General features: G+C 61.7%; 105 protein-coding genes and 1 tRNA gene. 47 read left to right on the top strand and 59 right to left on the bottom strand.

Features of this window, described 5'->3' with window-relative positions; translation table 11 throughout:
• Positions 1-444 precede the first annotated feature (444 nt).
• Positions 445-975 carry a single-stranded DNA-binding protein gene (ssb, locus tag I5R65_RS22750; RefSeq protein ID WP_180671006.1) on the bottom strand — a complete coding sequence of 177 codons (531 nt, stop codon included), beginning with the start codon at positions 973-975 and terminating at the stop codon, positions 445-447.
• 18 nt (positions 976-993) lie between these two features.
• Positions 994-2,190 (bottom strand): MFS transporter, encoded by a 1,197-nt coding sequence (locus I5R65_RS22745; RefSeq protein ID WP_180671007.1) that lies wholly within the window; start codon positions 2,188-2,190, stop codon positions 994-996.
• Between the two features lie 566 nt (positions 2,191-2,756).
• Here I5R65_RS22745 and I5R65_RS22740 point away from each other — a divergent pair.
• The 3 genes from I5R65_RS22740 to I5R65_RS22730 all read left to right on the top strand — a co-directional run bounded on the left by I5R65_RS22740 (position 2,757) and on the right by I5R65_RS22730 (position 8,605).
• On the top strand, positions 2,757-4,511 hold the full coding sequence (locus tag I5R65_RS22740) for a glycosyltransferase family 39 protein (protein ID WP_180671008.1): 1,755 nt from the start codon (positions 2,757-2,759) through the stop codon (positions 4,509-4,511).
• 301 nt (positions 4,512-4,812) lie between these two features.
• Positions 4,813-7,671: an excinuclease ABC subunit UvrA gene (gene uvrA, locus I5R65_RS22735; protein WP_180671009.1), complete on the top strand. Its 2,859-nt coding sequence runs from the start codon at positions 4,813-4,815 to the stop codon at positions 7,669-7,671.
• 166 nt (positions 7,672-7,837) lie between these two features.
• The gene (locus I5R65_RS22730) at positions 7,838-8,605 is read left to right on the top strand and encodes a phytanoyl-CoA dioxygenase family protein (protein ID WP_180671010.1); all 768 of its coding nucleotides are present in this window, start codon (positions 7,838-7,840) and stop codon (positions 8,603-8,605) included.
• Here the strand turns inward: I5R65_RS22730 and I5R65_RS22725 are convergent.
• Entirely contained in the window at positions 8,533-10,164 is a 1,632-nt protein-coding gene (locus I5R65_RS22725; RefSeq protein WP_180671011.1) for a methyl-accepting chemotaxis protein, read from the bottom strand. The genes I5R65_RS22730 and I5R65_RS22725 overlap by 73 nt on opposite strands.
• A gap of 162 nt (positions 10,165-10,326) precedes the next feature.
• Positions 10,327-12,318 (bottom strand): cation:proton antiporter, encoded by a 1,992-nt coding sequence (locus I5R65_RS22720; RefSeq protein WP_180671012.1) that lies wholly within the window; start codon positions 12,316-12,318, stop codon positions 10,327-10,329.
• 375 nt (positions 12,319-12,693) lie between these two features.
• On the opposite strand from I5R65_RS22720, the gene I5R65_RS22715 reads away from it, so the two are divergent.
• The 11 genes from I5R65_RS22715 (at position 12,694) to I5R65_RS22665 (ending at position 20,467) form a co-directional block, all read left to right on the top strand.
• A complete protein-coding gene (locus tag I5R65_RS22715) occupies positions 12,694-13,722 on the top strand; it encodes an SIS domain-containing protein (RefSeq protein WP_180671013.1) in 1,029 nt (342 codons plus the stop codon).
• Complete coding sequence (locus I5R65_RS22710) at positions 13,722-14,276, top strand: HAD family hydrolase (protein WP_180671014.1); 555 nt, start codon at positions 13,722-13,724, stop codon at positions 14,274-14,276. Before I5R65_RS22715 ends, I5R65_RS22710 begins: the two co-directional genes overlap by 1 nt.
• Positions 14,273-14,881 carry an LPS export ABC transporter periplasmic protein LptC gene (gene lptC, locus I5R65_RS22705; protein ID WP_180671015.1) on the top strand — a complete coding sequence of 203 codons (609 nt, stop codon included), beginning with the start codon at positions 14,273-14,275 and terminating at the stop codon, positions 14,879-14,881. The genes I5R65_RS22710 and lptC overlap by 4 nt, the downstream gene beginning before the upstream one ends.
• Positions 14,882-14,932: 51 nt before the next feature.
• Complete coding sequence (lptA, locus tag I5R65_RS22700) at positions 14,933-15,556, top strand: lipopolysaccharide transport periplasmic protein LptA (protein WP_180671016.1); 624 nt, start codon at positions 14,933-14,935, stop codon at positions 15,554-15,556.
• Positions 15,557-15,558: 2 nt separating this feature from the next.
• Positions 15,559-16,299 (top strand): LPS export ABC transporter ATP-binding protein, encoded by a 741-nt coding sequence (lptB, locus tag I5R65_RS22695; RefSeq protein WP_180671017.1) that lies wholly within the window; start codon positions 15,559-15,561, stop codon positions 16,297-16,299.
• A gap of 72 nt (positions 16,300-16,371) precedes the next feature.
• Entirely contained in the window at positions 16,372-17,862 is a 1,491-nt protein-coding gene (locus I5R65_RS22690) for an RNA polymerase factor sigma-54 (RefSeq protein WP_180671018.1), read from the top strand.
• A 158-nt stretch (positions 17,863-18,020) separates the two neighbouring features.
• Entirely contained in the window at positions 18,021-18,383 is a 363-nt protein-coding gene (gene hpf, locus I5R65_RS22685; protein ID WP_180671019.1) for a ribosome hibernation-promoting factor, HPF/YfiA family, read from the top strand.
• A 364-nt stretch (positions 18,384-18,747) separates the two neighbouring features.
• Positions 18,748-19,059: a Grx4 family monothiol glutaredoxin gene (gene grxD, locus I5R65_RS22680; protein ID WP_006461683.1), complete on the top strand. Its 312-nt coding sequence runs from the start codon at positions 18,748-18,750 to the stop codon at positions 19,057-19,059.
• A gap of 35 nt (positions 19,060-19,094) precedes the next feature.
• A complete protein-coding gene (locus tag I5R65_RS22675) occupies positions 19,095-19,697 on the top strand; it encodes a UbiX family flavin prenyltransferase (protein ID WP_180671020.1) in 603 nt (200 codons plus the stop codon).
• A 75-nt stretch (positions 19,698-19,772) separates the two neighbouring features.
• Positions 19,773-20,054, top strand: coding sequence for a type II toxin-antitoxin system HigB family toxin (locus tag I5R65_RS22670; protein ID WP_180671021.1), 282 nt, complete (start codon positions 19,773-19,775; stop codon positions 20,052-20,054).
• Complete coding sequence (locus tag I5R65_RS22665; protein ID WP_180671022.1) at positions 20,042-20,467, top strand: type II toxin-antitoxin system HigA family antitoxin; 426 nt, start codon at positions 20,042-20,044, stop codon at positions 20,465-20,467. The genes I5R65_RS22670 and I5R65_RS22665 overlap by 13 nt, the downstream gene beginning before the upstream one ends.
• An 86-nt stretch (positions 20,468-20,553) precedes the next feature.
• Here the strand turns inward: I5R65_RS22665 and I5R65_RS22660 are convergent, their stop codons facing one another.
• Together I5R65_RS22660 and mdeB are read right to left on the bottom strand one after the other, a co-directional pair.
• Complete coding sequence (locus I5R65_RS22660) at positions 20,554-21,312, bottom strand: SDR family oxidoreductase (protein ID WP_180671023.1); 759 nt, start codon at positions 21,310-21,312, stop codon at positions 20,554-20,556.
• 166 nt (positions 21,313-21,478) lie between these two features.
• On the bottom strand, positions 21,479-24,160 hold the full coding sequence (gene mdeB, locus I5R65_RS22655; protein ID WP_180671024.1) for an alpha-ketoglutarate dehydrogenase: 2,682 nt from the start codon (positions 24,158-24,160) through the stop codon (positions 21,479-21,481).
• 314 nt (positions 24,161-24,474) lie between these two features.
• Here mdeB and I5R65_RS22650 point away from each other — a divergent pair, with 314 nt between their 5' ends.
• A complete protein-coding gene (locus I5R65_RS22650; RefSeq protein ID WP_006461679.1) occupies positions 24,475-24,954 on the top strand; it encodes an Lrp/AsnC family transcriptional regulator in 480 nt (159 codons plus the stop codon).
• An 83-nt stretch (positions 24,955-25,037) separates the two neighbouring features.
• On the opposite strand, the gene I5R65_RS22645 is transcribed toward I5R65_RS22650, so the two are convergent.
• On the bottom strand, positions 25,038-25,562 hold the full coding sequence (locus I5R65_RS22645; RefSeq protein WP_180671025.1) for a response regulator: 525 nt from the start codon (positions 25,560-25,562) through the stop codon (positions 25,038-25,040).
• Between the two features lie 206 nt (positions 25,563-25,768).
• Between I5R65_RS22645 and I5R65_RS22640 the strand changes: the two genes are divergently transcribed.
• Positions 25,769-26,200, top strand: coding sequence for a hypothetical protein (locus I5R65_RS22640; RefSeq protein WP_180671026.1), 432 nt, complete (start codon positions 25,769-25,771; stop codon positions 26,198-26,200).
• Between the two features lie 67 nt (positions 26,201-26,267).
• Here the strand turns inward: I5R65_RS22640 and I5R65_RS22635 are convergent, their stop codons facing one another.
• Positions 26,268-27,134 (bottom strand): GyrI-like domain-containing protein, encoded by an 867-nt coding sequence (locus I5R65_RS22635; RefSeq protein WP_180671027.1) that lies wholly within the window; start codon positions 27,132-27,134, stop codon positions 26,268-26,270.
• A gap of 161 nt (positions 27,135-27,295) precedes the next feature.
• Between I5R65_RS22635 and I5R65_RS22630 the strand changes: the two genes are divergently transcribed.
• Positions 27,296-28,198: a CPBP family intramembrane glutamic endopeptidase gene (locus I5R65_RS22630; RefSeq protein WP_180671028.1), complete on the top strand. Its 903-nt coding sequence runs from the start codon at positions 27,296-27,298 to the stop codon at positions 28,196-28,198.
• A 15-nt stretch (positions 28,199-28,213) separates the two neighbouring features.
• Here I5R65_RS22630 and I5R65_RS22625 read toward each other — a convergent pair whose 3' ends face one another.
• Complete coding sequence (locus tag I5R65_RS22625) at positions 28,214-28,780, bottom strand: pyridoxamine 5'-phosphate oxidase family protein (RefSeq protein ID WP_180671029.1); 567 nt, start codon at positions 28,778-28,780, stop codon at positions 28,214-28,216.
• Between the two features lie 212 nt (positions 28,781-28,992).
• On the opposite strand from I5R65_RS22625, the gene I5R65_RS22620 reads away from it, so the two are divergent.
• Entirely contained in the window at positions 28,993-29,316 is a 324-nt protein-coding gene (locus I5R65_RS22620; protein WP_180671030.1) for a hypothetical protein, read from the top strand.
• A 49-nt stretch (positions 29,317-29,365) separates the two neighbouring features.
• On the opposite strand, the gene I5R65_RS22615 is transcribed toward I5R65_RS22620, so the two are convergent.
• A complete protein-coding gene (locus I5R65_RS22615; RefSeq protein ID WP_180671031.1) occupies positions 29,366-30,532 on the bottom strand; it encodes a 4-hydroxybenzoate 3-monooxygenase in 1,167 nt (388 codons plus the stop codon).
• Between the two features lie 158 nt (positions 30,533-30,690).
• Here I5R65_RS22615 and I5R65_RS22610 point away from each other — a divergent pair, with 158 nt between their 5' ends.
• The gene (locus I5R65_RS22610) at positions 30,691-31,602 is read left to right on the top strand and encodes a helix-turn-helix domain-containing protein (protein ID WP_180671032.1); all 912 of its coding nucleotides are present in this window, start codon (positions 30,691-30,693) and stop codon (positions 31,600-31,602) included.
• Between the two features lie 15 nt (positions 31,603-31,617).
• Here the strand turns inward: I5R65_RS22610 and I5R65_RS22605 are convergent, their stop codons facing one another.
• On the bottom strand, positions 31,618-32,418 hold the full coding sequence (locus I5R65_RS22605) for an IclR family transcriptional regulator C-terminal domain-containing protein (protein ID WP_180671033.1): 801 nt from the start codon (positions 32,416-32,418) through the stop codon (positions 31,618-31,620).
• 247 nt (positions 32,419-32,665) lie between these two features.
• On the opposite strand from I5R65_RS22605, the gene pcaH reads away from it, so the two are divergent.
• The 4 genes from pcaH to I5R65_RS22585 all read left to right on the top strand — a co-directional run bounded on the left by pcaH (position 32,666) and on the right by I5R65_RS22585 (position 36,691).
• A complete protein-coding gene (pcaH, locus tag I5R65_RS22600) occupies positions 32,666-33,358 on the top strand; it encodes a protocatechuate 3,4-dioxygenase subunit beta (protein WP_180671034.1) in 693 nt (230 codons plus the stop codon).
• 24 nt (positions 33,359-33,382) lie between these two features.
• Positions 33,383-33,895, top strand: a complete 513-nt coding sequence (locus I5R65_RS22595) for a protocatechuate 3,4-dioxygenase (protein WP_180671035.1) — start codon at positions 33,383-33,385, stop codon at positions 33,893-33,895.
• A 110-nt stretch (positions 33,896-34,005) separates the two neighbouring features.
• Positions 34,006-35,382 (top strand): 3-carboxy-cis,cis-muconate cycloisomerase, encoded by a 1,377-nt coding sequence (gene pcaB, locus I5R65_RS22590; RefSeq protein WP_180671036.1) that lies wholly within the window; start codon positions 34,006-34,008, stop codon positions 35,380-35,382.
• 46 nt (positions 35,383-35,428) lie between these two features.
• Positions 35,429-36,691, top strand: a complete 1,263-nt coding sequence (locus I5R65_RS22585; protein ID WP_180671037.1) for an alpha/beta fold hydrolase — start codon at positions 35,429-35,431, stop codon at positions 36,689-36,691.
• Between the two features lie 827 nt (positions 36,692-37,518).
• On the opposite strand, the gene I5R65_RS22580 is transcribed toward I5R65_RS22585, so the two are convergent.
• From I5R65_RS22580 to I5R65_RS22570, 3 genes are read right to left on the bottom strand one after another with little or no spacing between them, the layout of a single operon-like run.
• Positions 37,519-38,703, bottom strand: coding sequence for an ABC transporter substrate-binding protein (locus tag I5R65_RS22580; protein WP_180671178.1), 1,185 nt, complete (start codon positions 38,701-38,703; stop codon positions 37,519-37,521).
• Positions 38,704-38,731: 28 nt separating this feature from the next.
• Positions 38,732-39,688 carry a PDR/VanB family oxidoreductase gene (locus I5R65_RS22575; RefSeq protein WP_180671179.1) on the bottom strand — a complete coding sequence of 319 codons (957 nt, stop codon included), beginning with the start codon at positions 39,686-39,688 and terminating at the stop codon, positions 38,732-38,734.
• 9 nt (positions 39,689-39,697) lie between these two features.
• Positions 39,698-40,747 (bottom strand): aromatic ring-hydroxylating dioxygenase subunit alpha, encoded by a 1,050-nt coding sequence (locus I5R65_RS22570; protein WP_180671180.1) that lies wholly within the window; start codon positions 40,745-40,747, stop codon positions 39,698-39,700.
• A gap of 352 nt (positions 40,748-41,099) precedes the next feature.
• Between I5R65_RS22570 and I5R65_RS22565 the strand changes: the two genes are divergently transcribed.
• Complete coding sequence (locus I5R65_RS22565; protein WP_180671181.1) at positions 41,100-41,609, top strand: MarR family winged helix-turn-helix transcriptional regulator; 510 nt, start codon at positions 41,100-41,102, stop codon at positions 41,607-41,609.
• Between the two features lie 16 nt (positions 41,610-41,625).
• Here I5R65_RS22565 and I5R65_RS22560 read toward each other — a convergent pair whose 3' ends face one another.
• Positions 41,626-42,531, bottom strand: a complete 906-nt coding sequence (locus I5R65_RS22560) for a LysR family transcriptional regulator (RefSeq protein WP_180671182.1) — start codon at positions 42,529-42,531, stop codon at positions 41,626-41,628.
• A 169-nt stretch (positions 42,532-42,700) separates the two neighbouring features.
• Here I5R65_RS22560 and I5R65_RS22555 point away from each other — a divergent pair, with 169 nt between their 5' ends.
• Positions 42,701-43,897: an HD-GYP domain-containing protein gene (locus I5R65_RS22555; protein WP_180671183.1), complete on the top strand. Its 1,197-nt coding sequence runs from the start codon at positions 42,701-42,703 to the stop codon at positions 43,895-43,897.
• 16 nt (positions 43,898-43,913) lie between these two features.
• Here I5R65_RS22555 and I5R65_RS22550 read toward each other — a convergent pair whose 3' ends face one another.
• The 7 genes from I5R65_RS22550 to I5R65_RS22520 form a co-directional block, all read right to left on the bottom strand.
• Positions 43,914-44,615, bottom strand: a complete 702-nt coding sequence (locus I5R65_RS22550; protein WP_180671184.1) for an ABC transporter ATP-binding protein — start codon at positions 44,613-44,615, stop codon at positions 43,914-43,916.
• The gene (locus tag I5R65_RS22545; RefSeq protein WP_180671185.1) at positions 44,608-45,381 is read right to left on the bottom strand and encodes an ABC transporter ATP-binding protein; all 774 of its coding nucleotides are present in this window, start codon (positions 45,379-45,381) and stop codon (positions 44,608-44,610) included. Before I5R65_RS22545 ends, I5R65_RS22550 begins: the two co-directional genes overlap by 8 nt.
• On the bottom strand, positions 45,378-46,415 hold the full coding sequence (locus I5R65_RS22540) for a branched-chain amino acid ABC transporter permease (protein ID WP_180671186.1): 1,038 nt from the start codon (positions 46,413-46,415) through the stop codon (positions 45,378-45,380). Before I5R65_RS22540 ends, I5R65_RS22545 begins: the two co-directional genes overlap by 4 nt.
• Entirely contained in the window at positions 46,412-47,278 is an 867-nt protein-coding gene (locus tag I5R65_RS22535; RefSeq protein ID WP_180671187.1) for a branched-chain amino acid ABC transporter permease, read from the bottom strand. Before I5R65_RS22535 ends, I5R65_RS22540 begins: the two co-directional genes overlap by 4 nt.
• A 265-nt stretch (positions 47,279-47,543) precedes the next feature.
• On the bottom strand, positions 47,544-48,746 hold the full coding sequence (pcaF, locus tag I5R65_RS22530; RefSeq protein ID WP_180671188.1) for a 3-oxoadipyl-CoA thiolase: 1,203 nt from the start codon (positions 48,744-48,746) through the stop codon (positions 47,544-47,546).
• A gap of 39 nt (positions 48,747-48,785) precedes the next feature.
• Positions 48,786-49,427 carry a CoA transferase subunit B gene (locus I5R65_RS22525; protein ID WP_006461652.1) on the bottom strand — a complete coding sequence of 214 codons (642 nt, stop codon included), beginning with the start codon at positions 49,425-49,427 and terminating at the stop codon, positions 48,786-48,788.
• Positions 49,424-50,098 carry a 3-oxoacid CoA-transferase subunit A gene (locus tag I5R65_RS22520; RefSeq protein WP_006461651.1) on the bottom strand — a complete coding sequence of 225 codons (675 nt, stop codon included), beginning with the start codon at positions 50,096-50,098 and terminating at the stop codon, positions 49,424-49,426. The genes I5R65_RS22525 and I5R65_RS22520 overlap by 4 nt, the downstream gene beginning before the upstream one ends.
• 362 nt (positions 50,099-50,460) lie before the next feature.
• Between I5R65_RS22520 and I5R65_RS22515 the strand changes: the two genes are divergently transcribed.
• Complete coding sequence (locus tag I5R65_RS22515) at positions 50,461-51,399, top strand: IclR family transcriptional regulator C-terminal domain-containing protein (RefSeq protein ID WP_180671189.1); 939 nt, start codon at positions 50,461-50,463, stop codon at positions 51,397-51,399.
• Between the two features lie 140 nt (positions 51,400-51,539).
• On the opposite strand, the gene I5R65_RS22510 is transcribed toward I5R65_RS22515, so the two are convergent.
• Complete coding sequence (locus tag I5R65_RS22510; RefSeq protein ID WP_180671190.1) at positions 51,540-52,652, bottom strand: porin; 1,113 nt, start codon at positions 52,650-52,652, stop codon at positions 51,540-51,542.
• 564 nt (positions 52,653-53,216) lie between these two features.
• On the opposite strand from I5R65_RS22510, the gene I5R65_RS22505 reads away from it, so the two are divergent.
• The 13 genes from I5R65_RS22505 to I5R65_RS22445 all read left to right on the top strand — a co-directional run bounded on the left by I5R65_RS22505 (position 53,217) and on the right by I5R65_RS22445 (position 67,699).
• The gene (locus I5R65_RS22505; protein WP_180671191.1) at positions 53,217-54,392 is read left to right on the top strand and encodes an ABC transporter substrate-binding protein; all 1,176 of its coding nucleotides are present in this window, start codon (positions 53,217-53,219) and stop codon (positions 54,390-54,392) included.
• A gap of 303 nt (positions 54,393-54,695) precedes the next feature.
• Positions 54,696-55,475, top strand: coding sequence for a crotonase/enoyl-CoA hydratase family protein (locus I5R65_RS22500; protein ID WP_180671192.1), 780 nt, complete (start codon positions 54,696-54,698; stop codon positions 55,473-55,475).
• Positions 55,476-55,583: 108 nt separating this feature from the next.
• A complete protein-coding gene (locus I5R65_RS22495; RefSeq protein WP_180671193.1) occupies positions 55,584-57,446 on the top strand; it encodes a feruloyl-CoA synthase in 1,863 nt (620 codons plus the stop codon).
• A gap of 13 nt (positions 57,447-57,459) precedes the next feature.
• A complete protein-coding gene (locus I5R65_RS22490; RefSeq protein ID WP_180671194.1) occupies positions 57,460-58,713 on the top strand; it encodes a thiolase family protein in 1,254 nt (417 codons plus the stop codon).
• A 19-nt stretch (positions 58,714-58,732) separates the two neighbouring features.
• The gene (locus tag I5R65_RS22485) at positions 58,733-59,497 is read left to right on the top strand and encodes an SDR family NAD(P)-dependent oxidoreductase (protein ID WP_180671195.1); all 765 of its coding nucleotides are present in this window, start codon (positions 58,733-58,735) and stop codon (positions 59,495-59,497) included.
• 10 nt (positions 59,498-59,507) lie between these two features.
• Complete coding sequence (locus I5R65_RS22480) at positions 59,508-59,927, top strand: thioesterase family protein (protein WP_180671196.1); 420 nt, start codon at positions 59,508-59,510, stop codon at positions 59,925-59,927.
• 94 nt (positions 59,928-60,021) lie between these two features.
• Positions 60,022-61,167, top strand: coding sequence for an ABC transporter substrate-binding protein (locus tag I5R65_RS22475; protein ID WP_180671197.1), 1,146 nt, complete (start codon positions 60,022-60,024; stop codon positions 61,165-61,167).
• A gap of 87 nt (positions 61,168-61,254) precedes the next feature.
• Entirely contained in the window at positions 61,255-62,295 is a 1,041-nt protein-coding gene (locus I5R65_RS22470) for a branched-chain amino acid ABC transporter permease (RefSeq protein WP_180671198.1), read from the top strand.
• The gene (locus tag I5R65_RS22465) at positions 62,292-64,088 is read left to right on the top strand and encodes an ATP-binding cassette domain-containing protein (RefSeq protein ID WP_180671199.1); all 1,797 of its coding nucleotides are present in this window, start codon (positions 62,292-62,294) and stop codon (positions 64,086-64,088) included. The genes I5R65_RS22470 and I5R65_RS22465 overlap by 4 nt, the downstream gene beginning before the upstream one ends.
• Positions 64,085-64,840, top strand: coding sequence for an ABC transporter ATP-binding protein (locus I5R65_RS22460; RefSeq protein ID WP_180671200.1), 756 nt, complete (start codon positions 64,085-64,087; stop codon positions 64,838-64,840). Before I5R65_RS22465 ends, I5R65_RS22460 begins: the two co-directional genes overlap by 4 nt.
• A gap of 57 nt (positions 64,841-64,897) precedes the next feature.
• The gene (locus I5R65_RS22455) at positions 64,898-65,449 is read left to right on the top strand and encodes a DUF3237 domain-containing protein (protein ID WP_102663484.1); all 552 of its coding nucleotides are present in this window, start codon (positions 64,898-64,900) and stop codon (positions 65,447-65,449) included.
• A gap of 14 nt (positions 65,450-65,463) precedes the next feature.
• Entirely contained in the window at positions 65,464-67,239 is a 1,776-nt protein-coding gene (locus I5R65_RS22450) for an acyl-CoA dehydrogenase (RefSeq protein WP_180671201.1), read from the top strand.
• Positions 67,217-67,699: a MarR family winged helix-turn-helix transcriptional regulator gene (locus I5R65_RS22445; protein ID WP_180671202.1), complete on the top strand. Its 483-nt coding sequence runs from the start codon at positions 67,217-67,219 to the stop codon at positions 67,697-67,699. Before I5R65_RS22450 ends, I5R65_RS22445 begins: the two co-directional genes overlap by 23 nt.
• 33 nt (positions 67,700-67,732) lie before the next feature.
• Here the strand turns inward: I5R65_RS22445 and I5R65_RS22440 are convergent, their stop codons facing one another.
• Positions 67,733-67,999: a hypothetical protein gene (locus tag I5R65_RS22440; RefSeq protein WP_180671203.1), complete on the bottom strand. Its 267-nt coding sequence runs from the start codon at positions 67,997-67,999 to the stop codon at positions 67,733-67,735.
• 289 nt (positions 68,000-68,288) lie between these two features.
• Here I5R65_RS22440 and I5R65_RS22435 point away from each other — a divergent pair, with 289 nt between their 5' ends.
• Together I5R65_RS22435 and I5R65_RS22430 are read left to right on the top strand one after the other, a co-directional pair.
• Positions 68,289-69,812: a methyl-accepting chemotaxis protein gene (locus tag I5R65_RS22435; RefSeq protein WP_180671236.1), complete on the top strand. Its 1,524-nt coding sequence runs from the start codon at positions 68,289-68,291 to the stop codon at positions 69,810-69,812.
• Between the two features lie 106 nt (positions 69,813-69,918).
• A complete protein-coding gene (locus tag I5R65_RS22430) occupies positions 69,919-70,638 on the top strand; it encodes a hypothetical protein (protein WP_180671204.1) in 720 nt (239 codons plus the stop codon).
• Between the two features lie 99 nt (positions 70,639-70,737).
• On the opposite strand, the gene I5R65_RS22425 is transcribed toward I5R65_RS22430, so the two are convergent.
• The 6 genes from I5R65_RS22425 to petA all read right to left on the bottom strand — a co-directional run bounded on the left by I5R65_RS22425 (position 70,738) and on the right by petA (position 74,977).
• Positions 70,738-70,813 (bottom strand) — tRNA-Thr (locus I5R65_RS22425).
• Between the two features lie 25 nt (positions 70,814-70,838).
• Positions 70,839-71,327, bottom strand: a complete 489-nt coding sequence (locus I5R65_RS22420) for a ClpXP protease specificity-enhancing factor (protein WP_180671205.1) — start codon at positions 71,325-71,327, stop codon at positions 70,839-70,841.
• 135 nt (positions 71,328-71,462) lie between these two features.
• Positions 71,463-72,074 carry a glutathione S-transferase N-terminal domain-containing protein gene (locus tag I5R65_RS22415; RefSeq protein ID WP_008115639.1) on the bottom strand — a complete coding sequence of 204 codons (612 nt, stop codon included), beginning with the start codon at positions 72,072-72,074 and terminating at the stop codon, positions 71,463-71,465.
• A 97-nt stretch (positions 72,075-72,171) separates the two neighbouring features.
• The gene (locus I5R65_RS22410; protein ID WP_180671206.1) at positions 72,172-72,936 is read right to left on the bottom strand and encodes a cytochrome c1; all 765 of its coding nucleotides are present in this window, start codon (positions 72,934-72,936) and stop codon (positions 72,172-72,174) included.
• A 23-nt stretch (positions 72,937-72,959) separates the two neighbouring features.
• Positions 72,960-74,366 carry a cytochrome bc complex cytochrome b subunit gene (locus tag I5R65_RS22405; protein WP_180671207.1) on the bottom strand — a complete coding sequence of 469 codons (1,407 nt, stop codon included), beginning with the start codon at positions 74,364-74,366 and terminating at the stop codon, positions 72,960-72,962.
• 2 nt (positions 74,367-74,368) lie between these two features.
• Complete coding sequence (petA, locus tag I5R65_RS22400) at positions 74,369-74,977, bottom strand: ubiquinol-cytochrome c reductase iron-sulfur subunit (RefSeq protein WP_180671208.1); 609 nt, start codon at positions 74,975-74,977, stop codon at positions 74,369-74,371.
• Positions 74,978-75,269: 292 nt separating this feature from the next.
• On the opposite strand from petA, the gene mscL reads away from it, so the two are divergent.
• Positions 75,270-75,707, top strand: a complete 438-nt coding sequence (gene mscL, locus I5R65_RS22395) for a large conductance mechanosensitive channel protein MscL (protein ID WP_180671209.1) — start codon at positions 75,270-75,272, stop codon at positions 75,705-75,707.
• A 24-nt stretch (positions 75,708-75,731) separates the two neighbouring features.
• Here mscL and I5R65_RS22390 read toward each other — a convergent pair whose 3' ends face one another.
• Complete coding sequence (locus I5R65_RS22390; RefSeq protein ID WP_370461036.1) at positions 75,732-76,484, bottom strand: Nif3-like dinuclear metal center hexameric protein; 753 nt, start codon at positions 76,482-76,484, stop codon at positions 75,732-75,734.
• Positions 76,485-76,537: 53 nt separating this feature from the next.
• Between I5R65_RS22390 and I5R65_RS22385 the strand changes: the two genes are divergently transcribed.
• On the top strand, positions 76,538-77,719 hold the full coding sequence (locus I5R65_RS22385; RefSeq protein WP_180671211.1) for a Do family serine endopeptidase: 1,182 nt from the start codon (positions 76,538-76,540) through the stop codon (positions 77,717-77,719).
• 17 nt (positions 77,720-77,736) lie between these two features.
• Entirely contained in the window at positions 77,737-78,426 is a 690-nt protein-coding gene (locus I5R65_RS22380; RefSeq protein ID WP_180671212.1) for a DUF2461 domain-containing protein, read from the top strand.
• An 82-nt stretch (positions 78,427-78,508) separates the two neighbouring features.
• Here I5R65_RS22380 and tatC read toward each other — a convergent pair whose 3' ends face one another.
• From tatC to I5R65_RS22260, 24 genes are all read right to left on the bottom strand, one after another.
• Positions 78,509-79,282 carry a twin-arginine translocase subunit TatC gene (tatC, locus tag I5R65_RS22375; protein WP_180671213.1) on the bottom strand — a complete coding sequence of 258 codons (774 nt, stop codon included), beginning with the start codon at positions 79,280-79,282 and terminating at the stop codon, positions 78,509-78,511.
• Between the two features lie 42 nt (positions 79,283-79,324).
• Positions 79,325-79,852 carry a Sec-independent protein translocase protein TatB gene (tatB, locus tag I5R65_RS22370; RefSeq protein ID WP_180671214.1) on the bottom strand — a complete coding sequence of 176 codons (528 nt, stop codon included), beginning with the start codon at positions 79,850-79,852 and terminating at the stop codon, positions 79,325-79,327.
• A 125-nt stretch (positions 79,853-79,977) separates the two neighbouring features.
• Positions 79,978-80,190: a Sec-independent protein translocase subunit TatA gene (tatA, locus tag I5R65_RS22365; protein ID WP_006461581.1), complete on the bottom strand. Its 213-nt coding sequence runs from the start codon at positions 80,188-80,190 to the stop codon at positions 79,978-79,980.
• 70 nt (positions 80,191-80,260) lie between these two features.
• Positions 80,261-80,641, bottom strand: a complete 381-nt coding sequence (locus I5R65_RS22360) for a histidine triad nucleotide-binding protein (RefSeq protein WP_006461580.1) — start codon at positions 80,639-80,641, stop codon at positions 80,261-80,263.
• Positions 80,642-80,676: 35 nt separating this feature from the next.
• Positions 80,677-81,015, bottom strand: a complete 339-nt coding sequence (locus tag I5R65_RS22355; protein ID WP_180671215.1) for a phosphoribosyl-ATP diphosphatase — start codon at positions 81,013-81,015, stop codon at positions 80,677-80,679.
• A complete protein-coding gene (hisI, locus tag I5R65_RS22350) occupies positions 81,012-81,509 on the bottom strand; it encodes a phosphoribosyl-AMP cyclohydrolase (protein WP_180671216.1) in 498 nt (165 codons plus the stop codon). Before hisI ends, I5R65_RS22355 begins: the two co-directional genes overlap by 4 nt.
• Positions 81,506-82,270, bottom strand: a complete 765-nt coding sequence (gene hisF, locus I5R65_RS22345) for an imidazole glycerol phosphate synthase subunit HisF (protein WP_180671217.1) — start codon at positions 82,268-82,270, stop codon at positions 81,506-81,508. The genes hisI and hisF overlap by 4 nt, the downstream gene beginning before the upstream one ends.
• A 1-nt stretch (position 82,271) precedes the next feature.
• On the bottom strand, positions 82,272-83,069 hold the full coding sequence (gene hisA, locus I5R65_RS22340; protein ID WP_180671218.1) for a 1-(5-phosphoribosyl)-5-[(5-phosphoribosylamino)methylideneamino]imidazole-4-carboxamide isomerase: 798 nt from the start codon (positions 83,067-83,069) through the stop codon (positions 82,272-82,274).
• A 78-nt stretch (positions 83,070-83,147) separates the two neighbouring features.
• Positions 83,148-83,786 (bottom strand): imidazole glycerol phosphate synthase subunit HisH, encoded by a 639-nt coding sequence (gene hisH, locus I5R65_RS22335; RefSeq protein WP_180671219.1) that lies wholly within the window; start codon positions 83,784-83,786, stop codon positions 83,148-83,150.
• Positions 83,787-83,854: 68 nt separating this feature from the next.
• Positions 83,855-84,451: an imidazoleglycerol-phosphate dehydratase HisB gene (gene hisB, locus I5R65_RS22330; RefSeq protein ID WP_006461574.1), complete on the bottom strand. Its 597-nt coding sequence runs from the start codon at positions 84,449-84,451 to the stop codon at positions 83,855-83,857.
• A 66-nt stretch (positions 84,452-84,517) separates the two neighbouring features.
• Positions 84,518-85,624, bottom strand: a complete 1,107-nt coding sequence (gene hisC, locus I5R65_RS22325) for a histidinol-phosphate transaminase (protein ID WP_180671237.1) — start codon at positions 85,622-85,624, stop codon at positions 84,518-84,520.
• The gene (locus I5R65_RS22320) at positions 85,605-86,429 is read right to left on the bottom strand and encodes a site-specific DNA-methyltransferase (RefSeq protein WP_180671220.1); all 825 of its coding nucleotides are present in this window, start codon (positions 86,427-86,429) and stop codon (positions 85,605-85,607) included. The genes hisC and I5R65_RS22320 overlap by 20 nt, the downstream gene beginning before the upstream one ends.
• A gap of 4 nt (positions 86,430-86,433) precedes the next feature.
• Positions 86,434-87,750 carry a histidinol dehydrogenase gene (hisD, locus tag I5R65_RS22315; protein WP_180671221.1) on the bottom strand — a complete coding sequence of 439 codons (1,317 nt, stop codon included), beginning with the start codon at positions 87,748-87,750 and terminating at the stop codon, positions 86,434-86,436.
• Positions 87,751-87,797: 47 nt separating this feature from the next.
• A complete protein-coding gene (gene hisG, locus I5R65_RS22310; protein WP_006461570.1) occupies positions 87,798-88,448 on the bottom strand; it encodes an ATP phosphoribosyltransferase in 651 nt (216 codons plus the stop codon).
• Positions 88,449-88,474: 26 nt separating this feature from the next.
• Positions 88,475-89,725 (bottom strand): UDP-N-acetylglucosamine 1-carboxyvinyltransferase, encoded by a 1,251-nt coding sequence (murA, locus tag I5R65_RS22305; RefSeq protein ID WP_006461569.1) that lies wholly within the window; start codon positions 89,723-89,725, stop codon positions 88,475-88,477.
• 9 nt (positions 89,726-89,734) lie between these two features.
• Entirely contained in the window at positions 89,735-89,971 is a 237-nt protein-coding gene (locus I5R65_RS22300) for a BolA family protein (protein WP_006461568.1), read from the bottom strand.
• Positions 89,972-90,009: 38 nt separating this feature from the next.
• Positions 90,010-90,774, bottom strand: a complete 765-nt coding sequence (locus I5R65_RS22295) for an ABC transporter permease (RefSeq protein ID WP_006461567.1) — start codon at positions 90,772-90,774, stop codon at positions 90,010-90,012.
• On the bottom strand, positions 90,771-91,691 hold the full coding sequence (locus I5R65_RS22290; RefSeq protein WP_180671222.1) for an ABC transporter ATP-binding protein: 921 nt from the start codon (positions 91,689-91,691) through the stop codon (positions 90,771-90,773). The genes I5R65_RS22295 and I5R65_RS22290 overlap by 4 nt, the downstream gene beginning before the upstream one ends.
• A 330-nt stretch (positions 91,692-92,021) precedes the next feature.
• A complete protein-coding gene (locus I5R65_RS22285) occupies positions 92,022-92,315 on the bottom strand; it encodes a lipid asymmetry maintenance protein MlaB (RefSeq protein WP_180671223.1) in 294 nt (97 codons plus the stop codon).
• Between the two features lie 31 nt (positions 92,316-92,346).
• Positions 92,347-92,988 carry a phospholipid-binding protein MlaC gene (locus tag I5R65_RS22280; RefSeq protein WP_180671224.1) on the bottom strand — a complete coding sequence of 214 codons (642 nt, stop codon included), beginning with the start codon at positions 92,986-92,988 and terminating at the stop codon, positions 92,347-92,349.
• A 274-nt stretch (positions 92,989-93,262) separates the two neighbouring features.
• Entirely contained in the window at positions 93,263-94,000 is a 738-nt protein-coding gene (locus I5R65_RS22275; protein WP_180671225.1) for a VacJ family lipoprotein, read from the bottom strand.
• On the bottom strand, positions 93,997-94,473 hold the full coding sequence (mlaD, locus tag I5R65_RS22270) for an outer membrane lipid asymmetry maintenance protein MlaD (RefSeq protein ID WP_180671226.1): 477 nt from the start codon (positions 94,471-94,473) through the stop codon (positions 93,997-93,999). Before mlaD ends, I5R65_RS22275 begins: the two co-directional genes overlap by 4 nt.
• Before the next feature lie 60 nt (positions 94,474-94,533).
• On the bottom strand, positions 94,534-95,313 hold the full coding sequence (mlaE, locus tag I5R65_RS22265) for a lipid asymmetry maintenance ABC transporter permease subunit MlaE (protein WP_180671227.1): 780 nt from the start codon (positions 95,311-95,313) through the stop codon (positions 94,534-94,536).
• Positions 95,310-96,113, bottom strand: coding sequence for an ABC transporter ATP-binding protein (locus tag I5R65_RS22260; protein ID WP_180671228.1), 804 nt, complete (start codon positions 96,111-96,113; stop codon positions 95,310-95,312). Before I5R65_RS22260 ends, mlaE begins: the two co-directional genes overlap by 4 nt.
• A gap of 423 nt (positions 96,114-96,536) precedes the next feature.
• Here I5R65_RS22260 and ychF point away from each other — a divergent pair, with 423 nt between their 5' ends.
• Positions 96,537-97,631 carry a redox-regulated ATPase YchF gene (gene ychF, locus I5R65_RS22255; protein WP_180671229.1) on the top strand — a complete coding sequence of 365 codons (1,095 nt, stop codon included), beginning with the start codon at positions 96,537-96,539 and terminating at the stop codon, positions 97,629-97,631.
• Positions 97,632-97,840: 209 nt separating this feature from the next.
• Here the strand turns inward: ychF and I5R65_RS22250 are convergent, their stop codons facing one another.
• Positions 97,841-98,206, bottom strand: a complete 366-nt coding sequence (locus I5R65_RS22250) for a helix-turn-helix domain-containing protein (RefSeq protein WP_180671230.1) — start codon at positions 98,204-98,206, stop codon at positions 97,841-97,843.
• A gap of 174 nt (positions 98,207-98,380) precedes the next feature.
• On the opposite strand from I5R65_RS22250, the gene I5R65_RS22245 reads away from it, so the two are divergent.
• The gene (locus tag I5R65_RS22245) at positions 98,381-98,785 is read left to right on the top strand and encodes a hypothetical protein (protein ID WP_180671231.1); all 405 of its coding nucleotides are present in this window, start codon (positions 98,381-98,383) and stop codon (positions 98,783-98,785) included.
• 38 nt (positions 98,786-98,823) lie between these two features.
• Entirely contained in the window at positions 98,824-99,252 is a 429-nt protein-coding gene (locus I5R65_RS22240) for a hypothetical protein (RefSeq protein WP_180671232.1), read from the top strand.
• 44 nt (positions 99,253-99,296) lie between these two features.
• On the opposite strand, the gene I5R65_RS22235 is transcribed toward I5R65_RS22240, so the two are convergent.
• The 3 genes from I5R65_RS22235 to I5R65_RS22225 all read right to left on the bottom strand — a co-directional run bounded on the left by I5R65_RS22235 (position 99,297) and on the right by I5R65_RS22225 (position 103,333).
• Positions 99,297-99,983 (bottom strand): hypothetical protein, encoded by a 687-nt coding sequence (locus tag I5R65_RS22235; RefSeq protein WP_180671233.1) that lies wholly within the window; start codon positions 99,981-99,983, stop codon positions 99,297-99,299.
• A gap of 187 nt (positions 99,984-100,170) precedes the next feature.
• Positions 100,171-101,133 (bottom strand): XopAX family type III secretion system effector, encoded by a 963-nt coding sequence (xopAX, locus tag I5R65_RS22230; protein ID WP_180671234.1) that lies wholly within the window; start codon positions 101,131-101,133, stop codon positions 100,171-100,173.
• Between the two features lie 484 nt (positions 101,134-101,617).
• Positions 101,618-103,333, bottom strand: coding sequence for a hypothetical protein (locus I5R65_RS22225; protein ID WP_180671235.1), 1,716 nt, complete (start codon positions 103,331-103,333; stop codon positions 101,618-101,620).
• Positions 103,334-103,879: the final 546 nt, after the last annotated feature.

Raw genomic sequence — 103,879 nt, 5'->3', positions numbered from 1 at the left:
GGCGATCAGCCGCCGAAGATGTGGGACATGGTTTCTGCGAAGGCGACGATGAGTCCGATGAGCATGATGTTCTCCTTGTGATGGCTGGCGATCAGCCGCCGAAGATGTGGGACATGGTTTCTGCGAAGGCGACGATGAGTCCGATGAGCATGATGTTCTCCTTGTGATGGCTGGCGATCAGCCGCCGAAGATGTGGGACATGGTTTCTGCGAAAGCGACGATGAGTCCGACGAGCATGATGTTCTCCTTGATCTGGTGGGTTGGGACCGATGCTGTTTGCTTCGGCTTGTTGTCATCATCGCGTTGCCCGGTTACCGCCAGATTGCAGGTTCGCCCGGCCACGTTTCAATTGAAACCATGGCCCATGAAAAAACCCCTCGCTGCATCAGCAGGCGAGGGGTTCATCGGACACACGAGGCTGCATTCGCAGCCTGTGGGAACGGATCAGAACGGAATGTCGTCGTCCATGTCCGAGAAGTTCGGCGCCGGGCGCTGGGCCGGTTGCTGACGGGGGGCACTGGCGCCACCGCCTGCGTTACCACCGGCGCTCTGACGCGGAGCACCGCCGCCATAGCTGCCTGCGCCACCACCACCACCACCGTAACCGCCTTCATCCATGCCGCCACCACCACCTGCGCCTTGGCGGCCACCCAGCATCTGCATGGTATCGGCGATGATTTCAGTGGTGTAGCGCTCCACGCCTTCCTTGTCCTGCCACTTGCGCGTTTGCAGGCGGCCTTCGACGTAGATCTGCGAACCCTTCTTCAGGTACTGGCCGGCGATTTCAGCCAGCTTGCGATAGAAGGTGATGCGGTGCCATTCGGTGAGCTCCTTCTTTTCGCCGGAATTCTTGTCCTTCCAGCTCTCGGTCGTGGCGACGGCGATGTTGGTGACAGCTTCGCCGTTGGGCATGTAGCGTGTTTCCGGATCGCGTCCCAGGTTGCCGACGATGATGACTTTATTGACCGATGCCATTGTTTCTCCTGAATACGTTTAGGCTGTTGCACCCGCCGCCGGCGCAGAACGGCGCGGCAGGTTTTTCATGTTAGCCGCGATTATAAGCCAGGTCAGGGTGAGCACAGCAGACAAGAGGAACACCGCAGAATTCCCCACATTTTGTTTAAGCCAGCCGCCCAGTGCACCGCCACACGACAAACCCAGCGCCTGCAAGGTGTTGTAGACACCGAGCGCGGTGCCCTTGGCTGCTGGCGGGGCGATGCGGGACACCAGCGAGGGCTGGGCCGCCTCCAGGATGTTGAAGGCGACGAAGAACAGGAACAGCAGCGTCACCAGCATCCACATATTTCCCAGCGGCCGGGACAATACCAGCCAGAAACCCACCTGCACCAGCAGCATCAGGCTGATGGCGCCGATGAACACCGGCTTCATGCGTCCATATTTCTCCGCCACGATGATAGGTGGCAGCATCAGCACGAAGGAGGCCAGTACCACCGGCAGGTAGATCTTCCAGTGCTCGCCCAGCGGCAGGCCAGCCGATTGCACCAGCGCCGCCGGCACCACCAGGAACATCGCGACCTGGGTCAGGTGCAGCGTGAACACTCCCCAGTTCAGACGCAGCAGTTCGGTCTGGCGCAGTACCTGGGCCAAAGACACCCGCCTGGCCTGTGCCATCGGCGCCGCCGGCACCACCCACAGCACCACCGCGATGGCCAGCAGGGAGAGCACGCCAGTCAGGCCGAAGATGCCGCCCATGCCGATCGATTCGTAGAGCAGCGGCGAGGCCACCATCGAAACCGCGAAGGTCACCCCGATGGAGGCCCCTACCATGGCCATGGCCTTGGTGCGGTGTTCCTCGCGGGTGGAATCGGCAATGAACGCGGTGATGGCGGCCGAAATCGCGCCCGAACCCTGCAGCGCACGCCCCACCAGCAGCCACATCACGCTCTGTGCACCGGCGGCGACGAAAGAACCCAGCGCAAACAGCAGCAAGCCAATGACAATGATGCGCTTGCGGCCGTAGCGGTCGGAGGCCATCCCGTAGGGAATCTGCCCACAGGCCTGCGCCAGTCCGTAGATGCCCAGGGCGATGCCGACCAGGGTATCGCTGTCGCCCCCGGGCAGGCTGTGGGCATGTACGGCAAACACCGGCAACACCAGGAACAGGCCCAGCATGCGCAGGGAAAAGATCGAGGCCAGGGAAACGCTGGCGCGCACCTCGGCGCGCGACATGCCGGTTTTCTCAGGCTGTGCGGATGAATTTGTGTCGTGGGACATACGTGTGGCGTATAGGGGCTGGCGTTGGCGGCTGCCCGGTCTTTCATGAAACCGGGCTGTAGGACAAAGGCAGTATGGTAACAGCATAGTCCTGCCCGTCGTCAGGCCGCCTGGCGAGGTCGGTGCGGGGCTGACAGGTTTAGTGCAGTTCCATGTGCTGCATCAATCCAACAACTTGCGATCACTGCAAGCCATATGTTGAGAATCTTCACATCTTTCCTGACAAATATGTCATCTAGTTCAATGCTTATGCCAAAATAAGGACGTGCTCGTTTTTCTGCAGAGTCCTATAACAGCCGCCGACTTCCATCACCGGAAAATTCCGCAAGGCAACAATCCTCGCCAAGAAAAATAAAGCAAGTACGCATCAAGGGGGAAGAAAACCCGATGCAGAGGATGGCGAGGAGTTTCAGGCACTGCGTCACGGCGCGTCCGGAACCACTCTTGTGGCCGCTCTGCACCCAGGTTTTCATTTTTTGATTTTTCGCGGGCAGCGCAGGCGGCTCGCATCCGTATTCAGCATGTTCCTATTCGACTCGGTCTCTGAACGCAAGCCAGGGCCTTCCTTTTCGACGGCCTCGCCCTCGGCCCTGGGCCAGCGCGCCCTGTCCACGCGCACCGCCTGGCTGCTGCTGGTACTGGCCGGCGCTGCCTGGATGCTGCCTGGCATCTTCGGCCACGGGCCATGGAAACAGGACGAAACCTATTCCTTCGGCATGATCCATCACATGCTGACGTCGGGCGAGTATCTGGTGCCGACCAACGCCGGCCGGCCGTTCATGGAAAAGCCACCGCTGTACTACTGGACGGCGGTGTTGCTGGCCAAGCTGCTGCATCCGCTGTTGCCGTACCACGAGGGCGCGCGCCTGGCCAGTGTCCTCTACAACCTGGTGACGCTGGTGTTCGTGGCGCGCATCGCCCAGATGATGTGGAACCAGCGCAGTTTGATGAGCCTGCCGGTGCTGGCAACGCTGGCGCTATTCGCCGGCTCGCCCGGGATGGTCAAGCACGCCCATGACATGTTCACCGACGTGGCACTGGTCACCGGTGCCACCATGGCGACCTATGGCCTGCTGGCCATCGCCCTGAACCAGGAACGTCGCACGCCTTCCTGGACGGCTGCGTTCTGGTTCGGCCTGGGGGTGGGGATCACCGAGATGAGCAAGGGCCTGTTCGTGCCGCTGACCTTCGCGGCCACGGCACTGGTGCTGGGCCTGCTGGTGCAGTCCTGCCGCCAGCGCACTTATTGGAAGATGGTCGGCCTGGCGGTACTGGTATCGCTACCTTTCTTCGTGATCTGGCCAGTCCTGCTGGCGCAACACTCGATGCCCTTGTTCATGGAATGGTTCTGGGATAACAATGTCGGCCGCTTTTTCGGTTTTTCGGTGAAAAAGCTGGGCTCCGACAATGATCACACCGTGATCCTGAGGGCGCTGACCGGCTTTGCCCTGCCCGGCTCGCTGCTGGCCCTGCTGGCCCTGGCCCGCGGCGACTGGCGCCAGGCCGGCACCTCGCGGGTCGCCATGCCACTGGTCTTCGCCGTCATCAGCCTGGCCGTGCTGCAAAGCTCGGCCACAGCCCGCCAACTGTATCTGCTGCCGGTATTGTTGCCGCTCGTGATGCTGGGCGCGCGCGCCATCCCGCGCCTGCCGGACGTACTCAACCTGGGTTGGGACTGGCTGGCGCGCGTGGCCTTCGGTCTGATGGCCGTGGGCATCTGGGCGATCTATGTGGTATCGACCTTGCCGGTCGAACATCATCACTGGATCGCCTTCATGGGCAAGTGGCTACCCCTGGAGTATGTGACGCCGATCCAGCCGCTGGCCTTGCTGGCTGCCGGCGCCATGAGCATCCTGTGGATCGTCTCGCTGGGCTTGCTGCAGCAGGCCGGCCAGTGGCGTGGCGCGTTTTCCTGGTTCGGCGGGATCACGCTGATGTGGGGCCTGGCCTTCACGCTGCTGCTGCCGTGGGCCGACTACGGGAAAAGCTACGAGTTCGTCTACGCCGACCTGAACACCCGGCTCGCGCCCGCCTGGCGCGCCGACGACTGCATGGCCAGCCAGAATCTGGGCGAGTCGGAGGCACCGATGTTGTACTACTACACAGGCGTCCTGCATCAACCCATTGATAGTGCAGGAACGACCGAATGCCGCTGGGTCATCCAGCAAACCCCCGGTGTCGCCCACCGCCCCAAAGGTCACTGGACGCTGTACTGGGAAGGGCGCCGCGATGGCGACGACGGACAGCTCTTCAAGCTCTGGCAGCGCGCCGGTTAAATATCGGCCACTGTCAGTCGACCTGCGAACAGGAGCCGGCCATGTGCCGGCTTTTTTGCTGGCCGGCGCATTGCGCGCAGGCTGGCGCGGGCGATTTCCTGCGTCATTCGCGCGCCATCCGGGTGGCTTTTCCCACTGCCGCGCTTTCATTTTCCGGCTGCGTTCCCACCTGGGTCCTCTGGCACCGCCAGCCCGCCTGCCGGCCGTTCGCAGTCCTGTTATAGTTACATGTTGTCCCACCGCTGCTCCGCGCAAGGCGTCATTCCACGCGGCGGCAGGAAACCCCTAGCTGAAGGCATCCATGGAAGAAATTCGCATTCGCGGCGCGCGCACGCATAACCTCAAGAATATCAGCCTAGACCTCCCCCGCAACAAGCTCATCGTCATCACCGGGCTGTCCGGGTCGGGCAAGTCCTCGCTGGCCTTCGACACCTTGTACGCAGAGGGCCAGCGCCGCTACGTGGAGTCCCTGTCGGCCTATGCGCGCCAGTTCCTGCAACTGATGGAAAAGCCGGACGTGGACATGATCGAGGGCCTGTCTCCGGCCATCTCCATCGAACAGAAGGCCACTTCGCACAACCCGCGCTCCACCGTGGGCACCGTCACCGAAATCCACGATTACCTGCGCCTGCTGTACGCCCGCGTGGGAACGCCTTACTGCCCCGATCACCCCGAGCATCCGCTGGAGGCCCAATCGGTCTCGCAGATGGTCGATGCCGTGCTGGCGCTGCCGGAAGACACCAAGCTGATGATCATGGCCCCCGTGGTGGCCAACCGCAAGGGCGAGCATGCCGACCTGTTCGAGGAGATGCAGGCGCAGGGTTTCGTGCGCTTCCGCATCCAGAGCGGCACTGGCACGGCCAAGGTCTACGAGGTCGATGACCTGCCCAAGCTGAAGAAGACCGAGAAGCACACCATCGATGTGGTGATCGACCGTGTCAAGGTCAAGGCCGAGATCAAGCAGCGCCTGGCCGAAAGCTTCGAAACCGCGCTGCGCCTGGCCGATGGCCGCGCCATCGCGCTGGAGATGGACGGCGGCAAGGAACACCTGTACTCCAACAAGTTCGCCTGCCCCATCTGCGGCTATTCGTTGCAGGAGCTGGAGCCGCGCCTGTTCTCCTTCAACAACCCGATGGGGGCCTGCCCGGAATGCGATGGTCTGGGCCATATCGAATTCTTCGATCCCAAGCGTATCGTCGCCTTCCCCAACCTGTCGCTGGCCTCGGGCGCGATCAAGGGCTGGGACCGCCGCAACCAGTTCTATTTCCAGATGCTCACCAGCATCGCAGCCTTCTACGACTTCGACCTCGACGTTCCGTTCGAACAGCTCGACGACAAGGCACAGCAGGTGGTGCTGTATGGTTCCGGTCGCCAGGCGATTCCGTTCGCCTATGTCAACGAACGCGGCCGCACCGTGGTCAAGGAGCACACCTTCGAAGGCGTGGTCAACAACCTGCAGCGCCGCTATCGCGAGACCGATTCGATGGCGGTCAAGGAAGAACTGGCCAAGTTCATCAACGAAAAGCAATGCCCTTCCTGCCACGGCGCACGCCTGCGGGTGGAGGCGCGCTACGTGAAGGTGGGCAGCGGCAAGCAGCAGCGCGCCATCTATGAAGTGGCCGCCACGCCGCTGCGCGAGACCCTGTCCTTCTTCGAGACGCTGAAGCTGACCGGTGCCAAGAAGGAAATCGCCGACCGCATCATCAAGGAAATCGTCTCCCGCCTGACCTTCCTCAACAACGTCGGCCTGGATTACCTGTCGCTGGAACGCAGCGCCGACACGCTCTCCGGCGGCGAAGCCCAGCGCATCCGCCTGGCCTCGCAGATCGGCTCGGGCCTGACCGGCGTGATGTATGTGCTGGACGAACCCTCCATCGGTCTGCACCAGCGCGACAACGACCGCTTGATCGACACCCTGCGCCACCTGCGCGACATCGGCAACACCGTGCTGGTGGTGGAACACGATGAAGACGCCATCCGCACCGCCGACTACATCGTCGACATGGGCATCGGCGCGGGCGTGCACGGCGGTGACGTGATCGCCCATGGCTCGCTGCCGGAGATCCTGAAGAACAAGAAGTCGCTGACCGCCAAGTACCTCAACGGCTCGCTGGAAATCTCGGTCCCCAAGAAGCGTACACCCTGCGACGAGTCGCGCATGCTGACCATTACCGGTGCCTCCGGCAACAACCTCAAGAACGTCGACCTGGAATTGCCGGTGGGCCTGCTGACCTGCGTGACCGGGGTCTCCGGTTCGGGCAAGTCGACCCTGGTCAATGACACGCTCTACCTGTCGGCGGCGCGCCACCTGTATGGCTCGCAGACCGAGCCGGCGGAGCACGAAGCCATCGGCGGCCTGGAGCATTTCGACAAGGTGATCGCGGTGGACCAGGCCCCCATCGGCCGCACCCCGCGCTCCAACCCGGCCACCTATACGGGCCTGTTCACGCCGATCCGCGACCTGTTCGCCACGGTGCCGATGGCCAAGGAACGCGGCTACAGCGCCGGTCGTTTCTCCTTCAACGTCAAGGGCGGGCGCTGCGAAGCCTGCCAGGGCGATGGCGTGATCAAGGTGGAAATGCACTTCCTGCCGGATGTGTACGTCCCTTGCGACGTCTGCCATGGCAAGCGCTACAACCGTGAAACCCTGGAAGTGCAGTACAAGGGCAAGAACATCACCGAGATCCTGGACATGACGGTGGAGGATGCCCACGAGTTCTTCAAGCCGGTACCGCTGATCGCCCGCAAGCTGCAGACGCTGCTGGACGTGGGCCTGGGTTACATCAAGCTGGGCCAGAGCGCCACCACCCTCTCGGGTGGCGAGGCGCAGCGCGTGAAGCTGTCGCTGGAACTGTCCAAGCGCGATACCGGGCGCACGCTCTACATCCTCGATGAGCCGACCACCGGTCTGCACTTCCATGACATCGACCTGCTGCTCAAGGTGATCCACCGCCTGCGTGATCAGGGCAATACGGTGACCATCATCGAGCACAACCTGGACGTCATCAAGACCGCCGACTGGATCATCGACCTCGGCCCCGAAGGCGGCGCGGGCGGCGGCAAGATCGTCGCCGCCGGCACGCCGGAGGACGTGGCGAAGAACCCGGCCAGCGTCACCGGCAAGTACCTGGCGCCCTTGCTGAAGAAGAAAGCGAAATAAAAAGAAGTCCGGACTTGCGCGCGCGCAAACGATACAGAATCTGGTGGCATCTGTATCTTGCGCGCCGCCGGCCTTGGCATACAGTCATGCCCTTGGCCGCCATCCGGCGCACAATGAAGGCAGGCATTCCCGCAGGCGTGCTACCGTGCAACCCCGAAAGACCCACATGTCGAACCCGCTGTCACCCGCCCAGGTCGCCTTTTTCCGTGAGCAGGGCTATCTGCTGTTGAAGGGCATGGTCCCTGCCGATCTGCGCGAGCGCATGCTCGCCGTCACCCGCGACCACCTGCAACGCGCCGTCGCCCCGCTCGAGTATGAAGCCGAGGTCGGTTATGAAGGTGCCCCCGCCTCGCTGGATGCCGAAGGTGGCCGCACGGCCCGGCGCCTGCGCGCAGCCTGGCAGCGCGACCCCGTCTACCGCGAGTGGGCCGGGCACAAGCAACTGGTGGCCATGTTGCATCAACTGTTCGAAGAACCGGTCTGCCTGACCCTGGCCCACCACAACTGCGTGATGACCAAGCATCCGGCTTTCGGCACCGCCACCGGCTGGCACCGCGACATCCGCTACTGGTCCTTCCCGCGCAACGATCTGATCTCGGTGTGGCTGGCGCTGGGCGCGGAGACGCCCGAAAACGGTGCCCTCAAGTTCATCCCCGGCTCGCACCGGTTGACGCTGCAAGCCGAGCAGATGGACGAACTGGATTTCCTGCGCCCGGAAGTGCCCGCCAACCAGGCGCTGTTCTCGCAAGGCATTGCGCTGTCACTGGAGCCGGGCGACGTGGTGCTGTTCCACAGCGGCCTGTTCCACGCAGCTGGCCGCAACGATAGCGACCAGGTCAAGTGTTCGGCCGTGTTCGCCTATCACGGCAAGAGCAATCTCCCCCTGCCGGGCACGCGCTCGGCGGCGTCCGAGGATGTGACGCTGGACGACTGAACCGTCAGTACGGTGCTGCCGCCGAGACGGAATACGCTGACCGCTTCCGACAGGCGCGCCGTCTGCTCCTGCATGGCCTGGGCCGCGGCGGCGGCCTGTTCCACCAGCGCGGCATTCTGTTGGGTGGTCTCATCCATCTGCGTGATGGCGCGGTTGACTTCTTCGATGCCCTGGCTCTGTTCCTGGCCGGCTGCACTGATCTCGCTGACCACTTCGCTGACGCGCTGCACGCTCCTGACGACCTCGTCGATGGTGGCGCCGGCCTGGGCCACCAGCGTGCTGCCGCTGCCCACCCGGGTGACGGAATCATCGATCAATACCTTGATTTCCTTGGCGGCTGCCGCCGAGCGCTGGGCCAGCGAACGCACTTCGGACGCCACGACCGCGAAGCCGCGTCCCTGCTCGCCGGCACGGGCCGCTTCCACCGCGGCGTTCAAGGCCAGGATGTTGGTCTGGAAGGCGATGCCGTCGATCACGCTGATGATGTCCACGATCTTGCTGGAGGACTGGTTGATGGAACTCATGGTATCGACCACCTGACGCACCACTTCGCCGCCACGTACCGCCACCTCGGAGGCCGAATGCGCCAGTTGCCGCGCCTGCTGCGCATTGTCGGCGTTGGTGCGTACGGTCGAGGTCAGTTCTTCCATGGCCGAGGCGGTCTCTTCCAGGGCACCGGCCTGCTGTTCGGTGCGCGAAGAAAGATCCAGGTTGCCATGGGCGATTTCGCTGGAGGCCGTGGCGATGGTATCGGTACTCAGGCGGACCTGGCCGACGATGCCCTGCAGGTTGTCGTTCATCTGCTTGAGCGCCTGCATCAGCTGGCCGGTCTCGTCCTGACTGTGTATTTCGATGCGCTGGGTCAGGTCACCCGCCGCCACCGCCTGCGCCAGCGCGACGGCATGTCGCAAGGGTCCCGAGATGGCTTTCACCAGCAGTACGCCCATCAGCAGCGCCACCGCCAGGCCGGCCGCCATGGCCACGCTCATCACGACGAGCAGGGTCTGGTAGCGCTGCTGCGCCTGTTCATACAGATCGCGGCCGACATTGCGTTGCAGGTCCATCAATTGCCCCAAGGTGGCATGGGCATCGGCATAGAGCTTGAGCATGAGGCCACCGTAGACTTCGATGGCGCCCTGGAAGTCGCGATTGTGCAGGGCTTCGACCGCGGGCTTGATGCCATCGGTGATGAATTTCTGGCGTTGCGGCAGCAGTTTGTCCAGCAGCGCCTTTTCTTCGGTGGTCAACACGGTTTCCTGGTACTGCTTGACGACGGCGTCGTTGGCCTTGAGGGCCTTTTCCAGCTTGTCCATGTTGGCGTCGATATCGCCGGAGTCGCCGACGATGGAGGTGGAAATGCCGTTGCGCGCCGCATCCAGCGCTGCTGACATGCGTTCCAGCCGGGACAGCGCCACCAACCGGTCCTCGTAGAGCGAACGCATCTGCGCATTGGTCGAGCGCAGGCCGACCAGACCGAGAACTCCGGATCCCACCAGCAGCAGGGCCAGAAAACCAATGACGAAGATCAGGCGAGCCCTGATCGTGAGTGTGCTGAACATGTTCCTCCCGGACTTGCTATTGTTTTTTCAACAAGGGGCTCGTTGTGCGAAGCCCTTGTCCTGACACGGTCGACGCAGGCGAATAGGCCGCGCCGCTACCATCAGGCAACACTAGCATTTCCCGTACCAGGGGAACAAGACCTCATTGTGCGGGTGCGGTCCTCATTTGCTGAGGAGGCGTTTTTCGGCGCGCAGGATGCTCTCCGAACTACCGCGCAAGACCACGATGTCTCCGGCCATGAGCACGGCTTCATCGGGTGCATCGAGACGCTGCTTGCCCCGGCGCAACATGGCGACCTCGGCGCCGCATTGCGCGGGCAGGTCGATCTCGGCCAGGGTGTGACCGACCGCACTGGCCCCTCCGATCAGGGTGACCGACTGCAGGCGCACATTCATGCCCACGCCATCGACCTCGGCGTCGGACATGCCATGGAAATAGCCGCGCAACGAGGCGTAGCGCTCATCGCGCGCGTCCTGCACGCGGTGCACCACGCGACGCAGTGGCACGCCCAGCATCACCAGGGCGTGCGAGGCCAGCATCAGGCTGCCTTCCAGCGCTTCGGGCACGACCTCGGTGGCACCGGCCGCGAGCAGTTTTTCAAGGTCGGCGTCGTCATGGCTGCGCACGATCACCGGCAGCTCCGGCTCCAGCTCGGCGGCGTGATGCAAGACCTTCAGCGCCGAGGGCGTACTGGCATAGGTGACCACCAGGGCGGCGGCGCGGTGGATACCGGCGGCCACCAGGCTTTCGCGTCGGGCGGCATCACCGTAGGAGACATTGGCGCCCCCATTGCGGGCGTCCTGCACCAGTTCCGGGTCCATTTCCAGCGCGTGGTAGGCGATCCCCTCCTCTTCCAGCAGTCGCGCCAGGCTCTGTCCGCTACGGCCGAAACCGGCGATGATCACGTGCTTCTGCACGCCCATGGTGCGGGTGGCCAGTTGCGTGAGGGCTAGCGACTGCAGCATCCACTCGTTGGCGGAAAAGCGCATGACGATGGCGTCGGACTTGGCCAGGATCAGCGGCGTGGCCAGCATCGACAGCACCATCGCCGCCAGGATCACCTGGATCAGCAAGGGATCGACCAGCTTGAGCCCGCCCGCCTGGCTCAACAGCACAAAGCCGAATTCCCCGGCCTGCGCCAGCCCCAGGCCGACCCGCAGCGCTACGCCGGTGGATGATCCGAACAGTCTTGCCAGTCCGGCGATGAGGGCGAACTTGAGCAGCACCGGACCGGTCAGCAGGAGCAGCACCAGGAACCAGTGATCGACCAGCGTGCGTACGTTGAGCAGCATGCCGATGGTAATGAAGAACAGGCCCAGCAGGACATCGCGGAAGGACTTGATGTCTTCTTCCACCTGGTGCTTGAACTCGGTCTCGGAAATGAGCATGCCGGCGATGAAGGCGCCCAGGGCCAGGGACAGGCCGGCCTTTTCGGTGATCCAGGCCGCACCCAGGGTGATCAGCAGCAGGTTCAGCATGAACAGTTCCTGCGAGCGCCGCTTGACCACGATGCGGAACCAGCCACGCATGAGCTTGCTGCCGAAGAACAGCAGCAGTGCCAGCACCACCATCGCCTTGCCCACGGCCCAACCCAGCGTAACCATGATGTTGCCGGAATTGTTGGCCAGCGCCGGCACCACGATCAACAGCGGCACCAGGGCCAGATCCTGGAACAGCAGCACGCCCATGATGCGGCGGCCATGCTCGGTTTCCAGTTCCAGCCGTTCGGTGAGCAACTTGGAGACGATGGCGGTGGAGGACATGGTCAGGGCGCCCCCAAGCGCGAAGGCCGCCTGCCAGCTCACATTGATGAACTGCGGCAGCACCATGGCCGAGCCCCAGGCCATCACCATGGTGGCACCAATGGTGGTGGCCACCTGCGCCACGCCCAGCCCGAAGACGATATGGCGCATGGCCGACAGCTTGGCCAGGGAAAACTCCAGGCCGATGGAGAACATCAGGAACACCACCCCGAACTCGGCCAGGGCGTGGGTGGTTTCATTATCTTCGGCGAAGGCCAGCCCATGCGGGCCGATGATGATACCCACCACCAGATAACCCAGCATGGGCGGCAACTGCATCATGCGGAAGGCGACCACGCCCAGCACCGCCGCAGCCAGAAGGAAGAGTGTCAGTTCCAGTCCGGAAAACATGGCTTGTTTGGTTTCTTATGACAATGCAGTGAACATGAACAATGTGACAACGCACCAGAGCAAGGCAGCGTAGGGGCTCAAGCGCCACCCGTCCAGCCGGACAAATGGCAGCGGTGGGCTGCAACGGTGCATGCGGACTGACGGAGCCAGACTCGCTGGCTCCCGCAGGATGGCGGTCTGGCCCGGCGTGGTTCCGCCATCACCCTCGCCCGTGCGTGCCGTACAATCCTGCTGGCATCGGGCGCCACCGGGCCGCTTCCCCCCTTTGACGAGCATGTTGCGGCGCATCGCAATCCTGCACCTTGTATCAAGCTCAACGGCATTCCCTTACATCTGGCAAGTTTTTTGCTTTGCTAATTCGTTTATACTTCGGTTATGAGTGTAACCGATGACAAAACCACATCTGCATCTTTTTCCGCCGAGGCTGCCCGCCGCGCCGTCGAGCTGGCGCGCCAGACCCTGCAGATCGAAGCCGATGCCATCTTGGCGCTGAAGAGCCGCCTGCGCGACGATGGCAACGAGCCATTGGCACGGGCCGTGCAGGCCGTGCTGCAATGCCAGGGCCGCACCGTGGTCTCGGGCATTGGAAAATCAGGCCACATCGGCCGCAAGATTGCCGCCACGCTCGCCTCTACCGGCAGTCCTTCGCTGTTCATGCATCCCGCCGAAGCCTCCCACGGCGACCTGGGCATGGTGACGCCCAAGGATGTCTTCATCGCCATTTCCAACTCCGGCGAAACTGCCGAGCTGCTGGCGATTGTCCCCATCATCAAGCGCATGGGCGCGGTGATCATCGCCATGACCGGCAATGACGACTCCAGCCTGGCCCGGATGGCGGCGGTGCACCTCAACGTGGGCGTAGCCAAGGAAGCCTGTACCCTGAACCTGGCCCCCACCGCCAGCACCACGGCCACGCTGGCCATGGGCGATGCGCTGGCCGTGTCGCTGCTGGATGCCCGTGGCTTCCTGGAAGAAGACTTTGCACGCTCCCACCCCGGTGGTGCGCTGGGCCGCCGCCTGCTGACCCACGTACGTGACGTGATGCGCAGTGGCGAGGCGATCCCGGCGGTGCGTCCGGATGTCTCGCTGTCGGCCGCGCTGATGGAAATCACGCGCAAGGGCATGGCCATGACCGCCGTGGTGGATGAGCAATTCCGCCCGATCGGCGTATTCACCGATGGCGACCTGCGCCGCCTGCTGGAACGTGGCCAGGATTTCACCAGCTTCAGCATCGCCGAGGTAATGCACGCCCAACCGCAAAGCATCAACCAGGACCAGTTGGCAGTGGACGCCGTGCAGTTGATGGAACAATTCCGTATCAACCAGTTGCTGGTCACCGATGCCCAGGGCGTCCTCACGGGCGCGCTGCACATCCACGACCTGACCCGCGCCAAGGTAATCTGATGACCGCGCCCGACTTCACCAGCTCCCTGCCGCCGGATGCCCTCGCCAAGGCAGCCGGTGTTCGCCTGATGATCTTCGACGTCGATGGTGTCCTGACCGATGGCGGCCTGTTCTACGGCGAAGAGGGCGAGGCCTTCAAGCGCTTCAACGCCCTCGACGGCCACGGCATCAAGATGATGCAGCAGTTCGGCACGGCCGCCGCCATCATCACGGCTCGCCAGTCGCCCTATGTATTGCGGCGCGCGCGCGACCTCGGCATTGCCCACGTCTTCCAGGGCGTGCACGACAAACGCCAGGCCTTCGAACAACTGCTGCAGCACACCCAGCTCACGGCGGCCGCATGTGGCTACCTGGGCGACGACATCATCGACCTGCCGGTACTGACCCGCGTGGCCTTCAAGGCTTGCGTGGCCAACGGCCACCGCGAGGTCAAGGCACGCTGCGATTACGTGACCCAGGCCACCGGCGGCAACGGCGCCGTGCGCGAAGTCTGCGACCTGATCCTGGCCGCCCAGGGCAACTACGAGGCGGCGCTGGCGCCGTACCTGGCATGAGCGGGCGCAGCGGAGAACGCGCCGCCGAGCGCATCCGGCTGGTGGTGATCGTGGTACTCCTGATCGGCGCGGCCCTGGGCAGCTTCTGGGTACTGCAGGCCTTGCGCGCTTCCGGCGACCAGCACGCAGCGCAGCGCCCGCGTGGCAAACCCGATTACTATCTGGAAAATTTCAGCTACGTGAAACTCGGCCCCACCGGCCTGCCGCGCTATGACGTTTCCGGCACCAAGATGCTCCACTTCCCGCTGGATGACTCCTTCGAGATCACCAAGCCGGTGGTGCACAGCCTGGACAAGGCCAAGCCCCCCATGGAGCTGTATTCCGACACCGCGCGCGTGACCGACGACCAGACCCAGATCCACATGTATGGCAATGCCAACGCCATCCGTGGCGCTGCCAACGGCCGCGCGCCGATGCACCTGGTCTCGGAATACCTGTTGCTGCTGCCCGACGACGAGATCGTCAAGACCGACAAGCCGGTTGCAATGACGATGGGCACCACAAGATTGAATGGAGTAGGCATGCTGGCCAACAACGCCACCCAGGTCGTGCAGTTGTTCGGCAATGTGCGCGGCTATTACGAGCCCACGCCGAAAAAACGCTAACCCGGTTGTCCCCAAGATAAAAACGCCAAGAACCGACCAGACAGGAAATCCATGAAACGCTCACTCTTACTGCCGATGCTGATGCTGGCTGCCGTGTGCGGCGTGGCCCACGCCGAAAAGGCGGACTCCACCAAGCCCACCAACATCGAGGCAGACCAGATGGTCTACGACGATGTGCGCCAGGTGAAGACCTTCACCGGCAACGTCATCATGACCCGCGGCACCCTGATCATCAAGGCTGGCCGCGTAGTGCTCACGACCGACCAGTACGGCTATGAAAACGCAGTGCTGTACGCGGCCCCTGGTGCGCTGGCGAACTTCCGCCAGAAACGCGATGGCGGTCCCAACCTGTGGATCGAGGGCCAGGCCGAACGCATCGAGTATTCCGAGCAGACCGAAGTCTCCAAGCTGTTCCAGCGCGCGCACATCCAGCGCATGGACGGCGATCGCATCACCGACGAGGTCAACGGCGAATTCATCTCCTATGACAGCCGCGCCGAGTTCTACTCCGTCAACAACACCGCCAGCGGCGAAAGCAAGCCGGGCGCAGGACGCATCACTGCCGTGATCCAACCCAAGAACCCGCCGCCGGCCAATGCCGCTCAGCCTTCCACGCCCGCACAGCCCGCCACGTCGGCGCCGGCCCAGCGTCGTCAGAACGGAAAGGACCAGTAACGATGGCAAGCTCACTGGTCGTTCGCGGCCTGAAGAAAAGCTACGGTGCGCGCCAGGTGGTGCGTGACGTCTCCATGGAAGTGCGCAGTGGCGAAGTGGTCGGTCTGCTCGGCCCCAACGGCGCCGGCAAAACCACCTCCTTCTATATGATCGTTGGCCTGGTGCCCTCGGACGGGGGTGACATCGACCTGGACGGTTCGCCCATCTCGCGCCTGCCGATCCACAAGCGCGCCACGCTGGGACTGTCCTACCTGCCGCAGGAAGCCTCGGTGTTCCGCAAGCTGACTGTGGAAGACAACATCCGCGCTGTGCTGGAACTGCGCCAGGAGGATGGCAAGCCACTCTCGCGCGATGAAATCGAAGGCCGCCTGAACAACCTGCTGCATGAGCTGCAGATCGAAAAGCTGCGTGAGAGCCAGGCACTGTCGCTCTCCGGTGGTGAACGCCGTCGCGTGGAAATTGCCCGCGCACTGGCCACCGATCCGCGCTTCGTGCTGCTGGACGAACCGTTCGCCGGTATCGATCCGATTGCCGTGATCGAAATCCAGCGCATCGTGCGCTTCCTCAAGGAACGCGGCATCGGCGTGCTCATCACCGACCACAACGTGCGCGAGACCCTGGGCATCTGCGACCGCGCCTATATCATCAACCAGGGCACGGTGCTGGCCAGCGGCAATCCGGAAGAGATCATCGCCAACGAATCGGTTCGCCGCGTCTACCTGGGTGAACACTTCCGCATGTAAACGCCCTGTGGGCAGGCATCGGCAACACAACGGCATAGCAAACAGCGGGCCACGCCGCTTCCAGAAAGACAGATGAAACAGTCGCTCCAGTTACGTACCTCGCAGCACCTCGCATTGACGCCGCAATTGCAGCAGTCGATCAGACTGCTGCAACTGTCGACGCTGGAACTGCACCAGGAACTGGAACAGATCCTGTCCGACAATCCGCTGCTGGAACGTCTGGACGACGCGCTCGACAATTCAGTGCGCCTGCTGGCCGATGGCGCCGTCTCGTCCACGCCCTCCACCGGCGTGGCCGAACCCGGCAATGAGGGCAGCAATGACGCCACTCCCGCCGCTACCGATGGCGAAGCCAGCTTCGACTACCAGGACAATAGCCCGGAAAGCGGCGTCAGCGGCGAATCCGACTGGAGCTTCGACGACGTGGCGCGCAGTGGCAAGTCACCCGACGACGAGGATGCCCGCCCGCAATTGGAAGCGCATGAGCTGACCCTGCGCGAACACCTGCTGGAACAGATTCGGGTCACCGCCCGCACCTACCGCGACCGCGCCCTGCTGGAACTGCTCACCGACGCACTGGACGAAAGCGGTTATCTGGAAGAGCCGCTGGAAGACATCCTGGCGCGCCTGCCGGAAGAGCTGGGCGTGGACCTGGAAGAACTGTCGATCTCCCTGAAGCTGCTGCAGAGCCTGGACCCGGCCGGGGTCGGCGCACGCAGTGCAGGTGAATGCCTGGCACTGCAGATCCGCCGTCTGCCCAAGGTGCCCTTCGTCACCCGCAAGCTGGCCTTGAGGATCGTCGAGGATTACCTGCCGCTATTCGCGCAGCGCGACTTCAACAAGATCAAGAAAGCCCTCGATTGCGATGATGAGGACCTGCGCGAAGCACAGACCGTGATCCGTCAGTGCCGTCCGCATCCGGGTGCCGAATTCGCGCGCGATGCCTCGGACTACGTGGTGCCGGACGTGATTGTCAAACAGACAAAGAACGGCTGGCAGGTCATGCTCAACCATGAGGTCATGCCCAAGCTGCGCGTCAATGCCATGTATGCGAGTGCGCTCAAGCAGGCCAAGGGCGAGGGATCGCTGTCTTCGCAGTTGCAGGAAGCCAAGTGGCTCATCAAGAACATGCGGCAACGTTTCGATACAATTTTGCGAGTCGCGCAGGCTATTGTCGAACGTCAAAGAAACTTCTTTTCACATGGTGCAGTCGCAATGAGGCCCCTTGTGCTGCGTGAAATTGCTGATACACTGGGTCTACACGAGAGCACAATCTCTCGCGTGACAACTCAGAAATACATGCTCACGCCGCACGGCATGTTCGAGTTGAAGTACTTCTTCGGTAGCCACGTCGCGACTGAAACCGGGGGCGAAGCCTCCTCCACCGCGATACGGGCGCTGATCAAACAGTTGATAGGAGCCGAGAACCCGCAGACCCCATTATCCGATAGCAAGATTGCGGATATGCTGGCAGAACAAGGCATGGTGGTCGCGCGACGCACAGTCGCCAAATACCGCGAAGTGTTGAAGATTCCGCCAGTCAATCTCCGCAAGTCCCTCTGAGATTTCCCTCAGTTTTTCTGTAGTAGTACCGTTGCTGTGTTCAGGCAAGCATCCCTACCTGGTGCCCATGCCATCCGACACGAAGACCGTGCCCGTGGTACAGCAGCTGCAGAGATGAATCGCACGAACCTCCAGTGACCTCACGATAGGAGTCTTGTATGAATCTGACCATCAGTGGACACCACCTCGAATTGACCCCCGCCATCCGGGAATACGTGCAAAGCAAGCTCGCCCGTATCAAGCGCCACTTCGACAACGTGATCGACGTCAGCGTGATCCTGAGCGTAGATAAACTCACAGAAAAGGAAAAGCGCCAGAAAGCGGAAATCAACGTCCACATCAAGGGGAAGGATCTACATGCGGAAAGCATTGCACACGACCTCTATGCCGCCATTGATGCGCTGATCGACAAGCTCGATCGCCAGGTCATCAAGCACAAGGACCGGCTGCAGGAACATCACTCCATGGCCAAGCGCCTGCCGGACGATACCGCCACTGACGCAGTGGCTGGCGCGGCATAGGACAAGGACCTTTTCCACTGGCGGGCGCGCATCGACAGCGTGACGCAATCGGTGGAAACCTCATGAGGAAGGGGCGCGCAAGCGCCCTTTTTCATTTGGCAGCGCCAGGCCCCTATTTCATTTCCTGCAGCAAACAGTTAGCCACCCGGCACCGCTCACGTTTTCCCGCCACGGCTGCCAATGCACCTTGAAGGTGGTCTTCCCGCCCTCATCTTGGTGCCAATATCTGGAGCGGAAATCGTATAAATAATTTCACAAAAGCAATTATCAGTACCTCCCGGACCATCCCGCGCTGCCGCCGACTTCAACGCGGGCGCCGGCTTTTCCCTATAATGTCGGCAATCCCATTTTTAAAGGCATAGCCATGAGCGACGTCCAATCCTGGATCAAAGAAACCGTGACCCAAAACCCTGTCGTGCTGTTCATGAAGGGTACCGCCCAGTTCCCGCAATGCGGCTTCTCCGGCAAGGCCATCCAGCTGCTCAAGGCCAGCGGCGCCGAGAACATCGTCACCGTCAACGTGCTGGAAAGCGCCGACGTGCGCCAGGGCATCAAGGAATACTCGAACTGGCCGACCATTCCCCAGCTGTACGTGAAGGGTGAATTCGTCGGCGGCTCCGACATCATGAGCGAGATGTACGCCTCGGGCGAACTGCAGACCCTGATCAAGGGATAAGCCCAGCGCATCGCCGCCCTGCTCAGGTTTCTCTCGTGAGTTCCGCTTCCACTCCGCCACGCCAGCGCCTGATCGTCGCCATCACCGGCGCGACCGGCGCGATCTATGGCGTGCGCCTGCTGGAACACCTGCGCAAGCATGGTCAGGTGGAAACCCATCTGATGATTTCCGAAGCCGGCGTGCTCAATCTGCACCAGGAACTGGACATGCGGCGCAAGGATGTCGAAGCCCTGGCCGACGTGGTGCATCACGTGCGCGACGTCGGTGCCTGCATCGCCAGCGGCTCCTTCGCCTCCACCGGCATGGTGGTGGCACCCTGCTCGATGAAGACCCTGGCCGCCGTGGCGCATGGTCTCTCCGACAACCTCATCACCCGTGCTGCCGACGTGGTGCTGAAGGAACGTCGTCGCCTGGTACTGATGGTGCGCGAGACGCCCTTCAACCTGGCCCACCTGCGCAACATGACCGCCGTCACCGAGATGGGCGGCGTGATCTTCCCGCCGCTGCCCGGTTTCTACCAGCGCCCGGCCTCGATGGAAGAAATGGTCGATCACACCCTCGGGCGCGTGCTGGACATGTTCGGCATTTCGCTGCAGCTCACCCCTGAGTGGCAAGGCATGAAGGGCGACCGGGACTGACGTCTTCCCCGTCGATCACATAGGTATTCCCAACGCCGGATTGCAAATATCTCAAATTGAGATATCATGCCATGCATGCGCGTCATCTCCAACAAAGCCCTGGCCGATTTTGCCCTGCGCCACCCGCAAGCAGCGGCACCGCTGCAAGCGTGGCGCAAGATCATCGAGTCGCGCAGCTTCGATCATTTTGCTGAACTGAAGAAAGCCTTCAACGCCATCGACAAAGCGGGCGACTTCATCATTTTCGATGTGGGCGGCAACAAATACCGGATCATCACGCTGGTGAACTTCGCCAGCCAGAAACTCTACATCCGGGAGGTTTTCACACACAGGGAGTACGACCAATGGAAGCCTTGATCGAAAAACACGTGATGGACGACATCACCTCGCACTTTGCGGCCTTGTCGTCTCTCATCCCGCTGCGGCCGATTCGTTCTGATGATGACTATGACCGCGCAGTCACCACCCTGAATCAATTGCTCGACGCCGGTGCCGGCAATGAAAAGCACCCTCTGGCCGATCTGGTCGATACACTCGGCAGCCTCATTGCCGAATACGACGACAAGCACTTCCCGTTGCAGCAGGTCTCTCCTGTGGATGTCCTGCAATTCCTGATGGAGCAACATCAGCTCACACAATCCGACCTGCCCGAGATCGGCTCACAAGGCGTGGTCTCCGAAATCCTGCGCGGCAAGCGCGAATTGAATCTGCGTCAGGTCAAGGCACTGGCCCAGCGCTTCGGCGTCGGTGCATCGGTCTTTATCGGCTAGACGCGGCTGGTCCGAACAACACCAATGAAAATGGCCGCAGTACACAACCGCGGCCACTTCTTCACTTCCGATCCCGCCGGGAAGAATCAACCCCGCCCGATATAGGGCATCTTGGTCGCCATCACCGTCATGAACTGCACATTGGCATCCAGCGGCAGGCTGTCCATGTAGAGGATGGCCTTGGCCACGTGCTCGGCGTCCATGGTCGGTTCGACCTTGGTGGAACCATCGGCCTGCAAGGTGCCCTTCTTCATCAGCGTGGTCATGTCGGTAGAGGCATTGCCGATGTCGATCTGGCCGCAGGCGATGTCATAGGCGCGACCATCCAGCGAGGTGGCCTTCGTCAGTCCCGTGATGGCATGCTTGGTGGCCGTGTAGGAGGCCGAGAACGGACGCGGCGCATGGGCCGAGATGGAGCCGTTGTTGATGATGCGGCCGCCCCGCGGGGATTGCTCCTTCATGACGCGGAAGGCTTCCTGGGTACACAGGAAGACGCCGGTCAAGTTGATGTCCACTGCCGCCTTCCACTGCTCCACGCTCAACTCTTCCAGCGACACCGGCGGTGCGAAGATGCCGGCATTGTTGAACAGCATGTCGAGCCGGCCGAAGCGTTGCCGGGTCTGTGCGAACAGGTGCTTGACCGAGGCCGGATCGGTTACGTCGGCGGCCACCACCAGCGCATTGGCACCGTGCTCGCCGGCCAGCCTGACGGTCTCTTCCAGCGCATCCTGGCGACGTCCGGCCAGGGTCACGCCATAGCCTTCGCGCAGCAGCGCCAGGGTAATCTGCCGGCCGATGCCGGAGCCTGCGCCGGTCACCAGCGCGATACGTTTCGGTGCAGCCATCGTGTTGACTCCTCAATGATCTTATGGACGGAACGTGCATCGTCGGCGGATAAAAAAAACCGCCCGTGATGCACGGGCGGTTTCCACTATAACAAACACCAGGCGCGGCCAGATGAAGGATTTTCAATCCCTGAGCCTGCCTTTCATGTGTCCCGGTACTTGTGCATCAGACCGTGCTCGACAGCGGCTTGGCCGTATCGATACCCAGCGTACGTGCCGCTTCCTCCAGTCGCGCACGATCCTCTCCCCAGACCTCGCACAACGCTGTATAAGCGATCCAGCGTGCATCGATCTCGAAGAAGTCGCGCAGATTCACTCGCGTATCGCTGCGTCCAAAACCATCCGTTCCCAAGGTCACATACTGCGCCGGCACGAAGGCACGAATGCTCTCCGGCAAGGTACGGATGTAGTCGCTCACCGCGATGACCGGCGCAGTGCTGCCCTGCAGTTGCTGCGTCACATACGGCAGCGGGTGCGCGCCCGAAAGACGCTGGCTGCGCTGCGCCGCCACGCCATCACGCGCCAGTTCGGTATAGCTGGTCACGCTCCACACCTCGGCCTCGATCTGCCAGTGCTGTTGCAACAGGGCGGCGGCCGCCACCGCTTCCTTCAGGATGGGGCCGGAACCCAGCAGGCGCGCCTGCGCGTTTTCCTTGCGATCCAGGCAGTACAGGCCACGCAGGATGCCTTCCTGTACGCCCGGCGGCAGGCTGGGCTGAGCCTCGTTCTCGTTGGTGACAGTGATGTAGTAGAACACGTCCTCGCCGCGCTCCATCATGCGGCGCATGCCGTCGTCGAGGATCACCGCCAGCTCGTAGGCATAGGCCGGGTCATAGGAAACGCAGTTGGGAATCGACGCGGCCGTCACCAGACTATTGCCATCCTGATGCTGCAAACCCTCGCCGCCCAGGGTGGTGCGCCCCGAGGTGGCGCCGATCAGGAAGCCACGCGCGCGCTGGTCCGCCGCGGCCCAGATCAGGTCGCCGATGCGCTGGAAACCAAACATCGAGTAGTAGATGTAGAACGGCAGCATCGGCGTGCCATGCACCGAGTAGGCGGTCGCGGCGGCCGTCCAGGAAGAGATCGCGCCGGCTTCGGTGATGCCTTCTTCCAGTATCTGGCCATCCTTGGCCTCGCGATAGTAGAGGATGGAACCGATATCCTCCGGCTCATACAACTGACCCTGGGAGGAATAGATGCCGACCTGGCGGAACAGGTTGGCCATGCCGAAGGTACGCGCCTCGTCGGCCACGATGGGCACCACGTAGCGACCGAACTCCGGGTCCTTCAACAGGTTGCCAAGCTGACGCACCAGCGCCATGGTGGATGACATTTCCTTGCCATCGGCTTCCAGCGCGAACCTGCTGTGCGCTTCCAGGGGCGGCACCGCGCGGCGCGCCTGGCCGGCATCGCGGCGCGGCAGGTAGCCGCCCAGCGCAGCACGGCGGGCATGCAGGTGCTTCATCTCGGCGCTGTCGGGCGCGGGCTTGTAGAAGGCCAGTTCGCGGCACTGTTGATCCGACAGCGGCAGCTTGAAGCGGTCACGGAATTGCAGCAGGCTTTCCTCGTCCAGCTTCTTCTGCTGGTGGGTGGTCATCTTGCCTTCGCCGGCCGCGCCCATGCCGTAGCCCTTCTTGGTCTGGGCCAGGATCACCGTCGGCTGGCCGCGATGCTGGGCCGCCGCCTGGTAGGCCGAGAAGATCTTCTTCATGTCGTGCCCGCCCCGACGCAGGCGGTTGATTTCCTCATCGGTGAGGGTGGCGCCAATAGCGCGGGTGCCCGGTGTCTGGCCGAAGAAATGCTGGCGGTTGAAGGCGCCATCGTTGGCGGCGAAGGTCTGCAATTGCCCGTCCACCGTGCGGTTCAGGGCATCCACCAACTCACCGTCGCGGTCGCGGGCGAACAGGCCGTCCCAGTCCGAGCCCCACAGCAGCTTGATGACGTTCCAGCCGGCACCGGCAAACAGGGTCTCCAGCTCATCGACGATGTGACCGTTTCCGCGCACCGGACCATCCAGACGCTGCAGGTTGCAGTTGACCACGAAGATCAGGTTGTCCAGCTTCTCGCGCGAGGCCAGCGAGAGCGCCGCCAGCGATTCGGGCTCATCCATCTCGCCATCGCCGAACACGCCCCAGACCTTGCGGCCCTGGTCCTGCAACAGGCCGCGGTGTTCCATATAACGCAGGAAGCGCGCCTGGTAGATGGCATTGATGGGACCGATGCCCATGGAACCGGTCGGGAATTGCCAGAACTGCGGCATCAGCCAGGGATGCGGATAGGATGACAGTCCCTGGCGACCGACGCGCTTGGCCTCGATCTCGCGGCGGTAGTAGGCCAGGTCCTCTTCCTTCAAGGCCCCTTCCAGAAAAGCGCGGGCATAGATGCCGGGCGCCGAGTGCGGCTGGAAATAGACCACGTCACCGGCGAACTTATCATCGCGGGCGCGGAAGAAATGATTGAAGCCGACCTCGAACAGGTCCGCCGCCGAGGCGAAGCTGGCGATGTGTCCACCCAGCTCGCCATAGGCACGATTGGCGCGCACCACCATGGCCAGTGCGTTCCAGCGCATGATGCTGGCGATGCGTTCCTCGATGGCCTGGGCGTCCGAACCACCGGGGAAAGGCGGCTCCTGCTCGGGGCGGATGGTATTCACATAGGGGGTATTGCGCGCATCGCGCCAGTTCACGCCCCACTGCTGGGCCGCTGCCGACAGCCGCGAGAGCAGGAAGCGTGCACGCTCCGGTCCGGCCTCGGCCAGCACGCTTTGCAGCGCCTGTAGCCACTCCTGGGTTTCCTGGGCATCGAGGTCGATATCACGGGCGATATCGCTGTCACTGGGGCGGGACATGTCCACTTCCTGATCTCCTGTCTGGTCGCACGCCGAGGCTGGCGCAGCGCGGGTCGGCATAAAACCTGCTGCCACTGCAATCGCTGCTATGCAAGGAGACGAAAAGCCGGTAAAACACAGGCCGCACCATCGGTCTCCCCGCGCCCGACGCCTTTGCGGTCTTGTGTTGTTGGTAAGGGCAAGCTTGCGAGATGGAACTACCGGACTACGATACGCCGGATGGCCCGGCATGAGTCACTTAAAACAGGAAGTTGCCGTACAATATTCAGCATCCAGTGCTGCAAAACTGAAACCGACAGAATTTAATTTCGATAATGGAACTAGATACCACCGATTTGCGCATTCTGAACATTCTTCAGGAGAACAGTTCGATCAGCAATCTGGAGCTCGCCAGCCGTATCAACCTCTCGCCCTCGCCGACGCTGGCGCGCGTGAAGCGGCTGGAAACCGAAGGCATCATCTCGCGCTACGTGGCGCTGGCCGATCCGCACCTGCTGGGTCTGAAGGTCAACGTCTTCGTCAAGGTGATCCTGGAGCGCCAGGGCGCCGAAGCACTGGCCCAGTTCGAGACGGCCGTGAGCGCCTTCGATGAGGTCATGGAAGTGTACCTGATGACCGGCGATGAGGATTACCTGCTGCGCATCGTGGTGCCCGACCTGCTGACGCTGGAACATTTCATCGTCGATCACCTGACCAAGATTCCCGGCATCAAGAACATCCGCTCCAGCTTTGCCCTCAAGCAGATCAAGTACAAGACGGCGTTGCCCACGCCCAAGATCAAGACCCGCCGCTGAATCCGCAGGCGGACCGGTGCAGCAATGCAAAAAGGGCCATCCGGCCCTTTCGTTTTTTGCTGCATCGACACACTACGCCGACCTCAATGCGAGGTCTCATCCCCCGGCAGGGCCGGATCGTCGCGCCGCCGCGCCGGGTGCGCGTCGGTACTCCCCAGCACCGACGCCATCACCTTGGCCGGTACCGGCTCCCTGGCTGCCAGGGCGTCGCACCAGCGCTCCACCATCTCCACCACGCAACGCGCATAATGCTCGCCATCGACCGGCTTGGGCTGATATTGACTGGCACCGGCCGCCAGCGCCGCCTGCTCGCCCTCCATGTCGCGCGAGGGAAACACCACCACCGGTGCCTGCGCCAGATGCTTGCTGGCACGCAACTCGCGCAACAGGTCCAGACCGTCGTAGCACCCCATGTCGGACTCCAGCAGGATCAGACATGGCGCCACGCCGTCACCGCTACGCCGCCCCTGCAGCAGGCAACGCCGGGCACTGGCCGCGTCGGGGCAACTGCGGAAGGCGCAATGCAGACCCGAGCGCCACAGCGCGAAACGGGCCAGTTCGACAGCTTCCTGGCTGGGATCGATCATCACGATACTGGGGAAATTCATTCTTGGGACATCCTGTGAAACAACTGAAGCAAGGGCAGACTGCCAGCTACCGTTGTACAGGAGCATTGCCGCCCCGGGCATCGGGAAATTCCTGACGCCCCGGCCGTCTCTGACAGGGATTTGTCAGGATTTCCCCTATCGGCGAATCATCATGGACTGGCTAGACTGGCAACAGTTGATCCTCCACTCCAAGGAAGCCCCTGTCCATGATGCCCTTTACCAAAGTCCGTGTGCCCGTTCCCGCCGCCCTGCTGGGCATGGTCGAGTTGTACGTGAGCAGCGGCGCCCGCCTCCTCACGGCGCGCGGCGGTACCACACACGACTGGGCCAGCCTCAACGCCAGCCCACGCAAGGTGCTCGAATGGTTCGCCACGGCCGACTTTGCTGCCAGCGGGGAACGCGCTGCCCTGTCCAGCTTCCAGCCCTGCGCACAGCGCCTGGCGAGCCTGGACCAGCTCAAGAACACGGTGCGCCCGCCGCTGGCGGTGCCACGCTTCTGGCAGCTGGATGGCAGCAACTACGGTTTCGATGCCGGCCCGCACCTGCCCTACTGGCTGGCCATGAACGACGCCTCCTTCATCCCTCTGCTGGTGCCTGCGCACCAGGTCGCCCATTTCTCGCAGGCCCTGGTGGCCTGAACTTCCCTGCCCTTCCTTCAGCGTTGCTTCAACGTTACGTCAACGTTACTTCAGCATTCCTCCAGCACTACTTCAGCGGCAGATAGATATCGGTCAGCAACTCGCCCGGCGGCGTATCCGGCAGCAGATTGAGGTAGTGGAAGTACAGCGGGAAATCACGCAATTCCTCCCCACTGCCCGGCAGCCACTGACGATAGAGCGGATAGATGCTCTCGGCCAGGCGTTCGTGCGCTCCCGCATGCCGTACCCGGGCGCAGCGCCCACCCGGAATCAGCTTCTCCACCAGACCTTGCGGATTGTCCGGCAGGGCGCTCTCGATTTCTCCGCAGATATCGAAACGGAACTGCTCCGGCGGTGTGGTATCCGGATTGTCCCAGGCCAGACCAAAGGTGCAACAGCGATCCACCGGCGACAGGCTCGTTGACTTACGCCATGCGATGAAGCGCGCCACGGTGGCATTGAGATTGGGCACCGGACCGCGATGCTCCAGCACGGCGATGCGAACAGGTTCTACCGTGACGATATCGACTTGCACGTCCACTTTCCTTTCAGGGATACGGAACACATAACGCTCGTTCCAGGCCGGCCAGTCGGGCGCGCGCCGGAACTGCGAAGGCGATTGTCCGAAGGCGCTCCTGAAAGCGCGGGTAAAGGATTCCGGATTTTCAAAACCGGCCTGCAGGGCGATCTCGATGATCCTGCTCTCGTGCCGGAACGCCAGCTGCAGGCTGGCCCGTTTCAGACGCATGAGCAGGATGTAGCGAGCCACCCCGACACCGACGAAGTCGGCGAACTGCCGCTGGAAATGGAACCGTGAAAAATGGGCGACGCCGGCCAGGCGGTCGACATCAAGCGCTTCGTCGAGATGACGTTCGATATGGTCGAGTACCCGTTCGAAACGGGCTACGTAGGATTTTCTGCGGGCGTCACTCATGTTGTCCTCGGTTCACGGGACGTACTGTGCAAGAATCGGCCGGCGAAATCCTGACCGAAATTGCGCAATGGTTTCATGAAATGATGTGCCTGCGCCACTTCAACGTGACCCATCATGGTAAAACACCGCTCCCATCAATCCGACATCTGCCGCACCCGCCAATGTCCGCCCTCTCATTGTCTTCCCTGCCCTCCCTCTCTGCCGCCCTGCTGCTGATGCTGGCCATCTGCACCGTCTGGCTTCCTGCGCTGCCCCTGCGTGGCCCGATGCGGCTGCCGCCCTGGCTGCTCTTGCTGGTGCTGGCCGTGGCCGTCGCCCTGCTCAACGGCCAGGTCAACGTGGTCGGCGTGGTCGGCTTGTTGCTGCTGGGTGTGAGCGCCTGGCGGGCCGGCTGTACACACCATGCACAGCACGCATGGCAGACCGACATTTGGCTGGCCCCGGTCATCGTGCTAAGCCTGCTGTTGGCCATGCATCGCTGGCCGGGCTTTCTCAATCCGCTGGTTCTGCCGCGCCAGGCCATCACGCCGGGCGCGCTGCCATTCATGCTGTATGCGAATCTCGACAAGGGTGCTGCCGGGCTGTTGCTGCTGGCGCTGCTGGCGCCGCGTTGCCATGCACGCAAGCAATGGCAGACCACGCTGCGCCGCGCACTGCTGCCGGGCCTGCTTACCATCGTAGTGGTCATGCTATCGGGCTGGCTGCTCGGCATGGTACGTCCCGAGGCCAAGTGGCCGCCCTTTGCCGCCACCTTCCTCGCCATCAACCTGTTGTTGACGGTGGTGGCGGAAGAAGCCTTCTTCCGTGGGCTGATCCAGCAGCGCCTGCAACTGGTGCTGCACACGTTGCGCGGCGGGCAGTTGCTGGCCGTCGTGGTGTCGGCCGTGCTGTTCGGCGCGGCCCATCTGGGGGGAGGGATGGTCTATGCCGCACTGGCGAGTGTGGCCGGTCTCGGCTATGCCGTCGTCTTCCAGCGCAGTGGTCGCATCGAAGCCGCCATCGCGGTCCACTTTGCGCTCAATGCCGTGCACTTCCTCGGCTTTACCTATCCCGCGCTGGCCTGATCCGGCGTCACCCGTTCAGGGTGCGATCCATTGTCCGCGCCACGCGCCGTCGTCGCGGCGGAATACGGCACGGCGATGCTGGCCCAGCGTCAGGTCGAGGTATTCGATGGCATCCAGCACCACCTCGACCAGGGTGAAATTGTCAAAGCCGCTGTACCCTGACCCTGGCGGGACATGCCCGTCCTCCGGCTGGGCGATGACCGTTCCCGGTGCATGCGGGGTCTGGTAGAGGATCAGCGTATGCGGCCGCGCCCCCTCCCACATGCGTCGCACACGCACACTGTCCTGCACCGGGCGCGCCCTGCCGTTCAGGCGCAGTTGTACATGGCGATCCAGGTCCAGCGACAGCATGGCCACCCGGTCATCGGCATCGATGTCGGCCAGCTTGGGAGAGCGACGGTCAGTGTGGAAGGCCAGCGTGCCCGTCGACTCGTCAGCCTCGCGCAAGACGATGGAGCGCAATTGGGGCGCACCGTCCAGCCCCAAGGTCGCAAGCTGCCAGATGGTAAAAGCGGATCGGGTGGGACTGGCGCCAAGGCGCAGGGTATCCCACAGATGGGTATGGAGTTCGGGCAAGTTCATGGCGGCATTGTAGAGCCTGGTTCGACGTGCTGCTTCGGTCCGCCTCTGCTGGAAAATCACCCACCGGCAAAACGACATCGTTATGTCAGTTCAGCGTCAGTGCATTGTCAGAGCGCTGTGCCAACATGGATGCTCAAGCACGTCCCCCATCGAAGTCCAGATTGCAGCACGTCACTCTCCCCGCGCCACGGCGGGAAAATACGGAGCCTGGCATGAAAATCTACTGGTCGCTCAAACAGATACCCGAACTCGCCTGCCTTGACCGCCGGCAACGCCTTGTGCGCTGGCGAGCTGTCTCGCTGCGTTTGTTTCATCACTGGCAGACCTGGCTGGGCCTGTTGACGTGCGCCTTGCTGGCGGGGCTGGGACGCAGTATCGGCATGGGCTATCCCGGCAGCATCGCCGGAGCACTTGTCGGCGCGCAGTGCTATTGGCACGCCTGCGTCTACGTTGCCCGCCGCCACTATCGCCGTTTGCTTGCGCACGGTGACGAGGACGGGGCCGACACCTTGCCTGCGCCCGACCTGCGCCAATGAAAACGCCCGCTTGCGCGGGCGTCATCGTCAATGGAAGTCTTGCCCAGGTTCAGAAGGCACCGACATAGTTTTCCGCCAACGCCGTCGACAGCGCCCGCGAATTGACCACATTCTCCAGTTCGGCACGCTGTATCTGCCGCTGGAAGGGCGACGCGTCTTCGAAGGTATGCAGCATGCTGGTCATCCACCATGAGAAATATTCGGCGCGCCAGATGCGCTTGAGCGCCAGTTCGGTATAGGAAGCCAGGCCTTCCTCGCTGGACTTGCGATAGAAATCCTCGATCCCCTCGGCCAGGCGCTTGACGTCGCCCACCGCCAGGTTCAGCCCCTTGGCCCCGGTCGGCGGCACAATGTGGGCCGCATCGCCGGCCAGGAACAGGCGCCCGTGCTGCATCGGCGTGGACACGAAACTACGCATGCCGATGATGCCCTTCTGGAAGATCTTGCCCTCCTTCAGACGCCAGCCGTCGCCATTTTCCAGGCGGGAGTGGAATTCGTTCCAGATGCGGTCATCGCTCCAGTTGTCCACGCTGTCCTTGGGGTCGCACTGGAAGTAGAGCCGCTGCACGGTAGGCGAGCGCGTGCTCACCAGCACGAAACCGCGCTCGTGCTGCGCATAGATCAGCTCGTCCGAGGACGGCGGCGCCTCCACCAGCACGCCGAACCAGCCGAAGGGGTAGATCCGCTGATAGTCCTGGCGCTTGCTGTCCGGAATGGCCGGGCGGGAGACGCCATGAAAGCCATCGCAGCCGGCAATGAAATCAGCCTCCAGCGTATGCTGTTCACCCGCGTGCAGGAAGCGCACGCGGGGCTTGTCGGTGTCGACACCTTCGATCGTGGTACCGCTGACCTCGAACAGCAGTTGCCCCTGTACCGCCAGGCGCGCGGCCACCAGGTCCTTGATCACTTCATGCTGGGCATAGACCGTGATGGCCTGGCCGGTCAGCTCGGTCAGGTCGATCCGGTGACGCCGCCCGCCGAAGGCCAGTTCGATGCCATGGTGCAAGGCGCCTTCGCGCTTCATGCGTTCCCCCACGCCGGTGTCGGTGAGGATGTCCATGGTGCCCTGCTCCAGCACGCCGGCGCGGATGGTGGACTCGATTTCTTCGCGGCTGCGGGTTTCCAGCACGACCGATTCGATGCCCTTGAGATGCAACAGGTGGGATAACAATAAACCGGCCGGGCCGGCGCCGATGATGGCGACTTGGGTACGCATGGGGGGTCTCCGTAATGAAGGTTGTTTTTTGTTCTGGTATGGAGCGAATCTTAGTCGTGGGGCGGCCATTTAAAAATGGATGATCCCGGCAAAAACTTGTACTATTTTTACAGACCAGAACGACAAACCCTGCCCCAAGAGCGACGGACGGAGACCCCATGCCCCTGGCACGCAACAAACCCCGCACCAGCGAGGTACCCCAGTTTTCCTTGTACGGCGAGGCTGTGCGGCCGGATGATGCCGAATCAGTCCATATCGAACTGATCGAGACGCGCAGCCGCATCCACGACTGGCATATTGCACCGCACACACACGCCGGACTTTTTCAGGTACTTTTTTTAATGTCCGGCCATGTCAGCGCGCTGATGGAAGACGAGGTATGGGACTACGACGGCCCGGTCGTCATCACCATCCATCCCTCGCTGGTGCATGGCTTTGACTTTTCAGAACAGGCAGTGGGTTTCGTGCTGACGGTGGACCCGCACATCGTTTTTTCGGGCGGGGGTGGCGAGGCCCATGGCGAGCTGTTTTCTCCGCTCTTCCTGCGCCCGATGGCCATCGAACTGGGGCGGGTTCCGGACTTGCATGCCCGCATGGAGACCCTGCTGCGCCTGCTGATCGCCGAATCAGCCGCGCCCCGCACCGGGCACGCATTGATGCTGGAATGGCTGGCACGCAGCGTGATGTTGCTGCTGGTGCGACTGGAGGCCGACCATCGCTCGGCCGAGCTCAGCGGACGCGGGGATTTCGAACTGTTCAGTCGCTTCCGCACGCTGGTGGAGCAACATTTCCGGGAACAATGGCAAGTCGCGGTGTATGCCGACAAGCTGCGCGTCACGCCCAGCCGGCTGAACCGCCTCTGCCTGAAACTGGCGGGCCGCTCGGCCTTCGACCTGGCGCAGCAGCGACTGATCCTGGAAGCCTGCCGCAAGCTGACCTATGTGCCATCCGGGGTGGCGACCATCGCCTATGAGCTGGGTTTCCAGGACCCGGCGTACTTCAGCCGTCTCTTCAAACGACACATGGGCGTGACGCCCAAGCAGTACCGGCGCACGCACGTGGAGGAATGAGCCGACGGCGCCGCCCTAGAGCAACGCGCCCAGTTCCACCTGTATCTTGAGCATGGCCGGCAGGCAGCGTTCGACCATGTCCTCCAGCTTCATCCGTCCGGCATGCACGCTGATGTTCATGGCCGCCACCGCCTCGCCGCGGAAGTTGCGCACCGGCACGGCCATGGTGCGCAAGCCCAGTTCCAGTTCCTGATCCACCAGCGCATAACCCTGGGCACGGGCGCGCGCGATCTCCAGGGCCAGACGTTCGGGATCGGTGATGGTGTTGACGGTAATGGCCTCCGGCTGGGCGCGGGCCAGGATGACATCGAGCTGCGCCTGAGGCAGATTGGCCAGCAGGATGCGGCCATTGGCGGTGCAATAGGCCGGTACCCGGGTTCCCGGCTGCAGGGTGGTCGACACCAGTTGCCCCGCGCTCACCGCCGCCACGCACACCAGTTGATCGTGGTCCAGCACCCCGCATGAGGCCGCCTCGCCCAGCGAATAGGCCAGCCGGTACAGCAAGGGCTGCACGATGCGTGGCAGGCGTGCCGAGTGCAGGTAAGACTGGCCCAGCCGCAGCACTGTCGGCGTCAACGAAAAGGTCTTGTTGTCGTGGCGCATGTAACCCAAATGGGTCAGCGTGATGAGATATCGCCGGGCGGCGGCGCGGGTCAGCCCGGTCAGTTGCGCCACCTCGGCGATGGTCAGGCGCGAGCGCTCCTGGTCGAAGGCTTCGATGACCTGCAGGCCCTTTTCCAGGCCCGCCACCAGGTCGCGCTTCAGCGGCCCCGCCTCGCCCTCGGCCATGTCCTCGTCGATTCGCTCTTGCTGCATGCATCCCCGCCCTGTGGATAAGACAAGCTGATACCGGTCACTGCAGGCTTGCTGCAGAAAATCGGCCATTTGTGCGATTCTCGCACAAATCGGGCGAATGGCGGATATGCTGCGCTGCGTTGGCCTTGAGGCAGTCCGGGGGCTTGCCTACTATCTCTCCACACCCAAGCACGGCGCGCAAATCGCACATTTGGCAGCAAGGCAATGTGAACAAGCGCAGCCGCCCCTAGCGACCTGAGGAGACCTCATGCAATTCGATGCCATCGAACCCGGTGTCTATCCGGAACTGATCTATCCCCCCTACAAATCCACCGTCAAGCGCGGCCCCACCCAGGCGCCCCTGCGCGTTCGCGACGAGACCGCCACCGGCACCAACCTGTTCGCCTCGCCCAGGCTGATCCTGCCGCACGACATGGACCTGACCAAGCAAGGCAAGGGCGAACCCCTGGGCGAAAAGATCGTCGTCACCGGCCGCGTGCTGGACGAAGACGGCAAGCCGGTGCGCAATTCCCTGCTGGAAGTCTGGCAATGCAACGCCGCTGGTCGTTACTTTCACAAGAAGGACCAGCACGATGCCCCGCTGGACCCCAATTTCACCGGCTTCGGCAAGATGCTCACCGACGACGATGGTCGCTATCGCTTCGTCAGCATCAAGCCCGGCCCCTATCCCTGGGGCAACCACCACAAGGCCTGGCGTCCGGCGCACATCCACTTCTCGCTGTTCGGCAACGTCTATGCGCAGCGCCTGGTGACGCAGATGTACTTCCCCAATGACCCGCTGTTCGACTATGACCCGATCTTCCAGAGCATCCCCGACAAGGCTGCCCGCCAGCGCCTGATCTCGCGCTTTTCACTGGAAGAAACGGTGGACGACAAGATGCTCGGCTACGAATTCGACATCGTCCTGCGCGGCCGCAACGGCACGCCCATGGGTATCTGACACACAGACTGAGCAGGAGCAGACATGAGCAACATCACCACCTCCCAAACCATCGGCCCCTTCCCCCACGAAGCCTGGGCCTGGGCCGTGGAACTGACCGCCCGCGTGGACAGCAGCGCCGCGCAGATCAAGGTTCGCGGTACCATCTTCGACGGCGACGGCCAGCCCATCAACGATGCCTGGGCCGAAGCCTGGCTGCCCGGCAGCGCCCCGGCCGAGAGCGCCCATGCCATCCCCGGCTATCGTCGCGTACCGAGTGGCGAAGATGGCGGCTTCGCCTTCTCCATCTCGCAACCACAGGCAGCGGCCGGCAAGCCGGTGGCCTATGTGACCGTGTTCGCCCGTGGCCTGGTCAAGCACCAGTTCAGCGCAGTATTCCTGGAAGACGATCCCGCCCTGGCACAATCGCCGCTGCTGGAACAGGTACCGCCGAACCGCCGCGACACCCTCATTGCCCGCAAGCAGGCCGATGGCAGCTATCTGTGGAATATCCACATGCAGGGTGAGCACGAGACGGTATTCTTCGACTACATCTGATCTGAACTGACCGCCACCCACGGCGCCAGTAACAGGGGATCCGCAGGCTCAGGCCTGCCGGATCCCGTTTGCGTTACGGCACCGTGCCGGCGGATCAACCTGGAGATTTCATGAGCGTTTCCATATTCGACAGCTTCCTCACCACGTCCGAGATGATCGCCGTCTTCGACGACCAGGCCGTGGTGCAAGCCATGCTGCGCTTCGAACAGGCGCTGGCCGAGGCCGAAGCCGCCGAAGGCGTGATTCCCGAGACCGCTGCCCGCGCCATCGCCAGCGTCTGCCGGGCGCCGCTGTACGACATCCCGGCGCTGATCGTGGCCGGCCGCCGTGCCGGTGCGCTGGCCATCCCCCTGGTCAAGGAATTGCAGCGCACGGTTGCGCTCTACAGCGAAGAAGCCGCGACCCATGTGCACTGGGGCAGCACCAGCCAGGATGTACTGGACACGGCCATGGTACTGGTCACACGTAATGCACTCGGCCTGATCGATGCCGAACTGGCGACCCTGACGCAACGACTGCTGGAACTGGCCCGCAGTCAACTGGACACACCGGTACTGGCCCGCACCCTGATGCAGCCAGCCCAGGTCACCAGCCTGGGCTTCAAGTTCTGCGGCTGGGCCGCGCCGCTGCTGCGCTCGCGGGCGCAGTTGCAGACCTTGTCGACCCATGCCCTGCAACTGCAACTGGGCGGTGCAGTGGGCACGCTTGCGGTACTCGGTGACAAAGGACCAGCTGTTGCCGCCCGCATGGCGGCGGCACTGGAACTGGCCACGCCCGATGCCGCCTGGCATACCCAGCGCGACCAATGGATCAGGCTTGGCACGGAGATGGCCGTACTGGCCGGCAGCCTGGGCAAGATCGCCACCGACCTGTCGCTGATGGCGCAGGGCGAGATCGCCGAACTGGCCGAACCCTCGGGCAATGGCCGTGGGGGATCCTCGGCGATGCCGCACAAGCGCAACCCGGTCTCGTCCATGATCGCCCTGGCCGCCGCTGCCCGCGCCCCACAGCAAGCCGCGGCTCTGCTGGCCGCCATGGGACAGCAGCACGAACGCGGCCTGGGCAACTGGCAAGCCGAACTGGCCGAATGGCCGGCCCTGTTCCTCGGTGTACATGGCGCCCTGCGTGCGCTCAATGAAGCCTTCGCCGGCCTGCAGATCGACCAGGAGCGCATGCTACGCAACATCGATGCCCTGCAGGGCTTGGTATTTGCCGAGTCGGCCTCCATCGCGCTGGCCACCGTGATCGGCCGCCCGCGTGCGCATGCCCTGCTGGAACAACTGACGCGCAAGACCGTGGCCGAGGGCGGGCAGCTGGTGGACCTGCTGGTCGCGGCGGTGGAGTCTGACGAATCGCTGTACAAGACACTGGACAGCGCGCATCTGCGCGCCCTGTTCGACCCCGTCATCGCGACCCGCCCGGCACGCCGCCTGGCCGAGCAGCAGCTTGAAAGAATGCAGGCAGCACACGACAGGCCACCCGCCTGAGTGCAGCGTCCCCAACAAGAACACACCAAGACAGAGAAAGAACACCATGAGCTACGATCCGCTGGACCATGACTTCGAGCGCGGCATGCGCAACCGCCGCAGTGTGCTGGGCGATCAGTGGGTGGACCGGTCGGTGGCCAACGCCACCAACTTCAATGCCGACTTCCAGAATCTCATCACCCGCTTCGCCTGGAACGAAATCTGGGGCCGCCCCGGTCTGGACCACAAGACCCGCCGCATCATCGTGCTGGCCATCACCATCGCCCTGGGCCGCTGGGAAGAATTCGAGTTGCACGTCCGTGCCGGCCTGACCGCCGATCCCGCCACCCGTCTGACGCCGGACGAAATGAAGGAAGTGATGATCCAGGCAGCAGTCTATGCCGGCGTCCCTGCGGGCAATACCGCCTTCACCCACGCGCAGAAAATCCTGCGTGAAGTGGGTGAGCAGATCGGCTATGTGGTTGCACCGCAGGCGCCAGCGGACAGTGTGCATCCCGGCATTGGCCGCGCAGGCCGTACCACCTCTTCCCCGGCGCTGCATTACACCTTGCGCGAGCCTCGTAACGGCAAGGCAGCTCGCCATACGGTGGTGCTGTCACATGCGCTGGGTGCCGACCAGATGATGTGGGATGGGCTGGCCAACAAGCTGTCGGCAGATTGCCGCGTGATTGCCTATGACCATCGCGGGCATGGCAGTTCGGAGAAACTGGATGGCCTCTACAGCATGGCCGACCTGGCCGATGATGCGGCGCGCCTGCTGCGTGAGCTCGATACCGGGCCGGTGGTATGGGTGGGTCTGTCCATGGGTGGCATGGTGGGACAGGAGCTGGCGTTGCGACATCCCGGGCTGGTGCGGGCGCTGGTGCTGGCCAATACCACCTCGGCCTATCCGGAGGCGGCACAGGCGGCCTGGCAGCAGCGCATTGCTACCGTGCGGGCGGAGGGAATCGAGGCGATTGCCGATGCCGTGATGGGGCGCTATTTCCATGAGGGCTTCCGGGCGGCGCAAGCGGCGACGGTGGCGCGCTATCGTCATCGGCTGGTCACGACCGATGCAGTGGGCTATGCCGGATGCTGTCATGCGGTCGGGACGGTGGATACCACTGCACGGCTTGGTGCCATCAAGGTGCCTACGCTGGTGATTGCCGGGGAGCTGGATCAGGGGACGCCGGTGGCCATGGCACAGGTCCTGGTGGATGCCATTGCTGCTGCCCGGCTGGAGGTGATTGCCGGGGCTTCTCATATCAGTGCGGTGGAGCAGCCTGTGGTGTTTGATGGGCTGGTTGCCGAGTTTATTGAAGGGCTGTGAATTTTTTGCTGGGCTGGGCTGGGCTGGGCTAGGCTAGGCTAGGCTAGGCTGGGCTAGGCTAGGCTGGGCTAGGCTGGGGTAGTTTGCACGGAAGTTCTTCCTGCGCCCTAGCTTAATTTCTATCTTTCTCCGGGCGGAACGGAGCGCCGGGGGCGGCCCGGCAGCCGCTCACTTTTCTTGCTTCGCCAAGAAAAGTAAGCAAAAGAAGGCGACCGCTACTGCCCCGCCCTCCTTCGGAGGGTCCCCGCATTGGCACCCACGAGAACGGGAAAAATAGAGTCGCTTCGCTCCCACTATTTTCCTGATCCGTTCTCGTGGGTGCCAACGCGGCGGGTCAGAAGCGGACAGCCGATCCGGCTCGCCTTCGGCTTCGCTGAGGGCTCGCTGGCGCTTCGGCTCTCTTCGATCCAACAAACTCCTTGGATCAGCCGTTCCAACTTCTGATTCACCAACATCACATCCCCCTCCGACAAAGCCGAAGGCGAGTCGGCCCATGGCGAGGCCGAAGGCGAGCCCGTATGGCTATTCCCCTTAGAGCCAGCCACCGCGGCGGAGCGAAAAGTGGACAAGAAAAATAGTGGGAGCGAAGCGACTCTATTTTTCCCACTTTTTGCTCCGCTGCGGTGGGGACCCTCCGCAGGAGGGCTGGCTCTCAGGGGTCGCCTTCTTTTGCTTACTTTTCTTGGCGAAGCAAGAAAAGTGAGCGGCTGCCGGGCCGCCCCCGGCGCTCCGTCCCGTCCGGAGAAAGATCAAAATTAAGCCAGGGCGCAGGAAGAACTTCCGTGCAGACTACCCAACCAAACCTAACCACCAACGAGTCAAACCACTCAAACCCCAGGATCCCGCACCTTCTCCACCTTATCGAATTCAACGTTGTAGAACTCATTCCCCCTAGCCTCAGCCTTGCGCATATACACGGTCTGCACAATATCCCGCGTCCCCGCATCAATGCTCACCGGCCCCCGCACACTCTCCCAGCTCATCCCCTTCATCGCCGCCAGCAACTTCTCACCATCGGCATCACCCCCCGTCTTCTTCAGCGACTCATACAGAAGATGCATACCGTCATAAGCCCCCACAGAATGGAAGTTGGCCCGCATCCCCTTATTGGCCTGCGCGATCCCCTCCACATACTCCTTGTTGGCCGCAGAAGCATGCGCCGCCGAATAATGATGACTGCTCACCACATCCTTGGCCGCCGCACCAATCCCGGCCATCAGATCATCATCCAGCACATCCCCGGTACAGATCAGCCGTATTCCCGCCGCCCCCAGCCCACGCTCGGTGAACTGCTTGAGCACCGCCGCCCCCTCACCCGAGGGCACGAAGACGAACAGCGCCTCCGGCCGTGCATCCTTCACCCGTTGCAGGAAGGGCGCATAGTCAGGATTGCGCAACGGCACCCGCACACTCTCCACCACCTTGCCACCTGCCTCACCGAAGGTCTTTACGAACACCTTCTCCGCATCCAGCCCCGGCCCATAATCCGACACGAAGGTCACCACGCTCTTGATCCCGTTCTTCGCCGCCCATGACGCCAGCGGTGACGTCACCTGCGCCAGCGTGAAACCCGTGCGCACGATATAAGGTGAACGCTGCACGATGATGGAGGTAGCCGCAGCCGTCACGATCATCGGCACCTTGGCCTGGGTCGCGATGGGCGCAGCCGCCAGCGCCAGCGGCGTCAGGCCGAAGCCCATCAGGACTTGCACCTTGTCACGCGCCACCAGCTCCTGCGCCAGCCGCTTGGTGACGTCGGGCGAGACACCGCCATCATCCTTGAGCAGGATGTCCACCTTGCGCCCGGCCACACTGTCACCATTCTTCTGCTGGTACAGCTTCACCGCCGCTTCGATCTGCCGACCCGTCGAGGCGAATGGCCCGGACATCGGCACGATCAGGCCAACCTTAATCGGGTCGGCAGCCCGCGCCACCAGGGGCAGGCCAGTCGCGCTCAGTGCTGCGCCGGCCAGCATCAATTGGCGACGCCTTGCATCGATCATTTCGCTCATCGTGTCTCCTCTCCAAAGGTGTAATTATTTAAAGATCCAGCACCAGCAATGCGCTCTTTGCGCGGGAACAGCAAGGGGTGAACTGATCATTGGCAGCGCGCTCCTCATCGGTCAGGTAATGATCGCGATGATCGGGCTCACCCTCCAGTACGCGAGTGAGGCAGGTGCCACAGATGCCCTGCTCGCACGACACCGGCACATCGACGCCATGTTCTGCCAGCACCTGGATCACCGTGCGCCCGGGCGGGATGGCATAGACCTGGCCGCTGCGGGCCAGCTTCACGTCGAAGGCGGCGTTGCCATCGGCCTGCACCGGTGCTGCGCCGAAATACTCGAAGTGCAACTGTGACTCCGGCCAGCCGCGCCTGCGGGCCGTCTCCAGCACGTGTGCAATGAAGCCGGTGGGGCCGCAGACATAGAGACGGGTGGCGGGATCGGTCCTGGACAGCAAGGCGTCGAGATCAAGTTTCTGATCGGCCTCGCCATCGTCGTAGTGATGCACGACGCGATCGGCGAACGTCGAAGCGGCAATGCGCTCGCGAAATGCCTGGCGCACCGGAGAGCGCGCACAGTAGTGCAGCTCGAACGAATCCCCAGCGGTGGCCAAAGCCTCGGCCATGCAGAGGATGGGGGTGACCCCGATGCCGCCGGCCAGCAGCAGGCTGTGCGGCGCCGGCTGCAATGCGAACTGGTTGCGCGGTGCGCTGATGGTGATGAGGTCGCCCACCTTCAGCGCATCATGCACGGCCAGCGAACCGCCACGCGACTGCGGATCGCGCAGAACACCGATCTGGTAACGGTGCCGTTCGTGCGGCGCATTGCACAGCGAATACTGGCGCAGCAAGCCGCCCGGCAGATGCACATCGATATGCGCCCCGGCTGCAAACTCCGGCAGCGGCCCACCATCGACGGCCACCAGCTCCAGGCCGATGATGCCCTCGGCCTCTTCGCGACGTGCGGCGACCTTGACCTGCAATGTCGTCATGCTGCCCCCTTATGCCGCTGTGGCCTTGCCGGCCTCGGCGTCGCGGGCCAGCCACTTGTCGAGGATCTTGCGCGACTGCACGCCGCCGGCATCGATGTTCAAGGCTAGCAGGCGCCGCTCGGGATATTTCAGCAGGTTGGCCTGCTGCAGTTCCAGCATCTCGCGGTCCTCGCCGAAGATCTTGCCCTGGCCGTCACGAATGGTGGCTGTCAGTTCCTGATCATCGGGACGGAAATGACGTGCCATGCCCCAGAAGTACCAGTGCGAGGTCTCGGTCTCGGGCGTGATGAAATCCACCACGATGCTGGAAGCCTTGTGCTGCGGCGGCGCCTCGTAGCCGCCATGGCCGGCATGGGCCACGCCGACTTCGATCATGACGTGGCTGGGCGGGGTGAAGCGACAGACCTGCCAGCGATCCACCGGCACATCATCGGCCAGGCCATTGCCGCGCAAAGCCATACGCCAGAACGGCGGCGCCATGATGTTTTCCATGTAGCGACTGGTGATCACCTGCTCGCCTTCGACGCGGGTGTTCACGGGGGCCTCGTCGATTTCCTTCTGACCGATGCTGGAGGCATGCACATAGGTCTCGTGCGTGAGGTCCATCAGGTTGTCGATCATCAGCCGGTAATCGCAGTTGATGTGATAGAGGCCACCACCGTAGGCCCACTCCGGGTTATCTGCCCATTCGAGATGATGGATCAGGGCCGGGTCGGCCTGCTCCTTCTCGCCCGGCCAGACCCAGATGAAGCCATAGCGCTCCACCACCGCAAAGCTGCGGATGCACGGGAAGCCACGCACCCGCTGGCCAGGCATGCTGATGGGCTTGCCATCGCATCCCATCTCCAGGCCGTGATAGCCACACACCAGCTGGCCATCGCGCACGAACCCCAGGGACAGCGGTGCACCACGATGCGGGCAGAAATCCTCAACCGCCGCGACCTTGCCTTCGGCGCCACGATAGAACACGATCTTCTCGCCGCAGATCTGGCGGCCCAGCGGCTTGCTGGCAATTTCGTCGGGGGTACAGGCAACGTACCAGGCATTCTTGGGGAACATGACGGTCTCCTCTCGGGTGAATTCCTCAATCTGCGCGCAGCACGGACGGCCGGCGCCATGATCAGTCTTGGGTCTCTTGCTTGTTAGTTGATCCGCAGGTCTGTTGATTCTGTCGATTCTGTTGATCCAGATCCTGTGGGGTCTCCTGCTTTTTTGTTTTAATATTCAGTACACTGAATGTATGAGAAAAGTATCCGCCAATCCGCTGCGCAAGTAAACTCACTGACGGAGTTTTTTCGTTGCGCGTTGCATCAATTGATTGAGGGAAAGCGGGGGCCTGCCCTACACTGCCGCTCACCTCGTCGCCCTGCCGATCCGAACTGCGAGCCACGGCTCATCGACTGCCCACACCATGTCCACCACACCGCACCCCGACCAAGAAAGCCAGCTGATCGACCTGTACGAACACCCCGGTCACCTGTTGCGGCGCGCCCAGCAGATTTCGGTCTCGATCTTCCATGACGAGATCGGCGGCGTGGTCACGCCGGTGCAATACGCCATCCTGCGCATGCTCTCCAACCATCCCGGCATCGATCAGGTGACGCTGTCCGGGCTGGTGGCCATCGACACGTCCACCGGTGCCACCGTCTGTGCGCGGCTGGAAGAAAAAGGTCTGCTGGTGCGCGAAGTGATTCCACACAACCGCCGCCAGCGCGCCCTGCGCATCACGCCGGCGGGCGAGGCCCTGCTGCAGGAACTGATTCCCGGGCTGCAGCGGCTGCGCAAGCGTATCCTGGCGCCGCTGGATGACGCGGAAAAGGCGCAGTTCATGCTGCTGCTGGACAAGCTGGTGCACGAGAACAATCCCCACAGCCGCGCCCCGCTGGCCAAGTTGCGTCACGAGAGCTGCGACGAGGACTAAGCTCGCTCCCTACTCGCTACATGCCCGTCGGAAACAGCGCCGTCGTCAGGCTGCGCAGCCAGGCGTTGCCGCCATCCTTGTGGTACTTGCGATGCCAGTGCTGCTTGAGGTCCAGGGATGGCATCTCGAAACCGGGCTCCACCAGCCGGATGTTGGCAAAGCGTGCCACAAACTCGCCGAAGGCACGCGGGACAGTGGCAATCAGGTCGGAGGTGGCAATCAACAGCGGGATGGACATGAAATGGGAAGTCGACAGGACTACCCGACGCCTGATCTTGCGACGTAGCAGGAAACGCTCGCACATGGGTTCGTCACGGCCTTCGGCATTGATGACGATATGCCCCATGGCAAGGAACTGATCCAGACTGATCTCCTGCGCCAGCAGCGGATGTTCGGCGCGCAGCAGGCAGACGAAGTCGTGCGAGAACAGCCGTTGCTGGAAGAAGTTACGGTTTTTCAAGTCGGGAAAATAACCAATGGCCAGGTCCACCTCACCGCTTTCCAGCGCCACGACCAGCGCCTCGGGCGACATCGTCACCGTCTCCACGGAGGCATGCGGAGCCTCGTCGCGAACCCGCTGCAGCAACCTCGGCAACAACATCAGCTCACCGATATCCGACAGCGCCAGCACGAAGCGCTTGGTGGTCGTGGCCGGCGTGAATTGTTCGCTAGCCAGCACTTCGGCATGGACCCGCTGCAGGATTTCGCGGGTGGGATCGATCAGGGTGCAGGCGCGCGGTGTCGGCTGCATGCCGCGCCCGGTCTTCACGAATAGCGGATCGCCCAGTGCGCTGCGCAGTTTGTTGAGCGCCATGCTCACGGCAGGCTGACTCATATCGAGCTTCCTCGCAGCCGCGCTGACGCTACGCTCCTCGAAGATTGCCAAGGCGATCGGCAATAGATTCAGATCGAAATTGGCCATTCTCCCCTCCCATTTCCCACATGAAAGATGCCGAACATACAGCGCCTGAAAATAGTTACCAATTCCAATGTCGAATAAACGTTATTCGTAATTAACGGATTCTCAAATAAAGTCAGAACGGTATGATTACGCGACGATAGTTTCCGCACGGACATACCCCGTCCACAACATGCTCAAGAAGATCAATGTCGCGGAGCTGGTCCTCGGGATGTACTTTTGCGGCTTTGACGCCGGCTGGCTCAATCATCCGTTCTGGAAGACCCGCTTCCTGCTCAAGCACGAGAACGACCTGGAACAGGCCCGCACCAGTGGCATCGCCTATTGCTGGATCGATATTTCGCGTGGTCGGGATGTGATGGCGGTTGCCGAAGATGATCGGATGTCGGTGCCGTCAGAGGCCGCCCGGAGCGACGGTGATGATGACGCCGCCCTGGCTGTCGATACCACCGTTACCGGGACGGCCGACGACCCGGCCCTGGAACAGGCCATCGCCCTGCGCGAGCATGCGCGGGAGGTCACCCGTAGCATGTTCACCGCAGCCCGCATGGGCAGGGTGGTGGCACTACCGCAATGCGTGGACCTGGTAGAAGAGATCGCCTGCTCGGTGCTGCGCGATCCGACCGGCCTGCTCAGCGTACTGCGCCTCAAACTCAACGATGAGTACACCTACCTGCACTCGGTGGCGGTGTGCGCGCTGATGGTGGCCCTGGGCAGGACGCTGGGATTGAGCGAGTCAGCCTGTCGCGAGGCAGGGCTGTGCGGTTATCTGCATGACGTGGGCAAGGCTTTTATCGACGATAACATCCTCAACAAGCCCGGCAAGCTCAGCGACGAGGAATTCGCCTTGATCAAGCGGCATCCGGAACTGGGGTACCAATACCTGATCCAGAACCCGGACATGCCCGCCTATGCCTGCGAGGTCTGCCTGCATCACCATGAAAGGCTGGACGGGCGGGGGTATCCCGATGCCTTGCCAGCCGACGCAATCACCCAGTACACCCGGATGACGGCGATCTGCGATGTCTATGACGCGCTGACCTCGGAGCGTCCCTACAAACAGGGTTGGGACCCGGCCGATGCGCTGTACCAGATGGCCAGCTGGGAAGGGCATTTCGATCGCCGCTTATTGCTGGCTTTCGTCAAGACCCTGGGCATCTATCCCGTAGGTTCGCTGGTACGACTGGAGTCGGGACTGGCGGGGCGGGTGATCCGCCAGAATCCTGCCGACCTGACACGCCCGGTCGTGAAGGTCTTGCATGCGCGGGAAGAACACGACATCGGCAGCAACGGCGTGCTCGACCTGATGGCCTGGCCGCGAACGGACGGCATCGTGCAACGCGGCCAGGATGCGAACCCTGCCAGCTGATATCCGGGGACTCAGTTCAGGCCACTGCGACCAGGCGGTCCAGCTTCTCGCCGTCGTCGAGCAGGCTCTGGCTGTCGGAGGCATGCACGATACGCCCACGATCCAGCACGATGGCACGCTGCGTGAGCGAGAGCGCCATGCGGGCATGCTGTTCCACCACGATCACCGACATGCCCTCCTCGCTGACCAGGCGACGGATCACCTTGAGCAGTTCCTGCACGATGATCGGGGCCAGGCCTTCCATCGGTTCATCCAGCAACAGGATGCTGGGGCTGACCATGAGAGCGCGGGCGATGGCCAGCATCTGCTGCTCGCCACCGGAGAGCTGGTTGCCCATGTTGTTGCGGCGTTCATGCAGGCGCGGGAAGATCTGGTAGATCTTTTTCAGGTCCCACTGGCCACCGCGTTCGACCACGGTGAGATGTTCTTCCACCGACAGCGAGGGGAACATGAAACGTTCCTGCGGCACCCACCCCAGGCCCGCATGGGCGCGCTTGTGTGTCGGCACGCGCACGATGTCGCCACCGCGCCAGCGGATGCTGCCGCCATGCATGCGGGTCAGGCCCATCAGGGTGATCAGCAGGCTGGTCTTGCCCACCCCGTTGCGCCCCAGCAGGGCCAGGCTCTCGCCTTCGTTCATCGCGAAGGACACGTCTTCCAGCACGATGGATTCGCCATACCCGGCCGTCACTTTCTCCAGCGTCAGCAGTTCACGCATGTTCGGCCTCCCCCAGATAGACTTCCCTGACCCGCTGGTCGGCGGCGATCTCGGCCGGCGTTCCCTCCACCAGCACCTTGCCGCCCACCAGCACGGTGATGCGCTCGGCGAAGCGGAACACCAGTCCCATGTCATGCTCGATGAAGACGATGGTGACCTCACGTGGCAATTGGGCGATGACCTCGAAGAGTTCGCGACTCTCGGCAGAAGGAATGCCGGCTGCCGGTTCATCCAGCAGCAATACCTTGGGCCGGGTGGCCAGGGCCAGCGCGATTTCGACCAGGCGCTGCCTGCCGTAGGCCAGGCTGCGGGTCAGGGTGTTGGCATCCTGTTCCAGTTTCAGGGACGTCAGCAGGGCCATGGCTTCGTCCACCACTTCGGTCTGACTGGCCACGGTCTGGTACCACTTGTATTGCATGCCGCGCCGTTCCTGGATCGCCAGTACCACCGACTCCAGCACGGTCAGGCCGGCGAACAGGGTATTGATCTGGAAGGTGCGCGTCATGCCGCGCTTGACGCGTTCGTGCTGCGGCAGGGCCGTGATGTCTTCGCCACCGAACCAGACCTTGCCGCTGCTGGGGGCAAAGCCGCCGGTGAGCAGGTTGATGAAGGTGGTCTTGCCGGCACCGTTGGGGCCGATCAGCGCATGGCGCGCCCCGGGAGCGAAACTGAGCGAGACATCGCTGTTGGCAACGAAACTGCCCCAGCGCTTGGTCAGGCCCTCGGTACGCAGGGTCGTGTCGCCGGTGGATGGATGCGAGCTCATGCGCGGCCTCCCTTGAAGAATTTGTCACGCAGCACGGCCAGGCCGCCCAGCAAGCCACCACGGGCGAACAGCACGATCACGATCAGCAGCAGGCCGATCCAGAATTGCCAGTAGGCCGGATTGAGCCCGGACAGATAATCCTGCGCCAGCATGTAGACCAGCGCACCGACCAGGCCACCATACAGGCGACCGGTACCGCCCAGCACCAGGATGATCAGCAGTTCGGCCGAGCGCGGAAAACCCAGCACATCCAGGCCCACGAACTGCGTGGTCTGCGCCAGCAGCGCACCGGCCACGCCGGCCACCGCAGCGGCGACGGTGAAGATCACCACCAGCCGGCGGCTGACGTCGGCCCCGATGGCCGGCATGCGGCGCCCCCCTTCGCGGATGCCTCTGAGGCCCAGACCGAACGGTGAATTGACCAGCCGCCGCAGTACCACGAACAGGACCAGCAGCACCGAGAAGCTGTACACATAGGCCACGCGTCCGTTGAGGTCGAACTCGAAGACACCGAAGATCTTGCTCATCACCATGCCCGACAATCCATCGACACCGCCGGTGATGAAGGCCGCCTTGTTGGCCGCCTCGAACAGCATCAGGCCAATGCCCAGCGTCACCATCAGGCGGGTCAGGTCGGCCCCGCGCACCACCAGGAAGCTCACCAGGAAGCCGGCGATGGCGGCCACCACGGCAGCCAGCAGCAGGCCCGTGATCGGCTCGCCCCAGCCGTGCACGGCCAGCAGGCCGGCCGTGTAGGCGCCCAGCCCGAAGAAGGCGGCGTGGCCCAGTGAGACGATGCCGGCGTAGCCGAGGATGAGGTCCAGCGAGACCGCGAACAGGCCCACGATCATGATCTGGCTGATCAGCACCAGATAATCAGGGAAGACGAAATAGGCAGCTACCGGCAAGAGCCAGAACACGATTTCCAGCGGCGTCCAGCGGTCATTGGGCAGGTGCAGGGCAGGCTTCATGGTCGGCTTTCCCGGGCTGGCGGCGGAGGCGGCGGAGGTGGAGGTAGGGCTCACGATACTCATCCGCGCCTCCGCATCAGTCCGGCCGGGAACAGGATCAGCAGCAATACCATCAGGCCATAGATGACGAAGGCGCCGATCTCCGGCACATAGTATTTGCCGGCCACGTCGAACACGCCCAGGATGATGGCCGCCAGCAGCGGCCCCTTGATGGTGCCGGCACCACCGACAGCCACCACCAGCAGGAAATAGACCATGTACTTGACCGGGAAGGTCGGGTCCAGCCCGAGCACGTCGATGCCCAGACCGCCGCCGAGACCGGCCAGGCCCGAACCAAGCGCGAAGGTCAGGCTGAATACGCGACTGACGTTGATGCCCAGGCCGGCGGCGGCCACCTGGTTATCCACCGAGGCCCGGATCTGTGCGCCAAAGCGGGTGCGTTCGATCAACAGGCCCAGGGCCAGCGTAACAATCACCACCACGCCAATCAGGAAGACGCGATAGGCGCCCACATCCAGTCCGAACAAGGAGACCTGGCCACGTAACCAGTCCGGCAGCACCACCGGTTGCTGGGTCGGTCCCCACTGCCAGGTGGCGCCGGCCACGGCCATGAAGGTCAGGCCGATGGAGAACAGCACCTGGTCCAGGTGGCTGGCCTTGTAGAGACGGCGGTAAAGGGAGCGTTCCAGCACCAGTCCGACCACGGCAGCCGCCAGGAAGGCCAGTGGCAAGGTCGCGAGGAAGGGGACACCCATGCGGTTGAGCAGGCTCACGCAGACATAGCCGCCCAGCATGGCGAAGGCGCCGTGCGCCAGATTGATGAAGTTCATCATGCCCATCGTTACCGACAGGCCGACGCTGATGAGGAATAGCAGGCTGCCGTAGGCAATACCATCGAAGAGCACACCAAGGAAGTTGCCTAGCATGGCGCAGCTCCCCGATGACGGTGCGTAGGCGCGGCCGCACGCGGCGCGCAATCATGATGTCGATGCATGATGCGTTGTGTCTCCTATTCTGGCCTGCGGCTCTGTTTGGTGGCCGCTTGGTGATGGGATGGTGCTTTTTTCTATTGTGCTGCTTTTTCCTCTATGCCTGCCTGATCAATTTTCAGGATCGCATCAACCATCTTCATGCTTGGTCGAACGATGGGGATGGTGCAGCCAGGTGCATCGCCGCGCCATCCCGCTGTCATCACACGCGTTCGATCACCATGGCGATGCCCTGCCCCACGCCGATGCACATGGTGCACAGCGCGTAGCGGCCACCGCTGCGTTCCAGCTGGTAGAGGGCGGTGGTCACCAGGCGGGCGCCGCTCATGCCCAGCGGATGACCCAGCGCAATCGCGCCGCCATTGGGATTGACCCGCGCATCGTCGTCAGCCACGCCCAGCTCGCGCAGCACGGCTAGGCCTTGCGAGGCAAAGGCTTCGTTCAGTTCGATCACATCCATCTGGTCGATGCGCATGCCCAGTTGCGCCAGCAGCTTCTTGCTGGCCGGGGCCGGCCCCATGCCCATGATGCGCGGTGCGACACCGGCGGTGGCCATGCCCAGGATGCGGGCACGTGGCTTGAGCCGGTGCTGCTCGACCGCCTCGGCACTGGCCAGCAGCAAAGCGCAGGCGCCGTCGTTGACACCCGATGCATTGCCGGCGGTGACCGTGCCATCGGGCTTGACCACGCCCTTCAGGCGGGCCAGCGCTTCCATGCTGGTAGCACGCGGATGCTCATCCTGCGTCACGGTGACGGGGTCGCCCTTCTTCTGCGGGATCACCACCGGCACGATCTCCTGCGCCAGGTTACCGTTGGCCTGCGCGGCGGCGGCCTTGGCCTGGCTGCGCACGGCGAACTGGTCCTGGTCCTCGCGGCTGACCTTGTAGTCGACCGCGACGTTCTCGGCCGTCTCGGGCATGGCATCCACACCATATTTCTGCTTCATCAAGGCATTGACGAAGCGCCATCCGATGGTGGTGTCCTGGATCGCGGCCTGGCGCGAGAAGGCGCTATCGGCCTTGCCCATCACGAAGGGAGCGCGGGTCATCGATTCGACACCGCCGGCGATCATCAACCGGGTCTCGCCGGACTTGATGGCGCGCGCGGCGGTCCCCAGGGCGTCCATGCCCGAACCGCACAGGCGGTTGATGGTGCTGCCCGGCACTTCCTGCGGCAGACCGGCCAGCAGCAGCGACATGCGGGCGACGTTGCGGTTGTCTTCGCCGGCCTGGTTGGCGCAGCCGAAGATGACGTCATCGACCCCGCTCCAGTCCACCTGCGGATTGCGCTCCATCAGCGCACGCAGCGGTACCGCGCCCAGATCGTCGGCACGCACGTCCTTGAGCGCGCCGCCGTAGCGGCCGATGGGGGTGCGGATGGCGTCACAGATAAATACGTCTTTCATGCATTCCTCGCAGCGAAAATTGGGGTGATTCGAACGGATTCAGGCTGCCGGGCGCAGCGGTGCACCGGTCAGCTCCTGCAGTTGTTCGAAGGACAGGCCCTCGACGATCTCGCGCACCTGCAGTCCCTGCGGGGTGACGTCGATGACGGCCAGGTCGGTGTAAATGCGGTTGACGCAGCCGATGCCGGTGAGCGGATAGGCGCAGGCCTGGACCAGCTTGCTTTCGCCGGTCTTGGTCTGGTGATCCATCATCACGAACACCTGCTTGGCGCCGATGGCCAGGTCCATCGCTCCGCCCACGGCGGGGATGGCGTCCGGCGCGCCGGTATGCCAGTTGGCCAGGTCACCCGTGGCCGACACCTGGAAGGCGCCCAGCACGCAGATGTCGAGGTGGCCGCCCCGCATCATGGCAAACGAATCGGCATGGTGGAAGTAGGCACCACCGGTCAGCAGCGTCACCGGCTGCTTGCCGGCATTGATGAGGTCTTCATCTTCCTCGCCGGGCGCCGGGGCCGGGCCCATGCCGAGCACGCCATTTTCGCTGTGCAGGAAGATTTCCTTGTCGGCCGGCAGGTAGTTGGCGACCTTGGTGGGCAGGCCGATACCCAGGTTCACGTAGGCGCCTTCAGGAATGTCCTGGGCCACGCGCGCGGCGATCTGTTCACGGGTAAAGCGATTCATTGCTGTGCCTCCTTGGTTTGCACGATCCGCTGCACGAAGATGCCGGGAGTGATGATGTTTTCCGGATCGAGCTGACCCAGTTCCACCACCTCGCTGACCTGGGCGATGGTGCATTTGGCGGCCATGGCCATGATCGGACCGAAGTTGCGGGCGGTCTTGCGATACACCAGGTTACCCCAGCGGTCGCCACGCAGCGCCTTGATGAGCGCGAAGTCGGCGTGGATCGGCGACTCCAGCACATAGTGGCGGCCATTGATCTCGCGGGTCTCCTTGCCTTCTGCCAGCATGGTGCCGTAGCCGGTGGGGCTGAAGAAACCGCCGATGCCGGCACCGGCGGCACGGATGCGCTCGGCCAGGTTGCCTTGCGGCGTCAGTTCCAGTTCGATCTCGCCGGCGCGGTAGAGCGCATCGAAGACATGGGAATCGGTCTGGCGCGGGAAGGAACAGATGATCTTCTTCACCCGCTTGGTCTTGAGCAGCGCGGCCAGGCCGGTGTCGCCGTTGCCGGCATTGTTGTTGACGATGGTCAGGTCGCGCGCGCCCTGGGCGATCAGCGCATCGATCAGGGCCGATGGCATGCCGGCATTGCCGAAGCCGCCGATCATGATGGTGGCGCCATCATGGATGTCGGCCACCGCCTGCTCCAGGGAGTCAGAAATTTTATTGATCACGTTGCTCTCACTTTAGATGCGGCGCCTGAGGCTGCGCCTGCTGGATATCCCGCCATCCGGTTTGCCACGATGCAGCCGGGCGGGCACGTTGCACGGGCTCGTCTCGGTCGGCGTTTGCGGACATTTGAGGGTGGTTGCCGGACTGACTTCGGACTGACTTTTCCAGCACTCAAATGTTCGATCACCGAACTAATGTTTGATTTTCGCACAAAAAGAGTTTAGCGATCCGGCTTGACGGCCGTCAAGAAAAACCGGCAGGATGTGTTCGCTTGCCGCACAAAACGTTAAAATCCGGACGCAATCGGCGCTATCGAAAATCCGAGTCGTCCTGAACCATCCGCCCAGAGAGCCCATCAGAGCCCATGTCCACTGCACCTGCCGCCAAGACCCGCAAGACTGCCGCCAAAAGCGGCACCACAGCTGCCCCCACTGTCGATACCAAGGCTGGCAGGAGCAGCCGGGCGATGAGCAAGAAAGTCGCTGTCGCCCCGACTGCCGCGACCGAGATGGAACGCGAGCTGACCATCGCCGAGGAAATCGAGGCCTTGACCGATCCCAGCTTCATGACCTCATTGGCACGTGGCCTGGCGGTGATCCGCGCCTTCAGCGATTCCCGACGCAGCCTGACCATCGCCCAGATCAGCCAGAAGACCGGTATTCCGCGTGCGGCAGTGCGACGCTGCCTGCACACCTTGAAGCAACTCGGCTACGCCGATTCGGACGTCAACAATTTCTCGCTGCGCCCCAAGATATTGACGCTGGGCTATTCCTATCTGTCCTCCACGCCGCTGACCGTTTCTGCACAGCCCTACCTGAACAACATCAGCCGTACCCTCGGCGAGTCCTGCTCGCTGGCTGTACTGGACGACAACGAAGTGCTCTACGTGGCCCGCTCGGCCACGTCGCGCGTCATGTCGGTGGCACTCAATACCGGCAGCCGGCTGCCGGCCTACTGTACCTCGCTCGGTCGCGCCATGCTGGCGCACCTGCCGGACGACCAGTTGAAGGCCTATTTCGACAAGGTCAAGCTGCGCGCCTTGACCGAGAAAACGGTGGTCTCGCAAAAACGCCTGCGTGACATCCTGGCCGGAGTACGTGAAAACGGTTACGCGGTCATCGATGAAGAACTGGAAGTGGGCCTGCGTTCCATTGCGGTTCCCGTGCGTGGCGCATCCGGCAACGTGCTGGCGGCCCTGAACGTGGGCGCGCAGGCCGCACGTGTATCGCGCCAGCAGATGGAAGAAGAGATCCTGCCGGTGCTGCTGCGCGGTGCGCAGGAACTGTCGGTCCTGCTGCCCTGAAAAAAACCGGCCCGGCCCCTCGTGCGGGGAGCCGGACCGAAGACAAAAACAGACCCTGTCTTTGTCGTGCCACGGATGTCGGCGCGCCCTCTCTGCCTGCGGGCGCGCCATCCTCCTCAAGAGCGTTCCAGCGACCTCACTCAGAAGGTGTGACGGATGCCCGACATCACCCCCAGCTGGTTCTTGCCCGCCCCCACGGTGCCACCTGCATCGATGGCCACCGCTGCAGTGCCGCCATTCTTGATGTAACCCAGCGAGGTGTACAGCGCGGTGCGCTTGGACAGGTTGTAGGTCAGACGTGCCACCGACAGCGTGACATCGTTGGGGCTGTTCTTCACCGACAGGCGCGACACCTGTGCATCCAGCACCAGGGCCACGGACAGCGGATAGCTCACGCCCAGGTAGTAGAGATCGGAATCGGTATTGACGTTGGCGGCCGCGCGCGTGCGGCGATCCACCACACCGCCGCCCAGCTTGACGTCACCGATCATGAAATAGCCGTTGAGCGTGATGCGCTGGTCGCTGTTGCTGCTGCTGGTGAGACCGCCGCTGGCACCGGTATTGCCATACAGGATGTCGTAGGAACTGGTCACGCCCCAGCCCTTGCCGTCATATCCCAGAAGACCGGTGACCTGGCGGCAGGCCTTGCTGTTGCCGGCCACTTCACCGGCGCAGTTGGTCGCTGCCGGTCCGCCGGTGGCCGAGGTGTCGCGACCGAAGCTGTAGGTCGCGCCGATGGTGAAGCCGCTGAAGCTGCCGAGGTAGCCGATGGCGTTGTCGCTACGGGCATTGGGCAGATAGGCATCGATGCTACCGATGGCGAAGATGTTGGGCCCCATGACGTCGGTCTTCAACTGCGACAGATAGGTCATGTTGACCTGGCGTCCCAGCATGATCTGGCCCCAGTCACCCTTCAGGCCGACGTAGGATTGACGGCCGAAAATGCGGTTGCCTTGTCCCATCGAACCCGTGTCTGGCGCGAAGCCGCTTTCCAGCACGAACATCGCCTGCAGGCCGCCGCCGAGGTCTTCCGTTCCCTTGAAGCCGATGCGTGAGGGGAAGCTGCCGGTCAGCGACGGCATCTTGAACACCGAATTGCCATTGGCGTTGGCATTGGTGGTGTAGACCACGCCGGTATCGACGATACCGTAGATGGTTACCGAACTCTGGGCCAGCGCCGAACCGGCCGTACCTGCACAAGCACACGCTGCCGCGGCCAGGGCCACTGCGCGCAAGGTCATTTTCTTTGTCATTGCGATCTCCTCCTGATTTCCATGAATGATGATTGGCCGGTCTGCTGCCGGAGTGCGCCGTCCTGCTGACGCTCTCCGACGATTCGCCGCTCGCCGGGCCGGGTCACTTCCAATACCGTCAGTCCCTCCGATGTTGCCGATATTGCGGGTGTTGCTCTTGCGAATTCTTCGATGCCACCGCGGCAAGCTGGCCAGGCGCGGGCGTAAAAATGCCCCTGCCCCATGGTCCAGGCCATCGGCATATTTACTGGCGGACACTATTTGTGTCGCCTCACAAAATACGAGCTGGTCGACGCCACCAAGCGGGCGTCGCAGAAAGATTCGTCTCGTTGCTTATTTTTTATAACTTTTATTGGCCGTTCGGTTACCGCACATCGGTTTGTTTACCGAACGGATGGTGCGATACTATTGTCGGCACCGAAGCTTTGTCAACAAGGCGAGCCGAGGAAGGGAAAACGATGCGTCGTCCGAGTGCAACAGTCGGACTGGCGATGAGACAATCACGACGGCACCAGAACCGCCTGCCCATCGCCCCCTCACCACAATCACAAAGGAGACTGAAAAATGACGTTCAAGAAAATTGCGTTGCTGGCCCTGCTGGCGACTTCCCAGCTCATGACGGGTGTCGCCGCGCAGGCCGAGGAAACCATCAAGGTCGGCCTGGTCGCGGCCTTCTCCGGCCCCTTCGCCGACTACGGCAAACAGATGGAGGGCGGCATCAAGGCGTGGATGGCGCAGCACGGCGATCAGGTCGCGGGCAAGAAGGTGCAGATCATCATCAAGGACACCACCGGTCCGGCGCCCGAGATCGCCAAGCGCCTGGCGCAGGAGCTGGTGGTGCGCGACAAGGTGGACTTCCTGGCCGGCTTCGGCCTCACGCCGGAAGCGCTGGCCGTGGCGCCGATTGCGGAGCAGGCCAAGAAACCGATGATCATCATGAACGCCGCCACCTCGGTCATCACCACCAAGTCCAACTACATCGCCCGCTTCTCGATGACGCTGCCGCAGGTGTCGGGCCCCATGGCGACCTGGGCGCTGAAGAACGGCATCAAGCGGGTGGTCACGCTGGTGGCCGATTACGGCCCGGGCATCGATGCCGAGACCGCCTTCAAGACCAACCTGCTGGGCGGCGGTGGCCAGGTACTGGAATCGATCCGGGTGCCGCTGCGCAATCCGGAGTTCGCGCCCTACATCCAGCGCATCAAGGACGCCAAGCCGGAGGCGGTGTTCATCTTCGTGCCGGCCGGCGAGCAGAGCATTGCGTTCATGAAGGGGTATCGTGAGCGCGGCCTGGCCGAGGCTGGCATCAAGGTGATTGCCACCGGTGACCTGACCGACGATCACGTCATGCCCGCCATGGGCGACGCCACGCTGGGCGTGATCACCACCTTCCACTATTCGGCCGCGCATGATTCACCGGAGAACAAGGATTTCCTGAAAAGCTTCGCCGCCGCCAATCCTGGTGCCGGCCGCCCCAACTTCATGGCCGTGGCGGCCTATGACGGCATGAATGCGATCTACGAGGTCAGCAAGAAGCTCAATGGCAAGATCGATGGCGACAAGGCCATGGCCATCCTCAAGACCATGAAGTTCATGAGCCCGCGTGGTCCGATCGCCATCGATCCGGCCACCCGCGACATCGTGCAGACGGTCTACGTGCGCAAGGTCGAAAAGATCGGCAACGAGGCCTACAACGTCGAGTTCGACAAGTTCGAGAACATGAAGGACACAGGAAAGTAAGCCTCACCACCCCCTCGGGAAACGCCGGTGATGCACTGCACACCGGCGTTTTTCTTTGGGCGTGCCCACGGCATGCAGGCTGGCGCTGCACCCCTCGCAAAAAACCGCGCCCCGGGACCGCAACGCAGCATCGATGCACGGGCGGGACACATAAAAATATGTTCGACTACCGCCCGGTTTTACGAATAACGCACCAGACACAACACAGATGGCGCTTGCTTTTGCATCCATCTTACTTATACTAAATAAACGTTATAACTTATAACTAATTTCAAAAACCCTACGGGCATGACCAGAGACAGCATGAACCAGCACAGCGACCTCCTCGACATCCAAGTTCACGGCGCCATCGCCGAGATCGCACTCAACCGCGCCGCCAAACGCAATGCACTCAACGACCCGCTGGTACGCGCCATCCGCGACTGCTTCGAGAATCTGCCGGAGGGCGTGAAGGTCGCCATCGTCCACGGCAAGGGCGAGCACTTCTGTGCCGGACTGGATCTGTCCGAACTGCGCACACGCGACACCAGCGAATCCATGCACCACTCGCGCATGTGGCATGCCGCTTTTGAACAGATCGGCTTCGGCCGGGTGCCGGTGATCGCCGTGCTGCACGGCGCAGTCATCGGTGGCGGCCTGGAGCTGGCAGCGGCCGCCCACATCCGGGTGGCCGAACCGAGCGCCTTCTACGGCCTGCCGGAAGGGCAGCGCGGTCTCTTCGTCGGTGGCGGCGGCTCGGTGCGCATCTCGCGTCTGATCGGTGTGGCACGGATGGCCGACATGATGCTGACCGGGCGCGTGCTGAACGCCGAAGAGGGTCACCAGGCCGGCATCTCGCAATACAGCGTGGCCGCCGGCGCCGGCCTGGACAAGGCGCGTGAGCTGGCCGAACGCATCGCCGGCAACGCGCCGATGACCAACTACGGCGTCATGCACGTACTGCCGCGCATCCACGACCAGTCGATCCAGGATGGCCTGATGACCGAATCCCTGATGGCGGCGGTGGCCGGCAGCGATCCGGATACCAAGGGTCGACTGGCAGCCTTCCTCGATCACAAGCAGAACAAGGTCAGGCCGGGCTGAGCACATACGACACAGCGGCCAGGGCAGGACCAGAAAGTCAGTAGTACAGCGCAGTACATAACAACCGGCACCCGACCACGATCGGGCGGCCAGACAACAGAGACAGGTATGAACACTCCACCTCGCTATCGCAGCGTCAGGTTCGGCATCGGCGGCGTTGACGTCGTCGCCGGCACTGACGGCACCTCCATCGTCAGGACGCGCCAGCCACTGCAGGACTATCCGGCGCGCCTGACCGACAAGCTGATCCACTGGGCCACGGTCGATCCCGAGCGCACCTACATGGCCCGCCGCGACCAGGACGGCCAATGGCGCCGCATCAGCTACGGCCAGGCCCTGCAGAGTGCGCGCCGCATCGGCCAGGCGCTGCTGCAGCGGGGATTGTCGGCCGAACGTCCGCTGCTGATCCTGTCCGAGAATGACCTGGAACATGCCATGCTGGTGCTGGGTTGCCATTACGCGGGCGTACCTTATGCACCGGTGTCGTCGGCGTATTCGCTGCTCTCCAAGGATTACGCCAAGCTGCGCCACGCGGTGCAGTTGCTCACGCCCGGCCTGATCTTCGCCGCCCATGGCGAGAAGTTCGCGGCTGCCGTCGCGGCAGTGGCGCCGGAGATCGAATTCGTGGTCACCGAAGCGCCGCCACCAGGGCGCGCATGCACGCTCTTCGCCGAGCTCGACGCCACCCGTGCCGGCGACGAGGTCGAACGTGCCTATGCCGCCACCGGGCCGGACACCATCGTCAAGTTCCTGTTCACTTCGGGCTCGACCAAGATGCCCAAGGCGGTGATCAACACCCAGCGCATGATGTGCAGCAACCTGCAGATGATCGTACAGACCTTCCCCTTCCTGGGCGAGGAGCCGCCCATCCTGATCGACTGGCTGCCCTGGAACCATACCTTCGGTGCCAACCATAACGTGGGCATCGTGCTCTACAACGGCGGCACCATGTACATCGATGAAGGCAAGCCGACCCCGCAAGGACTGGCCACCACCCTGGCCAATCTGCGCGAGATTGCACCCACCGTCTACTTCAACGTGCCGGTGGGCTGGGAAGGGATTGCCCATGCGCTGGAAAAGGACGAGGCCCTGCGCCACACCTTCTACAGCCGCCTGCGCATGCAGTTCTATGCCGGCGCGGCACTGGCGCAACCGGTGTGGGACAAGCTGCACGCCACCGCCGAGGCCACCTGCGGCGAGCGCATCGTGATGTCCTGCGGGCTGGGCATGACGGAGACGTCGCCCTCGGCCCTGTTCGTGGTGGATCACCAGGTCAAGGCGGGCCAGATCGGCATTCCCACGCCGGGCATGGAAATCAAGCTGGTCCCCAATGGCGACAAGATCGAAATCCGCTATCGCGGCCCCAATGTCACACCCGGCTACTGGCGCGCGCCGGAACAGACTGCCGAGGCCTTCGACGAGGAGGCTTACTTCCGCTCCGGCGACGCGGTGCGCTGGCTCGATGCGGCCCACCCGGATCGCGGCTTCATGTTCGACGGCCGGGTGGCGGAGGACTTCAAGCTCTACACCGGCACCTGGGTCAGCGTCGGTCCGCTGCGTGCACTGATCGCCCATGAGGGCGCGCCCTACCTGCAGGATGCCGTCATCACCGGCCAGGACCGCAACGAGGTCGGCATGCTGATCGTCCCCAACATCGAACGCTGCCGCCAACTGGCGCGCCTGCCGGCGGAAGCGTCGCGCGCCGAGGTCCTGTCAGCACCGGCCGTGCGCGGTTTTTTCCAGGGTGTGCTGGACCGCCTGCAGACGCATGCCACCGGCAGTTCCAATCGCGTGATGCGGGCACTGGTGCTGATTGACCCGCCCTCCTTCGACCGTGGCGAGATCACCGACAAGGGATCCATCAACCAGCGTTCGGTACTGACCCACCGCGCCGCGCTGGTCGAGGCGCTGTACGCCGGCACCGATCCGGACTTGCTGACGGCACAGGCCGCGCTCACAACCGCTCACTGAGGAAGCATCGCACATGGCACAGACAGCGTTCTACTCCAGCTTCAAGGATATCTGGCTCATCGGCGGCGTACGCACGCCCATGGTCGACTATTGCACCAGCTTCAGCCAGCTCTCGCCCACCGACATGGGCATCAAGGTGGCCCGCGAGGTGCTGGCACGCACCGGCGTGGCGGCTGCCGACATCGGCTCGGTCATCGCCGGCAACATGGCCCCGGGCGACGCCTATCAGTACATGCTGCCGCGTCATATCGGCCTGTACGCCGGCGTGCCGATCACCACCCCGGCCATCATGGTCCAGCGCATCTGCGGCACCGGTTTCGAACTGATCCGCCAGGCTGGCGACCAGATCGAACGCGGCTATACCGAGACCGCCCTGATCGTGGGCAGCGAGTCGATGACCCGTAATCCCATCGTCGCCTTCGCCCATCGCAGTGGCTTCAGGCTGGGCGCACCGGTGGAATTCCAGGACTACATGTGGGAAGCGCTGGTCGACCCGGCACCCGGCATCACCATGCCGCAGACCGCCGAAAACCTGGCCAGGAAATATGGCATCACCCGCACCGAGGTCGATGCCTACGCCGCCTATTCCTTCGAGCGCGCATTGAAGGCGCAGGCCGCCGGTTTCCATGCGGGCGAGATCGTGCCGGTGGTCAACGAGACCTTCCACCTGGAGGGCTACCACGACCGTCACATCAAGCTGCAAGGCAAGCTCACCGAAGCAGCCGCCGACACCCATCCGCGCCCGTCGCCGGTGGACGTGCTGGCCAAGCTGCGCACCCTCTACCCGAATGGCGTGCAGACCGGCGGCAACAGTTCGGCGCTGGTCGATGCGGCGGCGGCCACCATCGTCGCCTCCGGCGACTATCTGCGGCGTCATGACAAGACGCCGCTGGCCCGCGTGGTCGCCGCTGCCGTGGCCGGTGTGCCGCCGGAGATCATGGGCATCGGCCCGGTGCCGGCCATCCGCACGCTGCTGGAACGCAATGGCCTGACGGTGGCCGACATCGGCTGCTTCGAGATCAACGAAGCGCAGGGCGCGCAGATCGTGGCGGTGGAGCGTGAACTGGGCATCGATCGCGAACGCCTCAACGTCAATGGCGGCGCCATCGCCCTGGGTCACCCGCTGGCAGCCACCGGCGTGCGCCTGTCGATCACGGCGGCACGCGAAATGAATCGTCGGGAAGCCCGCTACAGCATCGCCTCGGCCTGCATCGGCGGTGGCCAGGGCATTGCCCTGCTGCTGGAAAACCCGGCGGCTTCCCACTGAATCGAGAAGGACTTTTACCATGCAACTGCAAGGACAAGCCGCACTGGTCACCGGCGGCGCCTCCGGCCTCGGGGCCGAGACCGTGCGCCAGCTGGTGCGCGCCGGCGCCCGCGTTTCCATCCTCGACGTGAACGTCGAGGCGGCACAGGCGCTGGCGGCCGAATTGAATTGCCACGCCGCACGCTGCGACATCACCGACAGCGCCTCGGTCGAGGCTGCGCTGGACGCTGCGCAACAAGCCAATGGCGTGCCGCGCATCCTGATCAACTGTGCCGGCATCGGCGGCGCCAAACGGATGGTCGGCAAGGACGGCAGCGCCATACCGCTGGAGGACTTCAGCCGCATCATCAACGTCAACCTGATCGGCACCTTCAACGTGATCCGCCTGGCGGCCGCCCGCATGGCCGCAACCGATGCGCTGGAAGACGGCGAACGCGGCGTGATCGTGGCCACCGCCTCGGTGGCGGCTTTCGACGGCCAGGTCGGACAGGCCGGCTATGCGGCCTCCAAGGGCGGCATCACCGCCATGACGCTGCCACTGGCACGCGACCTGGCGCAATACGGCATCCGCGTGGTCACCATTGCACCGGGTCTGTTCCTCACGCCCCTGCTCTACAAGCTGCCGGACGAAGTACAGCAGTCGCTGGCCTCGAGCATCCCCTTCCCAAAACGTCTGGGCAAGGCCGAAGAGTATGCGCAACTGGCGCTGCATATCGCCACCAACCTGTCGCTCAACGGCGAAGTGATCCGCCTGGATGGCGCACTGCGGCTGGCGCCGCGTTGAGGAGAGCGACATGAGCAAGACCATCATCTATACGGTGCGCGTGGAATTCGGTGATTGCGATCCGGCCGGCATCGTGTTCTTTCCCAATTTCTTCCGCTGGTATGACGCAGCCTCCCGCAATTTCTTCCACCAGTGCGGAGTGCCGCCCTGGCGCGAGACCGAAAAGACCCGCGGCATCATCGGCACGCCGGTGGTGGACATCAGTTCGCGCTTCGTGCGTCCGGCCACCTACGGCGACCAGGTGGAGGTGCACTCCACCATCATCGAATGGAACGACAAGACCTTCGTGATGCGCCACGAATTGAAACGCGATGGCGAGCTGCTGTGCGAAGGACGTGACACCCGGGTGTTTGCGATCCGCCATCCGGAGGATCCGAACCGCATCAAGGCCATCGCCATTCCGCAGGACATCAGGGAAATGTGCAGCTAGACGGGAATCAGCAGATCAGGTAACAAACGAGGCGCGGCGTCCATGCCCGCCCGTCATACATCGATCACTCGATGACAAATACAAGGAGACGGAGATGAAGATGAAACTGGCAATCAAGGCAGGGGTACTGGCTTCCATGCTGGCCTGTTCCGCAATGGCCCATGCCGAACTGACCATCGGCGTGGTGATGTCGCTGACCGGCCCGGGTTCGGGGCTGGGCATTCCGGCCAAGAACGGCTTCGCCCTGTGGCCGGAGACCATCGGCGGAGAAAAGGTCAAGCTCATCATCCTCGATGACGCCACCGATCCCACCCAGGCCAGCAAGAATGCGCGCCGCCTGGTGGCCGAAGACAAGGTCGACCTGATCATCGGCTCGGCCGCCGTGCCGCCCACGCTGGCCATCGCCGACGTCGCGCTGGAAACCCAGACCGTGCAATTGGCCATCTCTCCCATCGAAACAGCCGAGGGCAAGGATGCCTGGACCTTCCGCCTGCCGCAATCGACCGCCGTGATGGCCGGTGGCGTGGTGGAGCAGATGAAGAAGCTGGGGGTGAAGACCGTGGGCTTCCTCGGCTACTCGGACTCCTATGGCGAGAACTGGTTGAAGGAAGTGCAACGCCTGGCGAACACCGCCGGCATCAAGGTGGGCACGGTGGAGCGCTTCTCCCGGGCTGACACCAGCGTAACGGCGCAGGCTCTGCGGGTGGTCAGTTCCAACCCGGATGCGGTGCTGGTGGTGGCCTCGGGCAGCGGCGCGGCCATGCCGCACAAGGCGCTCATCGAGCGCGGCTACAAGGGCAAGATCTTCCAGACCCATAGCGCCGCCTCGCGCGACCTGATCCGCCTGGGTGGCAAGGATGTGGAAGGTTCCTACGTCATCTCCGGCCCGGCGGTGGTGCCGGAGGCCCTGCCGGACAGCAATCCTTCCAAGAAGCTGGCCATGGACTTCGTCACGCGCTACGAAAAGCAATTTGGCGCCGGCACCCGCAACCTGTTCGCGGCCCATACCTACGATGCCCAGCTGGTGTTGCAGAAGGTGGTGCCGGAGGCCCTGAAGAAGGCCAAACCCGGCACCCAGGCCTTCCGCACCGCCCTGAAGGAGGCGCTGGAAAACGCCGGTCCGATCCAGATTTCGCAGGGCACGCTGAATTACTCGCCCAAGGATCACTTCGGTCTGGGTGACGATGCCCGCATCATGCTGACCATCCAGAATGGCAACTGGAAGGCGGTCAATCCCTGACGCTGTGCCAACCGTTGCGGCGGCACGGCTTGATTGCAGACCGTGTCGCCGTTGTTCCGTGGAATTTGCCTGTTTTGCTGACTACTCATGGATTCTTCGATTGCCGCCATCCTCACCCTGGATGGCCTGACCAACGGCATCGTCTATGGCCTCATCGCCATTGCACTGGTGCTGGTGTTTACGGTCACCCGCATTCTCTTCATTCCGCAGGGTGAATTCGTCGCCTATGGCGCCTTGACCCTGGCCATGCTGCAGCAAGGCCAGCGCCCCGGGCCGCTGTGGCTACTGCTGGTGCTGGCGGTCTGCGCGGCGGCCATGCAGACCCTTGCGCTGCTGCGCTCGGGGCAGGCAGCACTGCTGCCGCGTGCGTTGCTGGGCACCCTGGGCTTGCCGCTGGCGGTGGCTGCGTTGGTCTGGTGGGCTGCGCCGCAGCAGTTTCCGCTGCCGGTGCAGGTACTGCTGACGCTGCTGCTGATTACCGCACTGGGGCCGTTGATGTACCAGGTGGTGTTCGAGTCGCTGGCCGATGCCAGCGTACTGCAACTGCTGATCGTCTCGGTCGGCATCCACCTGGCGATGACCGGGCTGGGACTGGTGTTCTTCGGGGCCGAGGGCTTCCGCACGCCGGCCTTCTGGGATGAGCGCTGGAACATCGCCTCGCTCACCTTGAGTGCGCAGACACTGGTGGTGGTGTTCGCCGCACTGGCACTGCTGTTGGCGCTGTGGCTGTTTTCCGGCCGCACACTGTATGGCAAGGCGCTGCGCGCCACGGCGGTGAATCGCCTGGGTGCGCGGCTCATGGGAATCTCCACGACGCTAGCCGGCAAACTGTCCTTTGCCGTGGCAGCGTTTATCGGTGCTCTGTCGGGCGTGCTGATCGGCCCGATGAGCACCATCTTTTATGACTCGGGTTTCCTGATCGGGCTGAAGGGATTCGTCGCCGCCACCATCGGTGCGCTGGCGAGTTTCCCGGCGGCCGCGGGGGGCGCCCTGCTGGTGGGGCTGCTGGAATCCTTCAGCTCCTTCTGGGCCAGCGACTTCAAGGAAGTGATCGTCTTCATGGCCCTGCTGCCCATCCTGCTGTGGCGCTCGCTGGTGACACCGGCGCATGACGAGGACGAGGAATGAGCATGATCAATAAACGACTCCCGCTTTACGTGCTGCTGGTGGTGCTGGCACTCTTCCCGGTGCTGCCCACGCCACAGTTCTGGGTGATCCAGGCCAACTACATCGGCCTGTACGCTTTGGTCGCCATTGGTCTGGTGCTGCTGACCGGCATCGGCGGCATGACGTCCTTCGGCCAGGCGGCTTTCGTCGGCATGGGGGCCTACACCACCTCCTATCTCACCACCGCGCACGGCGTGTCGCCCTGGTTGACGCTGCCGCTGGGCCTGTTGGTCACCGGCGTATCGGCCTATGTGCTCGGCCGCATCACCTTGCGCATGTCCGGTCACTACCTGCCGCTGGCGACCATTGCCTGGGGTATCAGCCTGTACTTCCTGTTCGGCAAGGTGGACTGGCTGGGCAAGTACGACGGCATTTCCGGCATTCCACCATTGCAACTGGCGGGCCTGGACCTGGCTGGCGAACGCCACCTCTACTACCTGATCTGGGCGATCGTGCTGGCCGCGGCCTGGGTCTCGCTGAACCTGCTGGATTCACGCGCCGGCCGCGCCATCCGCGCCCTCAAGGGTGGCCGCTCGATGGCCGAGGCCATGGGCGTGGATACCGGACGCTACAAGATCCTGGTCTTCGTCTTCGCGGCGCTGCTGGCATCGGTCTCGGGCTGGCTGTTCGCGCACATGCAGCGCACGGTCAATCCCTCGCCGTTCAGCCTGGCAATGGGTATCGAATACCTGTTCATCGTGGTGGTCGGTGGCATCGCCCATATCTGGGGCGCGCTGCTGGGCGCGGGCGTGCTCAAGCTGCTGTCGGACCAGTTGCAGGTGTTGTTGCCGGCGTTGCTGGGTGACGCCGGCAGTTATGAAACCATCGTCTTCGGGCTGATCCTGATCGTGCTGCTGAAGTACGCCCGTGGCGGCTTGTGGCCCTGGGTGCGCGCCCTGTGGCTGCGCGCCTTCCCGCCGGCGCCGCAGCCGCTGCGCGTGGCCAGCGCCGCGCCCATGGACAGGCGATCGGGACCGGCACGCGGCGCACCGCTGTTGCAGGTGGACCAGATCAACAAACGCTTCGGCGGGCTGGTGGCGGTCAACGATGTGTCCTTCAACGTCAAGGCCGGCGAGATCGTCGGGCTGATCGGTCCCAATGGTGCGGGCAAGTCGACCACCTTCAATCTGGTCACGGGCCTGCTACACGCCAGCGGCGGGCGCGTGAGCTTCAATGGGCGCGACATCGCCGGCCTGCCGGCCCGCGCCATCGCCCGCCTGGGAATTGCCCGTACCTTCCAGCACGTGCGCCTGCTGCCGGGCATGTCGGTGCTGGAGAACGTGGCGCTGGGCGCGCACATGCGCAGCCAGCAGGGCTTCCTGCGCAATACGGTCAATGCCATGCTGCACCTGGAACGCGTTGAAGAGAAGGCCTTGCTGGACGAGGCCGCGCGCGCCCTGCATCGCGTCGGCCTGCAGCACCTGATGCACGAGCAGGCCGGCAACCTGGCGCTGGGCCAGCAACGCATCCTGGAAATTGCCCGCGCGCTCTGCTGCGACCCGCTGCTGCTGCTGCTGGACGAGCCCGCCGCCGGCTTGCGACATCTAGAGAAGCAGGCGCTGTCCAAGGTATTGCAGGAGTTGCGCGCTGACGGCATGAGCATCCTGCTGGTGGAACACGACATGGAATTCGTCATGGAACTGACCGACCACATCGTGGTGATGGAATTCGGCGCCAAGATCGCCGAGGGCACGCCGCAGGAAATCCAGCGGCATCCGGCCGTAATCGAAGCCTACCTGGGTGGAATCGAATGAGCGAACTGGTCCTCGAAGTCGCGCAACTGCGCGCAAGCTATGGCAAGGTGCAGGCGCTGCACGATATTGACCTCAGGCTCGAACGCGGCAGTATCGCCACCGTGATCGGCCCCAATGGCGCAGGCAAGTCGACCTTGCTCAACGCCATCATGGGAGTGTTGCCGGCGCAGGGAACGGTGCGCTATCACGGCCGGGCGGTAGAGCGCTGGACGCTGGAGCAGCGCGTCATGGCCGGTATCGCGCTGGTGCCGGAGCGACGCGAACTCTTTTCCAGCATGAGCGTGGAAGACAATCTTCTGCTGGGCGGCTTTCGCCGCCTGCGCTTGCGGCAGGCACAGCCGATGGATCAGCTCGCCACGGTCTTCGAATTATTCCCGCGCCTGAAGGAACGGCGCAGCCAGCTGGCCGGCACGCTCTCGGGTGGCGAGCGCCAGATGCTGGCCATTGGTCGCGCCATGATGGCCAAGCCGGAACTGCTGATGCTGGACGAACCCAGCCTGGGACTGGCGCCGCGCATCGTCAAGGAAATCCTGCAGATCGTCTCCGAACTGCGCACCGCAGGTATCTCGGTGCTGCTGGTGGAGCAGAACGCGCGCGCCGCGCTGCAGACGGCCGACTACGGTTACGTGCTGGAGCTGGGCAAGGTCAGCATGCAGGGCGAATCGGCACGGCTGGCCGGCGATCCGCAGGTGATCCAGGCCTACCTAGGCTTTGGCAAGAAGACTGAGGCAGAAGCGATGGCAGCTTCCTGAGCGGTGACGTTTTCTGCACCATCGCATGACCCGACAACATAGAAAAAGGAGACCACGATGAAGAAGCTGTTCCTGCTGCTGGCCGCACTGACGCTATCCTTCCAGGCCCATGCGGCCAGCGATGCCGACAACACCGCGCTGACGCCACCACAACCCAAGCTGGCCTTCCTGGCGCGCTTTTCGGTGGACCTGGTGGCGCCGATCTGGGAACTGGGCAAGACCTCGGACCTGGGCAAGCGTCGCATCATCCCGATTACCGGCGGCAGCTTCAAGGGACCGCTGATCAACGGGGAAATCCTCAACAACGGCGCTGACTGGCAGACCGTCACCGCCGATGGGTTGGCCATCATCGACACCCGCTATCTGCTGAAGCTGGACGATGGGGAGCTGGTCTACCTGCAGACCCGGGGCGTGCGTTACGGTCCGCCGGAAGTGATGGCCGAGGTGGCCAAGGGCAAGCCGGTCGATCCCTCGCGCTATACCTTCCGGCTGTTCATGAACTTTGAAACGGCTTCCAAGAAATACGACTGGCTCAATCGCGCCATGGGCGTGGGCTACGCCATGCGGCTGGGCAATGCGGTGGTGTATGACGCCTACCTGCTGAACTGAGCGAAGCGGAAAGAATGACGATGCACTATACGCCGCCCCTGCGCGACTTCGCCTTCGTGCTCGATGAAGTATTGCAGGCGCCGCAGGTCTTGCGCGCCCTGCCGGCGCATGCGGAGATCGATGGCGAGCTGATCCGGCAGGTACTGGAAGAAGCGGGCCGCTTCGCCGCCCATGTCGTCGCGCCGCTCAACGCCATCGGTGACCGCGAGGGCTGCCGCTTCGAGAGCGGAATGGTGAGCACCCCGCCCGGATTTGCGCAGGCCTATGCGCAATTCTGCGAAGCCGGCTGGCCGGCGCTGGCCTGCGCGCCCGAACACGGCGGCCAGGGGCTGCCACATGTGCTGGACTGCGCGCTCTATGAAATGCTCAGTGCCGCCAATCATGGCTGGACCATGTATCCCGGCCTGTTGCATGGCGCCTATGCCTGCCTGGCTGCGCATGGCTCGCCGGACCTGCAAGCGCATTATCTGGAGAAGATCGCCAGCGGTCAGTGGCTGGCCACCATGTGCCTGACCGAAGCCCAGGCCGGTAGCGACCTGGGACAGTTGCGTACGCGTGCGCTGCCACAGGCTGATGGCAGTTATCGCCTGACCGGGGACAAGATCTTCATTTCCGGTGGCGAGCACGACCTGACCGACAACATCGTCCATCTGGTCCTGGCACGCCTGCCGGATGCGCTGCCGGGCAGCAAGGGACTGTCGCTGTTGCTGGCGCCCCGCGTACTGCCCGATGGCAGCCGCAACGGCGTGCAGTGCACCGGCATCGAACACAAGATGGGCATTCACGGCAGCGCCACCTGCAGCCTGCATTTCGAAAACACCCAGGCATGGATGGTCGGCGAGGCTGGACGTGGACTGGCGGCGATGTTCGTGATGATGAATGCGGCGCGCCTGCATGTGGGCGCACAGGGCGTGGGTCTGGCCGAAGCGGCCTGGCAGCGCGCTACCGCCTATGCGAAGGAGCGCCGGCAATCACGTGCGCCGGGCGCCACCGAGAGCGATGTCATCCTCCGCCATCCAGCGATACAGAAGTTGTTGATGGAACAGCGTTGCCGCATCGAGGGCGCGCGCCTGTTGACCTGCTGGGCGGGACTGCTGCTGGACCTGGCAGAGCACGATGCCGATGCCACGCTGCGCCGTCGTCATCACGAACGGCTGGAATTCATTACGCCGGTGATCAAGGCCTTCCTGACCGACCAGGGATTCCAGTGCGCCAGCCGTGCCTTGCAGGTGTTCGGCGGGCATGGCTACGTGGTCGAGACCGGGGTAGAGCAGTTCATGCGCGATGCCCGCATCACGATGATCTATGAGGGAACCAACGAAATCCAGGCCATCGACTTCCTGATGCGCAAGGTACTGGCCGACGACGGGCGGCGCCTGCACGATTTCCTGGCGCTGGTGGAGGCCGATATCGACGGTGCGGCAGGATTGGCGGAGCAAGGCCGGCAGCTGAAAAGCGCTGTGGACAATTTGAGGAGCTTCGCCGCCGGGATTGCGAACGCGACCCGAAAGATGCCCGCCTTTCCCTATTACGTGGCCGACGAGATGCTGCGCCTGACCGGGCATGTGGCGCTGGGCTGGATGTGGCTGCGGGCGGGGCACCGGGCGTTGTCGGCGCTGGCCTCGGACCCGGTCTGGTACGGCAGCAAGCGGGATGCCGCGTGCTATCATTTCGCCTTTGTATTTGCGGAAGTCCAGCAGTTGTCCAGCGTGATCGAAGGCTGCCTGACAACCGGCCTGCCGCCCATTCCAACCGACCTGGACCACCATGCTGCCCAAGAAGCCGGCTGATTTCGATTCCGACGACGGCGCTACCGACAACGCGGCGCTGGACCAGCAACTGCTGTTGAGCCTGGTCGGCTACAACTGCCGCCGCGCCTATATCACGATCATGCCGCTGTTCGAAAAGCGCATGGCCAAGTTCGCATTGCGGCCGGTGGATTTCACGGTACTGAGCCTGTTGAAGGCCAATCCCGACATCAACCAGAAGCGCCTGTCCAAGGCGATCAACGTCTCCCCGCCCAATCTCGCCACCCTGCTGGACAAACTGGAGCAGCGCGGCCTGCTGCTGCGCCAGCGCAATCCGCAGGATCGCCGCTCCCAGGTACTGGCCCTGACCACGGCGGGTATGCGCATGTGTACCAAGGCCGAACAGACTGCCGTCGAGCTGGAAATGAAGGCGACCGAGATGCTGTCCGATGACGAGCGCGCGCAATTGATTGGCTTGCTGCAGAAGATGTTCCTGCCGTAGTAGGCAGCTGTCCTCACCTTCCCTATTTCCGAATCAGCGCAGGAAAACCAGCTCTGCATAGCTGGGATTGGCGTGTTCACGCTGGTAGCGCTTGAGGTCTTCCCTGACCTGGTCGCGGGTAAGGCCTGGCTGAACACCGGTAGCGCCGAGTGTGCTGGCAACGCTGGCAACGGGCTTGGCTGGCGACTGCGCTACCGGCACGGCAGGCGCAGCGTCGGCCGCGTAAGCGGCGCTCGCCGCGAGGGTGGTCAGCGCCAAAGTGACGGCGACCGTGAAATGACGGATGGTAGTGTTGGTCATGATCTGCTCCCTGGTGAATGCAAGCGGATCCAGCCCTGTGCTCATCCTTGATGAATACTCGATTCCCATTCCCGAAGCTTACCGGTCCATGTCCGCAAGAAAAACGCCTGGGCAGGTAATGCTGTATTGCGGCGTCTGCAAGAATGCGAAGGCCAAACTTGCCTGTCTTTCAGCAGTTGAGCACTCAAATTGCGAGCTGAACAGGTTTTTACCGCTTTCACTTGCCTTTCCAAGCGGCCGGCCGCAGTCAGAATCTGTAGATCCTATCAATTCCATTCAGGGAACAAGTATGAAAATCGGCACCCGGCTCGGCGGTTCGTTCTTGCTTGTCACGCTGCTTGCTTGCAGCCTGATTGTTGCGTCAATTCTGATCCTGAACCAGATCGGGCGCCACTGGGAGGGTTTTTCCGGCACCGTTCTCGGCAAGCAGGACTTTGCCACCCAGGGGTACATCAAGCTGGGCGATGGCGTGCAGAATTTCAAGAACTATGTCGTGCGTGGGAAGGACTACGACAAGCACTTCCTGGCCGATATGGATGCTATCCACCGTGTGATGACCGAATACCGCAAGCTCGGCGTGAACGACCCCAAGGAAGACGAGCTGCTGCAAAAGATCAACACCGGAGAAATGAATTACCGCGAGGCACTCGCCAAGGCACAGGGGTTGAAGGCGACCGGCGCCTCTGCAGTCGAGATTGATGCGTCCATCAGTGGCGCCGACAAGGTATTGGGAGCCGGCTTTTCCGGCTTGCTTGCGATCGCTCGCGACAACGCCAACGGCACCGGCCGCGATATCTCGGCCGCTATCGTCACGGGCAAGACCATTGACCTGGGTGTGGGTCTGCTGGTCATTGTATTAGCTGCGGTATTGGCGATACTGGCCACACGCTCCATCACCCGACCGGTGCACGAAGCAGTGCGAATTGCCAAGACCGTAGCGGCGGGTGACCTCGGCAGCCGCATTGAGGTCACTCGCAGGGATGAGACCGGTGAATTGCTGCAAGCACTCAAGGATATGAACAGCAGCCTGCAGCGCGTGGTGGGTGGCGTACGCGCCGGCAGCGATACCATCGTCACGGCATCGACACAGATCGCCGGTGGCAATCTCGATCTATCGGCACGCACCGAACAACAGGCCAGTTCACTGGAAGAGACGGCGGCGGCGATGGAGCAGATCACATCCACCGTGCGGCGTAATGCCGATCACGCACGCCAGGCCAATGCGATGGCCGGCTCGGTTTCCGAGGTGGCCTCGCGGAGCGGCCTCGTGGTGTCCGATGTGGTGAGTACCATGGATGAAATCCAGGCTTCCGCACGCGAGATCGAGGACATCATCTCTGTCATTGACGGCATTGCTTTTCAGACCAACATCCTGGCTCTCAATGCGGCTGTGGAAGCCGCCCGCGCCGGTGAGCAGGGACGTGGCTTTGCGGTGGTGGCCTCGGAGGTGCGGACCCTGGCTCAGCGCTCCGCCACGGCGGCCAAGGAAATCAAGATACTGATCGGCAACTCGGTACAGAAGGTGGAGGACGGTAGCAAGCTGGTGAGGAATGCCGGGACTACCATTGAGGAACTGGTGGTGAGCGTGCGCAACGTCACGCAGATCATGAGCGAAATCTCGGCCGCCAGCGGCGAGCAGGAAGCCGGGATTGAGCAGGTCAACCAGGCCATTGCGCAGATGGACACCGTGACGCAGCAGAACGCCGCTTTGGTGGAAGAGGCCGCCGCCGCCACCGAAGCATTGAAGGAACAGGCACGACGACTGGCACAGTCGGTGAGCGTATTTCGTCTGGGCGGGGGCAAGCTCGCGTGACCGGGGAAGCGGGACGCCGGAGCTGCCCACTGCGATGCGTTCAAATGCTCAGCTAAGCTTGCACTGGAACTGATCAGCTCGGTGATCAAGCAGACCAAGGAAATCCATGTCTTGTCGTGTCTATCTCTACTGTACGGATTTTGAAGGCATGCCCTCGGACGACGCGGCAGATCTGTTCTTCGATGTATCAGGTACCGAGTACGAGGCGAACGCCGGTATCCCGCTCTTCTGGCTTTGCCTTTTCACCGGCACGGATATCAAGATCGCTCCCGGTAGCGAGAACTACGTTGCCGATGCGGATGGAGACGCGATTGATGAGGATTTTGATGAGGCGAGCCTGTCCACTCAGGATGGCGAAGACGGCTATCGTCCCTATGCCTTTATCTCTTGCCTGAAGGCGGACGGTATCGATCGACTTAAACAGCGGTCCGAGATATTGCTTGCCTCCCTGGGCGCGGAGCGTCACCGCTTGTATCTGGAATGGATTGCGAGGATGGAGGCGGAGCCTTTCCGCAACATACTGATCAAGACCGAAGAGATCGACGGGATGGGCAGTGATGGTGAACTGGAGGCGCTATTACGCTGCGCCATGCGAGATCTGGAAGCGGCCATGCAATCCGGCGTCCTGGTACCAAGCAGCGAGTTGAACAATATGATGGGGCTGCAGGAAGGTAGCGTGTTGAGCGAGTGTGAATCCTTCGAACTCGCAGGCTGCGCCAACAGTACGCAACAGTGGCCGCAACGCTTGTCGGCTACCCAGCGGGAACAGGCGGACGTCTTGGTGCCACAGATTAAGAAACCGAAATGGATGTTCTGGAGGCGTTGAGTATAAGGTCAGAATCTTGCGTGCTGCTCTTCAGCGCTGGGCGCAAGGATGTCCAGAACAAATAGAAAAGGCCTACCGAGCGGTAGGCCTTTTAAATACTGGTGCTGGCTGCAGGACTTGAACCCGCCACCCCCTGATTACAAGTCAGGTGCTCTACCAGATGAGCTAAGCCAGCAAAAACTTCAGCCGGCGATTATAGCCTACTTGATACGGGTCAGTACAGGCCGGCCGCCTTTTTTCGGCGGTTCCGGATCGTCGTCGTCCTTTGTAGCGCTCTCGGCTGGCTTTTTCTCCGGCTCAGACACCGGCACAGAGGACAGTATCGGAGCAGTGCTTTCCGAGTCGGGGATATCCTGGGCGTTATCTTCACCCACTGCAGCCGATGCTTCGAACGCCATACCCTGGCCGTTTTCACGGGCATAGATGGCAATGACGTTTTCAACCGGGATCAGGATGTCGCGAGAGACGCCGCCAAAGCGGGCGCTGAAATGGATGTTGTCGTTCTCCATCTTCAAGCCGCTGGTGGCCTCGAAGCTGATATTCAGTACGATCTCGCCATTCTTGACGAACTGCATAGGCACACGCGTGCGGCTGTCGACAACCACGGCGATGTGCGGCGTATAGCCGTTATCGGTGCACCATTCGTAGATGGCGCGCAGCAGGTAGGGCTTGGTGGAGACTTCTTGCATGACTGTGTGGTGTGCGATGCGAGGCGTGCCCGCATCTGCCGGCTGGGCCGGGGTGAAACTGCAAATCGGACTACAGGTGGAACACACCGCACACCCGGTAATGCCAGGTGCGCAGCGGATACTCCAGGATGCGGCTTAACGACGCATCACCTTCTCGGACGGGGTCAGCGCCTCGATATAGGCCGGACGCGAGAAGATGCGCTCGGCATACTTCATCAGCGGTGCAGCCGTCTTGGACAACTCGATGCCGTAGTGATCCAGGCGCCACAACAACGGAGCCAGTGCCACGTCCAGCATGGAGAACTCGTCACCCAGCATGTACTTGTTCTTCAGGAACAGTGGGGCAAGTTGGGTCAGGCGGTCGCGAATCTCGTTGCGGGCCTTTTCCTGGCTCTTTTCGGCAGCCTTGGACTTTTCGTTTTCCAGCGTGTGCACGTGGACGAACAGTTCCTTTTCGAAATTGAACAGCATCAGGCGGGCACGGGCGCGCATGAGCGGATCGGCCGGCATCAGTTGCGGATGCGGGAAACGTTCATCGATGTATTCGTTGATGATGTTCGATTCGTACAGCACCAGGTCACGTTCGACCAGGATCGGCACTTGGCCGTAGGGGTTCATGACCGAAATGTCTTCCGGCTTGTTGAACAGGTCCACGTCGCGGATCTCGAAATCCATGCCCTTTTCGAACAGGACGAGACGGCAACGTTGCGAGAATGGGCAGGTCGTGCCCGAGTAGAGAACCATCATTTTTTCAGAGCCCTAAAAACAAAAGGGGGGCGAGACGCATAACGCTCACCCCGATACGCAATTCCGCAAAATGGCGCGGATACGTGATTGTACGTTTTTACTTGATGTTCTTCCAATAGGACGCGTTCAAACGCCACGCCAATACCGAGAAGATGCCCAGGAACAACAGAACCCAGACGCCAAGTCGCTTGCGCGTATTCTGCGCAGGCTCCCCCATCCATTGCAAATAAGCAACAAGATCGGCGACATTGTCGTCGTACTCCGCCGTGCTCAGCTTGCCAGGTTTGACCTGCTCGAAGCCGGCAAACTTGTGAACAGTCTTGTCGGCGTTGTGCGGGTCTTTCTCGTCGACGAACTTGGCCTTGCGGATTCCTTGCAATTCCCACAAGACATGCGGCATGCCAACATTGGGGAAGAGCATGTTGTTCCAGCCGGTGGGACGGCTGTCGTCCGTATAGTAACTGCGCAGGTAGGTATAAATCCAGTCCGGACCGCTGCCCGCCTCCGATGCCTTGGCCCGCGCAATCACCGACAGGTCAGGCGGGGCGGCACCAAACCAGGCTTTTGCATCTTGCGGCGACATCGAAATCTTCATCAGATCGCCGACCTTTTCCCCAGTAAACATCAGGTTGTTCTTGATCTGTTCTTCAGTGAGCCCGATATCGCGCAGACGGTTGTAGCGCATTGCAGAGGCCGAGTGGCAATTCAGGCAATAGTTGACGAACAGCTTGGCACCGTTTTGCAACGACGACACGTCCTTGGTCCGGTCCGGGGCGTGATCCAGCTGAAAGCCCCCTTCGTTGGCGCAGGCCAGCGCCGGCAGCAAGGCCAGCGCGGCAATCACTTTCTTGAGCAATGTCATGTTCTTGTCCTTTGGCGGCTGGCTTAGTGCGGGTGATAGACGACGCGCTCGGGAACCGTCTTGAAGGTACCGGCAGCACTCCACCAGGGCATCAGCAGGAAGAAGCCGAGGTAGATGAAGCTGCACACCTGCGAGACGGTGGTGCCGATGGCCGTCGGCGGTTGCACGCCGAGGTAGCCAAGGATGACGAAGGCGATGCCAAAGACCAGATACACGTACTTATGCCAGCTCGGGCGGTAGCGGATGGACTTGACCTGTGACTTGTCCAGCCACGGCAGGCCGCCCAGGATGACCACCGACAGGCCCATCAGGACCACGCCCCAGAACTTGGCGTCGAACACCAGCATGCCGGCAATGATCGCCAGGCCGATGACGATGGCAGCGATCTTCAGCTTGGCGGTCAGGCGCGACTTGATGACCAGCAGTGCCACGTAGGCTGCCACGCCAGCGATGAGCCAGCCCATGAAGTCCGCCGTGGTCGCGCGCAGGATGGAGTAGAACGGCGTGAAATACCACACCGGGGCGATGTGCGGCGGGGTCTTGAGCGAATCGGCCGGGATGAAGTTGTTGTATTCCAGGAAATAGCCGCCCATTTCGGGCGCGAAGAACACCACCGCCGAAAACACCATCAGGAAGATCGACACGCCGAAGATGTCATGCACCGTGTAGTAGGGATGGAACGGCACGCCGTCCAGCGGCACCCCATTGGCATCGGTCTTTTCCTTGATTTCCACGCCGTCCGGGTTGTTCGATCCCACTTCGTGCAGCGCGATGATGTGGGCGACCACCAGTCCGATCAGCACCAGTGGAATGGCGATCACGTGGAAGGAGAAGAAGCGGTTCAGGGTAGCGTCGGAAACGACATAGTCGCCGCGGATCAGCAGCGACAGGTCAGGGCCGATGAAGGGGATGGCACCGAACAGGTTCACGATCACCTGCGCGCCCCAGTAGGACATCTGTCCCCAGGGCAGCAAATAACCGAAGAATGCTTCACCCATCAGGCACAGGAAGATGCCCACGCCGAACAGCCACACCAGTTCCCGCGGCTTGCGGTAGGACCCGTACAACAGGCCCCGCACCATGTGCAGGTAAACCACGATGAAGAAGGCGGAAGCGCCGGTGGAGTGCATGTAGCGTACCAGCCAGCCCCAGGGCACATCGCGCATGATGTACTCGACCGAGGCGAATGCCAGGGTGGCATCGGGCTTGTAGTGCATCACCAGGAAGATGCCGGTGACGATCTGGATCACCAGCACCAGCAGGGCCAGTGAGCCGAAGATGTACCAGAAGTTGAAGTTCTTCGGTGCGTAGTATTCGGAAAGATGGGCTTTCCAGGTGGCGGTCAGCGGAAAGCGCGAATCGACCCAGTTCAGTGCCTTGGCAGCGACCGGCGCGTCATCCGGCAGCTTTTTTTCGTGAAATGCTCCCATGATCAGGCCTCCCCTTTCTCGTCCTTGCCGATGACGAGCTTGTTTTCGCCTTCAAACATGTAGCGCGGGACTTGCAGATTGTCCGGCGCCGGCTTGTTCTTGTACACGCGTCCGGCCAGATCGAAGGTCGAGCCGTGGCAGGGGCACAGGAAACCACCGTGCCAGTCGTCCGGCAACGAAGGCTGGGGACCGCTGTCGAAGCGGGAGCTGGGGGAGCAGCCCAGGTGCGGGCAGATACCCACGACGACCAGGATATCCTTACGCAGGGAACGCCACTCGTTGAGGGCATAGTCCGGTGTTTCGGAAAAGTCGGTACGCTTGGAATTGGGGTCGGCCACCTCGCCATCGGTCTTTTTGAGGGACGCGATCATTTCGGGTGTACGCTTGAGAATCCAGACTGGCTTGCCGCGCCATTCGACGGTGCGCATCTCACCGGGAACAAGTGAAGAAATATCCACTTCCACCGGTGCGCCTGCAGCTTTGGCGCGTTCAGAAGGTTGCAAGGTAGAGACAAATGCTCCAGCGGTGGCCAAACCCGCTACGCCGCCGGCCGCACAAGTCGCAACAAGCAAACCTCGTCGACTCGCGTCGACCTGATTCTCGTCAGTCATAAAGACCCCAATCTCCAAATGTAAGTTAGCGTGGACCTTCTAAGTGACCCTCATGCAACTTTTCGATTATATATAAGCTGAATAGGGTTTTGTAGCTAACGGCCGGTATGGTACAGGCTGGCGAAAATCAATATTTGACGCAGCGCAACCCATTGTCAATCTGCTCTTTTTATCGGTTTTCTTGCAGTGCGGCGTCAGACCCTGTCTGATTTACTTTTCACGGCGGGCAGGATATAACCCGTTGTAAGCCCGCCTCATGTTTAAACAGCAACTTTCAAAGGAGAAACCACGGATGAGCATGCTCAAGGATTTTCGCGCCTTCGCGATCAAAGGAAATGTGGTCGACCTGGCCGTCGGTGTCATCATCGGCGGCGCCTTCGGCAAGATCGTCAGTTCCCTGGTCGAGGATATCATCATGCCCATCGTCGGCAAGATCTTTGGCGGCCTGGACTTCGCCAGCTACTACCTCCCGCTCAATGGCCAGGCCTATGGCATGCCACTGGCCGAGGCAAAGAAAGCCGGCGCAGTCTTTGCCTATGGCAACTTCCTGACCATCCTGATCAATTTCATGATCCTGGCGTTCATCATCTTCCAGATGGTACGCGCCATCAACAAGGCGCGCGACCTGGCCAGCAAGCATGAGGAAGCTGCCCCGGCGGCACCTGCACCGACCCCTGAGGACGTGCTGCTGCTGCGCGAAATCCGCGATTCGCTCAAGAAACAGGGCTAAGTCCTGCCACCAGAGTGTGCCGCCTCATACCGGGTTGTCGATGTCGATGAAGCGGTGCTCGATGCCGAAGTGCGCCGCCACATGCTCACCCAGCGCCTGGATGCCGTAACGCTCGGTAGCATGATGGCCGGCGGCGAGATAGATGGTGCCGGTCTCGCGCGCCAGATGGACGGTCGGTTCAGATATTTCGCCGCTGATGTACACCGAAGTGCCCGCCTCGATGGCTTCGCCCAGCATGCTCTGCGCCGCGCCGGTGCACCAGGCGACCTTGCCCACAGGCTGCTGCGGATCGCCAATCAGCAGGGGCATGCGGCCCAGACGCTTCTCGACCAGCATCACCAGATCGGCGGCGGTCTTCACCGACGACGCATGGCAACGTCCGATCCAGCCGATATCGTTTTCGCCGAAGCGGCCCGTCGCTTCAAAGTCCAGTCGCTTGGCCAGTTGCGCGTTGTTGCCCAGTTCCGGGTGTGAATCCAGCGGCAGGTGATAGCCGAAGAGATTGATGTCATGCGCCAGCAAGAGCTTGAGGCGTCGCTGTTTCTGTCCGATCACGCGCATATCTTCACCGCGCCAGAAGTAGCCGTGGTGGACCAGGATGGCATCGGCCTGCCAATCCCTTGCCGCTTCGATCAGGGCCAGGCTGGCCGTGACGCCACTGACCACGCGGGCAATCGTGGCGCGCCCTTCCACCTGTAAGCCGTTTGGGCAATAATCGCGGTATTGCGCTGCGTTAAGCGTCTGTCCCAGATATGCCGAGAACTCATCTCTGTTAATGTGGCGGGTCATCTCTTCCTCATCCGATTTCAAATCAATACCAAGAATTCTTTATGCGACGTTTATGGCTGTTGTTTGCACAGACCGTGACAGTAGGTCTGGCGGTGTGGTTCATTGTAGCGACCTTGAAGCCGGACTGGCTCTCCGGTTCGTTCAGCTCACGCGCCAGGCCCGCCCAGTCCACGGTCCAGATGCAGGAAGCCACGCCCAATGCACCGGCCCTTGATTCCTATCGCCACGCTGCGCGCCAGGCCATGCCGTCGGTGGTGAACATCTTCACCACCACCGAGGCGCGCCCCCAGAAGAGCCCGTTCCAGAATGATCCGTTCTTCCGCAAGTTCTTCGGCGACCAGTTCGATGAACAGCAACAGGACGACAAACAGTCCAGCCTCGGTTCGGGCGTGATCGTGAGTCCGCAGGGCTACATCCTCACCAACAACCATGTGGTGGAAGCAGCTGACAAGATCGAAGTAGCCCTGGCCGACGGTCGCAAGGCCAGCGCCAAGGTGGTCGGCATCGATCCCGAGACCGACCTGGCGGTCATCAAGATCGACCTGCCCAACCTGCCGGCCATCACCCTGGGCCATCCGGAAAACAGCTCGGTGGGTGATGTGGTGCTGGCCATCGGCAACCCCTTCGGCGTGGGGCAGACGGTCACCATGGGCATCGTCTCGGCGCTGGGCCGCAATCACCTGGGCATCAATACCTTCGAGAATTTCATCCAGACCGATGCCGCCATCAATCCCGGCAACTCCGGTGGTGCGCTGGTCGATACCAATGGCAACCTGCTGGGCATCAATACGGCGATCTACTCGCGCACCGGCGGCAATCTGGGTATCGGCTTCGCCATCCCGATGTCGACCGCCAAGACCGTGATGGAAGCCATCATCAGCCACGGCCAGGTGGTGCGCGGCTGGATTGGCGTGGAGCCGCAGGACATCACGCCGGAACTGGCCGAGAGCTTTGGCCTGGGCAAAAAGACGGGCGCCATCATCGCCGGCGTACTCAAAGGTGGCCCTGCCGATCGCGCCGGCATGCGTCCGGGCGACATCCTGGTGAGCATCGACGGCAAGGTCGTGGCCGATACCACCGAGATGCTCAACGTCATCGCGCAGCTGACGCCGGGCCAGGACATCGCCATGACGGTACTGCGCAAGTCACAGGAAACCAAGCTGAACATCACCGTGGGCAAGCGTCCGCCGCCACCCAAGAGCGATGACAGCGACGAAGAATAAGCGAGGAGAAGCCATCCATGCATGTGCGTGACCTGATCCAGTTCCTGGGTGAACTGTCCGAGAACAACAACCGCGCCTGGTTCGTGATGAACAAGCCGCGTTACGACATCCTGCGCGAGGAATTCCTGGCGCTGACCATCAGGCTGATCGCCGAGATCAGCAAGTTCGATCCGGCCATCGCTGGTTGCAATCCGAAGAAGGCGCTGTTCCGTATCAATCGTGACATGCGCTTCTCGCACGACAAACGTCCCTACAAGACGCATTTTTCGGCGGCCATCACGGCCAGCGGGTTGAAGAAGCCCAGCCAGGGCGGCGGCCCGGCCTACTACTTCCACATCAACGAAGCCGGGCAGTTGCTCATCGCCGGGGGAGAATACATGCCGCCGACACCGCGCCTGCGCGCCATCCGCAACCGCGTCGTGGACGATGCGGCCGGCTTTACGAAGATGCGCAAGAACAAGAAGCTGACGACCGCCTATGGTGACCTGCAGGAGGAAGGGAAACTGCAACGCCCGCCCAAGGGCTTCGATCCGGACAGTCCCAATATCGAATATGTGAAGCTGAAGAGCTTCATCGTCTGGTCCGAAGAGGATATCCGCAAGAAGATCCCGGCCGACCTGGGCAAGCAGGTGCTGGAGGGTTTCAAAAATGCCTATCCGCTGGTGCAGTGGTTGCGCGAAATCCCGCTGGTGAGCAGCGAGGAGTAATCGCCTTCTCTACACTGTATGCGCCAAAGACAAAGCCCGCTTCATCAGCGGGCTTTGTCTTTACATTTACGTCTGCATTTGTCTATTCCGGGGAGGCCTGACCACTGGGCTCAGCGTCCGGCGCACGAGTGGCGCGCTCGAAGATGGGTGCAATCAGCAGGCCAACTTCATACAGCAGTACCAGCGGCACGGCCAGCATCAGCTGACTCATCACGTCGGGCGGGGTCACCACGGCGGCGATGATGAAAGCGCCCACGATGACGTAAGGGCGAATCTGCTTCAGCTTGGCCAGCGGAACCAGACCCATGCGCACCAGCACGATCACGATCACCGGCACCTCGAAGGTGACGCCGAAGGCCACGAACATGGTCAGCACGAAGTCGACGTAGCTATCGATATCGGGCGCCACCGAGACCGACTTGGGCGCGAAGTTGTTGATAAACGGGAAGACCACGCCGAAAACGAAGAAATAGCAGAACGCAACACCGGTCACGAACAGCAGCGAGGACGAGATCACCAGCGGCGCAATCAGGCGCTTTTCGTGGGCGTACAGGCCGGGGGCGACAAAGGCCCACAGCTGGTACAGCACCCATGGCAGCGAGATCAGCACGGCCACCAGCATGGTGACCTTGATGGGGATCAGGAAGGGCGTGATGACGCCGGTAGCGATCATCTTGCTGCCCGCTGGCAGCGCATGGATCATCGGCGCGGCCAGCACGTCGAAAATATGGGCCGCGAACGGCATCATGCACAGGAATACCACCAGCACCACCGCAGCCGCCTTGACGATGCGACTACGCAGTTCGATCAAGTGGGAGATGAAGGTATCGTCGGCCTGGGTGTTTTCTTCAGCCATGGATTCGGAGCATTCTGATGAAGTGAGACGCGATGCGCCAAATTAGAAGAAACCGGCTGACTTGCCCACGCCCACCGGGCGACGGTACTTGGCCACGCGGGCGGAGGCGGAGATCACGCGGGTCCTGTGACCGCTCTGGTGCTTGTACCAGGCAGGTACGCCGGTCGTGCGCGCGAGCTTCTTGCGACGGAAGGCTTTGGCCTTGATCGTCAGCAGCGAAGGATCGGGACTGCGCTTCCAGCTGCTGCCACTGCTGCCGTCACCGGATTCCCCCGAACTGCCTTCGCTGCCATTCCAGGCATCGTTGATCGAGGATTCGGTGTCGGACATGCTCTTGTGAATGCTGTTGCTGACGTCGCTGGCAGCATCCTGCACGTCCTTCTGCATCTTGCGCAGATCGTCGAGCTCCATCTCGCGGCTGACTTCGGACTTGACGTCGTTGATGTAGCGCTGGGCGCGGCCGAACAGGGTGCCGGCCATGCGCGCCACCTTGGGCAGGCGCTCGGGGCCGATCACGACCAGCGCGACCACGCCGATCAAGGCCAGCTTGGTAAGGCCGATATCAATCATGAGTCTGTGTGAGCATCAAGGAGGACAGCGATGGTACCGAAGCGGCACCAAAGCCAGGACACCTGCATCCGTCGCCGGGGCAGGTACATGCGGCCCGCCGGCATGGCCAGGCGGGTGCGAGCGGATCAGCTGCCGGATTTGTCTTTTTCCTTGGCCTGCACGTCGATGGCGGCTTCCTTCTTGGCCTCTTCTTCGCCTTCGCCGCCCTTGACGCCATCCTTGAAGCCCTTGACTGCCTTACCCAGGTCGGAACCCATGTTGCTGAGCTTCTTGGTGCCGAAGACCAGCATCACGATCACCAGAACAATCAGCCAATGCCAAATACTGAACGAACCCATTCTTTTCTCCTAAGCGGACATCCCTGCCCTGTGTACGAATAAACCTGCCGGCCCCCGGGCCGGCGAATCCTCATTGTTGCACGAACCGTACCCGCCACGGATGGGGGCCGCCGATGACGTGCATGTGCAGATGGTACACCTCCTGGCCACCATCCGGTCCGGTGTTGATCAGGGTCTTGAAACCGCCGGTAGGCTGGCCCTCGGCATCCAGCCCGTAGCCACAGCCCTGCTCGGCCGCCAGGCGCGGCGCCAGGGCCAGCATCTTGCCCAGCAGTTCGACATGCTGCGCACCGCAATCGGCCAGGGTGGCCACATGCTGGCGCGGGATGATCAGGAAGTGCACCGGCGCGGCCGGGTTGATGTCGTGAAAGGCGATCAGGTCCTCGTCCTCATAGATCTTCTTCGAGGGAATCTGGCCTGCTGCGATCTTACAGAAAATGCAATTATCCAACGCCGTACTCCTGGAAAACACGGTATGAGAGGGAATCAATCCTTGCGGGCAGCCTTTTCTTCCAGGCCGGAGAGGCCTTCGCGCCGTGCCAGCTCATTGAGCACATCCTGGGGCTTCAGGTCGAACTGGGCCAGCAACACCATGGAATGGAACCACAGGTCCGCGCATTCATAGAGCACCTTGGACTTGTCGCCCGAGACACGGGCGTCCTTGGCGGCCATCACGGTTTCCGTGGCCTCCTCGCCGATCTTCTTGAGGATGGCGTCGTCGCCCTTGGCGAACAGCTTGGCGACGTAGGATTTCTCGGGATTGCCACCATTGGCCAGCTTGCGCGATTCGATGACTTCGGCCAGGCGCTTCAGGGTTTCACTCATGATGGCGTCTTGTCGCTGTCGACTGGCTTGGGAATGCTCTTGCGCACGCGCTTGGGCTTGGCCGGGGCCGCAGCGATGGCAGCAGGACCACCACCAGCACCGGGGGCCAGGTCCTTGAGGACGGGCTCAACCGTGAGCCATTCGCCACTGTCGGCGCTGCCTTCGAACTTCTGGAAGAAGCAGGAATGACGACCGGTGTGACAGGCGATGCCCGCCACCTGCTCGACCTTGAGCAGCACCACGTCTTCGTCGCAATCCAGGCGAATCTCATGCACCTTCTGGAAGTGACCGGATTCCTCACCCTTGTGCCACAGCTTCTTGCGCGAGCGACTCCAGTAGACCGCCTGGCCGATCTCGACGGTGCGCGCCAGCGCCTCGCGATTCATCCAGGCGAACATCAGTACGTCATTGCTGCCGACTTCCTGGGCGATCACCGGCACCAGGCCGACTTCGTCCCATTTGACCTTGTTGAGCCATTTGGCGCTGATACTCATGCCAGCCTCATGGAAATGTTCTGATCGGCCATGAAGCGCTTGGCTTCCTGCACGGTGTGCTGGCCATAGTGGAAAATGCTGGCGGCCAGGACTGCGTCGGCCTTGCCCTTGGTAATGCCATCGGCCAGGTCCTGCAGGCCACCCACGCCGCCGGAGGCGATCACGGGGATGCTGACCGCTTCCGAGACCGCACGGGTGAGGTCCAGGTCGAAGCCGCTCTTGGTGCCGTCGCGATCCATGCTGGTCAGCAGGATTTCGCCCGCGCCCAGGTGCGCCATCTTGCGCGCCCATTCGACCGCATCCAGGCCGGTGGCATTGCGACCGCCGTGGGTGTAGACCTCCCACTTGCCGTCACCGGCGCGCTTGGCGTCGATGGCCACCACGATGCATTGCGAACCGTACTTGCTGGCGGCATCGGCCACCAGTTGCGGGTTGGTCACGGCCGAGGTGTTGATGCCGACCTTGTCAGCACCGGCGTTGAGCAGACGACGCACGTCTTCGACGGCGCGCACGCCGCCCCCCACCGTCAGGGGGATGAAGACCTGCGAGGCCACGGCTTCGATGATGTCCAGGATCAGGTCGCGGCCATCGGAGGAAGCGGTGATGTCGAGGAAGGTCAGCTCGTCGGCGCCCTGGTCGTCATAGCGACGGGCGATTTCGACCGGGTCGCCGGCATCGCGCAGCTCCAGGAAGTTGACGCCCTTGACCACGCGACCAGCGGTCACGTCCAGGCAAGGGATGATGCGTTTAGCAAGGGCCATGTTATTTGCTGCCGGAGAGGCGGTTGGCTTCCAGTTCACGCGTCAGTTCATCGGCGCGATCCTGGCCGCTGCGCAGGTCCAGCGTACCTTCGTAGATGGAACGACCACAGATGACGGCTTCGATGCCCTCATCCTCGACCCGGCACAGGGCTTCGACGTCGCCCACATGGTGCACGCCGCCCGAAGCGATGATGGGGATGCTCACCGCCTGCGCCAGGCGCACGGTGGCTTCGATGTTGACGCCGCCCATCATGCCGTCGCGGCCGATGTCGGTGTAGACGATGGCCTCGCAGCCATAGCCTTCGAACTTCTGCGCCAGGTCCACCACTTCGTGGCCGGACAGCTTGCTCCAGCCATCGGTGGCGACCTTGCCGTCCTTGGCATCCAGACCGACGATGATCTGGCCGGGGAAGGCGCTGCAGGCGTCATGCAGGAAGCCGGGGTTCTTCACCGCGGCGGTACCGATGATGATGTAGGACAGGCCATCGTCCAGGTAACGCTCGATGGTATCGAGGTCGCGGATACCGCCACCCAGTTGCACCGGGATTTCCTCGACGTCGTTTTCCTCGGCGAAGCTGGCAACCGCCTTGAGGATGGCCTTGACCGCCGCCTCGTTCTTGGGCTTGCCGGCAAAGGCGCCATTCAGGTCGACCAGGTGCAGGCGACGCGCGCCCTGCCTGAGCCAGTGCAGGGCCATTTCCGCCGGATCTTCGGAGAAAACGGTGGCTTGTTCCATATCACCTTGTTTGAGGCGTACGCAATGACCGTCTTTCAGGTCGATGGCGGGTATGAGCAGCATGGCTAGGGGATGACTAGTCAGTAAAAAGAGAAGGGTTGTCGACGATCAGCTACGAGGTTCTTGCCTGAAAGACAAAAATCAAGGTTTCCAGTGTACGAAATTCCGATACAGCTGCAAACCCGCTGCGGCACTTTTTTCCGGGTGGAACTGGGTTGCAAAGATATTATCGCGGGCCACGGCACAGGCGAAGTCACGTCCGTACGGGGTCTGACCGACCACATGGGCGGTCTCGGCCGGGACGGCATAGTAGCTGTGGACGAAATAGAAGAAGGCGTTGTCGGCAATGCCCTCCCACAGCGGATGGGCGCTGGTCTGATGGACATGGTTCCAGCCCATCTGCGGGACCTTGAACAGCGATCCATCGTCCTGGCGCACGCCTTCCAGCTCGAAACGCACCACCTTGCCGGGCAAAAGCCCCAGGCCGGGGGTGTCGCCTTCTTCACTCCAGTCGAACAACATCTGTTCTCCCACGCACACGCCAAACAGCGGCTTGGTGCGGGAAGCCTCGATGACGGCGTCCTGGACGCCGGATTCGCGCAGGCTGCGCATGCAATCGGGCATGGCGCCCTGGCCCGGCAGGACCACGCGGTCGGCGGCACGGATATCGGCGACCTCGCCGGAGATGCGCACATCGGCTTCAGGCGCGACATGGCGCAGCGCCTGCGCCACCGAGCGCAGGTTGCCCATGCCGTAATCGACTACAACAATTTTATTCATGGCGAAAATGATCGATGCTCACGCACCGGTAGACCCAGATGATTTAGCGATACCCAGCGGACGACAGGTTACAGGCTGCCCTTGGTCGACGGAATCGTACCAGCAGCCCGCGGATCGAGTTCGACGGCCATGCGCAATGCGCGACCGAAGGCCTTGAACACGGTCTCGGCCTGGTGGTGGGCATTGATACCGCGCAGGTTGTCCACGTGCAGGGTCACCTGCGCATGGTTGACGAAACCGTGGAAGAACTCGCTGGTCAGGTCCACATCGAAGGAGCCGATCATCGAACGGGTAAAGGGAATATGGTATTCCAGGCCGGGACGGCCGGAGAAATCGATGACCACCCGCGACAGGGCTTCATCCAGCGGCACATAGGCATGGCCGTAGCGGCGGATGCCCTTCTTGTCGCCGATGGCCTTGGCGAAGGCCATGCCCAGAGTGATGCCCACGTCTTCCACCGTATGGTGCGCGTCGATGTGCAGGTCGCCCTTGGCGTGGATATCCAGGTCGATCAGGCCGTGGCGGGCGATCTGGTCCAGCATGTGGTCCAGGAAGGGAACACCGGTATCCAGCTTCTGCTGGCCGGTCCCATCCAGATTGATCGCAACGCGGATCTGCGTCTCGTTGGTGTTGCGGACGACTTCTGCGGTTCTCGGTGTAGACATGGTCAGGGTTAGACGGGGTTCTATCGTTGGGTGATGCCTGGGGGATTGCCTTGGCGCCGCCGTCCTCTACAGGTCGCGCAGTGCCGCTTTCAGGGCCGTCAGGAAGAGACTGTTTTCCTCTTCCGAACTGACGGTAATGCGCAAACAGTTTTGCAGCAGTACATGCATTCTACCGGCATTTTTCACAAGTACCTTGTGCGCCAGTAAAGCGGCGAAGACTTTATCGGCATCCGGGACGCGGATCAAGATGAAATTGGCCGCCGACGGGAAGACCTGCACCCCATCCAGCGCCAGCAGTTCAGCCGCCAGCGCGCCACGCGCTTCACGCAGGCGTGCCGCCTGCTCTTCCAGTACCTGCAGGTGATCCAGCACGAACAGCGCGGCCGCCTCGGTGAGCAGGTTGACGTTGTAGGGCGGGCGGACCTTGTCCAATTCACGCAACAGCGCCGGCGCGGCCGACAGGTAGCCCAGCCGCACACCCGCCAGGCCCAGCTTGGAAACGGTGCGCATGACAACCAGGTTGTTGTGCTGGGGCAATGCCGGCATCAGCGTGGAGGCGGCAAACGGCTGGTAGGCCTCATCCACCACCACCAGCCCGTAGGGGGCGGCGGCCTCGACGATGCGCAACACGTCAGCCATCTCGTAGAGCGTGCCGGTCGGATTGTTCGGATAACCCAGCCAGGTCACCACCGGCTTGTGTTCCTCGATGGCCGCCAGCATGGCCGGCAGATCCAGCGTCAGATCCGCGTGCAGCGGCACGCCCACGTAGTCCAGCCCGGCCATCCTGGCCGAGACGCCATACATGACGAAACCCGGTTCCGGCGCGACGATGGTCCGACCGGGAATGGCACAGGCCACCGACAGCATGGTGATCAGCTCATCCGATCCATTGCCCAGCAGCACGTCGTAACCCGCCGGCACGCCCAGGCGATCGCAGATGGCGGCCTTCAGGCGCGTATAGGACGGCACTGGATAACGGTTCAGCTCCAGCGCGGCCAGTCGCTGCGCCAGTTCCTCGCGCAATGCGGCCGGCAGCACGTAGGGGTTTTCCATCGCATCGAGCTTGACCATGCCCTCGGCCGAGGGCACGTGATAGGACTGCCAGCCCCGCACCACGGGGCGAATCACATTGGCGACCACGGCGTCGGCGCTATCAGGCTTGGAGGGATTCATCATCTTGGCTCGCAGGGGCCAGCGCATCCAGGCGCTGGCGGATCAGTTCGCAATAATCGGGATTGAGTTCGAAACCGGTGAAATGGCGCCCGCAGCGTCGCGCCGCTACCGCCGTGGTACCGCTGCCCATGAAGGGATCGAGCACCACCCCACCCGGCGGACAGGACGCCTTGACCATGCGCTCCACCACTTCCAGCGGCTTTTGCGTGGGATGGTCGGCGCGCTCGCGGTGCTCGCGATGCAGGCGCGACACGCTCCACACATCCTTGGGGTTGTAGCCCATTTCCAGCCACTTGGCGCCGACGAAGATGGAGCGTGAACGCGCCTTCTTGGTCTGCGCATCGTAAGGGATGCGAATCGCATCGAGATCGAAGAAGTAGTCCTTGGCCCGGGCGAAGAAACCGATAGTGTCATGCACCGACGAATAGCGCCTGGTACTGCCGCCCATGGAAGGCACGCGCCGGTCCCAGATGATCTCGTTGATCATCATCATGCGCTGCTTCAACATGACGAAAATCTCCGGCGAATTACGCCAGGTGAGGAAGATGTAGAGGCTGCCGTTGGCCTTCAGCTTGGGCAGTGCGGCATCCACCCACTGCTCGGTCCAGGCAAGGTAGGCCGCCGTATCGAGCTTGTCGGAATCGTTGCCGTAGTCCTTGCCCAGGCCATAGGGCGGATCGGCGATGAGCAGATCGATGCTGCCATCGGGGATGCGCGCCAGTCCACCCACGGCGTCCAGCGCATCCTCGCAATGCACGCGGTCCAGCCAGCCGTCGCCTGCACAGGAGTCGGTGGCCGCCGTCATGGGGTCACTTCTTCAGCCGCAATTCGGCCGAGCGGGCGTGCGCCTGCAAGCCTTCGCCATAGGCCAGTTCGGCGGCGATCCTGCCCAGCGTCTGCGCGCCCTCTTCCGACACGCGGATCACGCTGGAACGCTTCTGGAAGTCATACACCCCCAGCGGCGAGGAGAAGCGCGCGGTCCGCGAGGTGGGCAGCACGTGGTTGGGGCCGGCGCAGTAATCGCCCAGCGATTCGGACGAAAAACGCCCGAGGAACATGGCACCGGCGTGACGGATCAGGTCGGCCCACTGCTGCGGCTCCTGCGCCGAGATTTCCAGGTGCTCCGCCGCGATCATGTTGGCAATCTCGCAGGCCTCTTGCATGTCGCGCACCTTGACCAGGGCGCCACGATCGGTCAGCGAGGTACGGATCACTTCCTTGCGCGGCATCTCGTCCAGCAGGCGATTGATCGAGGCTTCCACCCGGGCGATGTAGTCCGCATCGGGGCAGAGCAGGATCGACTGTGCCAGTTCGTCGTGTTCGGCCTGCGAGAAGAGGTCCATGGCGATCCAGTCGGGATCGGTGGCGCCGTCGCAGATGACCAGGATTTCCGAGGGGCCGGCGATCATGTCGATCCCCACCACGCCGAACACGCGGCGCTTGGCAGCGGCCACATAGGCGTTGCCGGGGCCGACGATCTTGTCCACCTGCGGGATGGTCGCCGTGCCGTAGGCCAGCGCACCGACCGCTTGCGCGCCGCCGATGGTGAAGACGCGATCCACGCCCGCAATGGCCGCGGCGGCCAGTACCAGCTCGTTCTTCACGCCATCCGGCGTGGGCACGACCATGATCACTTCCTGCACCCCCGCCACCTTGGCGGGAATCGCATTCATCAACACCGACGAAGGATAGGCCGCCTTGCCACCCGGCACGTAGATGCCCACGCGGTCCAGCGGCGTAACCTTCTGGCCCAGCTCGGTGCCGTCGGCTTCGCGATAGAGGAAGCCGTCGGAACCGCATTCCTTCTTCTGGCGCTCGTGATAGGCACGCACGCGGTCGGCGGCGGTCTGCAGCGCATGGCGGCGCGCCTCGGGCAGGCCGGCCAGTGCCGCCTGCAGCGCTTCCTTGCCGATTTCCAGGGCAGCCACGGACGGGGCCTGCACGCGGTCGAAACGCTGCGTGTATTCCAGCACGGCGGCATCGCCACGCGCCTTCACGTCGGCCAGGATGCCGGCGGCGGCGCGGTCGATGGCCTCGTCCTCGCTGGCTTCGAAGGCCAGCACGGCCGACAGCTTGTCACGGAAGCCGGCATCGGCGGAATCGAGTTTTCGGATGGCAATGCTCATGGTCTCACCTGCTCTGCGAGGAAATCTGGGTCGTTGAAATGACGGTATTACTTGGCCTTGGACGCCTTCTCGAAGGCATCGAGGATGGGCTGCAAGCGCTCGCGCTTCAACTTCAGCGCAGCCTGGTTGACCACCAGGCGCGAGGAGATATCGATGATGTGCTCGACCTCCACCAGCTTGTTGGCGCGCAGCGTACCACCGGTGCTGACCAGGTCGACGATGGCGTCCGACAGGCCCACCAGCGGACCCAGCTCCATCGAGCCATACAGCTTGATCAGGTCCACGTGTACACCCTTGGCGGCGAAGTGCTCGCGTGCGGTCTTGACGTACTTGGTCACCACCCGCAGACGCGCCCCCTGGCGCACCGCACTGGCATAGTCGAAGCCTTCCTGCACTGCCACCGACAGGCGGCACTTGGCGATGTTCAGGTCGATCGGCTGGTACAGGCCTTCGCCGCCGTGTTCCAGCAGCACGTCCTTGCCGGCCACGCCGAAATCGGCCGCGCCGTATTGCACATAGGTCGGCACGTCGGAAGCGCGCACGATGATCACCCGCACGTCAGGATCATTGGTGGGCAGGATCAGCTTGCGCGACGACTCTGGGTCCTCGGACACGGTGATGCCGGCCGCCTTGAGCAGCGGCAGGGTCTCTTCGAAGATGCGGCCCTTGGAGAGCGCCAGCGTCAGTTGTTGGGTCATGATGTTGTACTTTTCAATCCGAAAACTTATTTGATGCGCTGGATGTCCGCCCCGATGGCCGACAGCTTGGCTTCCATGCGGTCGTAACCACGGTCTAGATGGTAGATGCGTTCGACCACCGTCTCGCCCTGCGCAGCCAGGCCGGCGATGACCAGCGAGGCCGAGGCACGCAGGTCGGTGGCCATCACCGGCGCGCCGATGAATTTTTCCACGCCGGTGACGATGGCGGTGTTGCCCTCCACATCGATGGCCGCGCCCAGGCGGTTCAATTCCTGCACGTGCATGAAACGGTTCTCGAAGATGGTCTCGGTGACATGGCTGGTGCCCTCGGCGATGCAGTTCAGCGCCATGAACTGCGCCTGCATGTCGGTCGGGAAACCCGGGTATTCGGTGGTGCGGAAACTCACTGCCTTGGGCCGACGTGCCATCTGGATACGGATCCAGTCCTCGCCCGAGGTGAGGATGGCACCGGCGTCGCGCAGCTTGTCCAGCGCCGCGTCCAGCAGCCCGGCGCGGGTGCGCTGCAGGGTCACGTCACCGCCGGTGGCGGCCACGGCGCACAGGAAGGTACCGGTTTCGATGCGGTCGGCGATCACCTGGTGCGAGGCGCCGTGCAGCTTGTCCACGCCCTGGATCACCAGGCGGTCGGTGCCGATGCCTTCGATCCTGGCACCCATCTTCACCAGCAGCTGGGCCAGGTCGCCCACTTCAGGTTCGCGCGCGGCGTTTTCCAGCACGGTCTCGCCATCGGCCAGTACCGCAGCCATCAGCAGGTTCTCGGTGCCGGTGACGGTGATCATGTCGGTCACGATGCGCGCACCCTTGAGGCGCTTGGCCTTGGCGTGGATGTAGCCGCCTTCGATATGGATCTCGGCCCCCATGGCCTGCAGGCCCTTGATGTGCTGGTCCACCGGACGCGAACCGATGGCGCAGCCACCCGGCAGGGACACCTTGGCCTGGCCGAAGCGGGCCAGCAGCGGACCCAGCACCAGGATCGAGGCGCGCATGGTCTTGACCAGCTCATAGGGTGCTTCGGGACGGGTGATGTCGTTGCCGTTGAGCACCATCTCCTCGCCGTTCTCGCGCACGCGCAGGCCCATCTGCTTCATCAGTTGGGTAATGGTGACCACATCCTGCAGGTGCGGCACATTGGTCAGATGCAGGTCATCGGCCGTCAGCAGGCCGGCGCACAGGATGGGCAGGGCGGCATTCTTGGCGCCGGAAATGGTGACATCGCCGGAGAGGCGCTTGCCGCCACGGATCAGGAGCTTGTCCATGGTATTGCCTTATTTCTGGAATTCTTCGGGGGTCAGGGTCTTCATCGACAGCGCGTGGATTTCTTCGCGCATGCGGTCGCCCAGGGCGGCATAGACCAGCTGGTGACGCTGGATCAGGCGCTTGCCGGTAAAGGCATCGGCGACGATGACGGCGGTGAAGTGCTGGCCATCGCCCTCCACTTCGAGGTGCTGGCACTCCAGGCCGGCGGCGATATAGCTTTTGACGAGTTCGGGGGTGGGTAGCATGGTGAGGCTCTTCACAGGAATAGGGGGGGCCGGCGGGCTCAATGCGAACCGGCGCGCAGCTTGTAACCGCTCTTGAGCATGCGCACGGCCAGCGTGGACAGCGCCACGAAGAACACGGCGACGATACCGAGGCTGGTCATGGGGGGAATGTCGGACTGGCCGAAGAAGCCGTAGCGAAAGCCATCGATCATATAAAAAAACGGGTTGAAATGCGATACCGCCTGCCAGAACGGGGGCAGCGAGTGTATCGAATAGAACACGCCGGCCAGGAAGGTCAGCGGCACGATCAGGAAATTCTGGAACGCCGCGAGCTGGTCGAACTTCTCGGCCCAGATACCCGCGATCAGGCCCATGGTCCCCAGAATGCCTGCGCCCAGCAACGCAAACACCAAAATCCACAGCGGTGCCACGAAGTCCAGATGGCCGAACCACACGGTCACCACGAACACCCCGGCGCCCACCATCAGGCCACGCACCACGGCCGCCAGCACGTAGCCGCCGAACATTTCCCAGTGCGACAGTGGCGTGAGCAGCACGAACACCAGGTTACCGGTGATCTTGGACTGGATCAGCGAAGACGAACTGTTGGCGAAGGCATTCTGCAACACGCTCATCATCACCAGGCCCGGCACCAGGAAGCCGGTGTAGTTCACGCCCGGATACACCTGCACGCGGTCCTGCAGCACATGGCCGAAGATCAGCAGATAGAGCAAGGCCGTGACCACCGGCGCGGTGATGGTCTGGGTGGCGACCTTCCAGAAACGCAGGATTTCCTTGTAGAAAAGGGTACGGAAACCGATCATTTTTCATCTCCCATGATCTGGATGAAGACGTCTTCCAGATCGGCCTGTTGCAACTGCAGGTCGTCGATCTCGGTGCCGGCGGCGCGCAGCGTGGCCAGGATGGGCTCGACTTCCTGGTAGTCATTCACGCGCAGCGTGTACTTGTTGGCGGTATTGCCGGAAAGCAGTTCCTCGGGACGCGTCACCAGCGCCTTGAGGCCGTCCGGCAAGGCGCCGCGCTTGAGCTTGAGCACCATCTGCGAACCCGAGATGCGGCGTATCAGGCCCTCGGTCGAGTCCAGCGCCACCACCTGCCCGAACTTGAGCATGGCGATGCGGTTGCACAGCGCCTGCGCCTCTTCCAGGTAGTGCGTGGTCAAGACGATGGTGTGGCCCTCGCGATTGAGGCGGCCGATGAAGTGCCACAGGGTCTGGCGCAACTCCACATCCACACCGGCGGTGGGTTCATCCAGCACGATCACCGGCGGCTTGTGCACCAGCGCCTGCGCCACCAGCACGCGACGCTTCATGCCGCCCGAGAGGGCGCGCATGTTGGTATCGGCCTTGTTGGTGAGGTCCAGGTTTTCCATGACCTCGTCGATCCACTTGTCGTTGTTGCGCAGGCCAAAGTAGCCGGACTGCATGCGCAGCGTCTCGCGCACCGTGAAAAAGGGATCGAACACCAATTCCTGCGGCACCACGCCCAGCTTCGTGCGGGCTGCGCGATAGTCGCTGACGACGTCGTGACCATGGATGGTGACCGAGCCGGAATCGGCCCGGTTCAGGCCGGCGATGATGGAGATCAGCGTGGTCTTGCCGGCACCGTTGGGCCCGAGCAAGCCGAAGAATTCGCCTTCTTCGATTGCCAGCGAAACGCCACCCAGTGCCTGCAGCGACTGGTAACGCTTCTTGATGTCTGTAATTTGGAGAGCGGCCATTGCCTCGCCCATTCGATACGTTATTTGCCAGAAAGAAATGAGGGAGCGGGAATCCACCAGGAATCCCTCACCCGCCTCGCCCTGGCCCGCCCTCACCCCGCACTCTCTCGGAGGTACGGTCGCGGCGCAGCCATGTTGTCGTTATGCCATCGCGGTCAATCCGCAGATCGCTGGTATTCAGGTTTTGCTCGGCTTAAGTGAAGCCGCGTTCAAGGGAGGAAAATCCGGTGCACGAGGCCGCAAGCGCGCCTGCAAAACCTTCGATTATAGGGGAATTCGATTTTCCGGGCCGCCGCAGGTCATCCGCGCCGGCCGGAAGGGCAGGACCGATCAGTGATGTCGATCAGTCGCGGAGGTAGGAGCCGCCGTGCCTTGCAGCAAGGCGGAAACGCCGTAGAGGTCGGCCAGGCTCTGCAGATTGGCCGGCAGGACGCCGAATTCCAACGCCGCACCACGCTCGACCGCTGCGCGACGCCAGGCCAGCAACGTGGCCACGGCCGAAGAATCAACCACCGTCACCTCGCTCACATCGATGCTGCCCTGCCCGGCGGCGATGGCCGAGAGGCCGTCGCGCAGGACAATGCTGGCATTGGTGAAGGTCAGCGAGGCGCCGGGCTTGAACATGGTGCTGGATCTTTCGGGTCGGTGAAGAAAATTACTTCTTGCCGTTGCTGCGGGCGGCCAGTTGCTGGTTCTTGTCGCTCAGGGCCTTGATCAGGCCATCGATGCCACCCTTGCTGATCTCGCTGGAGAAGGTGCCGCGGTAGGCCTCGACCAGCCAGGCGCCCAGCACGTTGACGTCATACAGCTTCCAGCCGTCGGCCTTCTTTTCCAGGCGATAGCTCAGCTGGATGGGCTCACCGCCACGCGAGGAGATGACCTGGGAGTTCACTTCCACCTCGGTGTCGCCAGGGGCGGCGCGCAGGGGCTTGAATTCGATCTTCTGGTCACGGACCTGCGACAGTGCGCCGGAGTAGGTGAACACCAGCAGGCTGCGGAACTGGGTGATCAGCTGCTTCTGCTGTTCCGGGGTGGCCTGGCGCCAGTAACGGCCAGCGGCCAGCTGGGTCATGCGTTCGAAGTCCACGTACGGCAGGATCTTCTGTTCGACCAGCTGCATGATGCGGCCGTTGTTGCCGGCCTGGATGTCCTTGTCGGTCTTGGCGGTGTCCAGCACCTCCGAACTGATGCGCTTGACCAGGGCATCGGGGGCTTCCTGGGCGGAAGCACTGCCCGAGAAGGACAGGGCGGGAACAGCGATGGCGGCAATGGCGAAAAGTTTGGCAAGCATCTTCATAAGTGTTTTTCCATTCGAGTCAGCGGAAGGGGCCGGATTCTGCACGGGCATCGTACGCATCATGCGCATCGACATGCATCCGGCGACCAGCGCCGGCAACCCCTTCGAAACCCGCAAAATGACGGGGTTCCCGCGCCGTCACAGTTGGCTACGGGTGTTACAGATAATGCGGTTCAGCGGATTTTCAAGGGCTGCAGCACTGGCGGCGGTGCAATCGGCATCGCAACCAGCGGGGCGCAGCCGGGCCAGTCAGCCCGGCCAGCCGATCAGGCCATTACGGCTCGATAGTGTTTTCCGGCCGGTCCTTGCCACCACCGGCACCATTGATCTGGCTCTGGCGACGTTGCAGGTAGGCATCACGCACGAAATCGTACTTGTCCAGCGCGGCGTCTTCCAGCAGGGTCGACGCATCCAGCAACTGGGCGCGGCGGTCGACGATGCGCACCACCGTACCGACGTTGCGCCAGCGGACCGGATGCTTGTAGGTCCACAGGTCGCCATACAGGTCCACCGGCAGGCCGGCGGTATCACGCACGGTCGACGGACCGAAGAACGGCAGCACCACGTAAGGACCCGAGCCTACGCCCCACTTGCCCAGGGTCTGGCCGAAATCGGACTTTTCTCGCGGCAGGCGAGCTTCGGTCGCCACATCCAGCACCCCACCCAGACCGAAGGTGGTGTTGATGGCCACGCGCATGAAGGTCGACACACCCTGCTCGACGCGACCCTGCAGCAACTGGTTGATCGACGACCACAGGTCGCCGATGTTGCCGAAGAAGTTGCCCACGCCATGCTGCACGGGATTGGGCACCACGGCGTCATACGCCTGCGCTGCCGGCTTCAGGGCTACCTTGTCGACCGTGTCGTTGAAGCTGAACATGGTCCGGTTGAAGCCTTCCAGCGGATCATTGGGATTGTTGTTGGTGCTGGCGCAACCGGTCAGGGCTGCTGCTGCCAGGGCGATGGCACCCAGGCGGCTCGCATAGGCGGTATTGAAGGTTTTCTTGTTCATTTTGAATCATCCTTTCCCTCTGCCGCCTTGCTGTAGAGGAACTGACCGATCAGGTTCTCCAGCACGATTGCGGATTGCGTCATCTTAATGGTATCGCCCGAAGCCAGGTTAGCAGTATCGCCGCCCGGTTCGATGCCGATGTATTGTTCACCCAACAGTCCCGAAGTCAGAATCTTGGCTGAGCTGTCCTTGGGGAATTTGTAGCCCTCGTCCATGTTCAGCATGACCACGGCACGGAAGGTCTGATCATCGAAGCGGATCGAGTCCACGCGGCCCACCACCACGCCGGCGCTCTTGACGGCCGCACGCGACTTCAGGCCGCCGATATTGTCGAAGCTGGCCTTGAGGGCATAGGTCTTCTGACCGAAGGACATGGTGCTCATGTTGCCGGCCTTGAGTGCCAGGAACACCAATGCAGCCACCCCCAGCAGCACGAAGATTCCAACCCAGGCATCCAGTGATTTACGTTGCATAGTTCAACCCTCTATATTCATCGTCGCCCGCGTACGGGCGCTCTACATTCTTTGCCGCGATCAACTGAACATCAGCGCGGTCAGCAGGAAATCCAGACCCAGCACCATCAGCGAAGCGATCACGACGGTGCGGGTGGTGGCGCGAGCCACGCCTTCCGGCGTGGGCTGCGCTTCGTAACCCTGGAACAGCGCCACGAAGGTCACCGCCACGCCGAAGACCACGCTTTTCAGCACACCATTGGCGATATCGTTCCAGACATCCACCCCGCCCTGCATCTGCGACCAGAAGGCACCTTCATCCACGCCGATCAGCAGCACGCCAACCACATAACCGCCCATGACGCCCACGGCACTGAAGATGGCCGCCAGCACCGGCATGGCGATGACACCCGCCCAGAAACGCGGCGCGACCACGCGTTGCAGCGGGTTCACGGCCATCATCTCCATGGCCGACAGTTGCTCACCCGCCTTCATCAGGCCGATCTCGGCGGTCAGCGAGGTTCCGGCGCGCCCGGCGAACAGCAGCGCGGTCACCACCGGACCCAGTTCACGGGTCAGCGACAGGGCCACCAGCAGGCCCAGCGCCTGTTCGGAACCGTACTTGTTGAGCGTGTAATAACCCTGCAGGCCCAGCACGAAGCCCACGAACAAGCCGGACACCGCGATGATCACCAGCGAATAGTTGCCGATGAAGTGGATCTGGTCGGTAATGAGACGCGGACGACGCAGCAAGCCCAGCGAAGCGCCCAGCATGTTGACGAACATGCGTGCAGCAAAACCGACCCCGACCACGAACTCCCGGATACTGCGGCCCAGGCCGCTGACGAGACCGACGATCATGCACCACCTCCCAGGCCCAGATCCTCGGCCAACGACTTGCCGGGATAGTGGAAAGGCACCGGCCCATCGGCCTCGGCGTGGACAAATTGCTTCACATAGGGATCGGTGGAGTGACGCATCTCTTCCGGCGTACCCTGGGCCACGATCTTGCCGGCGGACAGGAAATACACATAATCGGCGATACCGAAGGATTCATTGACGTCGTGCGACACCAGGATGGACGTCGACCCCAGCGCGTCATTCAGACGTCGGATCAGGTTGGCGGTCACACCCATGGAAATCGGATCGAGTCCCGCGAACGGCTCGTCATACATGATCAGCGCCGGGTCCAGGGCGATCGCCCGGGCCAGCGCCACGCGCCGCGCCATGCCACCGGAGATTTCCGCCGGCTTCAACGCTGCCGCATTGCGCAAGCCGACTGCGTTCAACTTCATGAGTACCAGGTCGCGGAGGAGGGTCTCATCCAGGTCGGTGTGCTCGCGCAGCGGAAAGGCCACGTTGTCGAACACCGTCATGTCGGTAAAGAGCGCGCCGTTCTGGAACAGCATGCCCATCTTGCGACGCAACATATACAGTTGTCCGGTCGCCAGGTCGGGCACGTTTTCGCCATCCACCTCCACCCTGCCCTGCTGCGGCTGCAACTGCCCGCCGATCAGGCGCAGGATGGTGGTCTTGCCCGAACCGGAGCCGCCCATGACCGCCACCACCTTTCCGCGTGGGAAATCCATATGGAGACCGGACAGGATCGGGCGGTCGCCATAACGGAAGTGCAGATCGCGGATTTCAACGATATTAGGCAAAGGGATTCTTCGGATTCTTTGGAAAACCGACATTGTAGAGCAAATTTTACAAATCGCTTTCAAGAGGGCAATACAGCGTGTAAATCACCGCCGCGGAACAGCCCCGTTCTTTACAAGTTGCGTGCAAATTCGAAGAAGTTGACAACTATTGCTAACAACCAACTTGATGACGAATGAGTCAGTTAAATATTGTGCGTTTCAGATATTTCTCATTGCGTGGCTTATTCACAACGAAAAGATATGTAAGGAACAATATCGATACGATTCGTATCGATTCATATCCCTACAAGGTGGCATCTGCGGCAGCAAATCGGACGGCGCAATCGCGTGGATCAGCCGGGGCGAACACGACGGCCACGCAAAGCATAGGGATGCGGCGCACGGCTTGCTACAATGTCGGTTTTGCTTTCGGAAGAATCTGTCATGAGCCTCAAATGCGGCATCGTGGGTCTGCCCAACGTCGGTAAGTCCACCCTTTTCAACGCGCTGACCAAGGCTGGCATCGCCGCCGAGAACTACCCGTTCTGCACCATCGAGCCCAACGTCGGCGTCGTGGAAGTGCCCGATCCGCGCCTGAAGGCGCTGGCCGAGATCGTCAAGCCCGAGCGCATCCTGCCGGCCACGGTTGAATTCGTCGACATCGCCGGCCTGGTGGCAGGTGCCTCCAAGGGTGAAGGCCTGGGCAACCAGTTCCTCTCGCACATCCGCGAGACCGACGCCATCGTCAACGTGGTGCGCTGCTTCGAAGACCCCAATGTGATCCACGTCGCCGGCCGCGTGAGCCCGCTGGACGACATCGCCGTGATCCAGACCGAACTGGCCCTGGCCGACATGGGCACGGTCGAAAAGGCCATCCACCGCGAGCAGAAGAAAGCCCGTTCCGGCGACAAGGACGCCGCCAAGCTGGTCGCCCTGCTGGAACGCATCATGCCGGCGCTGGACGAAGCCAAGCCGGTGCGTGCCCTGGGCCTGGACGCTGAAGAGATGCTGCTGATCAAGCCGCTGTGCCTGATCACCGCCAAGCCGGCCATGTATGTGGCCAACGTGTCCGATAGCGGCTTCACCGACAACCCGCTGCTGGATCAACTGACCGGCTACGCCAAGGAACAGAACGCTCCCATCGTGGCCATCTGCGCCGCCATCGAAGCCGAGATCGCCGACCTGGACGACGCCGACAAGGTCGACTTCCTGGCCGACATGGGCATGGAAGAACCGGGCCTGGACCGTCTGATCCGTGCTGCCTTCAAGCTGCTGGGCCTGCAGACCTACTTCACCGCTGGTGTGAAGGAAGTACGCGCCTGGACCGTGCCTGTCGGCGCCACCGGGCCGCAGGCGGCTGGTGTGATCCACACCGACTTCGAGCGCGGCTTCATCCGCGCGCAGACCATCGCCTTCGAGGACTTCATTGCCTGCAAGGGTGAGACCGGTGCCAAGGAAGCAGGCAAGATGCGGGCGGAAGGCAAGGAGTATGTGGTCAAGGATGGGGATGTGATGAATTTCCTGTTCACCCGCACATAAGCATTATGGACATCCCCCCTCACATTGAGGGGTATGGACGTGCAAATGCAATTCATCTAATACAAATAAGATGCTAAATTGCAACTATTAATTTAATTGTCCCCCTACGACAATAGTTCAAAGCAAAAAAAGACCAAGGCCCGCAGAGAAATCTAGCGGGCCTTGGTCTTTTTTCATTTTTGGATCCATTCGCTATGGATCAAATCTGGCTATTTGCGCTTGGCACCATGAGCATCGACATAGAGTCCAACCAGCCCCTGCAAGGTCTTACGATCCTTGGGTGACAGAGTCTGGATTTGCTCGGAAAAAATGAAGCCTGGGAAAGCAGACTGCTCCTGAGCAGAAACAAATAGTGTCCAAGCTGCCACCTCCAGTACTGAGCAAAGCTTTTCGAGTTGACCAATCCTCGGACTCAAAATTCCCCGCTCATATTTCGACAGTGTCTCAATTTCAACACCGACAGCGTCAGCAAGTTGAGACTGGGTCATAGAGCGCTGCTTCCTAAGCAGCGCAATGTTCTCGCCCAAAACTTTGGCGAGCGGCAAGGGGCTTTTTTTGGAGGTTGTCTTTGTCATGTGCAGGCTCGAAAACTTGCACATGGTCTATTCGCGCCGCCAAATATGACAGGGCTTTTAAATTCGTACCCATTGACTTTTAAAGTCGGGTTATCTTAGTATCCGCGGCTTCGATAAGTACCATTTCTATCGCTACTCTAAAACTCCGAAGGTCCTAGACCAGAAAACTCATTCATGTTCATCACCGACCACTCATGGAAGATCGAGGGTGCTCCAACTGCGCTATTGGCGCCCTTAGTACCGTGGCACTCAGTGCTGTTAGACGTCAACGAACCTTGCTTTGCAGTGATGCCCAGTGCTGATATTCAGGATAGACAAACTCATTTGCGACTGTTCTCCGACATTGATCACCTGGTTCGATACGTAAAAGAAGTATCAGGACTCGTCTTCGCTATTTCTCGAACTGGTGATGAGATGAATGTTTCAAAAGTCCATGCAATAGGATCCTACCCCTGCCCTCAAACAGGCATCAAATTCAAAGTATATTTTGATGATCGCAAACAACCATGGCCAGCGCACAGTGGACAGCCAAACTTCTCAACTGAATTGACATTCGACGTCGAAGCCAGCTTTGTCTGATTTGACCAACTCTTCAGCACATATTATGCGAGGTGCTCATGACATCAGATCGCTTTAACGATATTGATCTTTCTCCAGCACTAGAGGCGCTGTTTAGGCTAGAACTGGCAGAAGGAGATCTTGGCCGGGCATATTGGCGCCAGATTTCTGAACTGCTCAGAGAGTCCGCTAGCTTTCGTCAACGAGCACTTGTCTCAGAAGATCAGTTACGTCGCATTCAACTCAAGGGGCGGCGCTCAAATATCACGGGGGTTTCTAAAAAGGAGATTGGGCGAATATCAACTGAATATCCCCGCGACGTAGCCAGGATGCAGAAGGTCCTGCTCCTGGCCGGCAAAGAATACCCAATCGATGACGTGATACGAGCGTGGATTGAATACTCTGAACAGACGAAGAAAGTATGGGGATCGCTCTCCGCCAGCGATGATGAATTGCTGTTGAAGCTACTCGGCTCGATTGACCTATGAATACTCACTGTCGCAATGAGTGGCCGAGTGCGCTTCTTTTATAGCTAGTCTTCTTGAGTTCCGCCGTAGCTATTTAGCCTTCTTACAGCTTCGTCTCGCTCTTTTTCGCAGTAGTTTTCTTGAGTAATTTTCGCATTCCGCCCATGAGAGCTTCCGCTAGCCGCGAGCCGAGCGAGGATCATTTTTTTCGGCAAAAAATGGTGGGGATCATCAACCGGAACTATCTCAATAAAATCCTCATCCAGTAGAGTCATTTCAAATGCAAATAGCTTCTTCTTTACACCCCAAATAAAGTCCCAACCATAGCCACGGAATTTCCCCATTGTTATCGAGCCTTGCAGCATCGCAAAGTCAGATAAAGGGAATTCTGCACAAAGGTTTTTTGTTGAAATCTCTCCGCTGATATTGCCACGCGCTGCATCGAGTCGCAAATAGCTCATCGTGTACGTGAGGGGATTATCCCCGATTAGGCCCTCAACTTCATCCGACCACGCAGAACTCCATCTCTCGTCTTCATAGTGCCAGGACAAAAAATTCTTGTAGAGTTGGCTTGTCTTCTCCGGCAGTTCGTCAAGGTTAGTCATCACCGCCGTACTGTTTGTGAGCATCCAACCTATAGCAATGGTTACCGATGTTAAATACTGCCAATTGCGTTTAAAAAATCCGGGGCGCTTCGCGGCCTCTCTTTCGGCCCTTATCCGATCTAAACCTGGGATCTTTTTCCTTCTCATTTTTCAGCTCGCTATCTACTTATCTTTTTGAAATTTGGTTCGCGAGTAGGTGATGCCGCAGAACCAATTCCAGTGTTCAGTCGCAAGAGGTAGGTAGTGCACGCATAAAAAGAAACGCCCACAGTTGCGGGCGTTTCTTTTTTCTCCGTCACTTCAGCACTGAATTTCGGACCAAGCGACCACTAGCCTACCTAGACTTCCGTGGCTTCTTCCCTGGATAGATATCGTCAAGCAAGCGCCACATGAAGGTGTCAGCTTCAATAACCGACAGTTCATGACGCACACGCCCCTCGAAATGCAGAGCGCACAATGCCGGAAAGGCCATCGGATTCAGTACATATGAGGTCAGGCCGCCATACTCGTCCCCACCAACATATTCAGTCTGTTGCAGTTCTTCTAGCAACTCTTCCGCAGGTAGTTTATCGTCTGCGTCGAAAATCGACTCTGGCTCCAGGCGAGCATTTTCAGTGAGCGCGCCGAAAAACGTGTCATAGACAATTTTCTGTGCCGGACGCGATAGATCTATCAACTCTTGTCGAGCAGCGAATAACACTTCATCGTCACGGCAAAGGATTCTGGTACAAATAGCGTCCACATCGGCTGGGCTCAACAACAATAGTCCCAGTACTTTTTCTGGTGAAATGACTTCAATGGGCCAATTTTTACCTGCGTTGAGCTTGAAGAAAGAGTTAATAGCACCTAAGCGCTTCTTATGCTGCTTCAAATTAAAGCATGGCATTATCCACCACTCATCAACCTTGGCACTCATGAGCGCCTCTAACACTTGACGCTTCAAAGTTTTAAGGAGCCCGGACTCAGGAATCACATCAGTTTTTTTTGCATCGCGATCAGCCTCGCGATTGGACTTGATCTGAAACCCGACGCGCCGAGATTTAACACCGTCATCAAACTTGAGAAACAGATCAACGCCATCGTCATCCAGTCCTTGCGTTTCACATGTATCAGAACCCAAACGGCTGAACGAGTTGAGAATTGCTTCAAATCGACTTCGCAATTCCGGTAGCAAATAATCATGGTTACTTAACCTTTCTTCCGCGAACCTCTTGGTGCCCTCCAGCGAAGTTGGTGCATAAGAAAGCACTTCGGCCAAAAGACTAAGTGGCGTGTAATCGTCGTGAGTAATTCTCAACTTCCCCTCCCCGGACAGTAGTATTCGCCCCCCGAATATTACCCACAATCCATTTATATCTGAAATGAGATTCCAAATAGCCCAAGCTCCATTGGGACCGCACGACGGGATATCAACGTCACATGGCAATTCGAATTCACAGCTTGCAAGACGACTATCGATTCTTGTGGTGTCAAGCTATTCATGTGGCTCGTGTACTTGCAGCGTCAAATCGGATGGAAAGCCACGCTGGCATTGATCCGGTGATCCGCATGTCGACATGCGTGTAAACGGTTACCTCAAGGGTAAAGGATTCGCAGCAAGTGGCGTTCCGCCTTTGCTTGGCTTATCAACCGTTGCTTCATCCTTCGAGGTTTGCTTCAGCATTTAATGTGTCTGCCGCAAGCCTGCGTGGAAGGCTTTCCCTTTTCCGGCATCCGTTTTGGCCGATTGTCGCCTTCATCTAACAATCATCCTTGCTCACAAACAGGGAAATGGCGGGGGTTCAAATAGTGTGGATTTCCCCGCAGAATGACGACCACTCCGCGGCCAGCGCGATGATGACTTCGCAGGAGGTCTCAAAGCTTAAAGAATCGTAGCTGAAATAGTTATGTTCGCCGAGGCAATATTGGAGGTAGTCCAGCAACAGCTTGCCTTGTTCGGTTTCGGCAAACGTAACCGATGCACGTGCTGCTTTGATCAGCTTCAGGTTCACGTCGTCCTCAAGCACATCCTCAAAGATCTTTCTGGCCTCGCGCTCTCCCGCTGCTACAGTGGACAGTCCATGTGTGAAACCCAGGCAGTGTGCGAATGCAGGCCAAATCCCGGATTGTTCGCACTGCCGCTTGGCCCAGAAAATTGCCCGGTCAATGTCATGCAATTGGAGCGTTACCCCATCATCTTCGAAGCGGAGCGTTGGTAACTCACTTGCATTCTCTGCATGGCCCGCAACGCGGCGCCAGGCATCCAAAAGCCGCGCCATGGCAGACAGATAGCCGAGATTCTCAGTTCGATTTATTGATGTGATATTACCGAGATAGTATGCAGTAACAGAGCCGAGTGCGAGGCCTAAACGGTAACACGGGTATAAGCCGGGGATATTCATATCAACCGACAGCCCCATCATCTCGTCAAGGTGGGGTATCCAGATGAAGGGATCGGTGAGCAGGCGCCCTGAGAAATTGACGTTGGTATATTTCGGCGACTCTTTCGTTAATGTCTTTCTGAAAGCAACCAGCGAATCACGTAGCGGCCCCCACATGCCTACATGGAACAACAAGGCATTTTCACTCGTCATCAAATAAAGTTGGTTGCGCCATCCTTGTTGTGCGCTTAACTCGGTCGAATCCGGCAGGCCGTGGTTGTCCACTTGGTCGAGCAACTCGCCACCCACATCCAAATCTATATAGTCTGCATCAGGGCGGCGAAGAACGGGATTTACGGTATCCGGTAACGCAAGTCGCGCTGAATTCAGCGTGCACGTGCTAAGTATCCATGCATGTTTGTTGCGCCATGCGATGACGAAACCAGAGGTACCAGTGCGTTCGCCACGTACGACAAGATTACGCGCTTCCTCCACGATGCGATCATCAGCTTTCTCGATGTCCCGAAGCCGAAAATCTCTACGCTGGCATGAGAAGCTTAGCGTGTCGCAACAGAACGCTTCTTGATCGATAGAGTCAATCGCCACCCATCTGGAAAGGAACGGCTCTAACCTTAGGCGCAGGTGGAAACCATCATTTTCATAAAATTGCAGTGGAAGCAGTGGGAAGTGACGATTGCGTAACTGTGCTGCAACTGCGTTGTCGAGCAGCGAGCTCCATTCCGCAGCAACGATGACGATGAACACCTGTGTATTGTTGGTCTGTCTCTGAATCTCTTGAGCGTAGCCCAGCACCTCTGTCAGTGTCTGCCTTGCTGCTGCTGCACTCGCCTTCAGTTCAACGACAATATAGGCTCCGGAACTTGCGTTGAAAAGCAAAACGTCGGGCTTGAAGCGCTGGTTTTTTTTCTCCGAGATATTGTCATTGGCGGAGCATTTGCAAGCCTCGTAAAGGCTATAAAACACTCGCCTAGCGTCCCGGACAGCTGAGTGATTCATCATATCCGGCATGGATACCGGCTTCAGCAGCTCGTCCCAGTCGATAGCATCAATATGCGAGGCGATACAGTCCATCGTCTCGAACCACTCTTGCATCGTCGTTTCGTAGAGCTTGCCCATGTTGCGCTTTCGGCAGTCGTGTCAGGTATCCAAATGGTGTTGATGGAGTTTGTGCATACTCCGAGTGCACACGGGCATTGTTCGGTCAGGCCCTGCACATCAAGCGTGCGCTCTGGCAGAACTGTCAAAGCACACGATTCCAAGATAACTTCGTCCCCACATCAAGACGAGATATTAATCTCAGGATTCTATGTCTGCTCCTTCGATTTGAACGCCGCCCGTACTTCCGCTGCCAGCATGTTCAAAGTCGGAGGGATGGCATATCCATTCTCAATCAAGTGCGCCACGTATCTGGAAAAATCACCTTTATGTTCCGCCTTAATTTTCTTCCAGACGATTCTCTGCGCATGTTCGTCATTGGGGAGTAGAGACTCGATAGCCGTCTGCAATGTAGTTGTTGGAGACAGTAGGTGACAGTTTGTTGAATTGCATCGAAAACTGACCCACTTAAGCCAGAAATTTGCATCCTAAGTTGACCCATGTTTAGACCACAATCCTGCTCAAGACAGCGAGCGGGAGAACGGAGTGATAAACGTGGCCCTACTT

The sequence above is a fragment of the Herbaspirillum sp. AP02 genome (genome assembly GCF_015767275.1).
GTDB lineage: Bacteria > Pseudomonadota > Gammaproteobacteria > Burkholderiales > Burkholderiaceae_D > Herbaspirillum.
This window is presented reverse-complemented; position numbering and strand designations above follow the sequence as displayed.

Coding starts and splice junctions, on each gene's coding strand:
- hisF (WP_180671217.1), bottom strand. CDS start 82,270: ATGGCCCTTGCTAAACGCATCATCCCTTGCCTGGACGTGACCGCTGGT.
- I5R65_RS22615 (WP_180671031.1), bottom strand. CDS start 30,532: ATGCGTACCCAAGTCGCCATCATCGGCGCCGGCCCGGCCGGTTTATTG.
- lptC (WP_180671015.1), top strand. CDS start 14,273: ATGAGCGGGCGCAGCGGAGAACGCGCCGCCGAGCGCATCCGGCTGGTG.
- mlaD (WP_180671226.1), bottom strand. CDS start 94,473: ATGCAACGTAAATCACTGGATGCCTGGGTTGGAATCTTCGTGCTGCTG.
- I5R65_RS22355 (WP_180671215.1), bottom strand. CDS start 81,015: ATGAGTGAAACCCTGAAGCGCCTGGCCGAAGTCATCGAATCGCGCAAG.
- I5R65_RS22250 (WP_180671230.1), bottom strand. CDS start 98,206: ATGACAAAGACAACCTCCAAAAAAAGCCCCTTGCCGCTCGCCAAAGTT.
- I5R65_RS22670 (WP_180671021.1), top strand. CDS start 19,773: ATGCGCGTCATCTCCAACAAAGCCCTGGCCGATTTTGCCCTGCGCCAC.
- hisI (WP_180671216.1), bottom strand. CDS start 81,509: ATGAGTATCAGCGCCAAATGGCTCAACAAGGTCAAATGGGACGAAGTC.
- I5R65_RS22505 (WP_180671191.1), top strand. CDS start 53,217: ATGACGTTCAAGAAAATTGCGTTGCTGGCCCTGCTGGCGACTTCCCAG.
- I5R65_RS22455 (WP_102663484.1), top strand. CDS start 64,898: ATGAAGAAGCTGTTCCTGCTGCTGGCCGCACTGACGCTATCCTTCCAG.
- I5R65_RS22660 (WP_180671023.1), bottom strand. CDS start 21,312: ATGGCTGCACCGAAACGTATCGCGCTGGTGACCGGCGCAGGCTCCGGC.
- grxD (WP_006461683.1), top strand. CDS start 18,748: ATGAGCGACGTCCAATCCTGGATCAAAGAAACCGTGACCCAAAACCCT.
- I5R65_RS22690 (WP_180671018.1), top strand. CDS start 16,372: ATGAAACAGTCGCTCCAGTTACGTACCTCGCAGCACCTCGCATTGACG.
- mscL (WP_180671209.1), top strand. CDS start 75,270: ATGAGCATGCTCAAGGATTTTCGCGCCTTCGCGATCAAAGGAAATGTG.
- I5R65_RS22740 (WP_180671008.1), top strand. CDS start 2,757: ATGTTCCTATTCGACTCGGTCTCTGAACGCAAGCCAGGGCCTTCCTTT.
- I5R65_RS22525 (WP_006461652.1), bottom strand. CDS start 49,427: ATGAATCGCTTTACCCGTGAACAGATCGCCGCGCGCGTGGCCCAGGAC.
- I5R65_RS22435 (WP_180671236.1), top strand. CDS start 68,289: ATGAAAATCGGCACCCGGCTCGGCGGTTCGTTCTTGCTTGTCACGCTG.
- I5R65_RS22460 (WP_180671200.1), top strand. CDS start 64,085: ATGAGCGAACTGGTCCTCGAAGTCGCGCAACTGCGCGCAAGCTATGGC.
- I5R65_RS22620 (WP_180671030.1), top strand. CDS start 28,993: ATGAAAATCTACTGGTCGCTCAAACAGATACCCGAACTCGCCTGCCTT.
- I5R65_RS22710 (WP_180671014.1), top strand. CDS start 13,722: ATGACCGCGCCCGACTTCACCAGCTCCCTGCCGCCGGATGCCCTCGCC.
- I5R65_RS22545 (WP_180671185.1), bottom strand. CDS start 45,381: ATGAGCTCGCATCCATCCACCGGCGACACGACCCTGCGTACCGAGGGC.
- I5R65_RS22470 (WP_180671198.1), top strand. CDS start 61,255: ATGGATTCTTCGATTGCCGCCATCCTCACCCTGGATGGCCTGACCAAC.
- I5R65_RS22485 (WP_180671195.1), top strand. CDS start 58,733: ATGCAACTGCAAGGACAAGCCGCACTGGTCACCGGCGGCGCCTCCGGC.
- pcaB (WP_180671036.1), top strand. CDS start 34,006: ATGAGCGTTTCCATATTCGACAGCTTCCTCACCACGTCCGAGATGATC.
- I5R65_RS22630 (WP_180671028.1), top strand. CDS start 27,296: ATGTCCGCCCTCTCATTGTCTTCCCTGCCCTCCCTCTCTGCCGCCCTG.
- tatA (WP_006461581.1), bottom strand. CDS start 80,190: ATGGGTTCGTTCAGTATTTGGCATTGGCTGATTGTTCTGGTGATCGTG.
- hpf (WP_180671019.1), top strand. CDS start 18,021: ATGAATCTGACCATCAGTGGACACCACCTCGAATTGACCCCCGCCATC.
- I5R65_RS22510 (WP_180671190.1), bottom strand. CDS start 52,652: ATGACAAAGAAAATGACCTTGCGCGCAGTGGCCCTGGCCGCGGCAGCG.
- I5R65_RS22450 (WP_180671201.1), top strand. CDS start 65,464: ATGACGATGCACTATACGCCGCCCCTGCGCGACTTCGCCTTCGTGCTC.
- lptB (WP_180671017.1), top strand. CDS start 15,559: ATGGCAAGCTCACTGGTCGTTCGCGGCCTGAAGAAAAGCTACGGTGCG.
- ssb (WP_180671006.1), bottom strand. CDS start 975: ATGGCATCGGTCAATAAAGTCATCATCGTCGGCAACCTGGGACGCGAT.
- I5R65_RS22565 (WP_180671181.1), top strand. CDS start 41,100: ATGTCCACCACACCGCACCCCGACCAAGAAAGCCAGCTGATCGACCTG.
- I5R65_RS22640 (WP_180671026.1), top strand. CDS start 25,769: ATGATGCCCTTTACCAAAGTCCGTGTGCCCGTTCCCGCCGCCCTGCTG.
- I5R65_RS22320 (WP_180671220.1), bottom strand. CDS start 86,429: ATGACGGCGGCCACCGACTCCTGTGCAGGCGACGGCTGGCTGGACCGC.
- I5R65_RS22515 (WP_180671189.1), top strand. CDS start 50,461: ATGTCCACTGCACCTGCCGCCAAGACCCGCAAGACTGCCGCCAAAAGC.
- hisG (WP_006461570.1), bottom strand. CDS start 88,448: ATGACCCAACAACTGACGCTGGCGCTCTCCAAGGGCCGCATCTTCGAA.
- I5R65_RS22540 (WP_180671186.1), bottom strand. CDS start 46,415: ATGAGTATCGTGAGCCCTACCTCCACCTCCGCCGCCTCCGCCGCCAGC.
- I5R65_RS22405 (WP_180671207.1), bottom strand. CDS start 74,366: ATGGGAGCATTTCACGAAAAAAAGCTGCCGGATGACGCGCCGGTCGCT.
- hisH (WP_180671219.1), bottom strand. CDS start 83,786: ATGAATAAAATTGTTGTAGTCGATTACGGCATGGGCAACCTGCGCTCG.
- I5R65_RS22585 (WP_180671037.1), top strand. CDS start 35,429: ATGAGCTACGATCCGCTGGACCATGACTTCGAGCGCGGCATGCGCAAC.
- I5R65_RS22245 (WP_180671231.1), top strand. CDS start 98,381: ATGTTCATCACCGACCACTCATGGAAGATCGAGGGTGCTCCAACTGCG.
- I5R65_RS22295 (WP_006461567.1), bottom strand. CDS start 90,774: ATGATCGGTTTCCGTACCCTTTTCTACAAGGAAATCCTGCGTTTCTGG.
- I5R65_RS22715 (WP_180671013.1), top strand. CDS start 12,694: ATGAGTGTAACCGATGACAAAACCACATCTGCATCTTTTTCCGCCGAG.
- I5R65_RS22595 (WP_180671035.1), top strand. CDS start 33,383: ATGAGCAACATCACCACCTCCCAAACCATCGGCCCCTTCCCCCACGAA.
- murA (WP_006461569.1), bottom strand. CDS start 89,725: ATGGACAAGCTCCTGATCCGTGGCGGCAAGCGCCTCTCCGGCGATGTC.
- petA (WP_180671208.1), bottom strand. CDS start 74,977: ATGACTGACGAGAATCAGGTCGACGCGAGTCGACGAGGTTTGCTTGTT.
- I5R65_RS22415 (WP_008115639.1), bottom strand. CDS start 72,074: ATGATGGTTCTCTACTCGGGCACGACCTGCCCATTCTCGCAACGTTGC.
- I5R65_RS22480 (WP_180671196.1), top strand. CDS start 59,508: ATGAGCAAGACCATCATCTATACGGTGCGCGTGGAATTCGGTGATTGC.
- pcaH (WP_180671034.1), top strand. CDS start 32,666: ATGCAATTCGATGCCATCGAACCCGGTGTCTATCCGGAACTGATCTAT.
- I5R65_RS22235 (WP_180671233.1), bottom strand. CDS start 99,983: ATGAGAAGGAAAAAGATCCCAGGTTTAGATCGGATAAGGGCCGAAAGA.
- mlaE (WP_180671227.1), bottom strand. CDS start 95,313: ATGATCGTCGGTCTCGTCAGCGGCCTGGGCCGCAGTATCCGGGAGTTC.
- I5R65_RS22745 (WP_180671007.1), bottom strand. CDS start 2,190: ATGTCGCGCGCCGAGGTGCGCGCCAGCGTTTCCCTGGCCTCGATCTTT.
- pcaF (WP_180671188.1), bottom strand. CDS start 48,746: ATGAAAGACGTATTTATCTGTGACGCCATCCGCACCCCCATCGGCCGC.
- I5R65_RS22625 (WP_180671029.1), bottom strand. CDS start 28,780: ATGAACTTGCCCGAACTCCATACCCATCTGTGGGATACCCTGCGCCTT.
- I5R65_RS22440 (WP_180671203.1), bottom strand. CDS start 67,999: ATGACCAACACTACCATCCGTCATTTCACGGTCGCCGTCACTTTGGCG.
- hisB (WP_006461574.1), bottom strand. CDS start 84,451: ATGTCTACACCGAGAACCGCAGAAGTCGTCCGCAACACCAACGAGACG.
- I5R65_RS22635 (WP_180671027.1), bottom strand. CDS start 27,134: ATGAGTGACGCCCGCAGAAAATCCTACGTAGCCCGTTTCGAACGGGTA.
- I5R65_RS22605 (WP_180671033.1), bottom strand. CDS start 32,418: ATGCAGCAAGAGCGAATCGACGAGGACATGGCCGAGGGCGAGGCGGGG.
- I5R65_RS22730 (WP_180671010.1), top strand. CDS start 7,838: ATGTCGAACCCGCTGTCACCCGCCCAGGTCGCCTTTTTCCGTGAGCAG.
- I5R65_RS22650 (WP_006461679.1), top strand. CDS start 24,475: ATGGAACTAGATACCACCGATTTGCGCATTCTGAACATTCTTCAGGAG.
- I5R65_RS22275 (WP_180671225.1), bottom strand. CDS start 94,000: ATGAACAAGAAAACCTTCAATACCGCCTATGCGAGCCGCCTGGGTGCC.
- I5R65_RS22285 (WP_180671223.1), bottom strand. CDS start 92,315: ATGTTCAAGCCCGGCGCCTCGCTGACCTTCACCAATGCCAGCATTGTC.
- I5R65_RS22575 (WP_180671179.1), bottom strand. CDS start 39,688: ATGACGACATTGCAGGTCAAGGTCGCCGCACGTCGCGAAGAGGCCGAG.
- I5R65_RS22495 (WP_180671193.1), top strand. CDS start 55,584: ATGAACACTCCACCTCGCTATCGCAGCGTCAGGTTCGGCATCGGCGGC.
- I5R65_RS22570 (WP_180671180.1), bottom strand. CDS start 40,747: ATGTTCCCCAAGAATGCCTGGTACGTTGCCTGTACCCCCGACGAAATT.
- I5R65_RS22560 (WP_180671182.1), bottom strand. CDS start 42,531: ATGGCCAATTTCGATCTGAATCTATTGCCGATCGCCTTGGCAATCTTC.
- I5R65_RS22240 (WP_180671232.1), top strand. CDS start 98,824: ATGACATCAGATCGCTTTAACGATATTGATCTTTCTCCAGCACTAGAG.
- I5R65_RS22725 (WP_180671011.1), bottom strand. CDS start 10,164: ATGTTCAGCACACTCACGATCAGGGCTCGCCTGATCTTCGTCATTGGT.
- mdeB (WP_180671024.1), bottom strand. CDS start 24,160: ATGTCCCGCCCCAGTGACAGCGATATCGCCCGTGATATCGACCTCGAT.
- I5R65_RS22555 (WP_180671183.1), top strand. CDS start 42,701: ATGCTCAAGAAGATCAATGTCGCGGAGCTGGTCCTCGGGATGTACTTT.
- I5R65_RS22500 (WP_180671192.1), top strand. CDS start 54,696: ATGAACCAGCACAGCGACCTCCTCGACATCCAAGTTCACGGCGCCATC.
- I5R65_RS22410 (WP_180671206.1), bottom strand. CDS start 72,936: ATGACATTGCTCAAGAAAGTGATTGCCGCGCTGGCCTTGCTGCCGGCG.
- I5R65_RS22665 (WP_180671022.1), top strand. CDS start 20,042: ATGGAAGCCTTGATCGAAAAACACGTGATGGACGACATCACCTCGCAC.
- ychF (WP_180671229.1), top strand. CDS start 96,537: ATGAGCCTCAAATGCGGCATCGTGGGTCTGCCCAACGTCGGTAAGTCC.
- I5R65_RS22720 (WP_180671012.1), bottom strand. CDS start 12,318: ATGTTTTCCGGACTGGAACTGACACTCTTCCTTCTGGCTGCGGCGGTG.
- I5R65_RS22490 (WP_180671194.1), top strand. CDS start 57,460: ATGGCACAGACAGCGTTCTACTCCAGCTTCAAGGATATCTGGCTCATC.
- I5R65_RS22380 (WP_180671212.1), top strand. CDS start 77,737: ATGCATGTGCGTGACCTGATCCAGTTCCTGGGTGAACTGTCCGAGAAC.
- lptA (WP_180671016.1), top strand. CDS start 14,933: ATGAAACGCTCACTCTTACTGCCGATGCTGATGCTGGCTGCCGTGTGC.
- I5R65_RS22300 (WP_006461568.1), bottom strand. CDS start 89,971: ATGCTACCCACCCCCGAACTCGTCAAAAGCTATATCGCCGCCGGCCTG.
- tatC (WP_180671213.1), bottom strand. CDS start 79,282: ATGGCTGAAGAAAACACCCAGGCCGACGATACCTTCATCTCCCACTTG.
- I5R65_RS22535 (WP_180671187.1), bottom strand. CDS start 47,278: ATGCTAGGCAACTTCCTTGGTGTGCTCTTCGATGGTATTGCCTACGGC.
- tatB (WP_180671214.1), bottom strand. CDS start 79,852: ATGATTGATATCGGCCTTACCAAGCTGGCCTTGATCGGCGTGGTCGCG.
- I5R65_RS22280 (WP_180671224.1), bottom strand. CDS start 92,988: ATGAAGATGCTTGCCAAACTTTTCGCCATTGCCGCCATCGCTGTTCCC.
- uvrA (WP_180671009.1), top strand. CDS start 4,813: ATGGAAGAAATTCGCATTCGCGGCGCGCGCACGCATAACCTCAAGAAT.
- I5R65_RS22465 (WP_180671199.1), top strand. CDS start 62,292: ATGAGCATGATCAATAAACGACTCCCGCTTTACGTGCTGCTGGTGGTG.
- I5R65_RS22225 (WP_180671235.1), bottom strand. CDS start 103,333: ATGGGCAAGCTCTACGAAACGACGATGCAAGAGTGGTTCGAGACGATG.
- hisA (WP_180671218.1), bottom strand. CDS start 83,069: ATGCTGCTCATACCCGCCATCGACCTGAAAGACGGTCATTGCGTACGC.
- hisC (WP_180671237.1), bottom strand. CDS start 85,624: ATGAATCCCTCCAAGCCTGATAGCGCCGACGCCGTGGTCGCCAATGTG.
- I5R65_RS22550 (WP_180671184.1), bottom strand. CDS start 44,615: ATGCGTGAACTGCTGACGCTGGAGAAAGTGACGGCCGGGTATGGCGAA.
- hisD (WP_180671221.1), bottom strand. CDS start 87,750: ATGAGCATTGCCATCCGAAAACTCGATTCCGCCGATGCCGGCTTCCGT.
- I5R65_RS22645 (WP_180671025.1), bottom strand. CDS start 25,562: ATGAATTTCCCCAGTATCGTGATGATCGATCCCAGCCAGGAAGCTGTC.
- I5R65_RS22430 (WP_180671204.1), top strand. CDS start 69,919: ATGTCTTGTCGTGTCTATCTCTACTGTACGGATTTTGAAGGCATGCCC.
- I5R65_RS22475 (WP_180671197.1), top strand. CDS start 60,022: ATGAAGATGAAACTGGCAATCAAGGCAGGGGTACTGGCTTCCATGCTG.
- I5R65_RS22385 (WP_180671211.1), top strand. CDS start 76,538: ATGCGACGTTTATGGCTGTTGTTTGCACAGACCGTGACAGTAGGTCTG.
- I5R65_RS22610 (WP_180671032.1), top strand. CDS start 30,691: ATGCCCCTGGCACGCAACAAACCCCGCACCAGCGAGGTACCCCAGTTT.
- I5R65_RS22420 (WP_180671205.1), bottom strand. CDS start 71,327: ATGCAAGAAGTCTCCACCAAGCCCTACCTGCTGCGCGCCATCTACGAA.
- I5R65_RS22580 (WP_180671178.1), bottom strand. CDS start 38,703: ATGAGCGAAATGATCGATGCAAGGCGTCGCCAATTGATGCTGGCCGGC.
- I5R65_RS22290 (WP_180671222.1), bottom strand. CDS start 91,691: ATGGCCGCTCTCCAAATTACAGACATCAAGAAGCGTTACCAGTCGCTG.
- I5R65_RS22445 (WP_180671202.1), top strand. CDS start 67,217: ATGCTGCCCAAGAAGCCGGCTGATTTCGATTCCGACGACGGCGCTACC.